Annotated in this window: 98 protein-coding genes (2 of these 98 cut by a window edge); 64 read left to right on the top strand and 34 right to left on the bottom strand. The window is 60.3% G+C overall.

The window, feature by feature from the left end; all coding sequences use genetic code 11:
* On the bottom strand, positions 1–864 hold the 5' portion of the coding sequence (gene malE / locus GUC32_RS22235; protein WP_193402387.1) for a maltose/maltodextrin ABC transporter substrate-binding protein MalE. It extends 330 nt beyond the left edge of the window; 864 of the gene's 1,194 nt are visible here — the first part of the coding sequence; its start codon is at positions 862–864; its stop codon lies off the left edge, out of view.
* Positions 865–1,222: 358 nt separating this feature from the next.
* Between malE and GUC32_RS22230 the strand changes: the two genes are divergently transcribed.
* From GUC32_RS22230 to malM, 4 genes are all read left to right on the top strand, one after another.
* Positions 1,223–2,194, top strand: coding sequence for an alpha-amylase family glycosyl hydrolase (locus GUC32_RS22230; RefSeq protein WP_025304463.1), 972 nt, complete (start codon positions 1,223–1,225; stop codon positions 2,192–2,194).
* A complete protein-coding gene (gene malK, locus GUC32_RS22225; protein ID WP_025304462.1) occupies positions 2,187–3,296 on the top strand; it encodes a maltose/maltodextrin ABC transporter ATP-binding protein MalK in 1,110 nt (369 codons plus the stop codon). The genes GUC32_RS22230 and malK overlap by 8 nt, the downstream gene beginning before the upstream one ends.
* A gap of 32 nt (positions 3,297–3,328) precedes the next feature.
* Positions 3,329–4,618, top strand: coding sequence for a maltoporin (locus GUC32_RS22220; RefSeq protein WP_025304461.1), 1,290 nt, complete (start codon positions 3,329–3,331; stop codon positions 4,616–4,618).
* Between the two features lie 100 nt (positions 4,619–4,718).
* Positions 4,719–5,624: a maltose operon protein MalM gene (gene malM / locus GUC32_RS22215; RefSeq protein WP_025304460.1), complete on the top strand. Its 906-nt coding sequence runs from the start codon at positions 4,719–4,721 to the stop codon at positions 5,622–5,624.
* Positions 5,625–5,679: 55 nt separating this feature from the next.
* Here the strand turns inward: malM and GUC32_RS22210 are convergent, their stop codons facing one another.
* The 3 genes from GUC32_RS22210 to GUC32_RS22200 are packed head-to-tail and all read right to left on the bottom strand — an operon-like array spanning position 5,680 to position 9,093.
* On the bottom strand, positions 5,680–6,663 hold the full coding sequence (locus tag GUC32_RS22210) for a nucleoside hydrolase (protein WP_025304459.1): 984 nt from the start codon (positions 6,661–6,663) through the stop codon (positions 5,680–5,682).
* 21 nt (positions 6,664–6,684) lie between these two features.
* Positions 6,685–7,686: a LacI family DNA-binding transcriptional regulator gene (locus GUC32_RS22205; RefSeq protein ID WP_025304458.1), complete on the bottom strand. Its 1,002-nt coding sequence runs from the start codon at positions 7,684–7,686 to the stop codon at positions 6,685–6,687.
* 24 nt (positions 7,687–7,710) lie between these two features.
* The gene (locus GUC32_RS22200; protein WP_025304457.1) at positions 7,711–9,093 is read right to left on the bottom strand and encodes an MFS transporter; all 1,383 of its coding nucleotides are present in this window, start codon (positions 9,091–9,093) and stop codon (positions 7,711–7,713) included.
* A gap of 392 nt (positions 9,094–9,485) precedes the next feature.
* Between GUC32_RS22200 and ubiC the strand changes: the two genes are divergently transcribed.
* Together ubiC and ubiA are read left to right on the top strand one after the other, a co-directional pair.
* Positions 9,486–10,001, top strand: a complete 516-nt coding sequence (gene ubiC, locus GUC32_RS22195) for a chorismate lyase (protein ID WP_025304456.1) — start codon at positions 9,486–9,488, stop codon at positions 9,999–10,001.
* A 17-nt stretch (positions 10,002–10,018) separates the two neighbouring features.
* Positions 10,019–10,891, top strand: a complete 873-nt coding sequence (ubiA, locus tag GUC32_RS22190; protein WP_369435437.1) for a 4-hydroxybenzoate octaprenyltransferase — start codon at positions 10,019–10,021, stop codon at positions 10,889–10,891.
* Between the two features lie 66 nt (positions 10,892–10,957).
* Here ubiA and plsB read toward each other — a convergent pair whose 3' ends face one another.
* Positions 10,958–13,423 (bottom strand): glycerol-3-phosphate 1-O-acyltransferase PlsB, encoded by a 2,466-nt coding sequence (plsB, locus tag GUC32_RS22185; protein ID WP_060434712.1) that lies wholly within the window; start codon positions 13,421–13,423, stop codon positions 10,958–10,960.
* Between the two features lie 148 nt (positions 13,424–13,571).
* Here plsB and GUC32_RS22180 point away from each other — a divergent pair, with 148 nt between their 5' ends.
* The 4 genes from GUC32_RS22180 to GUC32_RS22165 all read left to right on the top strand — a co-directional run bounded on the left by GUC32_RS22180 (position 13,572) and on the right by GUC32_RS22165 (position 16,617).
* A complete protein-coding gene (locus tag GUC32_RS22180; protein WP_369435436.1) occupies positions 13,572–13,940 on the top strand; it encodes a diacylglycerol kinase in 369 nt (122 codons plus the stop codon).
* Positions 13,941–14,042: 102 nt separating this feature from the next.
* On the top strand, positions 14,043–14,651 hold the full coding sequence (lexA, locus tag GUC32_RS22175; RefSeq protein WP_025160136.1) for a transcriptional repressor LexA: 609 nt from the start codon (positions 14,043–14,045) through the stop codon (positions 14,649–14,651).
* A 103-nt stretch (positions 14,652–14,754) separates the two neighbouring features.
* Complete coding sequence (gene dinF / locus GUC32_RS22170; protein ID WP_369435435.1) at positions 14,755–16,092, top strand: MATE family efflux transporter DinF; 1,338 nt, start codon at positions 14,755–14,757, stop codon at positions 16,090–16,092.
* A 315-nt stretch (positions 16,093–16,407) separates the two neighbouring features.
* Positions 16,408–16,617 carry a CsbD family protein gene (locus tag GUC32_RS22165; protein WP_004936743.1) on the top strand — a complete coding sequence of 70 codons (210 nt, stop codon included), beginning with the start codon at positions 16,408–16,410 and terminating at the stop codon, positions 16,615–16,617.
* Between the two features lie 102 nt (positions 16,618–16,719).
* Here GUC32_RS22165 and zur read toward each other — a convergent pair whose 3' ends face one another.
* The gene (gene zur / locus GUC32_RS22160) at positions 16,720–17,232 is read right to left on the bottom strand and encodes a zinc uptake transcriptional repressor Zur (RefSeq protein ID WP_015379223.1); all 513 of its coding nucleotides are present in this window, start codon (positions 17,230–17,232) and stop codon (positions 16,720–16,722) included.
* Positions 17,233–17,477: 245 nt separating this feature from the next.
* On the opposite strand from zur, the gene GUC32_RS22155 reads away from it, so the two are divergent.
* Positions 17,478–18,050: a sugar O-acetyltransferase gene (locus GUC32_RS22155; protein ID WP_049296288.1), complete on the top strand. Its 573-nt coding sequence runs from the start codon at positions 17,478–17,480 to the stop codon at positions 18,048–18,050.
* A gap of 4 nt (positions 18,051–18,054) precedes the next feature.
* On the opposite strand, the gene GUC32_RS22150 is transcribed toward GUC32_RS22155, so the two are convergent.
* Both GUC32_RS22150 and GUC32_RS22145 read right to left on the bottom strand, forming a co-directional pair.
* Entirely contained in the window at positions 18,055–18,600 is a 546-nt protein-coding gene (locus GUC32_RS22150; protein WP_038629948.1) for an RNA polymerase sigma factor, read from the bottom strand.
* A gap of 18 nt (positions 18,601–18,618) precedes the next feature.
* On the bottom strand, positions 18,619–19,152 hold the full coding sequence (locus GUC32_RS22145; protein WP_060434710.1) for a tetratricopeptide repeat protein: 534 nt from the start codon (positions 19,150–19,152) through the stop codon (positions 18,619–18,621).
* 202 nt (positions 19,153–19,354) lie between these two features.
* Here GUC32_RS22145 and dusA point away from each other — a divergent pair, with 202 nt between their 5' ends.
* Both dusA and pspG read left to right on the top strand, forming a co-directional pair.
* On the top strand, positions 19,355–20,365 hold the full coding sequence (gene dusA / locus GUC32_RS22140) for a tRNA dihydrouridine(20/20a) synthase DusA (protein WP_369435434.1): 1,011 nt from the start codon (positions 19,355–19,357) through the stop codon (positions 20,363–20,365).
* Positions 20,366–20,522: 157 nt separating this feature from the next.
* Entirely contained in the window at positions 20,523–20,741 is a 219-nt protein-coding gene (gene pspG / locus GUC32_RS22135) for an envelope stress response protein PspG (protein WP_025304448.1), read from the top strand.
* Positions 20,742–21,041: 300 nt separating this feature from the next.
* On the opposite strand, the gene GUC32_RS22130 is transcribed toward pspG, so the two are convergent.
* On the bottom strand, positions 21,042–22,025 hold the full coding sequence (locus tag GUC32_RS22130) for a quinone oxidoreductase (protein WP_025304447.1): 984 nt from the start codon (positions 22,023–22,025) through the stop codon (positions 21,042–21,044).
* Between the two features lie 173 nt (positions 22,026–22,198).
* Here GUC32_RS22130 and dnaB point away from each other — a divergent pair, with 173 nt between their 5' ends.
* Together dnaB and alr are read left to right on the top strand one after the other, a co-directional pair.
* The gene (dnaB, locus tag GUC32_RS22125; RefSeq protein ID WP_025160134.1) at positions 22,199–23,623 is read left to right on the top strand and encodes a replicative DNA helicase; all 1,425 of its coding nucleotides are present in this window, start codon (positions 22,199–22,201) and stop codon (positions 23,621–23,623) included.
* A gap of 17 nt (positions 23,624–23,640) precedes the next feature.
* Entirely contained in the window at positions 23,641–24,720 is a 1,080-nt protein-coding gene (gene alr, locus GUC32_RS22120) for an alanine racemase (protein ID WP_049204323.1), read from the top strand.
* Between the two features lie 44 nt (positions 24,721–24,764).
* On the opposite strand, the gene GUC32_RS22115 is transcribed toward alr, so the two are convergent.
* Positions 24,765–25,532: a transporter substrate-binding domain-containing protein gene (locus GUC32_RS22115; protein WP_197826663.1), complete on the bottom strand. Its 768-nt coding sequence runs from the start codon at positions 25,530–25,532 to the stop codon at positions 24,765–24,767.
* A 215-nt stretch (positions 25,533–25,747) separates the two neighbouring features.
* Between GUC32_RS22115 and GUC32_RS22110 the strand changes: the two genes are divergently transcribed.
* From GUC32_RS22110 to maa, 5 genes are all read left to right on the top strand, one after another.
* A complete protein-coding gene (locus GUC32_RS22110) occupies positions 25,748–26,221 on the top strand; it encodes an Lrp/AsnC family transcriptional regulator (protein ID WP_038874314.1) in 474 nt (157 codons plus the stop codon).
* Positions 26,222–26,301: 80 nt separating this feature from the next.
* Complete coding sequence (locus tag GUC32_RS22105; protein WP_049208295.1) at positions 26,302–27,495, top strand: amino acid aminotransferase; 1,194 nt, start codon at positions 26,302–26,304, stop codon at positions 27,493–27,495.
* A gap of 126 nt (positions 27,496–27,621) precedes the next feature.
* The gene (locus GUC32_RS22100) at positions 27,622–28,038 is read left to right on the top strand and encodes a secondary thiamine-phosphate synthase enzyme YjbQ (RefSeq protein WP_004936779.1); all 417 of its coding nucleotides are present in this window, start codon (positions 27,622–27,624) and stop codon (positions 28,036–28,038) included.
* Positions 28,039–28,042: 4 nt separating this feature from the next.
* Entirely contained in the window at positions 28,043–28,396 is a 354-nt protein-coding gene (locus tag GUC32_RS22095; protein ID WP_025304442.1) for an MmcQ/YjbR family DNA-binding protein, read from the top strand.
* 151 nt (positions 28,397–28,547) lie between these two features.
* Entirely contained in the window at positions 28,548–29,105 is a 558-nt protein-coding gene (gene maa, locus GUC32_RS22090; protein ID WP_025304441.1) for a maltose O-acetyltransferase, read from the top strand.
* A 31-nt stretch (positions 29,106–29,136) separates the two neighbouring features.
* On the opposite strand, the gene GUC32_RS22085 is transcribed toward maa, so the two are convergent.
* Complete coding sequence (locus GUC32_RS22085; protein WP_043139692.1) at positions 29,137–30,189, bottom strand: NAD(P)-dependent alcohol dehydrogenase; 1,053 nt, start codon at positions 30,187–30,189, stop codon at positions 29,137–29,139.
* 229 nt (positions 30,190–30,418) lie between these two features.
* Positions 30,419–33,247 (bottom strand): excinuclease ABC subunit UvrA, encoded by a 2,829-nt coding sequence (gene uvrA, locus GUC32_RS22080; protein WP_049208298.1) that lies wholly within the window; start codon positions 33,245–33,247, stop codon positions 30,419–30,421.
* A 277-nt stretch (positions 33,248–33,524) separates the two neighbouring features.
* Between uvrA and ssb1 the strand changes: the two genes are divergently transcribed.
* On the top strand, positions 33,525–34,058 hold the full coding sequence (ssb1, locus tag GUC32_RS22075; RefSeq protein ID WP_025304438.1) for a single-stranded DNA-binding protein SSB1: 534 nt from the start codon (positions 33,525–33,527) through the stop codon (positions 34,056–34,058).
* 85 nt (positions 34,059–34,143) lie between these two features.
* On the opposite strand, the gene GUC32_RS22070 is transcribed toward ssb1, so the two are convergent.
* The 4 genes from GUC32_RS22070 to GUC32_RS22055 all read right to left on the bottom strand — a co-directional run bounded on the left by GUC32_RS22070 (position 34,144) and on the right by GUC32_RS22055 (position 36,957).
* Positions 34,144–35,100 carry a cyclase family protein gene (locus tag GUC32_RS22070; RefSeq protein WP_025304437.1) on the bottom strand — a complete coding sequence of 319 codons (957 nt, stop codon included), beginning with the start codon at positions 35,098–35,100 and terminating at the stop codon, positions 34,144–34,146.
* A 221-nt stretch (positions 35,101–35,321) separates the two neighbouring features.
* The gene (locus GUC32_RS22065; protein WP_004936800.1) at positions 35,322–35,534 is read right to left on the bottom strand and encodes a DUF1471 domain-containing protein; all 213 of its coding nucleotides are present in this window, start codon (positions 35,532–35,534) and stop codon (positions 35,322–35,324) included.
* Between the two features lie 263 nt (positions 35,535–35,797).
* Complete coding sequence (locus tag GUC32_RS22060) at positions 35,798–36,547, bottom strand: 3-oxoacyl-ACP reductase family protein (protein WP_025304436.1); 750 nt, start codon at positions 36,545–36,547, stop codon at positions 35,798–35,800.
* A 149-nt stretch (positions 36,548–36,696) separates the two neighbouring features.
* Positions 36,697–36,957: a YdgH/BhsA/McbA-like domain containing protein gene (locus GUC32_RS22055; protein ID WP_025304435.1), complete on the bottom strand. Its 261-nt coding sequence runs from the start codon at positions 36,955–36,957 to the stop codon at positions 36,697–36,699.
* Between the two features lie 195 nt (positions 36,958–37,152).
* Here GUC32_RS22055 and GUC32_RS22050 point away from each other — a divergent pair, with 195 nt between their 5' ends.
* The 5 genes from GUC32_RS22050 to GUC32_RS22030 all read left to right on the top strand — a co-directional run bounded on the left by GUC32_RS22050 (position 37,153) and on the right by GUC32_RS22030 (position 42,242).
* A complete protein-coding gene (locus GUC32_RS22050; protein ID WP_025304434.1) occupies positions 37,153–37,596 on the top strand; it encodes a lipocalin-like domain-containing protein in 444 nt (147 codons plus the stop codon).
* Positions 37,593–38,261, top strand: a complete 669-nt coding sequence (locus GUC32_RS22045) for a glutathione S-transferase family protein (protein ID WP_369435433.1) — start codon at positions 37,593–37,595, stop codon at positions 38,259–38,261. Before GUC32_RS22050 ends, GUC32_RS22045 begins: the two co-directional genes overlap by 4 nt.
* A gap of 47 nt (positions 38,262–38,308) precedes the next feature.
* Entirely contained in the window at positions 38,309–38,716 is a 408-nt protein-coding gene (locus GUC32_RS22040; RefSeq protein WP_025304432.1) for a VOC family protein, read from the top strand.
* A 317-nt stretch (positions 38,717–39,033) separates the two neighbouring features.
* Positions 39,034–40,395, top strand: coding sequence for an NCS2 family permease (locus GUC32_RS22035; RefSeq protein ID WP_025304431.1), 1,362 nt, complete (start codon positions 39,034–39,036; stop codon positions 40,393–40,395).
* A 197-nt stretch (positions 40,396–40,592) separates the two neighbouring features.
* Complete coding sequence (locus GUC32_RS22030; protein ID WP_025304430.1) at positions 40,593–42,242, top strand: Na+/H+ antiporter; 1,650 nt, start codon at positions 40,593–40,595, stop codon at positions 42,240–42,242.
* Between the two features lie 76 nt (positions 42,243–42,318).
* Here the strand turns inward: GUC32_RS22030 and GUC32_RS22025 are convergent, their stop codons facing one another.
* Entirely contained in the window at positions 42,319–43,206 is an 888-nt protein-coding gene (locus GUC32_RS22025) for a LysR family transcriptional regulator (RefSeq protein WP_238968763.1), read from the bottom strand.
* 140 nt (positions 43,207–43,346) lie between these two features.
* Here GUC32_RS22025 and GUC32_RS22020 point away from each other — a divergent pair, with 140 nt between their 5' ends.
* The 3 genes from GUC32_RS22020 to GUC32_RS22010 all read left to right on the top strand — a co-directional run bounded on the left by GUC32_RS22020 (position 43,347) and on the right by GUC32_RS22010 (position 62,841).
* The gene (locus tag GUC32_RS22020) at positions 43,347–43,769 is read left to right on the top strand and encodes a CidA/LrgA family protein (RefSeq protein ID WP_004936830.1); all 423 of its coding nucleotides are present in this window, start codon (positions 43,347–43,349) and stop codon (positions 43,767–43,769) included.
* Positions 43,762–44,451 (top strand): LrgB family protein, encoded by a 690-nt coding sequence (locus GUC32_RS22015; RefSeq protein WP_004936833.1) that lies wholly within the window; start codon positions 43,762–43,764, stop codon positions 44,449–44,451. The genes GUC32_RS22020 and GUC32_RS22015 overlap by 8 nt, the downstream gene beginning before the upstream one ends.
* A gap of 609 nt (positions 44,452–45,060) precedes the next feature.
* Positions 45,061–62,841, top strand: a complete 17,781-nt coding sequence (locus GUC32_RS22010) for an amino acid adenylation domain-containing protein (RefSeq protein WP_369435432.1) — start codon at positions 45,061–45,063, stop codon at positions 62,839–62,841.
* Between the two features lie 42 nt (positions 62,842–62,883).
* On the opposite strand, the gene GUC32_RS22005 is transcribed toward GUC32_RS22010, so the two are convergent.
* From GUC32_RS22005 to lpxO, 3 genes are all read right to left on the bottom strand, one after another.
* A complete protein-coding gene (locus GUC32_RS22005; RefSeq protein ID WP_049204442.1) occupies positions 62,884–63,579 on the bottom strand; it encodes a CTP synthase in 696 nt (231 codons plus the stop codon).
* Between the two features lie 116 nt (positions 63,580–63,695).
* Positions 63,696–64,616 carry a kdo(2)-lipid IV(A) palmitoleoyltransferase gene (lpxP, locus tag GUC32_RS22000; RefSeq protein WP_016930250.1) on the bottom strand — a complete coding sequence of 307 codons (921 nt, stop codon included), beginning with the start codon at positions 64,614–64,616 and terminating at the stop codon, positions 63,696–63,698.
* Positions 64,617–64,919: 303 nt separating this feature from the next.
* Positions 64,920–65,825, bottom strand: a complete 906-nt coding sequence (gene lpxO, locus GUC32_RS21995) for a lipid A hydroxylase LpxO (protein ID WP_025304427.1) — start codon at positions 65,823–65,825, stop codon at positions 64,920–64,922.
* Positions 65,826–66,073: 248 nt separating this feature from the next.
* On the opposite strand from lpxO, the gene GUC32_RS21990 reads away from it, so the two are divergent.
* Positions 66,074–66,415, top strand: a complete 342-nt coding sequence (locus GUC32_RS21990) for a hypothetical protein (protein WP_016930249.1) — start codon at positions 66,074–66,076, stop codon at positions 66,413–66,415.
* A 451-nt stretch (positions 66,416–66,866) separates the two neighbouring features.
* Here GUC32_RS21990 and fis read toward each other — a convergent pair whose 3' ends face one another.
* The 11 genes from fis to GUC32_RS21935 form a co-directional block, all read right to left on the bottom strand.
* Positions 66,867–67,163 (bottom strand): DNA-binding transcriptional regulator Fis, encoded by a 297-nt coding sequence (fis, locus tag GUC32_RS21985; RefSeq protein ID WP_000462905.1) that lies wholly within the window; start codon positions 67,161–67,163, stop codon positions 66,867–66,869.
* Positions 67,145–68,149, bottom strand: coding sequence for a tRNA dihydrouridine synthase DusB (dusB, locus tag GUC32_RS21980; RefSeq protein ID WP_025304426.1), 1,005 nt, complete (start codon positions 68,147–68,149; stop codon positions 67,145–67,147). Before dusB ends, fis begins: the two co-directional genes overlap by 19 nt.
* Before the next feature lie 392 nt (positions 68,150–68,541).
* Positions 68,542–69,423: a 50S ribosomal protein L11 methyltransferase gene (gene prmA / locus GUC32_RS21975; RefSeq protein WP_016930246.1), complete on the bottom strand. Its 882-nt coding sequence runs from the start codon at positions 69,421–69,423 to the stop codon at positions 68,542–68,544.
* An 11-nt stretch (positions 69,424–69,434) separates the two neighbouring features.
* A complete protein-coding gene (panF, locus tag GUC32_RS21970) occupies positions 69,435–70,880 on the bottom strand; it encodes a sodium/pantothenate symporter (RefSeq protein WP_049208301.1) in 1,446 nt (481 codons plus the stop codon).
* A complete protein-coding gene (locus GUC32_RS21965) occupies positions 70,870–71,112 on the bottom strand; it encodes a YhdT family protein (protein ID WP_025304424.1) in 243 nt (80 codons plus the stop codon). The genes panF and GUC32_RS21965 overlap by 11 nt, the downstream gene beginning before the upstream one ends.
* A gap of 152 nt (positions 71,113–71,264) precedes the next feature.
* Positions 71,265–72,614, bottom strand: coding sequence for an acetyl-CoA carboxylase biotin carboxylase subunit (gene accC, locus GUC32_RS21960; RefSeq protein WP_019453177.1), 1,350 nt, complete (start codon positions 72,612–72,614; stop codon positions 71,265–71,267).
* A gap of 12 nt (positions 72,615–72,626) precedes the next feature.
* Positions 72,627–73,094, bottom strand: coding sequence for an acetyl-CoA carboxylase biotin carboxyl carrier protein (gene accB, locus GUC32_RS21955; RefSeq protein ID WP_004936889.1), 468 nt, complete (start codon positions 73,092–73,094; stop codon positions 72,627–72,629).
* A gap of 32 nt (positions 73,095–73,126) precedes the next feature.
* Positions 73,127–73,579, bottom strand: coding sequence for a type II 3-dehydroquinate dehydratase (gene aroQ / locus GUC32_RS21950; RefSeq protein WP_004936891.1), 453 nt, complete (start codon positions 73,577–73,579; stop codon positions 73,127–73,129).
* 287 nt (positions 73,580–73,866) lie between these two features.
* On the bottom strand, positions 73,867–74,466 hold the full coding sequence (msrQ, locus tag GUC32_RS21945; protein WP_016930241.1) for a protein-methionine-sulfoxide reductase heme-binding subunit MsrQ: 600 nt from the start codon (positions 74,464–74,466) through the stop codon (positions 73,867–73,869).
* On the bottom strand, positions 74,467–75,468 hold the full coding sequence (gene msrP / locus GUC32_RS21940) for a protein-methionine-sulfoxide reductase catalytic subunit MsrP (RefSeq protein ID WP_025304423.1): 1,002 nt from the start codon (positions 75,466–75,468) through the stop codon (positions 74,467–74,469).
* 156 nt (positions 75,469–75,624) lie between these two features.
* Positions 75,625–76,602 (bottom strand): MDR family oxidoreductase, encoded by a 978-nt coding sequence (locus GUC32_RS21935; RefSeq protein ID WP_004936902.1) that lies wholly within the window; start codon positions 76,600–76,602, stop codon positions 75,625–75,627.
* 204 nt (positions 76,603–76,806) lie between these two features.
* Here GUC32_RS21935 and csrD point away from each other — a divergent pair, with 204 nt between their 5' ends.
* From csrD to GUC32_RS21795, 28 genes are all read left to right on the top strand, one after another.
* Positions 76,807–78,741 carry an RNase E specificity factor CsrD gene (csrD, locus tag GUC32_RS21930; protein ID WP_025304421.1) on the top strand — a complete coding sequence of 645 codons (1,935 nt, stop codon included), beginning with the start codon at positions 76,807–76,809 and terminating at the stop codon, positions 78,739–78,741.
* A gap of 413 nt (positions 78,742–79,154) precedes the next feature.
* The gene (gene mreB, locus GUC32_RS21925) at positions 79,155–80,198 is read left to right on the top strand and encodes a rod shape-determining protein MreB (protein ID WP_003855260.1); all 1,044 of its coding nucleotides are present in this window, start codon (positions 79,155–79,157) and stop codon (positions 80,196–80,198) included.
* A 94-nt stretch (positions 80,199–80,292) separates the two neighbouring features.
* Entirely contained in the window at positions 80,293–81,309 is a 1,017-nt protein-coding gene (mreC, locus tag GUC32_RS21920) for a rod shape-determining protein MreC (RefSeq protein ID WP_025304420.1), read from the top strand.
* Positions 81,306–81,794, top strand: a complete 489-nt coding sequence (gene mreD, locus GUC32_RS21915; RefSeq protein ID WP_004936918.1) for a rod shape-determining protein MreD — start codon at positions 81,306–81,308, stop codon at positions 81,792–81,794. The genes mreC and mreD overlap by 4 nt, the downstream gene beginning before the upstream one ends.
* Before the next feature lie 10 nt (positions 81,795–81,804).
* Positions 81,805–82,389: a nucleoside triphosphate pyrophosphatase gene (locus tag GUC32_RS21910; protein ID WP_004936921.1), complete on the top strand. Its 585-nt coding sequence runs from the start codon at positions 81,805–81,807 to the stop codon at positions 82,387–82,389.
* A gap of 38 nt (positions 82,390–82,427) precedes the next feature.
* Entirely contained in the window at positions 82,428–83,897 is a 1,470-nt protein-coding gene (gene rng, locus GUC32_RS21905) for a ribonuclease G (RefSeq protein WP_025304418.1), read from the top strand.
* Positions 83,898–83,985: 88 nt separating this feature from the next.
* Complete coding sequence (gene yhdP / locus GUC32_RS21900) at positions 83,986–87,789, top strand: AsmA2 domain-containing protein YhdP (RefSeq protein WP_261456601.1); 3,804 nt, start codon at positions 83,986–83,988, stop codon at positions 87,787–87,789.
* Positions 87,786–88,628 carry a deaminated glutathione amidase gene (gene nit1 / locus GUC32_RS21895; protein ID WP_038629939.1) on the top strand — a complete coding sequence of 281 codons (843 nt, stop codon included), beginning with the start codon at positions 87,786–87,788 and terminating at the stop codon, positions 88,626–88,628. The genes yhdP and nit1 overlap by 4 nt, the downstream gene beginning before the upstream one ends.
* 25 nt (positions 88,629–88,653) lie before the next feature.
* Positions 88,654–90,099, top strand: coding sequence for a metalloprotease TldD (gene tldD, locus GUC32_RS21890; protein ID WP_169540443.1), 1,446 nt, complete (start codon positions 88,654–88,656; stop codon positions 90,097–90,099).
* 105 nt (positions 90,100–90,204) lie between these two features.
* Positions 90,205–90,969 carry a CDP-diacylglycerol diphosphatase gene (locus GUC32_RS21885; RefSeq protein ID WP_025304415.1) on the top strand — a complete coding sequence of 255 codons (765 nt, stop codon included), beginning with the start codon at positions 90,205–90,207 and terminating at the stop codon, positions 90,967–90,969.
* Positions 90,970–91,442: 473 nt separating this feature from the next.
* Complete coding sequence (locus GUC32_RS21880) at positions 91,443–91,832, top strand: hypothetical protein (RefSeq protein WP_025304414.1); 390 nt, start codon at positions 91,443–91,445, stop codon at positions 91,830–91,832.
* A 65-nt stretch (positions 91,833–91,897) separates the two neighbouring features.
* The gene (locus GUC32_RS21875) at positions 91,898–92,956 is read left to right on the top strand and encodes a methyltransferase (protein WP_025304413.1); all 1,059 of its coding nucleotides are present in this window, start codon (positions 91,898–91,900) and stop codon (positions 92,954–92,956) included.
* 66 nt (positions 92,957–93,022) lie between these two features.
* Positions 93,023–93,748, top strand: a complete 726-nt coding sequence (locus GUC32_RS21870) for a beta-ketoacyl synthase chain length factor (RefSeq protein WP_127146314.1) — start codon at positions 93,023–93,025, stop codon at positions 93,746–93,748.
* Complete coding sequence (locus GUC32_RS21865; protein WP_025304411.1) at positions 93,745–94,563, top strand: 1-acyl-sn-glycerol-3-phosphate acyltransferase; 819 nt, start codon at positions 93,745–93,747, stop codon at positions 94,561–94,563. The genes GUC32_RS21870 and GUC32_RS21865 overlap by 4 nt, the downstream gene beginning before the upstream one ends.
* On the top strand, positions 94,538–94,795 hold the full coding sequence (locus GUC32_RS21860; RefSeq protein ID WP_049204340.1) for a phosphopantetheine-binding protein: 258 nt from the start codon (positions 94,538–94,540) through the stop codon (positions 94,793–94,795). The genes GUC32_RS21865 and GUC32_RS21860 overlap by 26 nt, the downstream gene beginning before the upstream one ends.
* Positions 94,796–94,808: 13 nt before the next feature.
* Positions 94,809–95,060, top strand: a complete 252-nt coding sequence (locus GUC32_RS21855) for an acyl carrier protein (RefSeq protein WP_025304409.1) — start codon at positions 94,809–94,811, stop codon at positions 95,058–95,060.
* 6 nt (positions 95,061–95,066) lie between these two features.
* Positions 95,067–95,645 (top strand): hypothetical protein, encoded by a 579-nt coding sequence (locus GUC32_RS21850; RefSeq protein ID WP_127146315.1) that lies wholly within the window; start codon positions 95,067–95,069, stop codon positions 95,643–95,645.
* Positions 95,642–97,003 (top strand): AMP-binding protein, encoded by a 1,362-nt coding sequence (locus tag GUC32_RS21845; RefSeq protein ID WP_369435431.1) that lies wholly within the window; start codon positions 95,642–95,644, stop codon positions 97,001–97,003. Before GUC32_RS21850 ends, GUC32_RS21845 begins: the two co-directional genes overlap by 4 nt.
* Entirely contained in the window at positions 96,990–97,343 is a 354-nt protein-coding gene (locus tag GUC32_RS21840) for a hydroxymyristoyl-ACP dehydratase (protein ID WP_025304406.1), read from the top strand. The genes GUC32_RS21845 and GUC32_RS21840 overlap by 14 nt, the downstream gene beginning before the upstream one ends.
* The gene (locus GUC32_RS21835) at positions 97,334–99,025 is read left to right on the top strand and encodes a glycosyltransferase (RefSeq protein WP_025304405.1); all 1,692 of its coding nucleotides are present in this window, start codon (positions 97,334–97,336) and stop codon (positions 99,023–99,025) included. The genes GUC32_RS21840 and GUC32_RS21835 overlap by 10 nt, the downstream gene beginning before the upstream one ends.
* 3 nt (positions 99,026–99,028) lie before the next feature.
* Positions 99,029–99,451, top strand: coding sequence for a thioesterase family protein (locus GUC32_RS21830; protein WP_164063459.1), 423 nt, complete (start codon positions 99,029–99,031; stop codon positions 99,449–99,451).
* Entirely contained in the window at positions 99,448–100,053 is a 606-nt protein-coding gene (locus GUC32_RS21825) for an outer membrane lipoprotein carrier protein LolA (RefSeq protein ID WP_025304403.1), read from the top strand. The genes GUC32_RS21830 and GUC32_RS21825 overlap by 4 nt, the downstream gene beginning before the upstream one ends.
* Positions 100,022–102,343 (top strand): MMPL family transporter, encoded by a 2,322-nt coding sequence (locus GUC32_RS21820; RefSeq protein ID WP_049204349.1) that lies wholly within the window; start codon positions 100,022–100,024, stop codon positions 102,341–102,343. Before GUC32_RS21825 ends, GUC32_RS21820 begins: the two co-directional genes overlap by 32 nt.
* Positions 102,340–102,927 (top strand): DUF3261 domain-containing protein, encoded by a 588-nt coding sequence (locus GUC32_RS21815; RefSeq protein WP_004144509.1) that lies wholly within the window; start codon positions 102,340–102,342, stop codon positions 102,925–102,927. Before GUC32_RS21820 ends, GUC32_RS21815 begins: the two co-directional genes overlap by 4 nt.
* Position 102,928: 1 nt before the next feature.
* Positions 102,929–104,098 carry a beta-ketoacyl-[acyl-carrier-protein] synthase family protein gene (locus GUC32_RS21810; protein WP_025304400.1) on the top strand — a complete coding sequence of 390 codons (1,170 nt, stop codon included), beginning with the start codon at positions 102,929–102,931 and terminating at the stop codon, positions 104,096–104,098.
* Entirely contained in the window at positions 104,095–104,571 is a 477-nt protein-coding gene (locus GUC32_RS21805) for a hypothetical protein (protein WP_004144507.1), read from the top strand. The genes GUC32_RS21810 and GUC32_RS21805 overlap by 4 nt, the downstream gene beginning before the upstream one ends.
* On the top strand, positions 104,568–105,299 hold the full coding sequence (locus GUC32_RS21800) for a 3-ketoacyl-ACP reductase FabG2 (RefSeq protein WP_049204354.1): 732 nt from the start codon (positions 104,568–104,570) through the stop codon (positions 105,297–105,299). The genes GUC32_RS21805 and GUC32_RS21800 overlap by 4 nt, the downstream gene beginning before the upstream one ends.
* Entirely contained in the window at positions 105,296–106,525 is a 1,230-nt protein-coding gene (locus GUC32_RS21795; RefSeq protein ID WP_025304399.1) for a beta-ketoacyl-ACP synthase, read from the top strand. Before GUC32_RS21800 ends, GUC32_RS21795 begins: the two co-directional genes overlap by 4 nt.
* Before the next feature lie 55 nt (positions 106,526–106,580).
* Here GUC32_RS21795 and GUC32_RS21790 read toward each other — a convergent pair whose 3' ends face one another.
* Entirely contained in the window at positions 106,581–108,263 is a 1,683-nt protein-coding gene (locus tag GUC32_RS21790; protein WP_049208304.1) for a PglL family O-oligosaccharyltransferase, read from the bottom strand.
* A 694-nt stretch (positions 108,264–108,957) separates the two neighbouring features.
* Positions 108,958–109,899 (bottom strand): nucleoside hydrolase, encoded by a 942-nt coding sequence (locus GUC32_RS21785; RefSeq protein WP_025304397.1) that lies wholly within the window; start codon positions 109,897–109,899, stop codon positions 108,958–108,960.
* A gap of 207 nt (positions 109,900–110,106) precedes the next feature.
* Here GUC32_RS21785 and GUC32_RS21780 point away from each other — a divergent pair, with 207 nt between their 5' ends.
* Together GUC32_RS21780 and GUC32_RS21775 are read left to right on the top strand one after the other, a co-directional pair.
* On the top strand, positions 110,107–110,382 hold the full coding sequence (locus GUC32_RS21780) for a zinc ribbon domain-containing protein (protein WP_025304396.1): 276 nt from the start codon (positions 110,107–110,109) through the stop codon (positions 110,380–110,382).
* Positions 110,379–110,723, top strand: a complete 345-nt coding sequence (locus tag GUC32_RS21775) for a hypothetical protein (protein WP_043141909.1) — start codon at positions 110,379–110,381, stop codon at positions 110,721–110,723. Before GUC32_RS21780 ends, GUC32_RS21775 begins: the two co-directional genes overlap by 4 nt.
* On the opposite strand, the gene aaeR is transcribed toward GUC32_RS21775, so the two are convergent.
* Complete coding sequence (gene aaeR / locus GUC32_RS21770; protein WP_025304394.1) at positions 110,714–111,625, bottom strand: HTH-type transcriptional activator AaeR; 912 nt, start codon at positions 111,623–111,625, stop codon at positions 110,714–110,716. The two genes, GUC32_RS21775 and aaeR, sit on opposite strands and share 10 nt — an antisense overlap.
* Before the next feature lie 314 nt (positions 111,626–111,939).
* Between aaeR and aaeX the strand changes: the two genes are divergently transcribed.
* The 4 genes from aaeX to GUC32_RS21750 all read left to right on the top strand — a co-directional run.
* Positions 111,940–112,143 (top strand): p-hydroxybenzoic acid efflux pump operon protein AaeX, encoded by a 204-nt coding sequence (gene aaeX, locus GUC32_RS21765; RefSeq protein WP_004936952.1) that lies wholly within the window; start codon positions 111,940–111,942, stop codon positions 112,141–112,143.
* 7 nt (positions 112,144–112,150) lie between these two features.
* Complete coding sequence (gene aaeA / locus GUC32_RS21760; RefSeq protein ID WP_033644462.1) at positions 112,151–113,086, top strand: p-hydroxybenzoic acid efflux pump subunit AaeA; 936 nt, start codon at positions 112,151–112,153, stop codon at positions 113,084–113,086.
* Positions 113,086–115,053: a p-hydroxybenzoic acid efflux pump subunit AaeB gene (aaeB, locus tag GUC32_RS21755; protein WP_049296279.1), complete on the top strand. Its 1,968-nt coding sequence runs from the start codon at positions 113,086–113,088 to the stop codon at positions 115,051–115,053. Before aaeA ends, aaeB begins: the two co-directional genes overlap by 1 nt.
* Before the next feature lie 280 nt (positions 115,054–115,333).
* Positions 115,334–115,343: the beginning of a ribonuclease gene (locus GUC32_RS21750; RefSeq protein WP_025304391.1), read on the top strand. The gene runs 458 nt beyond the window's last position; the window shows 10 of its 468 coding nt (coding positions 1–10); it begins with the start codon at positions 115,334–115,336; its stop codon lies off the right edge, out of view.

Here is a 115,343-nt window from a genome sequence, read left to right as displayed (position 1 = left end):
CACGCCGACGAACGGCTTGGACGGCTTGCCTTTGAAGGTCGGCAACAGCGTCACGCCGTAGTTGATTTTGCTCTGCTCGATGTTGTTCCAGGCCCACGGCCCGTTGATGGTCATCGCGGTCTGGCCTTTGTTGAACGCGGCTTCGGCGATCGAGTAGTCGGTATCGGCGTTGATGTGTTTGTTTTTCACCAGATCGACGATGAACTGCAGACCGGCCTGCGAACCGGCGTTGGCGACGCCGACATCCTTGATGTTGTATTTGCCGTTTTCATACTTGAAGGCATAACCGCCGTCGGCGGCGATGATAGGCCAGGTGAAGTAGGGTTCCTGCAGGTTCCACATGATGGCGCTCTTGCCGTTGGCGCGCAGCTGTTTGTCCAGCGCCGGGATTTCTTCCCAGGTCTTCGGCGGCTGTTTGACCAGGTCTTTGTTATAAATCAGCGACAGCGCTTCGACGGCGATCGGGTAGCCGATCAGCTTGCCGTCATAGCGCACGGCGTCCCAGGTGAACGGGAACAGCTTGTCCTGGATGGCTTTGGACGGGTGGATTTCGGCCAACAGGCCGGACTGCGCATAGCCGCCGAAGCGGTCGTGGGCCCAGAAGATGATGTCAGGGCCGTCACCGGTGGCGGCCACCTGCGGGTATTTCTCTTCCAGCTTGTCCGGGTGCTCGACGGTGACTTTGATGCCGGTGTCTTTTTCGAATTTCTTGCCGACTTCGGCCAGGCCGTTATAGCCCTTGTCGCCGTTGATCCAGATAACCAGTTTGCCTTCCTCGATCTTGGCGAAGGCGGAAGAAGAGAGCACCAGGGTGGCCAGTGCCGAGAGCGCCAGCGTGCGGGCGAGGGTAATGCTGCGAGTCATAATCCAGTCCTTCTTTTTGTGGGCACATAAATCAAGGAGAGACGTTTCGCGGTAATAGTGGGTCACAACGCGACATATTCTCATCCTCCCCCCCTCTACGCCCCTGAGATGAGGAGTGTGATCCAGTTAACGTTGCGCTCTATTCTGTGGCGTCAGGCACAAAATAGGGGGGCGATTTTTGCCAGCCGGATCACAGAATTGCCTTAAGCGCGGAACTTCTCATCGCCGCGGTCGTTCTCTCATCCTCCCGCCTCCTCCCCCATGAAAAATCCTGTTACGGATGATTACCCTTTCCGGCGACTCCCGCACTATCGGCCCATTGATTTTCAACGCCACGCGCAGCAGGGATACCGGATTTATGTCGTCAATGCCTATCGCTACTCAGCCCACCCTGTACCGGATCCATCCGGCCAGTTTCCGTGACGGAAACGGGGACGGCGTGGGCGACGCGCACGGCATGCTGGCGGCGCTGCCGTATCTGAAAGCGCTGTCGATCGACGGCCTGTTGCTGCCGCAGACGCTGGCGCCGGGGGCCGAGGCGACGGTGACGGGCGAAGGGCTGACGCTGTGGTACGGCGATGAAGCCAACCGCGTTCGCAATGCCGTCGCGCCGCGGCGGTTCGCCCACGGTGCGCTGGCGCTGGACGTGATGCCGTTCAGCGCGGAGAAGCTGGTGGCGGTGCTGCACGCCCGTCGTACCACATTGGCGGACAGCCTGTGGAGCACCGGGGACGCCGATCAGCCCCGGGTGGTCAGCCGCTGGGGGCAGGGCGACCTGCGTTCCGCCGCCGCCTTTCTGACGCTGCTGGCGATGCTACCGGCGCCAATCTGCCTGTATCAGGGCGAGGAGCTGGGGCTGCCGCATGCCGCCGGCCTGCAAGATCCGCGCGGCGCGCAAACGCCGATGCCGTGGCACGAAGCCCCCGAACAGGTCACCGCCGGCGAAATCAGCTGGTATCAACAGGTGGCGATCGAACACCGCGCATTGGCCATCAGCCGCCAACAGCACGACAGCCACTCCACCTTACGTTACTGCCAGGCGCTGTTGGCCCTGCGTCGTTCGCCGCTCATCCAGCACGGCGAACTGAACGAAGTCAGCCAGCGCGATGGCGTGGTGCGCTTACTTATTACCCATCAGGATCAATGCCTTGAAGCGCTGATAAACCTGCAGCCTTATACTCAGGCGGCCGCGCCGTCTGAGGCGACCTTGCCGTTGGCATGGCAGCACGGCGCGCAGCAAGAGGGTCATCAATGGGTTTTGGCGGGCTTTGCCTCCGCCATTTTCACACGACATGTTAACTGCGAAAGCAGGGGAGTAACGCATGGCTAGCGTGACACTGCGCAGCGTTTATAAGGCCTTCGGTGAGGCCGTGATTTCCAAAGACGTCAATCTGACCATCGAAGACGGCGAGTTTGTGGTGTTTGTCGGGCCTTCGGGCTGCGGTAAATCGACGCTGCTGCGCATGATAGCCGGGCTGGAGGACATCACCTCCGGCGAACTGCTGATCGGCGAGAAACGTATGAATGAGGTGCCGCCTTCCGAGCGCGGCATCGGCATGGTGTTCCAATCTTATGCGCTGTATCCGCACCTGTCGGTGGCGGACAACATGTCGTTCGGCCTGAAGCTGGCCGGCGCCAAGAAAGCGGAAATCAATCAACGGGTGAACCAGGTCTCCGAGGTGCTGCAACTGGCGCACCTGCTCGACCGGCGGCCGAAGGCGCTGTCCGGCGGGCAGCGTCAGCGCGTGGCGATCGGCCGCACGCTGGTGGCCGAGCCGGACGTATTCCTGCTTGACGAACCGCTGTCCAACCTCGACGCCGCGCTGCGGGTGCAGATGCGCATCGAGATCTCCCGTCTGCACAAGCGCCTGCAGCGCACCATGATTTACGTCACCCACGATCAGGTCGAAGCGATGACGCTGGCCGACAAGATCGTGGTGCTCGATGCCGGTCGCGTGGCGCAGGTCGGCAAGCCGCTGGAACTGTATCACTACCCGGCCAACCGCTTCGTCGCCGGGTTTATCGGCTCGCCGAAGATGAACTTCCTGCCGGTCAAGGTGACCGCGGCGGAGCCGCAACAGGTGCAGGTCGAACTGCCCAACCGCCAGCTGGTCTGGCTGCCGGTGGAAGGCGCGGGCGTTCAACCCGGCGCCAACCTGTCACTGGGCATTCGCCCTGAACATCTGCTGCCCGGCGAAGCCTCAGAAGTGCGGCTTACCGGCGACGTACAGGTGGTGGAGCAGCTCGGCAACGAGACGCAAATCCACATCCAAATCCCGGCCATCCGTCAAAACCTGGTGTACCGCCAGAATGACGTGGTGCTGGTAGAAGAAGGTGCCACATTCGCCATCGGCCTGCCGCCTCACCGCTGCCACCTGTTCCGTGAAGACGGTACGGCATGTAAACGGCTGCACCAGGAGCCGGGCGTTTAAAGCATCAAAGTCGGTATAACAGGAGAATAATGATGACTACTCTGCGCAAACTTCCTCTGGCACTGGCTGTCGCCGCCGGTGTTCTCTCTACTCAGGCGCTGGCCGTGGATTTCCACGGTTATGCCCGTTCCGGCATCGGCTGGACCGGCAGCGGCGGTGAGCAACAGTGCTTCAAGGCCACCGGCGCCGCGAGTAAATACCGTCTCGGCAACGAATGCGAAACCTACGCCGAACTGAAACTGGGGCAGGAAGTGTGGAAAGAAGGCGACAAGAGCTTCTATTTCGACACTAACCTGGCCTATTCGGTCTCGCAGCGTTCCGACTGGGAAGATGTGACCCCGGGCTTCCGCGAAGTCAACGTGCAGGGTAAAAACCTGATCGAGTGGCTGCCGGGCTCCACGCTGTGGGCCGGTAAGCGCTTCTATCAGCGTCATGACGTTCATATGATCGACTTCTACTACTGGGATATCTCCGGCCCGGGCGCCGGTCTGGAAAACATCGATCTGGGCTTCGGCAAGCTGTCCGCTGCCGTGACCCGCAACTCGGAGTCCGGCGGCTCTTACGGCTACCTGGATAACGAATGGAAACAGCGTCCAACCGTCAACGACACCTTCGACGTGCGCTTGGCCGGGCTGGAGCTGAACCCGGGCGGCACCCTGGAGCTGGGCGTGGACTACGGCCGCGCCAATGCGCAGGATAACTACCGCCTGGCCGACGGCGCCAGCAAAGACGGCTGGATGTTCACCGCCGAACACACGCAGAGTATCCTGAACGGTTACAACAAGTTCGTGCTGCAGTACGCCACCGACTCGATGACCTCGCAGAACAACGGCCGCAACGAAGGCGCCACCATTGATAACAACGGCAAGATGATCCGCGTGTTGGATCACGGCGCCATCGACTTCAACGATCAGTGGGCACTGATGTACGTCGCCATGTTCCAGGACATCGACCGCGACAACAACAACGGCACCACCTGGTACACCGTGGGCGTGCGCCCGATGTACAAATGGACGCCGATCATGAGCACCTTGCTGGAGGCGGGCTATGACAACGTCAAATCCCAGCGCACCGGCGATCGCAACGGCCAGTATAAAGTGACCCTGGCGCAGCAATGGCAGGCGGGCAACAGCATCTGGTCGCGTCCGGCCATCCGCCTGTTCGCCACCTACGCCAAGTGGGACGAGAAGTGGGGCTACGCCACCGGCGATGACACCGGGTATAACGCCGGCACCGCTTACAACGACACCAGCATGCATACCTTCAGCCGCGGCAAGGATGACGAAGTCACCTTCGGCGCCCAGATGGAAATTTGGTGGTAACGACGACAGGACGGGGAGGGCCGCCGGCTCTCCCCCAACCGCATTCGCCGCGGCCGGATCTCTTGCCTGATCCGCCGCGGTGCTGAAAGAGGATATAACGATGAAAAAGAATCTGCTGTCACTCTGCCTGTCGCTGGCGCTGACCGTCGGCGCGCCTCTGGCGGCCAACGCCGAGACGCCGGCTAACGTTTCCGTCGCGCCGGCCATCAGCGCCGCCACGCTGCAAAGCCTGCCGTGGCAGCCGCTGCAGCCGCCGGTGTCGCAAGAAGTGAAGCTCGACGCCGTCAGCCCGCAGCTCAATCAGGGCGAGATCCAGGGGGCGATCGCCGCCTATACGCTGCCGGCCGATCGCGGCTCGCTGGAAGTGACGCTGAGCAGCCTCGCTAAAAACAATTCGCTGTACGCGCCGAGCGTGCTGGTGCTGGACGAGCATCTGCGCCCGGCGGCGTATTACCCGAGCAGCTATTTCCCTTACCAGCCGCCGGGAGCAATGTCCTCCGATCGCCTCGAAGGCACGTTGAAACTGACGCCGGCGCTTGGTCAAAAACAGATTTACCTGCTGGTGTACACCACTCGGCAGGACTTGGCGAAAACCACGCAGTTGACCAATCCGGCCAAGGCCTATGCGCAGGGCGTGGGCAACGCGGTGCCGGATATCCCGGATCCAATCGCCGGCCACGCGACGAGCGGCACGCTGAAGCTCAAGGTGACCGCGGAACAGGGCACCGGCAACGTGATGATCGGTATGCTGCAGCCTGCGCCGACCGTGGCGCCGGTGGTGGTAGGATCAACCGCACCGGCCGCTGTGGCGGCGCCGGCACCGACCCCAGAGAAACCGGCGGAGCCGATGCTCAACGATACCGAAAGCTACTTCAATAATGGCATCAAGCAGGCGGTGAAGGCGGGCGATATCGACAAGGCGCTGAAACTGATGAATGAGGCCGAGAAGTTGGGCTCGACCACTGCGCGTAAAACGTTTATCAGCAGCGTTAAAGGCAAGGGGTAACACCCAGCGCTGCCGATGCTGGCTCGATGATTGGTGCGCCTTGGCGCACCTTTTTTCATCCGCGCGCCAGCGTTGCGCCGATCAACGCCAGTAGACGGGCGTTGTCCACCTGCTGCATGATGCGCACCGGCTTGCCCTGCGGCGGCGGCATGCCGACCGTCAGGCGTAGGCTGTCCGGCCGCCAACGGCGTGAGCTGCCGCGCGTCAACGCCCCTTCCAGCGCCACATCCACATGGAACATTTCGGTCGTGACCAACTGCGGTTCCAGCAGCCAGGCGATCACCAGCGCATCATGGATCCAGCAGCCCGGCAGGCGCCGCGTATGGCGCGAATAGTCGATCCACGGCTGCGTGGTGGCGCGCAAATAGCGGCACAGCGGCGTGTCCGGCTGCGTCAACGCGGCCAGATCCGCCTGGGTCAGCATGGTCTGGGTGGTGACGTCCAGCGGCGCCAGCGTGATAGCGGCGCCGCTGTTCAGCACCAGCCGTGCGGCTTCCGGATCCAGGCCGAAATTGGTGTCCTTGATGTATCCCTCGACGTTGAATACGCCACCCATGATTACGATCTCTTTCACCGCCTGCGCCATCTGCGGGTAAAGCTGCATGGCGTGCGCAACGTTGGTCAGCGGGCCGATCGCCGCCAGCGTTACCTCGCCGGGATGGCGGCAGATCAGCTCGCCGATGGCGATGGCGGCGTCCGGTGCGGGCGCGTTGGCGAGTGAGGGCGCGGGCAAGTCGCGCCACAGCGCTGCCAGCTTGGGATCGGCGATCGGGCGGTCCAGATGCGCGCGCCACGGCTCCGGCGGCTCACTCAGGGCGCGCGCCGCGCCGAGGGCGACCGGCACCTGGTAGCCGCTTTGCGCCAGCAGATCGGTGGCGACGGCGAAGCCCACTTCGCGCGGGGTGTTGCCGGCCACGATGCTGATCAGCTCCAGCTGCAGCTGCGGTTTGGCCGCCAGCGCCAGGGCCAGCGCCAGCCCGTCGTCGACGTTGGCGCCGGGGACGCCATTGCCGGGATCGCAATCAATGATTAAACGCATATAAGGTGTCCTGAAAACCCGCTAACAGCCGCATGAATGGCGGATGCGCAGTTGAAAAGCGAATTCATGCAGCTCGGCGGGCGCGGCACCGGCGGCCAGCATGGCGATGGCCCGCTTGGCCATGGCGTCGATCGGCTGCTCGACCGCGCTGAGCGGCGGCACGCTGAATTCGGATTGCTGCGTGCCGTTAAAACAAATCAGCGCCAGATCGTCCGGTGCGCGCAACCCATGCTCTGCCAGCGCCGACAGGCAGCCGAGCGCCTGCTGTTCGTTAGAGGTGAAAACGGCGCGTGGGCGTGGGCCTTGCACCAGGCACTGGGTGGCCTGGTAGCCGCCCTGGCGGGTGTAGGGCACCTCGAAAATCCACTCGTCGCGCGGCGCAATGCCCGCCTCCAGCAGCGCATCGCGCCAGCCGTTCAGGCGATCCTGCGCGTTGAGCATGGTCAGCGGGCCGATAAAAATGCCGATGTCGCGATAGCCGTGCTGCAGCAGATGGCGGGTCGCCTGGCAGGCGGCGTCGCGCTCGTCGACGCGGATGGCGCAGACGCCGGCCTGGCTGTCGATGGTGTCTATCATCACGCAGGGCGTGCCGGAGGCGCGGATCAGCTCGAACCACGGATGGCGATCGACGCTGGTGTACAGCAGGCCGTCGACCTGGCGGCGCAGCAGGTTGTTGATCAGCTCATACTCACGCTGCCGGTCATCGCCGGCGTCACCCAGCAGCAGCACGCGGCCGCGGCTGAAGGCCTCTTGCTGCAGCGCCCGCGCCAGCGTGGCGAAGAAAGGGTTGGAAATATCCGGCACCACCAGCCCGTAGGTTTGCGTGCTGCCGGAGGCCAATGCCCGCGCGATGTCGTTAGGCCGGTAGCCGGTCTGCTCGATCGCCGCCAGCACGCGCAGCCGGGTGGCTTCCGCCACCGGGCGCGGGCCGTTGTTGATCACATAGCTGACCACGGCGACGGAGGTGCCCGCTACGCGGGCCACGTCGGCGCGGGTAACGCGTCGCGCGGAGTGATTATCCAAATTGGGTTCCTGTTCGCCTTCTCGCTACGCGGCATCCTGCGGCAGGTTGAGATCGCGGCCGCGGGTTTCGGGAGCAAAGAAGGTGGTGATTAAGCCGATGGCCGCCATTACAACAAAATAGCAGGCGACAGGCCACCAGTGACCGAAACCGGACAGCAGCGCGGTGGCGATCAGCGGCGCGGTGCCGCCGGAGAGGATCGAACCGAGCTCCTTGGCGAACGCCATCTTGGAGTAGCGATTCTTCACGCCGAACAGTTCGACGCCGTAGGCCGCCTGCACGCCGAAGATCCCCAGCGATGCGATGCACATGCCGACCACGATCACCGAGATGACGATCGCCGGTTCACGGCTGTCGAGCAACCAGAACGCCGGGAAGGCGTACAGCACCAGCAGCAGGCAGAACCAGCGGTAGGTGATGCGGCGGCCGAAGCGATCGGACAGCCAGCCGGCCAGCGGGATCACCAGAAAACCGCACAGCGAGGCGATCAACACCGCCAGCGCCGGCACCGATTTATCGACCATCAGCACCTTGGCGACATAGCCGACGATAAAGCCCTGGCACAGGTAGGAAGGGCCGTTTTCGCCGATGCGCAGGCCGAGCATCACCCAGAACGCCTTGGTGCGCTGCAGGTAGCTGCGCGTATCCGGCGCGGCCTGGGCGGCGTCCAGCATGCGCTGGTGGTTTTGCTGTAGCTCGCGTTCGAAGACCGGCGTTTCCCGCACGTGGCGACGCAGGTACAGCGCCGCACCGGCGATCAGAATGCTGGCGAGGAACGGAATGCGCCAGCCCCAGCTCATCAGATCTTCCTTGTCCAGCTGCAGCACCAGCAGCCATACCAGCGACGCCAGCAGGGTGCCGCTGTTCGAGCCGATGGCGATGATCGACGCCACCAGCCCGCGCCGTTTGGCCGGCGCGTATTCCGCCAGCATCACCGCGCCGCCGGACAGTTCCGCACCGGCACCGAACCCCTGCGCGAAGCGCAGGATCACCAGGCAGGTGGGCGCCCAGACGCCGATTTGCGCATAGGACGGGATCAGACCGATCAATGTGGTGGAGAGGCCCATCAGCGCCACGGTGGTGATCAGCACCACGCGGCGGCCTTTGCGGTCGCCGATCCAGCCGAACACCAGCGCGCCGATCGGCCGCGCGACGAAGCCGACGGAGTAGGTGGCGAAACTGGCCAGCAGCGCCACCAGCGGCGTGGCTTCCGGGAAGAACACGTCGCCGAACACCATGCCGGCCGCCAGGCCGTACAGCGCGAAGTCGACGTATTCCATGGCGGTGCCGAGCCAGCAGGAGAAGGTGGCGCGCCAAAATTGGCTGCGCCCCTCTTTGGTTGCCAGGCGTTCATCGGCCGCCAGCGCGGCGTCGGCGGTCTGTGAAGGGGCAAGCGTTGTTTCGCTCATGGCAGTGCTATCCTCTTTTGTTCTGCGCCTGGAGGGGCGCGGTTAAAGATGGTTTCCCTGGTGCCGGCAACAAAGGTGTGCCGACAAATCATGTCGGACGCATGGCGATTCAACGCTGCCGTATCAGGGTATCTACGCGCGTAGATAACACAACGCGAGGAGGCTGAAACTTTGCGGGCGATCACAGAATCGTCAGCGCGCCGGGAAATGAAGATAGAGAAGGCGGATGGCAAAAAGATGACAGAACCCCGGTTTTTCCGGCCGATAGGCCTGCCGTTTTCGCCACGAATCAGCCTGCCGCTTTCGCATTTCTGCGCTACAATGGGGGCCTGTTAACAGTTTGTATCGTCTGGCGCGCCACACCGGCCGCGGTTCAGGCGAGGAGTAAAACAATGTCTGGCATCAGGGATTCCATCCTGCCGCCGCTGGAGTGGTTGTCCGAACAGGATCCTCCGGCGCCCGCCGCCGTCAGCGACTGGCTGATGGAGTTAGGCTCCATGACCCGCCGATTTGAACGCCATTGCGCCCAGGTGCGCGTTGAACCGCAGCGCGAATGCTTCGTCACGCGCGAGGCGCTGGGCGACGAGGCGAACCACCTGCCCGACAGCCCGCGCTACTGGCTGCGCGAAGTGGTGCTGCTGGGCGACGACCAGCCCTGGCTGCTGGGGCGCACGGTGATCCCGGAACATACGCTGACCGGCCCCGACCAGGCGCTGGTGGATCTGGGGACGCTGCCGCTGGGGCGCTACCTGTTCAGCAGCGGCGAGCTGACGCGCGACTATATCCATATCGGCCGGCAGGATGCGCTGTGGGCGCGTCGTTCACGGCTGCGGTTGGCGGGCAAGCCGCTGCTGCTGACCGAACTGTTTTTACCGGCTTCACCGCTGTATTCAGCGGTCCCCGCATAAGAGAGGAGAGCAAGACGTTGGAGGGAAGTGTGACTCAAAGTAAATGGCGGGCTTACAGCCATTTGATGCGCATTGATAAACCGATCGGCACGCTGTTGCTGTTGTGGCCGACGCTGTGGGCGCTGTGGCTGGCCGGGAAAGGCGTGCCGCCGCTGTCGATTCTGGTGGTGTTCGTGCTCGGCGTGTTCCTGATGCGCGCCGCCGGCTGCGTAGTGAATGACTACGCCGATCGCGCGGTGGACGGCTACGTAAAGCGCACCGCCGGGCGGCCGATGCCGAGCGGCCGGGTGAGCGCGAAAGAGGCCAAGGTGCTGTTCGTGGTGCTGGTGCTGATTTCGTTCTGCCTGGTGTTGACGCTGAATGCGATGACCATCTGGCTGTCGCTGGCGGCGCTGGCGCTGGCCTGGGTGTATCCGTTTATGAAGCGGGTGACCAACCTGCCGCAGTTCGTGCTGGGCGCCGCGTTCGGCTGGGGCATTCCGATGGGCTATGCGGCGGTCAGCGAATCGCTGCCGCTCAGCTGCTGGCTGCTGCTGCTGGCGAACATCTGCTGGACGGTGGCCTATGACACGCTGTATGCGATGGTCGATCGCGACGATGATCTGAAAATAGGCATCAAGTCCACCGCTATCCTGTTCGGGCGTTATGACAAGCTGATCGTCGGGCTGTTGCAGTTCGTGACGCTGTTGCTGCTGGTGTGGGTCGGTTATCTGGCGCAGCTCGGCGGCGCGTTTTACTGGTCGCTGTTGCTGGCGGGCGCGCTGTTCATTCACCAGCAGAAGCAGATTGCCGGGCGCGAGCGCGAAGCCTGCTTCAAGGCCTTCCTGCAGAACAATTATGTCGGGCTGGTGGTATTTATCGGCATCGCGCTGAGCTATCTGCCGGCGTAACGGTTTCCTGCAGCAAGAAAAAAGGCACCTCTCGGGGTGCCTTTTGTGTTTCTGCGCCGGGCGAAATCACTCGTCTTGCTCTTCTCCCGCATCGGTTTGCGGCAGGATGGTGGTCTCTTCCGGCATGTTGACGCTTTCGATGGTCAGCTTGATTTCCGGCGTGATCAGATCGCTCAGCATGTTGTACACCTCGAGGGTGTGCTCGCGGATCGCATCGCCGCTGTCGTTGATATAGCCTTCTTCGCGCAGCGTCGCCACCAGGGTGGAGAATACCGCCTTGTCGAAGAACTCCGGCGCGTTGATGCCGTGCAGCACCGACAGACGCTGCGCCATGATGCGGCTCTCTTTCTCCAGCGCGCCGCGGTTGATGCTCGGGTTGGCGCTGAGGATCGACATGGTGATGGCGTAGCGTTGCAGGGTTTCGCGCACCCCGGCGGCCAGCAGCTGCAGCGGGCGAATGCGCGCCGGGTTCAGCACCAGCTCGTCGCCTTTGTCGCAGATAAGCTGTTGGCGGATCAGCTCGTCGATCATCGGCCGCAGCACGTCCGGCAGCTGCTCCTTGTCGTTATGCAGGAACAGCTCGGCTTTCAGCATCGGGTAAATCATGCCAATCTGGCGCAGCAGTTCGGCGCGCGATACCCGGCGATGATGCATGACGATGCTGGCGATCAGCGACGGCAACACCAGCAGGTGGTGGATGTTGTTGCGGTAATAGGTCATCAGCACCGCCTGCTCGCGCGGCAGGATGATGATGTCGCCGATGTTGTCCTTTTCCACCTCGAACTTGTTCATGTTCAGCGCGTGATCCAGCAGCTCGTCGGGCGTCTGCGATGGTACGGTGACGTCATGGGCGTAAGGCGCGTTGCGCATCAGCTGCAGGTAGCACTCGAGCTGCTCGAGCAATTGTTCGCGGGTCAGCGAACGCTGGCGCGAGGCCAGCAGCGCGGTGGAACACAGGTTCATGGCGTTGGCCGCGGCGGCGTTGTTGATGCGCACCATGATCTGGCCGGCGAGATCGTTGACCGTCGGCGTCAGCCAGCTTGGGCGCTGAGCTTCGATCGGATCGATCGACTCGCGCCACTGCGGCACGTGCTGGTTGAGGTAAGCTGTCAACGGCAGCGGTTCGCCGAAGTTGACGTAACCCTGGCCCAGGTTACGCAGCTTGCGCAGGCCGCGCAGCATCTGCAGCAGGCTCTCTTTTTCCTTGGTGGCGCCGCGCAGCTCTTTGGCGTAGGTACCCACTTCCATCACGTGCTCGTAGCCGATGTAGATCGGCACCAGCGTGATCGGACGGGTGCCGCCGCGCAGCATCGCCTGGATGGTCATCGACAGGGTGCCGGTCTTCGGCTCCAGCAAGCGCCCGGTGCGGGAGCGGCCGCCTTCCACGAAGTATTCCACCGAGTAACCGCGGGTGAACAGCTCGCCGAGGTATTCGCGGAACACCGTCGAGTAAAGCTTGTTGCCCTTGAAGGTGCGGCGGATGAAGAACGCGCCCAGGCGACGGAAGATCGGGCCGGCCGGCCAGAAGTTGAGGTTGATGCCCGCGGCGATGTGCGGCGGCACCAGGCCCTGGTGATACAGCACGTAGGACAGCAGCAGATAGTCCATGTGGCTGCGGTGGCAGGGCACGTAGACGATCTCGTGGCCGTCCTGCGCCAGCTGGCGCACGCGCTCGGCGTTGGTGACGTTGATGCCCTGATACAGCCGGTTCCAGGTCCAGCTCAGCACGCGGTCGGACAGACGCACGGTTTCGTAGGAGAAATCGGCGGCGATCTCTTCCATCAGCGCGATGGCGTTCTGCTGGGCCTTCTCGTGCGAGATCTTCTTGCTGCGCGCTTCGTCCTCGACCGCTTTTTCGATCGCTTTGGACGCCAACAGCTTGTTGAACAGGTCCTGACGGGCCGGCAGGCTCGGGCCTACCGCGGCCAGGCGCTGACGCGAGAAGTGCATGCGCGCCACGCGCGCCAGTTTCTGCGCGATGGTTTTATCCGTGCCGTGCTCGGTGGCCATGCGGCGCAGCGAAACGGTGTTGGAGAAACGCACGAAGCTGTCGCGGCCGAGCCACAGTACGGCGAAGAATTTCTGCACGCCGTTCAACAGACGCAGGTGTGGCGTGCCGTGACCTTCGCGGCCCGGCGAACGGCCGAACATGACCGAAACCGGCAGCATCTGAATGTCGAGATCCGGATTGCTGCGATGCAGATCCAGATAGTCGTGGAACAGCTTTACCGACTCTTCTTTCGGGGTGTAGTAGCGGAACACGCGCGGGCCGTCGTGAATGAACACGTAGCTCGGCAGCACGGTGCCGTCGATCTCCAGCGCGTTGAGCGGATCGGGCAGATCCTGCGCCAGGCACTGGGTGCGCAGCGTCAGCAAATCCGCCTTGGAATTGTAAGGTAAAACATACAAAATCGGCCGTGAGGGATCCAACCCTAGCTCGGTAACCGGATCTGAAGGGATGACCTTACTTCTTACCAACAATTTAAGTGGTAAATTCAATATTTTATAATAAATTTTACGCCAACCTGACATAACAACGTGAAGCCTCTTGTTAGCAATGCGCCGCAAGCATACCAGAAACCGGGTAGCAGATCTGTGGTGTTCGAAAACCGAGAGCCGTCAGCGCGGACTGTTCTAGACTCTTTTTATTATGACCGACCTCTGAGAAAGGCACGAAAACATGGCAAACCAAGCAACCGGATTGACCCGCATCATCAAGGCCGCCGGCTATTCTTATAAAGGGCTTTCCGCCGCCTGGCAACACGAGGCGGCGTTCCGCCAGGAACTGGTGGTGATCCTCCTGGCTATCATACTGGCTGTCTGGCTGGACGTGGGTGCGATAGCGCGCATTTTATTGATCGGATCGGTGGCGCTGGTGATGATCGTCGAGATCCTGAACAGCGCGATCGAGGCGGTGGTGGATCGCATCGGCAGCGAACACCATGAGCTGTCCGGGCGGGCCAAGGACATGGGATCGGCGGCGGTGTCGCTGGCGATCGTGCTGGCGCTGTTCGTTTGGGGTACGGTCTTGTGGCAGCATTTTGGCTGACGAAAGTCGCCTACTGACTGATTTTTATTTATTCTTCGGTTCCCAATCCGCGCTTACCTGTATATACTCACAGCAAGACTGTATAAACAAACAGGGGGCGGAATGAAAGCACTAACTACCAGACAGCAAGAGGTCTACGATCTGATTCGCGATCATATTTCGCAAACGGGCATGCCGCCAACGCGTGCCGAGATCGCGATGCGTCTGGGGTTCCGTTCGCCTAACGCCGCCGAAGAGCACCTGAAGGCGCTGGCACGCAAAGGCGTGATCGAAATCGTCTCCGGTGCGTCGCGCGGTATCCGCCTGTTGATGGAAGAAGAAGAAGGGTTGCCGCTGATCGGTCGCGTCGCCGCCGGCGAACCGCTGCTGGCGCAGCAGCACATCGAAGGGCACTACCAGGTGGATCCTTCCCTGTTTAAACCGAGCGCCGATTTCCTGTTGCGGGTGAACGGCATGTCGATGCGCGACATCGGCATTCTGGACGGCGATCTGCTGGCGGTGCACAAAACGCAAGACGTGCGCAACGGCCAGGTCGTGGTCGCGCGCATCGAAGACGAAGTGACGGTCAAGCGCTTGAAAAAGCACGGTAACGTGGTTGAGCTGCTGCCGGAGAACAATGAATTCCAACCGATCGTGGTCGATCTGCGCCAGCAGAATTTCACGATCGAAGGGCTGGCGGTCGGCGTGATCCGCAACGGCGACTGGATTTAATCGCCGCGCCATCACCGCCGCTCCCTGTATCAATCGCCCCTGTTTTGGGGCGTTTTTGTTTCTGACTTCGCCCTTCGTCACTCTGTCACAGGAACATCCCATCATGCGCCTGATTTCCGCCTTCACCAGCGACACCGATAAAGCCCTGTGGCGCCTCGCCCTGCCGATGATTTTCTCCAATATCACCGTGCCGCTGCTCGGGCTGGTGGACACCGCGGTGATCGGCCACCTCGACAGCCCGATCTATTTGGGAGGCGTGGCGATCGGCGCGGTGGCGACCAGCTTCCTGTTCATGCTGCTGCTGTTCCTGCGCATGAGCACCACCGGCCTCGCGGCGCAGGCGCTGGGAGCGAAAAACCCGCAGGCGCTGGCGCGCGCCTTTATGCAACCGCTGCTGCTGGCGCTGTTGGCCGGGGGGGCGATCGTCCTGTTGCGCTACCCGCTGATCGAACTGGCGCTGCGGATCGTCGGCGGCGATGGCGAGGTGCTGGAGCAGGCGCGGCGTTTTCTTGAGATCCGCTGGTTGAGCGCGCCGGCGGCGCTGGCCAACCTGGTGCTGCTGGGCTGGCTGCTCGGCGTGCAGTACGTGCGTGCGCCGGTGATCCTGCTGATCGTCGGCAACCTGCTGAACATCGTGCTGGATATCTGGCTGGTGATGGGCCTGGGCTGGAACGTACGAGGGGCGGCGGCGGCCACCGCCATCGCCGAATATGCCACGCTATTGCTCGGCCTGTGGCTGGCGTGGCGAGTGATGCGTCTGCGCGGTATTACCCTGGCGATGCTGCGTCAGGCCTGGCGTGGCGATCTGCGCCGCCTGCTGGCGCTCAATCGCGACATCATGTTGCGCTCATTGCTGCTGCAGCTGTGTTTTGCGTCGCTGACCATTTTCGGCGCTCGCCTGGGGAGCGATGTGGTGGCGGTTAACGCGGTGTTGATGAACCTGCTGACGTTTACCGCCTATGCGCTCGACGGCTTCGCTTATGCGGTGGAGGCCCATTCCGGCCACGCCTACGGCGCCCGGGACGGCAGCCAACTGCGTAAGGTGTGGCACGCGGCCTGCAGGCAGGCTGGGCTGGTCGCGTTGGCTTTCGGCCTGGCGTATGCCGTTACCGGCCAGCAGATCGTGGCGGCGTTGACCTCCTTGCCGGAGCTGCGCGCGTTGGCCGCCCACTATTTACCGTGGCAGGTTATTCTGCCGCTGGTCGGGGTGTGGTGCTATTTGCTGGACGGCATGTTTATCGGTGCCACGCGCGGCGCCGAGATGCGTAACAGTATGGCGGTGGCCGCGGCAGGATATGGTCTGACGCTGTTCAGCGTGCCGCTGCTAGGCAACCACGGGCTCTGGCTGGCGCTGGCGGTGTTTCTGACGTTGCGTGGCGTGGCGCTGGGTTGGATTTGGCACCGTCATCAGGTGCGCGGCAGCTGGTTTGCTACACGTTAGACCGGACGCTTTGTTGGGTTAATTATTAATTTATCTTATGTTTTTATTCATGTTTGCTTACATGTTTCCAGCCTGAATATTTCCGGTTTAGTTCGTTGTTTGTTAGCGTTTTTTGTGTTTATTTTTCTTTTTAATGGTTTTTTATTCTGATGTTTGGCTTTTTTATTTCCATGTTTAACTAGAATGAATCATGTGGCTGGTGAATGAAGGGGAGCGGTGCTTCTTAAGGTGAAGGGAGTATCAACCAGAAAAATTTCTGTTTAACCCCGGCCGGCGACAGGGATCACTGATTCACCACAGGTTAACGGAGAGACTATGAATAAAGATCAAGCCGACGGTAACTGGAAGCAGCTGAAAGGCAAAGTGAAGGAAAAATGGGGCAAGCTGACCGATGACGATCTGACGGTCATCGAAGGGAAACGCGAACAGCTAGTCGGTAAAATCCAGGAGCGCTACGGTTACCAGAAAGAGGCGGCCGAGAAAGAGGTGAAAGCCTGGGAAGATCACACCAAACACCGCTGGTAACACGCAGGGCCGCCACTGACGGCGGCCGGCAACAGCGCAGGCCGGCGTCGCTCCATCCTCTGGCGCCCCGGCTGCAGGTACAGGGAAGTACCTGACTTCGTCTTACTTCTTCTTGATGGCGATGCTGTGATCGTGTTCGGCGCAGTCATGCTTGCTGTCACAAGCCTCAACTTCAACGCAACCGGCGCACAGACCGTGCGCTTCCACCACGCTGTGCCGCAGCGCAAATCCGGCTTCCTGCGCCAGCTTCTGCAGCGTTTCCTCCACGCCTTCGGTGGTGCGTTCGGTCACCTGGCCGCAGCGGTCGCAGATAAACAGCGCGGACGTATGCATCGGCTGTTCGAAATGGTGGCACAGCACGTAGCTGTTGGCCGATTCCACTCTATGGATAAACCCTTGCTCCAGCAGAAAATCCAGCGCGCGGTAGACCGTCGGCGGCTTGGCCTGCGGTTCGGCGACGCGCAGCAGATCGAGCAGGTCATATGCGCTGATTGCACCGGGTTGCTGAGTCATCAGACGCAGCACTTCCAGCCGTTGCGGCGTCAATCGCACATTGCGTTGCTGGCAGAGGCGTTCAGCCTGCGCCAGCAGCTTTTCCTGGGTGGTTGAGTTCATCGCAAATATCCCGGTACGTAAAAAAGCCGATTTTACCATGATTACGGCGAATCGCCGAGAGTTGCCCCCTTTTCCCCTGAGGATAGCGCAAGGAAAAGCGCGCCGATCGCGCGAAAAGAGAGTTGCATCACAACTTTTCCCCGCCGTCGGGCGGCAAATCAACGTTGCCGGTTTTAGCGCTGGAGAGCGGGGGACGAGAGCGGTATAACGCCTTTCACCCGCGTGATGAGCAGGAGCCCTGTGTGATGACGGAAAGAGAGAAGCTGTTAGGCGGCCTGGAGTACAACAGCCGCGATGAAGAACTGATCGCCCTGTACCATCGAGCGAGGGCGTTGACCAAAAGCCTGGGGGCGCTGGACTCGCATCAGGCGGACGAGAAAAACCGCCTACTCGGTGAGCTGTTCGGTGCTTGGGGTGAGGCGAGCTGGATTGAAACGCCATTCTGGTGTGACTACGGGCAGCATGTCCGCATCGGTAAAAACTGTTTTATCAACGTCAACGCGGTGTTCCTCGACTGCAATACCATCACCATCGGCGACAACACGCTGATCGGCCCCAACGTGCAAATCTATACGCCGAGCCACCCGCTGAAGGCCGCAGAGCGCTTCACCGGCGATCCGGATTTCCCTTTCCGCACCTCGGCGCAGCCGGTGTCCATTGGCAACAACGTCTGGATCGGCGGCAACGTAGTGATCCTGCCGGGAGTGACCATCGGCGACGGCACGACCATCGGCGCGGGCAGCATCGTCACCGGCGACATCCCGGCCAACGTGCTGGCGCTGGGGCAGCCATGCCGGGTTATCCGCTCGTTGGAATAGGGCGTTATCGACGAGCAGGAGGCAAGGGGGCGGGATGGCTCTCTTTGCGGTGCGGGCCGTCGTTTGCCAACGGGCGGTCATCGGCCAACGCCAAGCGTGCGGCCGCCAGGCGGCTCATGACGGTGCCGATTGGCACCGCCAGCACTTTCGCGGCCTCCCGATAGGATAGCCCTTCGATATACACCAGAAACAGCGCGTTGCGCTGAGCCGCCGGCAGCCGGCTGACGCGTCGCATCACTTCATGGAGCCAGACCGGCTGTTCACCGTTGTCCGCATCGCCCAGCTCTTCCGCCGCCATGCAGCCTTGCCCCTGGCGAAGATGTTGGGCGCGAACTTCATTGAGCCAGATGGAGTGCAGGATGGAAAACAACCAGCGATCCAGGTGCGAACCGGGAGTGAATTGCGCAGCGCGCTCCAGCGCACGCAGGCAGGTCGCCTGCACCAGATCGTCGGCGATATCCCGCCGGTGCGAAAGCACCAGCGCATAGCGCCACAGGCGGGAGAGATAGTGGCCGAGTTCATCGCGTATCGCATCGCCGCTGATAGTCACCTCCGCAGGCGCGTCGGATCAAGATTCCGGGTGGCGGTCGATGGCCGCCGCCAAATCGCGGTACTCCTCGCATTTGGTGCCGCACAGCGACTGGATCACCTGCAGCTGCTGGCGCGCCAGATCGGGTCGGCCTTTCAGCATGTAGGCTTCCCCCAGGTACTCGCGCACTTTAGGGTATTTCGGATCGAGAGCTACTGATTTTAAATAATAGCCGATACCCTCATCGGTGCGGCCAAGTTTGCGCGTGGCGTAGCCGCGATAGTTCAGCGCAACGGCGGTGTTGGGATCTTTCAGCGTGTTGAGCATATCGAGCGCTTCCTGATAGCGGCCGCTTTTCGCCAGCGCATAGGCGTAGTTAGTGCGGTCGACGTCGTCGACCTTGCCGCTTTTATCCACCATGCAGGTCTGAGTTTTGCTGTCGTAGACCTGGCCTTTCGGGCAGGTCGGCGGGGTTTGGCTGCTGCCGTCGCCGCCCATCGCCAGCGCCGCGCCGGAAAACAGCAGGCAGCCGGCAATGGCCGATGCCAGCAGGCGTTTAATGAAGCTGTTCATGGTTGTGTCCTCAAGGCAGAGGCGCCGTGCGCGCCCGTAATGAGATAACACCTGAACGAGTGGGTTTATTCGCCTTGTCTCCGCTTATTTTTGCCGGTGGCAAGCGGGTTTTCCCAACGGCGCTGATTGTCGTTATAATAGCCGTTTGCGGCCGCGCGCCGTTCGTTGAACCCAGACAGACTCAGGTAGCCAGTAACTCAGCATGACGAAAGACAACCACGCCCCAACCTACGCCGCCAATCGTTTCTCCATCGCGCCGATGCTCGACTGGACCGATCGTCATTGCCGTTACTTCCACCGCCTCTTGACCAAGGAAACGCTCCTGTACACCGAAATGGTGACCACCGGCGCGATCATCCACGGCAAGGGCGACTATCTGGCCTACAGCGAAGAAGAGCATCCGGTGGCGCTGCAGCTGGGCGGCAGCGATCCGGCCGCGCTGGCGCATTGCGCCAAGCTGGCGGAGCAGCGCGGTTATGACGAGATTAACCTCAACGTCGGCTGCCCGTCCGATCGCGTGCAAAACGGCATGTTCGGCGCCTGCCTGATGGGCCAGGCGGCGCTGGTCGCCGACTGCATCAAGGCAATGCGCGACGTGGTGTCGATACCGGTGACGGTGAAGACCCGCATCGGCATCGACGATCAGGACAGCTACGCCTTCCTGTGCGACTTTATCCAGACCGTCGCCGGGCGCGGCGAGTGCGACATGTTCACTGTCCACGCTCGCAAAGCCTGGCTCTCCGGCCTCAGCCCGAAAGAGAACCGCGAAGTGCCGCCGCTGGACTACCCGCGCGTTTATCAGCTGAAGCGGGATTTCCCGGCGCTGACCATCGCCATTAACGGCGGGGTGAAAACGCTGGAAGAGGCGCGGCAGCATCTGCAGCATCTGGACGGTGTGATGATGGGGCGCGAGGCGTATCAGAATCCGGGTATCCTGGCGCGGGTCGACAGCGAACTGTTCGGCGCGCAGACCGCGGTGCCGGACAGCGTGGCGATCGTCGAAGCGCTGTATCCGTATATCGAGCGCGAGCTGTCCAACGGCACCTATCTCGGCCACATCACCCGTCACATCCTCGGTTTGTTCCAGGGCGTGCCGGGCGCGCGCCAGTGGCGTCGCCACCTGAGCGAGAACGCCCACAAGCCGGGCGCCGATGCGCGGGTGGTGGAGCAGGCGCTGGCGCTGGTGCGTCAGCCGCGCGTCGAAATGGCGTAACCCACCAAAAATTTGACCAACAGTTAGTCTTTTTCGCCAGGTATTCGGTACGTTACCGGATGCCTGTCCTATTTTTTCAATAGGTTAGCCCCTCCGCCATTCTGGCACGCTTCTTGTAATCCACTCTGCAGATACGTTGTATTGCAAAGGAGCAATCATGTTGGAAATCTTCTTTCTCATTGGCTTTGTGGTGATGCTGATGGTGACCGGCATCTCGCTGCTGGGGATCTTCGCCGCGTTGTTGGTGGCGGCGGCGTTCATGCTGTTGGGCGGGTTGTTCGCGGTGGTGATTAAGCTGCTGCCGTGGCTAATTTTGGCGGTGGTCGGGGTATGGATTTACCGTTCGATGCAGAAACCGCAGGCCAGGCGTTACTGATTTTTTGCTGAATAATCAGTCAGTCGCGATGAAACTTGCATAACTGCCCGCCACGCTAATGCGGCAGCGATCACAGCTTGGCAGTTTTACCCGGCGATGTGGCACATAAAGCGTGTTTTTTGCCGCACGGGGCTGTTAGGATGTGGGGCGATGCAGTGATGCGACCGATTTCATCACCGTGAGAGACAACCAAAATTCGTGTTGCTGAAGCAACCCCCTGTCTCTGGCGGACTCTGCTCTACCCCTACAAAACGCAGTAACAGAAAGGGCTCCGTAAGGAGCCCTTTTCTTTTGCCGCGATCAGGGGATCAGCAGGCTGGAGCCACTGGTGCTGCGGCTTTCCAGCACCTGGTGCGCCCGCTGGGCGTCGGCCAGCGCGAATTTCTGCTCGTCTTTCACTTCTACCCGAATGGCGCCGCTGCCGATCAGGGAGAACAGCTCGTTGCTGGCGTACTGCAGCTCGGCGCGGTTGGTGATATAGCCGTTGAGGGAAGGGCGGGTGACGTACAGCGAGCCCTTCTGATTCAGCAGCGCCAGATCGACGCCGGTCACCGGGCCTGAGGCGTTGCCGAAGCTGACCATCAGGCCGCGACGCTTCAGGCTGTCGAGCGAGGCCAGCCAGGTGCTTTTACCCACCGAATCGTACACCACGCCGACCTTCTCGCCCTGCGTCAGCTCGGCCACCCGCTGGGCGATATCCTCTTTGTGGTAGTTGATGGTGGCCCAGGCGCCGGCCTGTTTCGCCAGCGCGGCCTTCTCGTCGGAACCGACGCTGCCGATCAGGCGCGCACCCAGCGCTTTCGCCCACTGGCAGGCGATCAGCCCGACGCCGCCGGACGCGGCATGGAACAGGAACACTTCACCCGGTTGCACGTCATAGGTCTGGCGCAGCAGGTAGTATACCGTCAGCCCTTTGAGGAAAGAGGCTGCACCCTGTTCAAAGCTAAGGTTGCCCGGCAGCAGCGCCACGCGTTCTGCCGAGACGTTGTGGATCTCGCTGTAGGCGCCGAGCGCCGATTGTGCATACACCACCCGGTCACCCGGTTTGAGGACGCTGACCCCGGCGCCGACCTTGGTCACCACGCCGGCCGCTTCGGTGCCGAGGCCGCTCGGCAGGCTGGCCGGCGCGTACAGTCCGCTGCGCACATAGGTGTCGATGTAGTTGATGCCGATCGCCTTGTTCTCGATCTGCACTTCGCCGGCAGCCGGATCGAGCGGTGTAAAATCAACGTATTGCAAGACTTCCGGCCCGCCGGTGGCGGAGAATTGAATGCGCTTGGCCATGTTCTACCCTCATTTGGTTATCTGAATTCACCCTATGCCTTTTGGCTGCGGAGATCTAGCCTGCCCGTGCGCCGGCCTGTGGCAATTATGCGGCGGAATCGTGCGGAAAAATCACGTATACTCTTGCGTCAGCAGCTTCACCCTCATTCGCAACCGGATAAAGACTACGTTTCATGGCAGGAAAAAAACCAACCAACAAAACAAACGCGGACGAAACCAGAGAGCGTTCCAGAGATCGTCAGATGGAAGGGCTGAAGATGCCGCCGCACTCGCTGGAGGCCGAGCAGTCGGTGTTGGGCGGTTTGATGCTGGATAACGAGCGCTGGGACAACGTGGCGGAGCGCGTGGTCGCCAACGACTTCTTCAGCCGCCCACATCGCCTGATCTTTACCGAGATGCAGCGTCTGCTGGAGATGAGCAAGCCTATCGACCTCATCACCCTGTCCGAATCGCTCGAGCAGAAGGGTGAACTGGACTCGGTCGGCGGCTTCGCCTACCTGGCCGAGCTGTCGAAAAACACCCCGAGCGCCGCCAACATCGGCGCCTACGCCGACATCGTGCGCGAGCGCGCGGTGGTGCGCGAAATGATCTCGGTGGCTAACGAAATCGCCGACGCCGGCTACGATCCGCAGGGGCGCAGCAGCGAAGACCTGCTCGATCTGGCGGAATCCCGCGTATTCCAAATCGCCGAGAACCGCGCCAGCAAAGACGAAGGCCCGAAGGGCATCGAACGCATCCTGGAAGACACCGTGTCGCGCATCGAACAGCTGTATCAGCAGCCGCACGACGGCGTGACCGGGGTCGATACCGGCTATCAGGACCTCAACAAGAAAACCGCGGGCATGCAAAAGTCCGATCTGATCATCGTCGCCGCCCGTCCATCGATGGGGAAAACCACCTTCGCCATGAACCTGTGCGAAAACGCCGCGATGACCCAGGAAAAACCGGTGCTGATCTTCAGCCTGGAGATGCCCGGCGAGCAGATCATGATGCGTATGCTGGCGTCGCTGTCGCGCGTGGATCAGACGCGCATCCGTACCGGCCAGCTCGACGACGAGGACTGGGCGCGCATTTCCAGCACCATGGGTATCCTGCTGGAGAAGCGCAACATGTACATCGACGATTCCTCCGGCCTGACGCCGACCGAAGTGCGCTCGCGCGCGCGGCGCATTTTCCGCGAGCACGACGGGCTTAGCCTCATCATGATTGACTACCTGCAGCTGATGCGCGTGCCGGCCCTGTCCGACAACCGTACGCTGGAGATCGCCGAGATTTCGCGCTCGCTGAAGGCGCTGGCGAAAGAGCTGCAGGTGCCGGTGGTGGCGCTGTCGCAGCTGAACCGAAGCCTGGAGCAGCGCGCCGACAAACGCCCGGTTAACTCCGACCTGCGTGAATCCGGCTCTATCGAGCAGGACGCCGACCTGATTATGTTCATCTATCGTGATGAGGTGTATCACGAGAACAGCGATCTGAAAGGGATCGCGGAAATTATTATCGGTAAGCAGCGTAACGGCCCGATCGGTACCGTGCGCCTTACCTTTAACGGCCAGTGGTCGCGTTTCGACAACTACGCGGGGCCACAATACGATGACGAATAATCAGCTAAGGAACTGAAATGAAAGCGGCAACCGCTGTAATCGACCGCCGCGCTCTGCGACATAATCTGCAACAGGTGCGCCGCCAGGCGCCGCAAAGCCGCCTGATTGCCGTTGTGAAAGCAAACGCTTATGGACATGGCCTGCTGGAAACAGCACACACCCTGCAAGACGCCGACTGCTACGGCGTGGCGCGCATCGACGAGGCGCTGATGCTGCGTTCCGGCGGCATCGTCAAACCGATCCTGCTGCTGGAAGGCTTCTTCAGTGCCGAAGATCTGCCGGTGCTGGTGGCGAACAACATCGAAACCGCGGTGCACTGCATCGAACAGCTCGAAGCGCTGGAGCAGGCCGAGCTGGCGCGCCCGGTGCCGGTGTGGATGAAGCTCGATACCGGCATGCATCGGCTGGGGGTGCGCCCCGAACACGCGGAGGCGTTTTATCAGCGCCTGTGCGCCTGCCGCAACGTGGCGCAGCCGGTCAATATCATGAGCCACTTCAGCCGCGCCGATGAACCGGAGTCCGACACCACGTTGAAACAGATCGCCTGCTTTGAGCAGTTCGCGCGCGGTAAACCGGGCCAGCGCTCGGTCGCCGCCTCCGGTGGCACGCTGCTGTGGCCGGATGCCCACAATGAGTGGGTGCGCCCCGGCATCATTCTGTACGGCGTGTCGCCGCTGGATAACGGCAGCGGCGCCGAGCATGGTCTGCAGCCGGCGATGACCCTGAAATCCAGCCTGATCGCGGTGCGCGAGCACAAGGCCGGCGAAGCGGTCGGCTACGGCGGCACCTGGGTCAGCCCGCGCGATACCCGGCTGGGCGTGGTGGCGATGGGATACGGCGACGGTTACCCGCGCAGCGCGCCGACCGGTACGCCAATCCTGATCAACGGCCGCGAAGTGCCGATCGTCGGCCGGGTGTCGATGGACATGATTTCGGTCGATCTCGGGCCGGACGCCGCCGATAAGGTGGGGGATGAAGCGGTGCTGTGGGGCCAGGCGCTGCCGGTCGAACGCATCGCCGCCTGCACCGGCATCAGCGCTTACGAACTGATCACCAAGCTCACGCAGCGTGTGGCGATGGAATACATCGGCGACTGATGCGCCGCAGGGGCCGACGCGCGTCGGCCCCGTTTCTCAGCGGGTTACTTCTTTACCGCCAACCACTTGTCGATAACCTTCTGATACTCGCCGGTCGCCTTGGCCAGGTGCAGCCACTGATCCACATACAGTTTCCAGCTCAGATCGTCGCGCGGCAGCATGTAAGCCTTCTCGCCGTACTGCATCGGTTTGGTCGGATTCACCGCGCACAGCTTCGGATAGCGCTTCTGCTGGTACAGCGCCTCGGAGGCGTCGGTGATCATCACGTCCGCCTTGCGATCCACCAGCTGCTGGAAAATGCTCATGTTGTCGTGCGTCAGCGTGAGTTTGGCCTTCGGCAGATAGGCGTGCACGAAGGCTTCGTTGGTGCCGCCCGCCGGTTCCAACAGACGCACCGACGGCTTGTTGATCTGTTCGATAGTGCGGTATTTCTTCACGTCGGTGCAGCGCACCAGCGGGATTTTGCCGTCGGTATCCAGCTTGTCGGCGAAGAACACCTGCTTTTGCCGCTCCAGCGTGACGGAGATGCCGCCCATCGCGATGTCGCACTTGCCGGAGGCGAAGTCCGGCGTCAGGGTTTTCCAGCTGGTTTTCACCCACTTCACGTTGGCGCCCAGGCTCTTGGCCAGCGATTGCGCCATGTCGATGTCGATGCCTTCATAGCTGCCGTCTTCCTTGAGGAAGGTATAGGGCTTGTAGTCGCCGGTGGTGCAGACCTCCAGGGTCTTTTGCTGCAGCACTTTATCCAGGTGGGATTGCGCGCCTGCGCTGCCGGCGGCGAGCAGCAGCGCGAGGGGGAGTAGCTTTTTCATCTGGCGTCCTTTTTATACATTCGTGGTTTTATGCGTTACTTCGCCGTTAATTGTCGTTTGTCTGCATGAGTTAGCCGTTTTTTATGCCGCTTACCGGCGAAAACGCCGGGCGTTGCTGCTGTACGCGATTCAAGCGCCAGGGTGTGACGTCGGCAACGGTAAAAAAACTGGTAGGCTGTAACGTCAACATTTATTAACACAGTTTACAGGTGGCTATGTACAACATTGACGATTTTGATATGAAAATCCTGACGCTGTTACAGGCCAACGGCCGTCTGACCAATCAGGAGCTGAGCGAGCTGGTCGGGCTCTCCGCCTCCCAATGTTCGCGGCGGCGCATCAGCCTGGAGCAGGCGCAGCTGATCCGCGGCTACCACGCGCGGCTGGCGCCCGAGGCGGTCGGCCTGGGGCTGGTGGGGCTGATTGAAGTTAGCCTGATCACGCACGCGCAGGAGCAGATCGACAGCTTTCATCAGATGCTGGAGGACGTGGACGCGATCCTTGACGCATACAAGACCACCGGCGACGCCGATTACCTGTTGAAAGTGGCGGTGGCAGACCTGCCGGCGCTGAGCGAATTCATCAGCCAGACGCTGTCGCCGCACAAAAGCGTGGCGCATATCAAAACGGCGGTGGTGCTCAATCGCATCAAGGAAAACGGTTTATTGCCGGTGGCGCGAGAAAGCTAAAACCGAATGCGGTTTTCCGTCTATATTAGGAACGTAACGCTGTGCCCAAACCACAATAAATAAACCAGGAGAAAAACCCCGTGTTCCAGAACGTTGACGCCTATGCCGGCGATCCCATTCTGTCGCTGATGGAAAAATTCAAACAAGACCCGCGCGCGCACAAGGTAAACCTGAGTATCGGCCTGTACTACGATGCGCAGGGCATCATTCCGCAGATGCGGGCGGTCGCCGCGGCGGAAGCGCAGTTGAACAGCGTCGAGCACGGCGCCTCGGTATACCTGCCGATGGAAGGGCTGCAACCCTATCGCTCCGCCATCCAGCAACTGCTGTTCGGCGCGCAGCATCCGATGCTGCAGCAAGGGCGCATCGCCACCATTCAGACCGTCGGTGGTTCCGGCGCGTTGAAAGTGGGCGCCGACTTCCTGAAAAGCTACTTCCCGGATTCGCAGGTGTGGGTCAGCGATCCGACCTGGGAAAACCACGTCGCCATCTTCAGCGGCGCCGGTTTCAAAGTGAATACCTATCCGTATTTCGACAGCGAAAGCCTGGGCGTGAAGTTCGACGCCATGCTGGCTGCGCTGAAACAGCTGCCGAAGCACAGCATCGCGCTGCTGCATCCGTGCTGCCACAACCCGACCGGTTCCGACCTGACCCCTACCCAGTGGGATGAGGTGGTCAAGGTGATCGCCGATCGTGAAATCATTCCGTTCCTTGATATCGCCTATCAGGGCTTCGGCGGCGGCATGGAGCAAGACGCCTACGCCATTCGCGCCATCGCGGCGGCCGGCCTGCCGTGCCTGGTGAGCAACTCGTTCTCGAAGATCTTCTCGCTGTACGGCGAGCGCGTCGGCGGCCTGTCGGTGGTGTGCGAAAGCGAAGAGGCGGCCGGGCGCGTGCTGGGCCAACTGAAGGCCACCGTGCGCCGCAACTACTCGAGCCCGCCGAACTTCGGCGCGCAGCTGGTGGCCAAGGTGCTGAACGACGCCCAGCTGAAAACCCAGTGGCTGGACGAAGTGGAGAGCATGCGCACCCGCATCCTCGAGATGCGTCACGCGCTGGTGGACACTCTGAAGAGCGCGCTGCCGCAGCGCAACTTCGATTACCTGCTGGCTCAGCGCGGCATGTTCAGCTACACCGGCTTCAGCGCGGCGCAGGTCGATCGCCTGCGTGAAGAGTTTGGCGTCTATCTGATCCATAGCGGCCGCATGTGCGTGGCCGGCCTGAACCACAACAATGTGCGTCAGGTGGCCGAGGCGTTTGCCGCGGTGCAGTAACGCCTGTTAGTCTGAACGGACGTTCATCGGGGAGCGATAGCGATATCGCTCCTTTTTTATTGCCGGCGCGCCGCCGAAGTTGCCGCAAACCGGAGAGAGAATATACTGATTGAGGGGCGCTCACTCATGTGGCATCAGCAAACGCTAATCCTCAGCGCAAAAGCGCGTGGCTTTCATCTGGTTACCGACGAGATCGTCAACCAGTTAACCCACTTACACCGCCTGCAAACCGGCCTGCTGCATCTGTTGCTGCAGCATACCTCGGCCTCGCTGACGCTCAACGAGAACTGCGATCCCACGGTGCGAGCCGATATGGAGCAGCATTTCCTGCGCCAGGTGCCGGAAAACGCACCCTATCAACATGACTACGAAGGGCCGGACGACATGCCGGCGCACATCAAATCCTCGCTGCTGGGCGCTTCCTTGACGCTGCCCGTCAGGCACGGGCGGCTGATGTTGGGCACATGGCAGGGCATCTGGCTGGGGGAGCACCGCATCCACGGCGGAGCACGCCGTATTGTGGCCACATTACAGGGGGAATAACCCAATGAATAACAGCGCATTGCTGGAGTACTGCATGGCGAAGCCGGGCGCGGAGCAGAGCGACCAGAACCAGTGGCAGGCCAGCCAGATCAAGGTGGGCGACGTGATGTTCGCGATGGTGTGCGAGGTCGAAGGGCGGCCGGCGCTGGCAATCAAGTCCAGCCCGGAGCTGGCGGAAAGCCTGCGCGAGCACCACCCGGAGATCGTCGCCTGCGACGGCCTGAACAAGGCGCACTGGAATACGGTGTTTCTCGACGGCAACCTGCCGAACTCGCAGTTTTATACGCTGATCGACAGCTCCTATCAGCTGGTGGTGGAAGGCCTGCCCGAACACGTGCGCCAGGAACTGCGCGCCTGATTGCCGGGCGGTGGCACCGCCCGTTTTTCTCCTGCTTTTTCGTGTTAAATCGTGATCGCGGCTTTAAATTGGGAACGTTCCCTTTTTGTCGTCAGGAAAAAACGGCTACGCTTGGGCATTCAAGAAACGCGATAAGATTAAGGAGGCCGACATGGCCATCAGCGAAGAAAAGCGCAAGATGATCGCCGGGGAGCTGTACGACGCCGGTGATGACCTGCTGCGCAGCGAACGTCGGCGCGCGCGCCAGTTGACGCATCGCTATAACCACTCCTCGCCGGAAGAGGGCGAGCTGCGCAAACAATGGCTGGACGAGCTGCTGGGCGGCTATCAGGGCGGCACCATCGAGCCGACCTTCCGCTGCGACTACGGCTATAACATCTATCTCGGCAAGAACTTCTACGCCAATTTCGACTGCGTGATCCTCGACGTGTGCGAGGTGCATATCGGCGATAACTGCCTGCTGGCGCCGGGCGTGCATATCTACACCGCCACCCATCCGCTGGACGCCGAGACCCGCGTCGGCGGCGCGGAGTTCGGCAAGCCGGTCAAGATTGGCGACAACGTGTGGATCGGCGGGCGCGCGGTGATCAATCCGGGCGTGACCATCGGCGATAATGCGGTCGTGGCCTCCGGCGCGGTAGTGACCAAAGACGTGCCGGCCAACTGCGTGGTGGGCGGCAACCCGGCCAGGGTCATCAAGCAGCTATAAAAAAACGGGCGCCGCCGGGCGCCCGCTGTCATCAGGCTCGCAGCGAGTCGATATCCACCACGAAGCGGTACTTCACGTCGCTTTTCAGCATGCGCTCATAGGCCTCATTAATTTGCTGCATCGGGATCAGCTCGATATCGGACGTGATGCCGTGTTGGCCGCAGAAGTCCAGCATCTCTTGCGTTTCCGCGATGCCGCCGATCAGCGAACCGGCGATACGGCGGCGCTTCATGATCAGGTTGAACACCTGCGGCGACGGATGATCGTGCTCCGGCGCGCCGACCAGCGTGAGGGTGCCGTCGCGGCGCAGTAAGTTGAGGAACGGGTTCAGATCGTGCTGAGCCGCTACCGTGTTGAGGATGAAGTCGAAGCTATTAACGTGCTGCGCCATTTCATCCGGGTTGCGCGAAATCACCACTTCATGGGCGCCGAGGCGCTTGGCGTCTTCTATTTTCGACGGCGAGGTGGTGAACAGCACCACGTGCGCGCCCATCGCCCGCGCCAGTTTGACGCCCATGTGCCCCAGCCCGCCGAGGCCGACGATGCCGACCTTTTTGCCTGGCCCCGCGCCCCACTGGCGCAGCGGCGAATAGGTGGTGATGCCGGCGCACAGCAGCGGCGCGACCCCGGCCGGATCGAGGTTTTCCGGCACGCGCAGCACGAAGTCCTGATCTACCACCAGATTGGTGGAGTAGCCGCCATAGGTGACGGCGCCGGTCTGGCGATCCTGGCCGTTATAGGTGCCGGTAAAGCCGTTCTCGCAATACTGTTCCAACCCCTCATCGCAGCTCGGACAGCTGCGGCAGGAATCCACCATGCAACCGACGCCGACCAGATCGCCGACCCGGTAACGCGAGACATGGCCGCCGACGGCGCTGACGCGCCCGACAATTTCATGGCCCGGCACTACCGGGTAAATCGTATTGCTCCATTCGTTGCGAGCCTGATGCAGGTCCGAATGGCAGACACCGCAGAACAACACCTGAATTTGCACATCGTGGTCGCGCAGGGCGCGGGGTGGGTAATCGAAAGGCACCAGCGCAGACTTCGCATCATGCGCGGCATAGGCATGGGTAATGTTCATGGTCGCTCCAGTTATCAATGTAGGGGGGACAACGCTTGGCCGGCAGCGGAGTGCCGGTAAGATGCGGCCTGAATCAGACAGGGCGGCCGCCGAGGGAACATTGATGATAAAAGCGGTGAGTGCGGAGGGAAATGCCTGAAAATGTCGAAATCTTGCCCGTTTCTGTTTGATTGCAATGAAACGGGTCAGCGTGCGGGTCGCCTGAACGACGGCCCGCACGTTGGCGATATTACTTGTTCAACAGCGGTTTCAGGAAGCGCGCGGTGTGCGATTTTTCACACTCGGCCACGGTTTCCGGCGTGCCGGCGACCAGGATCTCGCCGCCGCCGCTGCCGCCTTCCGGCCCCAGATCGACGATCCAGTCGGCGGTCTTGATCACGTCCAGGTTATGCTCGATGACCACGATGGTATTGCCCTGATCGCGCAACTGATGCAGCACCGCCAACAGCTGTTGGATATCGGCGAAGTGCAGGCCGGTAGTCGGTTCGTCGAGAATATACAGCGTCTGGCCGGTGCCGCGTTTCGACAGCTCGCGCGCCAGCTTGACGCGCTGCGCCTCCCCGCCGGAGAGCGTGGTGGCCGACTGGCCGAGGCGGATGTAGGACAGGCCGACATCCATCAGGGTCTGCAGCTTGCGCGCCAGCGCCGGCACTGCGTCGAAGAAGTCACGCGCTTCTTCGATGGTCATCTCCAGCACTTCGTGGATGCTCTTGCCTTTGTACTTCACTTCGAGCGTTTCGCGGTTATAGCGTTTGCCCTTGCACTGGTCGCACGGCACGTAGATGTCCGGCAGGAAGTGCATTTCGACCTTGATCACCCCGTCGCCCTGGCAGGCTTCACAGCGCCCACCCTTGACGTTGAAGCTGAAGCGGCCCGGCGTATAACCGCGGCTGCGCGATTCCGGCACGCCGGCGAACAGCTCGCGCACCGGGGTGAAGATACCGGTGTAGGTGGCCGGGTTGGAGCGTGGCGTACGGCCGATCGGGCTCTGATCGATGTCGATCACCTTGTCGAAATGTTCCAGGCCGGTCACTTCGCGGAACGGCGCCGGCTCGGCGATGGTGGCGCCGTTAAGCTGGCGCTGGGCGATCGGGAACAGCGTATCGTTGATCAGCGTCGATTTGCCGGAGCCGGACACGCCGGTGATGCAGGTAAACAGACCGACCGGCAGCGTCAGCGTCACGTCCTTCAGGTTGTTGCCGCGCGCGCCGCTCAGCTTCAACACTTTGGTCGGATCGGCCGGCACACGCTGCGCGGGAATGGCGATCTCGCGCTTGCCGCTGAGGAACTGGCCGGTCAGCGATTCCGGCTGCGCCATGATGTCGTCGACGGTGCCTTCTGCCACCACCTGGCCGCCGTGCACGCCGGCGCCGGGGCCGATGTCGATCACGTGGTCGGCGGCGCGGATGGCGTCTTCGTCATGCTCCACCACGATCACCGTGTTGCCGAGGTTACGCAGGTGGATCAGCGTTTCCAGCAGGCGCTCGTTATCGCGCTGGTGCAGGCCGATCGACGGCTCATCCAGCACGTACATCACGCCCACCAGGCCGGCGCCGATCTGGCTGGCCAAACGAATACGCTGCGCTTCACCGCCGGAGAGCGTTTCCGCCGACCGGGACAACGACAGGTAGTTCAGGCCGACGTTCACCAGGAATTTCAGGCGATCGCCGATCTCTTTCAGCACTTTCTCGGCGATCTTGGCGCGCTGGCCGCTGAGCTTCATGTTCTGGAAGAAGGTCATCGCATGGCCGATGCTCAGATCGGAGATTTCCGGCAGCGTGGTGTCTTCGACGAACACGTTGCGCGCTTCTTCGCGCAGACGGGTGCCGTGACACGAGGCGCAAGGGCGGTTGCTGATGAACTTCGCCAGCTCTTCGCGCACCGCGCTGGATTCGGTCTCTTTATAGCGGCGCTCCATGTTGTGCAGCACGCCTTCGAACGGATGGCGGCGCACGGTGGTGTCACCGCGATCGTTGATGTATTTGAATTCGATCGACTCTTTGCCGGAGCCGCTCAGCACCGCCTTCTGTACGTCGGCGCTCAGGGTGTTGAACGGCGCTTCGACGTCGAACTTATAGTGCTCCGCCAGTGAACGCAGCATCTGGAAATAGTAGAAGTTGCGGCGATCCCAGCCGCGGATCGCGCCGCCGGCCAGCGATAGCTCGGGGTTTTGCACCACGCGATCCGGATCGAAGAACTGTTGCACGCCCAGGCCGTCGCAGGTCGGGCAGGCGCCGGCCGGGTTGTTGAAGGAAAACAGGCGCGGTTCCAGTTCGCGCATGCTGTAGCCGCAGATCGGGCAGGCGAAGTTGGCGGAGAACAGCAGCTCGTCCGCTTTTTCGTCGTCCATGTCCGCCACCACCGCGGTGCCGCCCGAGAGCTCCAGCGCGGTTTCGAACGATTCGGCCAGGCGCTGCGCCATGTCGTCGCGCACCTTGAAACGGTCGACCACCACTTCGATGGTGTGTTTTTTCTGCAGCTCCAGCTTCGGCGGATCGGACAGATCGCACACTTCACCGTCGATGCGCGCGCGGATATAGCCCTGAGCGGCCAGGTTTTCCAGCGTTTTGGTGTGTTCGCCCTTGCGATCTTTCACCACCGGCGCCAGCAGCATCAGGCGCTTGCCTTCCGGCTGGCTCAGCACGTTGTCGACCATCTGGCTGACGGTTTGCGCCGCCAGCGGCACATGGTGATCCGGGCAGCGCGGCTCGCCGACGCGGGCGAACAGCAGGCGCAGGTAGTCGTGGATCTCGGTGATGGTGCCGACCGTGGATCGCGGGTTGTGCGAGGTGGATTTCTGCTCGATGGAGATCGCCGGCGACAGACCTTCAATATGGTCGACGTCCGGCTTTTCCATCAGCGACAGGAACTGGCGCGCATAGGCGGAGAGTGATTCGACATAGCGCCGCTGCCCTTCGGCGTACAGCGTATCGAAAGCCAGCGAAGACTTGCCGGAACCGGACAGGCCGGTGACGACGATCAGTTTGTCACGCGGGATGATCAGGTTGATGTTTTTCAGATTATGGGTTCGAGCACCACGAACTTCGATATTGTCCATTTACACTTCCCGTCTTGATGATACACCGCGCCTGTCGCGATTTTTGCGGGGGATTTTGTGATGGATCTCGCAAAAAACCGGCACAGCCTGGTCGAAACGCATAATTATGACACAAAAAAACCTGAATGAATATCCAGTATGAGAATGCAACAAGGTCGATCGAAAAGACAATTCTGGAATGCAATTCGCACTTATCAACACGGGTGTGGTTTCGTACTCAGCGTGGTAAACTGACGCGTTTATACTGTGTAGAAATCAATCATCGGGAGAAGTGCTCATGGCCAGCAGAGGCGTAAACAAAGTAATTCTGGTCGGGAATCTGGGTCAGGATCCAGAAGTCCGTTACATGCCGAACGGCGGCGCAGTGGCCAACATTACCCTGGCGACCTCCGAAAGCTGGCGTGACAAGGCGACCGGCGAACAGAAAGAGAAGACCGAGTGGCACCGCGTCGTGCTGTTCGGCAAACTGGCCGAAGTGGCGGGCGAATACCTGCGTAAAGGCTCTCAGGTCTACATCGAAGGCTCCCTGCAGACGCGTAAATGGACCGATCAGTCCGGCGTGGAAAAATACACCACCGAAGTGGTGGTTAACGTTGGCGGTACCATGCAGATGCTGGGCGGCCGTCAGGGCGGCGGCGCACCGGCCGGTCAATCTGCCGGCGGCCAGGGCGGTTGGGGCCAGCCTCAGCAGCCACAGGGCGGCAACCAGTTCAGCGGCGGCCAGCAGCAGTCTCGCCCGGCGCAGAGCAGCGCTCCGGCGGCCAGCAGCAACGAACCGCCAATGGATTTTGACGACGATATCCCGTTCTAAGCCTGGCGACAGTGCTAAAAAAACCCCGCTCAGGCGGGGTTTTTTGTGGGCGCTCGCTGCCGATTTTCTGCGGCGGTGTCGCCAATCAGTAAATTGCTACCGGGTTGATGTTGACCTGCGTTGAACCGACATACAGCGGTTGCCCCAGCACGAACAGGAATTCCCAGGTTTTCGTGCGCACCAGTGGGCGGCTGTCGATCAGTTCCAGGTTATAGACGCCGCGCTTGGCCAGCAGGTATTGGTTGACCGGGAACTCTTCGTCATTTTTCGGGTTAGGGTACACTTCGGAGGCCCAGGTATCACCGCCAAAGGCCACGATGCCTTGGTCAGCCAGCCACTTCGCCGCTTCCATGCCGATACCCGGTTCGACCTCCAGGAATTTTTTATTGTCCTTACCAATCAGCTCCAGCCAACCGGTATTAAATAAAACAACGTCGCCTTTTCTTAAGCTAATGCCCTGCTTCTTAAGCACCGCTTGAATATCCGCAACGGAAAATTCGGTGCCGCCCGGAACGATGTCTTTATGATAATAAGCCGTCATATCGAGCACCACGCCGCGGGTGACCATGGGCGGCACTTTTTCCACGCCCAATTTTTTCACGCCATCAACGGTGACGAAGTCCGCCGCCTTATTGCCGTTATAATAAACGTTGTCGATGCCGATATGGCCTATACCGTTCAACTGGGTGCCGACGCCGGTCCAGGCATTCACCAATTCATCATTAAAGGTGAATTTATTTGGGCCAAGCGTTTTGCCGTCCTGCTGACCAGGCTGAATATTATATAAACGGAAGCTACGGTGGCGGAACGCCGGGAAATCTTTATCGACGGGAACCGCCAATGACAATGTCTTGCCCTGTTTTACCAGTTGCACGGACTGTAGTACCCCTTCCGGCGTGAGCAGGTTGGCGGCGCCGATTTCGTCTTTTGCACCGTAAACAGAAGGGTACCAGTCTGACGGCTGAGCGGCGGACTCTGCGGCCTGTGCAGGCACTGTGGCAAGCAAAGGCAGCAAGAGGGAGAGGCGATACAATGATTTCATCAGTGACTCATCCTTATAACGACGTAGTGCAGGGTGAATGAAAATGAACCGTCCGGACATAGGCGACGTCAGGCCGCCGAATAATAACCGGTGGAGAAAGAGGCTCATTTTTAGTACGCGGGTGTTTTAGCGTAATGCTTTATAAAGCGTGGCGAATAACCACCCGACGATGACTTCCTTATGCGGAAATAGATAACGCCGTGCGAGCGGCGTCATTGATATTATTTTTTCAGCTCTGCACTCATGGTGACGAAATTGCCCATGTAGGCGCTGGTGATTTTGTAGCCGCTTGCACCGGCCTCTTGCGCTTTTTTAGCGATAAGAGCTTCGGTGGAGTCCAGCGTTCTACCGGTTGCGGTAACGCTTTCTGCTGCGGCGTTAAACGACAACATGGAAAACAGAGCGAGTGAAATAACGGTGGTCATGGTTTTCATATCTTTATCCTGTGTTCGACAATTCGAAAAATAAGGGTGTCCGGTACGACACGATGGAGCGAAGGATAAAGGGGACGGTGAGGTGAATAAATAACAGAATCGTCAATAAACTATTCCGTTTTTGTACATAAACTGATTCGATTGTTGTCTTTCAAGCGGTATTGGTGGGGTATAGCGGGGGTGGTGAACGGGTATGTATCGACCTTCAGGCTTACACTCCGCGGCAAGCGAATAAATAAAAAGCCCCTTACGGGGCTTGGACGTTACGCCGAGAAACCGCCGTCGATGCTCAGGCTGGCGCCGGTGATGTAACCCGCCTGCGGGCCGGCGAGGTAGGCGACGAAGCTGGCGATCTCTTCATCTTTGCCGTAGCGGCCGATCGCCATCAGCTGCTTGAGTTGATCGGCGAATTCGCCGGCGTCCGGGTTCATCTCGGTGTCTACCGGGCCGGGCTGCACGTTATTGACGGTGATGCCGCGCGGGCCGAGATCGCGCGCCATGCCTTTGGTCAGGCCGATCAGTGCCGATTTGCTCATCGCATACACCGCCGCACCGCCGAACGGCACGCGCTCGGCGTTGGTGCTGCCGATGTGGATGATGCGCCCGCCGTCATTCATGTGGCGCGCCGCTTCCTGGCTGGCGACGAACACGCTGCGCACGTTGACCGCTAGCATGCGATCCAGATCGTCCAGCGCCAGCGCTTCGGTGCTGCCCAGTGTAAACACCCCGGCGTTGTTCACCAAAATATCCAGGTTGCCGAAGTGGCTGACGGCCTGACGCACCGCCTGCTGCAGCGCCGCCGCATCGGCGCTGTCGGCCCTGATGGCGAGGGCTTTGCCGCCGGCGGCGGTAACGGCGCTTGCCACCGCTTCGGCGCGATCGGCCGAGGCGGCGTAGGTAAAGGTGACCGCGGCCCCTTCACTCGCCAACCGTTTCACGATGGCGGCGCCGATGCCGCGTGAGCCGCCCTGGACGAATGCGACTTTGCCTTGCAGAGGATGTGCTGTGGTCATGTTATTTCTCCAAAGTGGGTGAGGGTAAGGCGTTATTCCCAGTATCGGTGAAATGTCCGGCGGCCACTGTTCACAAAGAGCTTTGCCTGCCCACAACGAGAAAAGCCCCTTGCGGGGCTTCTTTCTTCCGTCGGTTGGCTGTTCGACGATCAGTTGAAGATTTCTGCGGTGCCGTACAGTTTGTTCTGGCCACCGGCGGCGACGATGCGGTAGGAACTGGCGCCCGACGCGGCGGCTTTGCTGGCCAGTTCGCTTTCCAGCGCGCTCAGGTTGGTGGCGCCGCTAACGGAGACTACGCCGATTTTTTGGGCGTCTGCAGCGGGTTGGCTGGAAGGCAGGTCAGCGGCGAAGGTAGCGAAAGAAGCGGTAGCCAGCAGCGCAGCGGTAGCAAAAATTTTGACGTTTTTCATGATGTGTTCCTCAGAGTATTTGTTAGGTGAGAGCCCGTTGCCTCTCGATGTGTTAAATAATAGTGCACCGGGTGTGAATAAAAAATCGGAGAGTTTTGAGTATCTCTGTCAAATAAACTGATTGTTTTTCACCCGCTGGCGCGCGGTAAAAATCGCCACTACCCTTTACAGAGGATCTTTAACCGGAGAAGCGTAATGACGGTAAACGCGTTTATCGGCAGCTGGGCGCTGGTGTCGTCGGTGTTCAAAAACCAGAACGGCGAGCTGAATTACCCGCTGGGCGAGCAGGTGTTGGGGCGCATCCACTATGAGGCCAACGGCACGATGGCGGCGCAGCTGTATAGCGCCGTGCGGCCGCGTTTCGCCGCCGACGATTTGGCGCAGGGGTCTGAGCGGGAGATCCGCGCCGCCTTCATCAATATGATTTGCTACTTCGGCCACTATCAGGTGGAGGAAAGCGAACAGCGGGTGGTGCATCAGGTCGAAGGCTGTTCGTTCCCCAATTGGGTAGGCAGCCGTCAGGTGCGTTTTTACGCTTTCAGCGGCGATCGGCTGACGTTGCGCACGGTGCCCTTGCAGCTCGGCAACGGCGTGCAGGTTGGCGAACTGGTGTGGCAGCGGACAGAGGCTTCGTCATGATCATTGTTCATCATCTCAACCACTCGCGATCGCAGCGCATTCTGTGGTTTTTGGAAGAGCTGGGTGTGCCCTATCAGGTGCAACGCTACGAGCGCGATCCGCAGACCCTGCTGGCGCCGGCGGCGCTGAAAAAGATCCATCCGCTGGGCAAATCGCCGGTGATCGTCGACGGCGATCTGACGCTGGCGGAATCCGGTGCCATCATCGAATACTTGCAGGAAGCCTATGACGCGCAGGGCATGTTCATGCCGACCGGCTTCCACGCGCGCCAGCAGTATCGCTATTGGCTGCACTACGCCGAAGGATCGCTGATGCCGCTGTTGGTGATGAAGCTGGTGTTCAGCCGCCTTGGCCAGCCGCCGATCCCCTGGCTGCTGCGGCCGGTGGCCGGCGCGATCGGCAAGGGCGTGCAGCGCGAATACCTCGACAAACAGATCGCGCCGCACTGCGAATACCTCGAACAGCACCTGAACAAGGGCAGCTGGTTTGTCGGCAACGATTTCAGCGCGGCGGATATTCAGATGAGCTTTCCGCTGGAGGCGATGGCGGCGCGCGGCGCGTTGGACAATTGCCCGAAACTGCGCGGCTTCCTGCAGCGCATTCATGCCCGGCCCGCCTACCAGCGGGCATTGGAGCAGGGCGGCCCTTACAACCTGCTGAGTTAAGCGGATGGGCTATACTCGATGGGGTCATTCTTCATCGGAGGTAGCCCATGGCTACGCAAATCTTCGTTAACCTACCCGTACGCGATCTGCCCGCGTCGATGGCGTTTTTCACCCACCTGGGGTTCGCTTTCAACCCGCAATTTACCGACGATACCGCCGCGTGCATGGTGGTCAGCGACACGATTTACGTGATGCTGCTGACCCATGACAAATTCAGGATGTTTACCCCGAACCCGATCGGCGACGCCAAACAGGCCACCGAGGTGCTGGTGTGCCTGTCGCAACCCAGCCGGGCGGCGGTGGACGAACTGGTGCGCAAGGCGATCGCCGGCGGCGGCAACACTTATCATCAGCCACGCGACTACGGCATGATGTATGGCCATGGCTTTCAGGACCTGGACGGCCATATCTGGGAATTGATGTATATGGATCCCGCTGCGGTACAGGCGCAATAATCTCGCCGGGGCGTCCGTCGCCCCGGTTTTATCGTGCAGACGCCATTCCCGCCACTTTCTGCATAAATTGCCGCGATCTTTAGTTGATTAGACGCCATGGAAGGCAGGATAATCGTTTGCCTTGAATAAACCACCATAAATTACCCGTACCGCGCGCTGCGAGTTAAACGTTTGCCTTGGTGCGCATTGCCGTTGGCGATGCGACGGAAGGGCAAGGAAGCGGAACGTGACGTAAACGATTACGTGGCGATCGGGCGCGGGCGAGATGACAGGCCTGCTGTGACGGGCCGATTAATGAAACACAGGGGAAGTAACCTATGTCGAACTCTCAAGCGAACCACGCCGCAAAACCAACCGGCGGGCTTGATGGCTATTTTAAAATTTCCGCGCGCGGCAGCAGCGTGCGACAGGAAGTGGTGGCGGGGCTGACCACCTTCCTGGCGATGGTGTACTCGGTGATCGTGGTGCCGAGCATGCTGGGCAAAGCGGGCTTCCCGCCGGCGGCGGTGTTTGTCTCTACCTGCCTGGTGGCCGGGCTGGGCTCGCTGCTGATGGGGCTGTGGGCTAACCTGCCGATGGCCATCGGCTGTGCGATCTCATTGACCGCTTTCACCGCCTTCAGCCTGGTGCTGGGCCAGCACATCAGCATTCCGGTGGCGCTGGGCGCGGTGTTCGTGATGGGCGTGCTGTTTACCGTCATCTCGGTCACCGGCATCCGCGCCTGGATCCTGCGTAATCTGCCGATGGGCGTGGCGCACGGCACTGGCATCGGCATCGGTCTGTTCCTGCTGCTGATCGCCGCCAACGGCGTTGGCCTGGTGGTGAAAAACCCGCTGGATGGCCTGCCGGTGGCGCTCGGCGCCTTCACCTCTTTTCCGGTGGTGATGACGCTGGTCGGCCTGGCGGTGATCTTCGGCCTGGAGAAACTGCGCGTGCCCGGCGGCATTCTGCTGGTGATCATCGCCATTTCCATCATCGGCCTGATCGTTGACCCGGCGGTGAAATACCAGGGGCTGTTCGCCATGCCGAGCCTGGCGGACGCTGACGGCAAATCGTTGATCTTCAGCCTGGATATCATGGGCGCGTTGCAGCCGGTGGTGTTGCCGAGCGTGCTGGCGCTGGTGATGACTGCGGTGTTCGACGCCACCGGCACCATCCGCGCGGTGGCCGGGCAGGCCAACCTGCTGGATAAAGACGGGCAGATCATCAACGGCGGCAAGGCGCTGACCTCGGATTCCCTGAGCAGCATCTTCTCCGGCCTGGTGGGCGCCGCGCCCGCCGCGGTCTACATCGAGTCCGCTGCCGGCACCGCCGCGGGCGGCAAAACCGGCCTGACCGCCACCGTGGTCGGCATCCTGTTCCTGCTGATCCTGTTCCTGTCGCCGCTGGCCTATCTGGTGCCGGTCTACGCCACCGCGCCGGCGCTGATGTACGTCGGCCTGCTGATGCTGAGCAACGTCACCAAGCTGGACTTCAACGACTTCGTTGACGCGATGGCCGGCCTGCTGTGCGCGGTGTTCATCGTGCTGACCTGCAACATCGTGACCGGCATCATGCTGGGCTTCAGCTCGCTGGTCATCGGCCGCATCTTCTCCGGCGAATGGCGCAAGTTGAACATCGGCACCGTGCTGATCGCCGTGGCGCTGGTGGCGTTCTACGCCGGGGGCTGGGCGATTTAAGCCCCTTGGGTCTCCCTCGCCCGCCGGGCGGGGGAGCCTGTGACGGCAATTCCCTTCTTAAGATAAGTCTTCTTCTGCTCTGCACCGCGTTTTGAAAGGCACAACAAGCTTTAACGGCTGTAAAAAAAGTGATCTACTATCGGGACCAACGCAGGCCCTGAGCCGATGTCGTCTGAATCGTAGAGTCTAAGGAAAGCATGGAAATCTTTTTTACAATCCTCATTTTGATCCTGGTGGTCTCCCTGTCCGGGGTGGTGACGCGCATGTTGCCGTTCCAGGTGCCGCTGCCGCTGATGCAAATCGCCATCGGGGCCCTGTTGGCCTGGCCGCATTTCGGGCTGCACGTCGACTTTGATCCCGAACTGTTCCTGGTGCTGTTCATCCCGCCGCTGCTGTTCGCCGACGGCTGGAAAACGCCGACGCGCGAGTTCCTGCATCACGGGCGTGAAATTCTCGGCCTGGCGCTGGTGCTGGTGCTGATCACCGTGGTCGGCGTCGGTTATCTGATCTACGCCATGGTGCCGGGCATTCCGCTGGTGGCGGCCTTCGCGCTGGCGGCGGTGCTGTCGCCGACCGATGCCGTGGCGCTGTCCGGCATCGTCGGCAAAGGGCGGATTCCCAAGCCGATCATGGGCGTGCTCGAGGGCGAGGCGCTGATGAACGACGCGTCCGGCCTGGTATCGCTCAAGTTCGCCATCGCGGTGGCGATGGGCACCATGGTGTTCACCGTGGGCGGCGCGACCCTTGAATTCCTCAAAGTGGCGATCGGCGGCCTGTTGGCCGGCGTGGCGGTCACCTGGACCTACAGTAAATCGCTGCGGGTGATGAGCCGCTGGAGCGGCGACGATCCGGCGACCCAGATCGTGTTCCTGCTGCTGCTGCCGTTCGCTTCTTACCTGATTGCCGAACACATCGGCGTCTCCGGCATCCTGGCGGCGGTGGCGGCGGGGATGACCATCAGCCAATCCGGCGTGATCCGCAACGCGCCGCTGGCGATGCGTCTGCGCGCCAACAGCGTATGGGCGATGCTGGAGTTCGTGTTCAACGGCATGGTGTTCATCATGCTGGGCCTGCAGCTGCCGGGCATTCTTGAAACCTCCATCCTGCAGGCGGAGCTGGATCCGACCATCCAGACCTGGTATCTGTTCGCCGACGTGGCTACCATCTACGCCGCACTGCTGGTGCTGCGTTTCACCTGGCTGTGGGTGATGAAGAAGGCCAGTAACCGCTTTATGAAAAAGCGTCCGCTGCAGTTCGGCGATTACAGCACGCGTGAGCTGTGGGTGGCGTCGTTCGCCGGGGTGCGCGGGGCGATTACCCTGGCCGGCGTGCTGTCGATACCGCTGTTGCTGAGTGACGGCACCGCCTTCCCGGCGCGCTATCAGCTGGTGTTTATCGCCGCCGGGGTGATCCTGCTGTCGCTGATTGTCGGCGTGCTGGCGTTGCCGCTGCTGCTGCGCGGCGTGCAGGTGGCCGACAAGAGCGCCAGCAAGCACGAAGAGCGCATGGCGATCGCCATGGCGGCCGAGGTGGCGATCGAGAGCGTGAATAAAATGGAAGAGCGCCTGGTTGCCGATACCGAAGAGAACCTCGATCCGCAGGTGTTGAAAGAGGTCAGCTCGCGGGTAACGGGCATGCTGCGGCGGCGCATCGCGTCGAAAGACGATATCGAGAATGCGCTGGCGATGGAAAACCTCGAGCGGCGTTTCCGCCTGACGGCGCTGCGCGCCGAGCGCGGCGAGCTGTACCACCTGCGCGCCACGCAGAAAATCAGCAACGAGACGCTGCAAAAACTGCTGCACGATCTCGACCTGCTCGAAGCGCTGTTGATCGAACGCGAAGGGTAAACCCCAGAAGAGGAATAAACGTTTTTCCTCTTTATTTCTGTCCTGAAGGGCCGCCTGTGCGGCCCTTGTTTTTTGGCTACTTGAGCGGCGGCCAATAGTCGCGGCAGCAGGCGATCCAGGCCTGCGCGCTGTGCGACAGGTAGCTGCCCTGACGCCAGATCAGGCCGATTTTCCACTCCATGCGCGGCTCCAGCGGCAGCCAGACCAGGTTTTCCTTGTCCAGCCAGCGGCAAACCGGCTCCGGCAGCATGGCGATGCCCACGCCGGCCTGCACCATCGAGGCGAGGAAGTCCCATTGGCCGCTGCGCACCGCGATTTGCGGTTCAAAACCGGCCTGGCGAAACGCCTTCATCAGCATCTTGTAAAGCGCAAAGTCTTCGTTATAAATCAGGATCGGGCTGTCGGCCAATTCGGCGATATTGATGCGGGTGCGGTTGAGCCACTGCGGCGTGCGCGGCGCCACTACGCACATCGGATGGCCCAGCAGCGGCAGAAAGGTCAGCTGCTGTTCCGAATCGAAGGGCAACACCGTCATCGCCAGATCCAGTTCGCCGGACATCACTGCCTGTTCGACCGACAGCCCGCCCAGCTCGGAAATCTTCAATTCGATACCGGGGTAGGTTTGGCGAAAGCGGCGGATCAGATCGGCGATCTGCCTGCCCACCATTGGCGGAATGCCCAGCCGCAGCACGCCCTTTTTCACCGAGCTGATGTCTTCCAGCTCCGCCTCCAGTTGCCGGAATTCGTCGAGGATCGTCAGGCCACGCTGATACACCGCCTGGCCGCTGTCGGTCAGGCGCAGCTTGCGGCCTTCGCGGATCAGCAGCGTGCATTCCAGCTCCTCCTCCAGATGCCGCAGCATTTTGCTGATGGTGGGCTGGGTGACGAACAGTTTTTCCGCGGCGCGGGTGAAGCTTTGCTGGCGCACCACTTCAACGAAGTAGCGCAGGGTGCGGACATCCACGTTAGGGTTCTCCTTGGGGACGCTACCGGCGGGAAACTATTCCCGGACGGCATGATGTCGATAATTTTAATTCATTTCAGGCGTGGTTTCCCGGCTGCGTATACTGTAGGCCGTTAATTTATTGTTTGAGGTCATCTTTCATGTCTCTGGCGTTACGCCGCGTTGCCCCCTCCCTGCTGACCCGCTTGCAGGTGCCGATTCAGGTGGCGTTGTATGCGGCGCTGTTCCTGATCGCCGATCGTCTGGTGCAACAATTCCACCTGCCGCTCCCCGCCAATATCGTCGGCATGTTGATGCTGCTGGCGCTAATACTGCTGCGCATTCTGCCGCTGAGCTGGGTTAAGGCCGGCTCCCGCTGGCTGCTGGCGGAAATGCTGCTGTTTTTCGTGCCGGCGGTGGTGGCGGTGGTCAACTATGCCCAGCTGTTGATGGTCGAGGGCTGGAAGATCTTTTTGGTGATCGCGGTCAGCACCATGCTGACGTTGGGCGCCACCGGGCTGGTGGTGGACAGGGTGTATCGGCTGGAGATTTGGCTGCAGCGTCGGAAGCAGCGTCATGAATGATTTTATCCTTAGCTTGGCCTGTTTTCTGGCGACGCTGGCGCTGTACTTCGCCAACAAGAAGCTGTATCGCCGCCGGCGCACGCTGTTGCTGATGCCGCTGGTGCTGACGCCAATGATCCTGGTGCTGCTGCTGGTGGTCACCCACATCTCCTATCAGGACTATATTGGTGAAACTCACTGGCTGCTGTGGCTGCTGGGGCCGGCAACCATCGCTTTCGCGGTGCCGGTGTATGAGAACCTGCATATCATCCGCCGCCACTGGCTATCGCTGACCGCCGGCGTAACGACCGCGGTGCTGGTGGCGGTGTACAGCTCGGTGTGGCTGGCGCGCCTGCTGACGTTGCCGGAAGAGGTGCAGCGCAGCCTGGCGGTGCGGTCGATCACCACGCCGTTCGCGCTGGAGGCCGCCAAACAGATGGGCGGGCAGCCGGATCTGGTGGCGCTGTTCGTGGTGATCACCGGGGTGTTCGGCATGGCGGTGGGGGATATTTTGTTTTTGCGGCTGGCGGTGCGCAGCCGTCTGGCGAAGGGTGCCGGATTTGGCGCCTCGTCGCACGGTGCCGGCACCGCTCGCGCTTATGAGCTGGGGCCGCAGGAGGGCGTAGTGTCGAGTTTGGTGATGATGCTGGCCGGCATCATTACGGTCGTGGCCGCGCCATTGATCGGCCGGCTGATGTGGTAAGACCTCTCGGGGCGGGCTCTGCCGCCCCTTTTACGTTATCTGTCGTTGGGAACGGTGCCGTTGGTGGACGCCAGAAAAAACGAAGAAATTTTTCAGCATAATTTTTCTCATCGTTATAACAAAAAACGATAGATGCGCCGCAGGCAAAATCGCCGTCCATTTTAATTGGAAGTAAATTAATTAAAAAATAAATTATTATCATTAAAACAATAAAGTATAACTTATTGATATCGAGGGGCTCTTACCGTAAGTATTGTTGCACATTAACTGTGGTGAATAATACAAAATAATATTAATCTCTCCATAATTATATCGAGTTAATAAAAGCGGAATACGCTCGTCATCCCTGAGTAATATCGGGGAAATAAAATGATCATTTATCCCCTTTCGCACATTTCGCCAAAAAAAATATCCTCTCCTATACTTCACACCTCAGCAAATTGAGGCACAGGGGGAACCTCTGGATTAACCATTTCATTCTTTCTTAGTTGGGGGAGACCCAGCTTTTCTACGGTTTTTTATTCTGACTTGAACTGTCGGACGGCCAGGCTTTGCCTAAATCCGGACGGACCCTTTCATTAACGTAATGAAAACGTGCTAGAGAATATTATGAACAAACAAACTGATGTGAAGAGTGGGGAATTCCGTACGGGTGCTCATATTTCGTTGGAAAAAGTCGAACTGCATGAAATTACCACCGCTCAGCGCGAGCTTTGGCTGAGCGCCAGCATGTCTGAAGGCTTGCCATTCAATATGTGGGGATACGGCACGATACAAGGGCCGTTGCAGATAGCCCTGCTGCGCCAGGCGATAGACGCGATCATTGAAGAAACGCCGGCGATGCAGGCCCATTTCACCGAACAAGACGGCGAGCTTTATCAATACCGTGCGGCGCGCAGTCATGACCCGCTTTCCGTGCATGACTTCAGCAGCCAGGAATACCCTGAGCTGGCGGCGCAGCGCTGGATGCGGCAAGATGCCGATCGCGTGATCTCCGCGCTGGATCAGGACCTGTTCGGTTTTGCCTTACTGACGTTGGCGCCGGGCAACTATATCCTCTACCGACGTTTTCACCACATGCTGGTAGATGGCCGCAGCGCCGAAGAGTTTATGCGTCGTATCGCGCTGTATTACAACGCATTAGCTGAGAAAAAAAACATTCCTGAATTCAGCAATTGCAGTTTTACCCGGCTCTATGAACACGACCTGCAGTACCGCGATTCTTCCCGCTTCGCCACCGATAAACAGTTCTGGCAAGGCTATACGCTCGCCGCGCCTTATAGCCTGACGCGTCAGGAGAAACTCGTCCCTTATTCGTCCATGCAAATCAGCAATCACACATTAAAAATAAATGAGATAGCGGCGATTGATCGGGGGGCGGAAAAAGCCGGCGTACATCGCGCTCATATATTGGCGGCGGCTGTCGCATTATGTTTCCATAGTATTACTGGTCAGACCTTATTGAATTTCAGCCTGCCGGTGACCGGTACGCGAGAGCGAAACAGTATTGGTATGACTGCGAATGTGGTGCCACTGATTTTAGCCATTAACCCTGAAAGTCGTCTGGCTGATTTTGCACAACAGGTCGCTGCGGAAATAGCCAAAGTGGTTCGTCGGCAATTATATCGCGGTGAGGATATTCGTCGCGATCGCAGCACCATGAGTTCATCCTGGTTTGGTCCCGCCATCAATATCGTTTCCTTCGATCATGGCGATCCGTTTTGGGGATGTAAGACACGTTGGTACTACGGTGGCAACATCGCCGTCAGCGATATGCAAATTCTGTTTTACGAAGATCAGCAGGCGCAAGAGTTGGACGTCATGTTTGCCGATGCGCCGCATGCCCATTCATTAAGCCAGCTTGAGAGTTTACAACGGCGTTTCCAATTTATTCTGCGGCTCCTCTCTGAACAACCTGAAGGCAGCATTGCCCAGGTGATGCAACAGATCTCTGCGCAGCCTGAAGCGGACGTCAGCGGCAGTTTCTATGATCTCCGTCGACTGCCGCCGGCCGCCGGCTTCATCCGCTGGGATCGCCCTGCTGCTGAGCTGGTGCGCCTCGCGACGTCACTTGGCCATCCTGCGGGGAATTGCCCGCTGAAAATCCTGTTGGCCGACCGTGCGCTGGGCGTTGGGCACCTGGAAATGCTGCCTGACGCCGACAATGCGCCACCCGGTACGCTGCTCTGCGTCGACGATGCGGGTTGGAATATCGCCACGGCGGAAGGGGCGGTGCGGATCGGGGGCTGGTTCACCGCCGAAGGCGAGCTGACGGCGGGGGAAGCGCTGGCGCAGCTGCACGGTTTGACGGTGGGCGAGCCGTTACCGTTGCTTGATCCTTCGCAGGCGAAACGATTGGAGGAGCGACAGGCGGCCGGTGGGCATCATGCGGCCTTCTGGCAACCGCGATTGGCGCAGTTTGCCCCGGCGGCGTTCCCGGTGGCCTGGCAGCGCGAAGCCCGGCCGGCATGGCAGGCTACGGCCTGGCAACACGCGGGCAAGATCGAGGTTGAAGCGGTGTTGACCGGGCTGGCGCTGTATCTGGGATTGATGGGCGGCGAAAGTGATTTCCAACTTGGCTGGCTGAACGCGACGGACGACGTCATCGGCGAACCGGGCCAGGTTTGGACACTGCCGCTGCAGATCTCGCTGAATCCGACGCTGGGTTTCGCCGAGGCGCAGGTGCAGATGCGACGCGAATGGCAGCAGGCGCGCGCGCGTCGCGCCTACCATCCGGCATTGCTCGGCCTGGACACGCGTTCGCGCGCCTGGTCAACCGTCGTGACGCTATTGCGCCGCGACACCTCGCCGGGATTCGACGACAGTCAGGAGGGCGCAGCGGCGGTGAAACGCTCCGGCGCTCGGGCAGTGCTGCAAATCTGTGAAAGCAACGCCGCTTTCCGTTGGGTGTACGACAGCGCCGCGGTGGGGGACGAGCAGATGCTGCGTGCCGCGCAGCATCTGCTATTGCTGCTCCGGCAGGCCGCTGCGGCGCCGAATGCGCCGGTGCGAGGCGATCGTTTACTGAGCCAGGCGGAGCGAGAGCTATTGCTCAACGTGCGCAACCGCACGCACCGGGCTTTCCCGCAGGCGTCGAGCGTGTCGGCCCTGTTTGAAGCGCAGGCGCGGCGTACGCCGACGGTGCCGGCGCTGTCTCAGGGGGCGATGTCGCTGAGCTATGCGGAATTGAACGCGCGCGCCAACCGGCTGGCGCATTACCTGACGGCACGCGGCGTAGGGCCGGAAAGCCGCGTAGCGGTCTGCGCCGCGCGCAGCCCGGAGATGATCGTCGCACTGCTGGCGATCCTGAAAGCCGGCGGCGCCTATGTGCCGCTGGATCCGGCTTATCCCGCTGAGCGTCTGCACTATATCGTGCAGGACTGCGCGCCGGCGCTGCTGTTGGCGGATAGTACCGGCCGCGCCGCGCTGGGGGCGGTAGCAGCGCCGTTGTTGGCGCTGGAAGACGCGCTGCCAGAGCAGGATCACGACCTGCCGCCGCGCGCGCAGCCAGGCAGCCTGGCGTATGTGGTTTACACCTCGGGCTCGACCGGCAAACCGAAAGGGGTAATGGTGGAGCAGGCGCACCTGATCAACCTGATCATGTGGCACTGCGAAGCGACCGGTTTGCAGGCTGGCGAGCGAACGACCAGCATGGCCGGGTTGGGTTTTGACGCCAGCGTTTGGGAAATCTGGCCGACGTTGACGCAGGGGGCGACGCTGCTGCTGCCGCCGGCAGAGGCGGCGGGCAATGGCGAAGCGCTGCTGCAATGGTGGCGCGGCAGCGGTGTGCAGGTCGGGTTTATGGTGACGCCGCTGGCTGAGATCGCACTGATGGGCGAGATGCCTGCCGATCTGCGGATGCTGCTGATCGGCGGCGACAGCATTCGCCGCTGGCCGCTGCCGGCGCCGCCTGGCGTAACCATTGTGAATAACTATGGGCCGACGGAGACGACCGTGGTAGCGACTTCGGGCGAGCCGGCGGTCGGTACGGCGATGCCGTCTATCGGCCGGCCTATCGCCAACGGCCGGGCGTACTTGCTGGATGACGATGGCCAGCCGGTGCCGCTGGGCGCCGTGGGTGAACTGTATATCGGCGGCGCGCAGGTGGCGCGCGGTTACCTGAACCAGCCGGCGCTGACGGCGGAGCGTTTCCTGGCCGATCCTTTCGCGCCGGGCGGCCGCATGTACCGCACCGGCGATCTGGCGCGCTATATGCCGGATGGCAGCCTGGAGTATCTGGGCCGCAACGATCTGCAGGTAAAAATTCGCGGCTTCCGCATTGAATGCGGTGAAATCGAGTCGCAGCTGGCTATGCATGCCGCCGTGCGCGACGCGGTGGTGGATGCGCTCACGGATGGCGAAGGCGACAAACGTCTGGTGGCCTGGATCGTGCCGCAGCCGGAGGCGGAGCGTGAGGCGCTGGCGCAGACGTTGCGCCGGGCACTCGCTACAACGTTGCCGGATTATATGGTGCCGACGGCCTTTGTGTGGCTGGAGGCGCTGCCGCTGTCGCCGAACGGCAAACTGGATCGGCGCGCGTTGCCGGTACCGGCGCCGGACGCCGCCATGCGCGAAGCCTATGTCGAGCCACAGGGGGAAACCGAAACGCTGCTGGCTCAGATTTGGCAGGGGTTGCTGAGCGTTGAACGCGTGGGGCGTCACGACAACTTCTTCGAGTTGGGCGGCCATTCGCTGCTGGCGGTGAAGCTGATGGCGCAGCTGCGCCAGGCCGGGCTGTCGGCGAGCGTTCAGGCGCTGTTCTCCACGCCAACGCTGTCGGCTCTGGCGCAAACGCTGGTGTCGCAGCAGCGGATTCAGGTGCCGGAAAACGTGATTGCGCCGGGCTGCCGTGCAATCACGCCGCAGATGCTGCCGCTGGCCGATCTGACTCAGGCGGAGATCGATCAGATCGTCGACGGTGTGGAGGGAGGCATCGACAACGTACAGGATATCTACGCCCTTTCCCCGTTGCAGGAAGGGATCTTGTTCCACCACATGCTGGCGGAAGAGGGCGACCCCTACCTGCTGTCGGCACTGCTGCGTTTCGACAGCCGGGCGCGTTTCGATCGCTGGCTGGCGGCGATGCAGCAGGTGGTGGAGCGTCATGACATTTTGCGCACGGCCTTTGTCGGTGCGGGGCTGTCCGAACCGGTACAGGTCGTCTGGCGTCGGGCGCGTTTAGCGGTGATCGAGCTGGCGCTGGATCCGGCCGAGGGGCCGGTCGGCCGTCAGCTGGAAGCGCGCTTCGATCCCCGACGGATCCGGCAGGATCTGACGCGGGCACCGCTGCTGTATTACGTTATCGCCGAAGAGAGCGACGGCAGCTGGTACGTCTTGCAGCAGTGGCACCACCTGATTGGCGACCACTCGACGCTGGCGATGATGGGAGAAGAAGTCAACGCCATTCTGGCCGGGCGCGGCGATACGCTGGGCTGCGCGCAGCCGTTCCGCAATGCGGTGGCGCAAGCGCGTTTGGGGCTCAGCGAACAGGAACATGAGCGTTTCTTCCGCGGCATGCTGGCGGATATCGACGAACCGGTGCTGCCGTTCGGGCTCGGCAACGTACACGGCGACGGACAGTGCGCCAATACCGGCCGTCTGGCGCTGGCGCCTGCGCTGAATGCCGGCCTGCGTCGACAGGCGAAGCGATTGGGCGTCAGCCTGGCCAGCCTGTGTCATCTGGCCTGGGCGCAGGTGCTGGCGCGCACCAGCGGGCGTGATGCCGTGGTGTTCGGCACGGTGCTGCTGGGCCGCATGGAATCGGGCGAAGGCGCCGACCGGGCGCTGGGGCTATTCATCAATACGCTGCCGCTGCGGCTGGATATGGACGGGCGCAGCGTTGAGGCGTCGGTGCGGCAGGCGCATGCGCGCCTGAGCGGCTTGCTGGCGCATGAGCACGCCTCGCTGGCGTTGGCGCAGCGCTGCAGCGGCGTGAAAAGCGGTGCGCCGCTGTTCAGTGCGCTGCTGAACTACCGCCACAACGACGGGGAAGCCTTGGCACTGCCGGAAGGGGTCAGCCTGATCGGCGCGGACGAACGCACCAACTACCCGTTCGTGCTGTCGGTGGACGACGGCATGGATTCGCTGGCGTTGACGGCGCAGGTCATCGACCCCATTGAAGCCTCGCGGGTGTGCCGCTATATGCAACAGGCGTTGACCGCTCTGGTGAATGCGCTGGAACACACGCCGGAAATGCCGGTGCGTGAACTGTCGATTCTGCCGGACGACGAGTACGCCTTGCTGATCAATGGTTGGAACGCAACGGCACAGCCTTATCCGCAGGACGTTTGCCTGCATGGGCTATTTGAAGCGCAGGTGCGCCGCACGCCGGACGCCGTGGCGCTGGTTTGCGGCGACGCCGAACTGAGCTACGCCCAACTGAACGCGCAGGCCAATCGCCTGGCGCACGCGCTGATGCAGCGCGGCGTCGGGCCGGATTGCCGGGTGGCGGTGTGCGCCGAGCGCAGCCTGGCGATGGTGACGGCATTGTTCGGCATCCTCAAGGCCGGCGGCGCCTATGTGCCTCTGGATCCGGCTTATCCGGGCGAACGTCTGCAATATATCCTGCAGGACGCCGATCCGGTGCTGCTGCTGGCGGACGCCGCCGGCCGCGCGGCGCTGGGCGAACACGCGGTGCCGCTGCTGGCGCTGGATGAACCGTTGCCGGACGATCTGAACGCCGATAACCCGGCGCCGCGCGCGCAGCCCAATCATTTGGCCTACGTGATTTATACCTCCGGCTCGACCGGAAAACCGAAAGGCGCGATGAATGAGCATCGCGGCATCGTTAACCGCCTGATCTGGATGCAGCAGGCTTATGGGTTGACGCCGGCGGATACGGTGCTGCAGAAAACGCCGTTCGGCTTCGACGTCTCGGTGTGGGAATTCTTCTGGCCGTTGATGTATGGCGCGCGCCTGGTGATGGCGCGCCCGGAAGGCCACAAGGATCCGGAGTACCTGAGCCGCGCCATTGAACAGTATGGCGTGACAACGCTGCACTTTGTGCCGTCGATGCTGCAAAGCTTCCTGCTGTATGAAGGCGCGAGCCGCCGTTGTGGGCAGGTGGTGCGCGTCATGTGCAGCGGCGAGGCGCTGCCCGCCTCGCTGGTGGCGGAGTTCTACCGCCAGATGCCGCATGTCGAGTTGCATAACCTCTATGGTCCGACCGAAGCGGCGGTGGACGTGACCGCTTGGCACTGCACCCGCCAACCCGGGCTGGTGTCGGTGCCCATTGGGCGGCCGGTGGCCAATACGCGGATCTATCTGCTTGATGAACAAGGGCAGCCGGTGCCGCTGGGGGCGGTTGGCGAGCTGTATATCGGCGGCATCCAGGTAGCGCGCGGCTATTTCAACCGGCCTGAACTGACGGCGGAGCGCTTCCTGGCCGATCCGTTCGATGCCGGCCACGGCGGCCGCATGTACCGCACCGGCGACGTGGCCCGCTACCTGCCGGACGGCAATATCGAGTATCTGGGCCGCAACGATCAGCAGGTGAAGATCCGCGGTTTCCGTATCGAATGCGGCGAGATAGAGGCGGCGCTGGCCGCGCATCCGCAGGTGCGCGAAGCCGTGGTGGATGCGCGCGGCGGCGACGGCGGTGAGAAACGCCTGATCGCCTGGGTGGTGCCGCAGCCAGGTGCCGATGAGGCGTCGCTGGCGGAGGTGCTGCGCCGGCATTTGGCCGACAAACTGCCGGATTACATGGTGCCGGCCGCTTGCGTGCTGCTGGAGGCGCTGCCGCTGTCACCAAACGGCAAGCTCGATCGCCGCGCATTGCCCGACCCGTCGGGCGAGGCCTATCGTCGTGAAGCCTACGAGGCGCCGCTGGGGGACGTCGAGCAGCGTCTGGCTGCGCTGTGGGAAGAACTGCTGGGCGTGGATCAGGTTGGCCGCAACGACAGCTTCTTCGCCCTGGGCGGCCATTCGTTGTTGGCGGTGCGTTTGGCCAACCGCCTGCAGCAAAGCGGGTTGCCGCTGTCGCTGCAGGCGCTGTTCGCCAACCCGGTCCTGCAGGCGCTGGCGCGCCAGATCACGCAGGCGGAAAGCCTGCCGCCGATTCTGCCTGCGCCGCGCGATGCGGCCTTACCGCTGTCGTTCGCTCAGCAGCGCCTGTGGTTCCTGACCCAACTGGACGGCATGAGCGAAATTTACCACATGCCGCTGGCGCTGCGGTTGCGTGGGCCGCTGAATCTGGCCGCCTGGCAGAGCAGCCTCGACGCGCTTTATGCGCGCCACGACGCGTTGCGCACCGTCTTTATCAGCCGCGACGGCCAGCCGCAGGCGCTCATTTTGCCGATCGCCGGTTTGCCGCTGACAATCCACGATCTGCGCGGCGTCGCGGATGCGCAGGCGCGCGCCGCCATGCTGATACGGGAAGAGGCTGCGGCGCCCTTTGATCTGGCCGGGGGCCCGCTGTTGCGCGCCAGCCTTATCCGGCTGAGCGACGAGGAACAGCTGTTCGCGTTGACCTGCCACCACATCATTTCCGATGGTTGGTCGAACGGCATATTGCTGCGGGAGCTGGGTGCGTTGTATGGCGCGTTGTGTCGCGGCGAACCATCGCCGCTGCCGCCGCTGGCGTTGCAATACGCGGATTACGCCCACTGGCAGCGGCAATGGCTGCAGCCGGCGCGCTTGTCGAAGCAGGCCGATTATTGGCGCCAGACGTTGGGCGATGCGCCAGCGCTGTTGACGCTGCCGACCGACCGTCCGCGCCCGGCGGTGCAGTCATTCGCCGGGGATCGGGTGGCCGTCTCGCTCGATGCCGAACTGACTGCAGCGCTGAGGCAATTCAGCCTGCGTCAGGGATGCACGCTGTTCATCACGCTGTTGACGGCGTGGAGCGTCGTGCTGTCCCGTTTGTCGGGGCAGCGCGATCTGGTGATCGGCACGCCGGAGGCCAACCGTCGCCGGCTGGAAACGGAACCGATGATTGGCTTCTTCGTCAGCACCTTGGCGCTGCGCATCGATCTGTCCGACGATCCGGATTTGTCGACGTTGGCGCTGCGCGTGCGCGATACGCTGCTGGCGGCGCGCGATCATGGCGATCTGCCTTTCGAGCAGGTGGTTGAACAGGTGAACCCGCCGCGTCATCGTGGCCATACTCCGTTGTTCCAGGTGATGCTGAGCTGGCAGGACGGTTCGGTGCACGACATCGGCCTGCCGGGGCTGCAGGCGGAAGCGATCGATGCCGGCTATGCCGCGGCGAAATATGACATGACGCTGGATCTGACCGAGATCGGCGAAGAGATCGCCGGTTCGCTGTATTACGCCACGGCGCTGTTCGATCGTGAAACCGCCGAGCGCTACGGGATCTATCTGCGCCAGGTGTTGCAGAGCATCGCGTTGGCGGCGCCGCAGCCGGTTTCGCAGCTTGCGCTGTTGCCGCAGAACGAACGGCAGCGGTTGTTGCATGGCTGGAACCGGACGCCGGACGAACCGCAGGCGGATCTCTGCCCGCACCATCACCTGGAGCGGCTGGCGCTGCGCACGCCAGAGGCGATCGCCGCGGTGTGCGGAGAAGAACGCCTCAGCTATCGGGCGCTCAATGAACGAGCCAACGCGTTGGCGCAGGTGTTGATCGCGCGCGGCGTCGGGCCCGATCGTCTGGTGGCGCTGTGTGCGGAGCGCAGCACGCCGATGCTGGTCGGGTTGCTGGCGATCCTGAAAGCGGGCGGCGCCTATGTGCCGCTCGATCCGGCTTATACCGGCGAACGTCTGGAGTACATTTTACACGATGCCCGGCCGGTGTTGCTGCTGGCCGACGCCGCAGGGCGTTCGGCGCTGAGCGGGGCTGATGTGCCGACGATGGCGCTGGAGGAAGACTGGGGCACCGAGGCCGCCAATCCGCAGGTTGCGGGGCTGACGGCGGCCAATCTGGCCTATGTGATCTATACCTCCGGATCGACCGGTAAGCCGAAAGGCGTGATGGTGGAACACCGTCAGGTTGAGCGCCTGTTTACCGCGACCGACGCCGGTTTCGGCTTTGACGCCGGGGATGTCTGGTGTCTGTTCCACTCGTTCGCCTTCGATTTCTCGGTATGGGAAATCTGGGGCGCGTGGCGCCACGGCGGCCGGTTGGTGATCGTGCCGCAGGAAACGGCGCGCTCCGCCCCCGCGTTCTATCAGCTAGTTTGTCACCAGGGCGTGACGGTGCTGAATCAGACGCCAAGCGCCTTTAAAGCGTTCATTCAGGCTCAGGACGACACGCCGCATCGGCTGCGCTACATCGTCTTCGGCGGCGAAATGCTGAATCCGGCCGATCTGGCGCCGTGGTATGCCCGTAATCGGCCGGACGCGCCGCGGTTAATCAATATGTACGGCATAACGGAAACGACGGTGCACGTCACCTACCGGGAAATGTCTCCGGCGGACATCACCGGCAGCGGCAGCCCGATCGGCCGGCGCATCCCGGATCTGCGCCTGTATCTGCTTGACGAACACGGTCAGCCGGTGGCGCAGGGCGCAGTGGGTGAGCTGTATGTCGGCGGGCTGGGCGTGGCGCGCGGCTACCTGAATCGGCCGGAGCTGAATGCGCAACGTTTCCTCGACGATCCTTTCGTGGCGGGAGAACGGATGTATCGCGCCGGCGATCTGGCGCGCTATCTGCCGAACGGTGAGCTGGAGTACCTGGGGCGCAACGATCAGCAGGTGAAAATTCGTGGTTTCCGCATTGAGTGCGGTGAGGTGGAGGCGGCGCTGCTGGACCATCCTGAGGTCCGCAGCGTGGCGGTTGACGCCTGGCAGGACAACGGCGGCGACAAACGTTTGGTGGCCTGGGCGGTGCCGGGCGAAGGGGGAGATCGGGAAACGCTGGCGCTGCGGCTGCGCCAGCATCTGGCCGGCCGTCTGCCGGACTATATGGTGCCGACGGCCTTTGTGTGGCTGGACGCGTTGCCGCTGACCACCAACGGCAAACTGGACAAACGCGCGCTGCCGGCGCCTGAGCTGGGGGCCGCCGCGCGCGCCGTTTATGAAGCGCCGGCCAATGAACGAGAACGCCTGCTGGCGTCCATCTGGCGTCAGTTGCTGAATGTTGAACGCGTCGGTCGTCATGATGATTTCTTTGCTCTGGGCGGACATTCGCTGCTGGCGGTACAGTTGGCCAATCGGGTACAGCAGGCCGGCTGGCGGCTGCCGCTGTCGGCGCTGTTCGCTGCGCCGGTGTTGCAGGCGCTGGCGCAGTGGCTGGAACGGGAGGGGGCGGCGCAGCCGACGGCCATCGTGCCGACCCCACGTCACGACGCATTGCCGTTGTCGTTTGCCCAGCAGCGGCTGTGGTTCCTGAGCCAAATGGGCGGGATCGGCGAGACTTACCATATCCCGCTGGCGTTGCGCCTTGACGGTGACCTGGATGCGCCGGCGTTCCAACGCAGCCTCGACGCGCTGTATGCCCGCCACGAAGCCTTGCGCAGCGTGTTTGTTTGCCAGGATGGGCAACCTCAGGTGCGGATCTTGCCGGAGGCGGCCATGCCGCTGGCGCATCACGACTTGCGCGGCGAGCGTCATGCGGAGCAACGTTTGCACGCGCTAGCCGAAACGGCGATGAAAGCGCCGTTCGATCTGGAAAGGGGGCCGCTGGTGCGGGCTTGTTTGCTGCAAGTGAGCGAGCGGCGGCATCTGTTCCTGCTGACCTGCCACCATATCGTTTCCGACGGCTGGTCTACCGGGATCCTGATGCGGGAGTTGAGCGCATTGTATGGCGCCTTCCAACGCGGTGAACCGTCTCCGCTGCCGCCGCTGGCGGTGCACTATGTCGATTATGCCGTTTGGCAGCGCCAGTGGCTGACGCAGGAACGGTTGGCCGAGCAGGCGGCGTTCTGGCGCCAGACGCTGGGCGATGCGCCGGCGCTGCTGACGCTGCCGACCGATCGGCCGCGTCCGGCGATGCAGTCGTTCGCCGGCGGCGAGGTGCCTCTGGTTATCGACGCGGCGCTCACCGACGCGCTGCGGCGGTTGAGCCGCCAATACGGCGGCACGCTGTTCATGACGGTGCTGGCCGCCTGGAGTTTGGTGTTGTCCCGCATGGCCGGCCAACCGCAGGTGGTGATTGGCACCCCGGAGGCCAACCGCAGCAGGCTGGAAATCGAACCGCTGGCCGGCTTCTTCGTTAGCACGCTGGCGATGCATGTCGATCTGCGCGGTGAGCCGACGCTGAAAATCTTGCTCGAACGCGTGCGCGAGACGGTATTGGCGGCGCGGGAAAACGGCGATCTGCCGTTTGAACAGGTGGTGGAGGTGGTCAATCCGCCGCGCCAGCTGGACGCGACGCCGCTGTTCCAGGTGATGCTGGCCTGGCAGGACGGCTCGGTGCGCGATATCGCATTGCCGGGCCTGCAAACGACGGATGCCGGGCTGAGCTATGACGTCGCGAAATTCGACATGACGCTCGAGTTGGCGGAAAGCGGCAGCGGCATTGTCGGCTCGTTGAACTACGCCAGCGCCTTGTTCGATCGCGACACGGCGGTGCGCTACGGCGCGTATCTGCAGCAGGCGCTGCGAGCGATGGCGGCGGATCTTGACCAGCCGGCGGCGCGCGTCGATCTGCTGCCTGCGGCCGAACGCCAGCTGCTGCTGCACGAGTGGAACCGCACCGAGCGGGCGTATCCGGCGCAGGCGTGCGTGCATCAACTGTTCGACGAGCAGGCGCGGCGCACGCCGCAGGCGACGGCGTTGGTCGATGGCGAGCAGCTTATCTGCTACGCGCAGTTGGCGGAGCACGCCAATCGGCTGGCCTGGCGCCTGATTAAGGCGGGCGTGGAGCCCGGCCAGCGCGTGGCGATCCGGTTTGAGCGCAGCGCTGCCCTGGTGATCGCCCAATTGGCGACCCTTAAGGCCGGTGCTGCCTATGTGCCGGTTGATCCGCAGCTGCCGGCCGGCCGCCAGAACTGGATCATCGCCGACAGCGGTGCAGTACTGTTGCTGAACGGCGGCGAGGACGACGCGCAGATCGGCGTCGGCGTCGCTCGTCTGCCTCAAAGCGATGACGCGGACCTGCCGTCCGATGCGCCGATATTGGCGAGCAACAGTCTGGATCTGGCCTACATCATGTACACCTCCGGCTCAACCGGTAAGCCGAAAGGCGTGATGGTGCCGCATCAGGGGATCAACCGACTGGTGATCAATAACGGTTATGCGGAGTTCAGCGACTCGGATCGTATCGCTTTCGCCATCAACCCGGCGTTCGATCCGGCGACGCTGGAAGTTTGGGGAGCCTTGCTGAACGGCGCCGCGCTGGTGGTAGTACCGCCGGCGGTCTTGCTGGACGCCTCGGCGTTCGCCGATTTGCTGACGCGCCAGGCGATTACGGTGCTGGTGCTGCCAACCTCGCTGTTCAATCAGCATGCGCATAGCATTCCCGCGACGTTAGCGGGGCTGAAATACCTGATCAGCGGCGGCGAAGCGGCGGATCCTCATGCCTATACCCGGGTGCTGAAGGAGGGGGGCCGGGTGCAGCTGATCAACGGATACGGCCCGACGGAAGCCACCACTGCCGCTACCTCGGCGCACATCACCGTGGCGGCGGGGCGGCACCGTTTGCCGATTGGCCGGCCGATCGGTAATACGCGGGTGTATCTGCTGGACGAACATCGCCAGCCGGTGCCGCTGGGCGCGATCGGCGAGCTGTATATCGGCGGCGTGGGCGTGGCGCTGGGTTACCTGAATCGCGAAGACCTCACGGCCGAGCGTTTCCTGGCGGATCCGTTTAACGAGGGAGGCCGCATGTATCGCACCGGCGATTTAGCGCGCTATCTGCCGGACGGCAACCTCGATTACTGCGGACGCAACGATCAGCAGGTGAAGATCCGCGGCTTCCGCATCGAGTGCAGCGAGATTGAAGTCCTGCTGGAAACGCACCCGGCGGTGCGCGAAGCGGTGGTTGACGTGCGCGGTGCGCATCCTGCGTTGATCGCCTGGATCGTGCCGCAAGCCGAGGCCGAGGGCCGCGATCTGACCGACGAGCTGCGGCGGCATTTGGCGGCGCAGCTGCCGGACTACATGGTGCCGGCGGCCTGTCTGATGCTTGCCGACTTGCCGTTGACCCCGAATGGTAAAGTGGATCGCCGCGCGTTGCCGACGCCACAGGCCGGCGATTTTGCGCGCGTGGGCCATGAAGCGCCTCAGGGCGACACGGAAACCCTGTTGGCGGCGATCTGGGGCGAATTGCTCGGTCTGCCGAATGTCGCCCGACATGACAATTTCTTCGAGTTGGGCGGGCATTCGCTGCTGGCGGTGAAACTGATCGCGGAGCTGCGTCGCTGCGGCCTGACGGCGAACGTGCAAACGCTGTTTACCGCCCCGACGCTGGCCTCGCTGGCGGAGGCGCTGGAGGCGCGCTGCGAAATCGAGATCCCCGAGAACCTGCTGCGGCCGGATAGCGCGCGCATCACGCCTGAGTTGCTGCCGCTGGCCTCGCTGAACCAGGTTGAGATCGACAGCATCGTGGCGCGCGTGCCGGGCGGGGTGGCCAACGTGCAGGATATCTATGCGTTGTCGCCGTTGCAGGAGGGGATTCTGTTCCACCACCTGTTGGCGGAACGGGGCGATCCGTACCTGCTGTCTACGCTGTTGCGCTTTGAGAACCGCGAGCGTCTGGATCGTTGGCGGGCCGCGATGCAACAGGTGATCGATCGCCACGATATTCTGCGCACGGCGTTCATCAGTGAGGCGATCCGCGAGCCGGTACAGGTCGTTTGGCGCGCCGCCGCGCTGCCGTGGACTGAGCTGACGCTCGATCCGGCGCAGGAGGCGATTGGCGATCAACTGCTGGCGCGCTTCGATCCGCAGCATGCGCGTCTGGATCTCAGCCGTGCGCCGCTGCTGAACGTCGTGGTGGCGCAAGATAGCGATGGCAGTTGGTGGATGCTGCAGCAATGGCATCATTTGGTGGGGGATCATTCCACGGCGGCATTGATCGAAGAAGAGATCGCCGCGATCCTCGCCGGCAAAGGCGCCGAGCTGGGCGCCGCGCCGCCGTTCCGCAATGCGGTGGCGCAGGCGCGTTTGAGCGTCAGCGCGCAAGAACATGAAACCTTCTTCCGCGCCATGCTGGCGGACATCGAAGAGCCGGTGCTGCCGTTCGGGCTCGGCAACGTGCGCGGCGATGGCAAGGGCGTCACCACGGCGCACCAGCCTATCGACAAGGCGCTGAACGAACGTCTGCGGCATCAGGCCAAACGGTTGGGCGTGAGCCTGGCCAGCCTGTGCCATTTGGCCTGGGCGCAGGTCTTGGCCCGCACCAGCGGCCACGACCGCGTGGTGTTCGGTACCGTGCTGCTGGGACGCATGCAGGCGGGGGAAGGCGCCGAGCGAGCGATGGGGCTGTTTATCAATACCTTGCCGCTGCGCCTCGACATCGGCGATGACGATGTGGCGACGGCGGCGCGCCAGGCCCACGCGCGGCTGAGCGGGTTGCTGCAGCATGAGCACGCGCCGCTGGCGCTGGCGCAGCGCTGCAGCGGCGTGGCGGCGGGGATGCCGCTGTTCAGCGCGTTGCTCAACTATCGCCACAACAACGGCAGCGAGCTGGTGTTGCCGGAAGGCATGACGCTGTTGAGCGCGCAGGAGCGCACCAACTATCCGTTCGTCCTGTCGGTGGAAGACGGCGGCGACTCTCTGGGGCTGACGGCGCAGGTCAGCGAACCGGTGCCGGCGGCGAGGATCTGCGGCTATATGCAACAGGCGCTGGCCTCATTGGCGCAGGCGTTGGAAAGCCAGCCGACCCTGCCGGCGAGCGAGCTGGAGATCCTGCCGCCGTCTGAGCGCCGGCTGCTGCTGGAGGAATGGAATCAGACGACGGCGCCTTATCCGGCAGAGCTTTGCGTGCATCAGCTGTTTGAACGCCAGGCGCAGCGTACGCCGCAGGCTGTCGCGATCGTGCAAGGCGACCGTCGGATCGGCTATGCGGCGTTGAATGCCCAGGCTAACCGGCTGGCGCATGCTCTGATCGCCCACGGCATTCAACCGGGCGAGCGCGTGGCGACGCGTCTGACGCGCAGCATCGATCTGGTGGCAACGCAGCTGGCGATCTTCAAGGCCGGCGCGGTGTATGTACCTATCGACCCGCAGCTGCCGGCGGCGCGTCAGCAGTGGATCCTGGAGGACAGCGGCGCGCGCCTTATCGTCGGTGAAGCGACGGACGGGGATACCTTGCCGCTGCTGCGGCCGGCAATCTCCGGCGGTGACGAGAACGACCCGGCGCTGTCGCTGTCGAGCGCTGAGGTGGCATACATCATGTACACGTCCGGCTCCACAGGGCTGCCTAAAGGTGTGATGACGCCGCACCAGGGCATCACTCGGTTGGTGATCAACAACCGTTATGCGGCGTTCGATGCGACCGAACGGGTGGCTTATGCCGCTAACCCGGCCTTCGACGCCGCGACGATGGAGGTGTGGGCGGCGCTGTTGAACGGCGGCGAACTGGTGGTGATCCCGGCGGAAACCGTGATGGATGCGGCGCGCTTGAGCGCCGCATTGACGCAGCATCGCGTGACGACGCTGTTCCTGACGACCGCGTTGTTCAATCAGTATGTGTACAGCATGGGCGCGACGCTCGCCCAGCTGCGCTATCTGATCTGCGGTGGGGAAAAGGAGGAGCCGAGCGCCTTCGAACGCCTGCTGCAGGAAGCGGGGCCGGTACAGCTGATCCATGCCTATGGGCCGACGGAAGCGACGACCTTCGCCACGACGGCGGCGATTGCCGAGGTGCAAGGCGCCATGCGTTTGCCGATCGGTAAACCGATCGGCAACACCCGCGCCTATGTGCTGGATGCGCGCGGCCGACCGGCGCCGCTGGGCGTGATTGGCGAGCTGTATATCGGCGGCGTCGGCGTGGCGCTGGGGTACCTCAACCGGCCGGAACTGACCGCGGAACGTTTCCTGAACGATCCGTTTAACCCGGGCGGGCGCATGTATCGTACCGGCGATCTGGTGCGTTACCGGGCGGACGGCAACCTCGAGTATCAGCGACGCAACGATCGTCAGATGAAAATTCGCGGCTTCCGTATCGAGATGGGAGAGATAGAGGCGCGCCTGGCGGCGCACCCGGCGGTGAACGAAGCGGTGGTCGATGCCTGCTGCGTCGGTGCGGATACGCGGTTGATCGCCTGGATCAGCGTGCGTGAGAATGTGGCGAGCGACGGGTTGGCCGGTGAGCTGCGTCAGCACCTGGCGGCGCAGCTGCCGGACTATATGCTACCTGCGGCCTTTGTCTGGCTGGCGGCGATGCCGCTGACGCCAAACGGCAAGATTGATCGGCGGGCTCTGCCGGCGCCGGAGATGGCCGCCGCCGCAGGCGAAGCCTACGAAGCGCCGCGCGGCGATACCGAGACGCTGTTGGCGCAGGCGTGGGCGGAGTTGCTGGGGCTGCCGCAGATCGGCAGACACGACAACTTCTTCGAACTGGGCGGCCATTCGCTGCTGGCGGTCCGTCAGGCCAGCCTGGCGCAGCAGTGGGGGATCGCACTGCAGGTGCAGGCGATCTTTGACCACCCGGTGCTGGCGGATCTGGCGGCGCATGTCGAGCAGCGCACGGGCGGACAGCCGCTCAGGGCATTGCCGGCGCGCCGCAGCGGCCAGCGCCCGCCGGTCTTCTTCATGCCGACCGGTTATGGCGATCACTCCTATGTTTATGAGATAGCCAAAGAGATCGATGCGGACTTCCCGATTTATGCCGTGCCGTGGCCAGAGATGACCGACGCGCCGCCGGCAACGATGGAGGCGATGGCGGAGATCGTTGCCGGCGTTATCCGGCAGGCGCAAGCCAGCGGGCCGTATCACCTGTTCGGTTACTCTTCGGGCGGGATCTTGACCTACATGGTGGCGGAACGGCTGCAGGCGGAGGGGGAAGAGGTGGCGCTGGTGGGCCTGCTCGACACCATGCGGCCGCAGCAGGCGATGCGCGATGCGACACAGCTATTCCTCAGTTGGCTGGAGGTGGAACATCCGACGCTGGAGGCGCCGCTGTTCTCCCGCCTGCAGCCGCTGTCGGTGGAGGAGGCGTTGGCCGTGCTGCACGGCCAGGGCATCAGCACTTTCCTCGACGATCCGCTGAAGGAAGCCGCGTTATGGCGCAAGCGTTATCACTATGCGACCCTGGTCGGCGCCAGCGTCATCCGGCCGCTCGGCCTTAATCTGCACCTGTTTAAAGCGGTGGAGGAGATGCCCGGCTTGCTGAACGACGATCTGGAAGCCTACTGGCAGCGCATCAAGCCGGCGGGTTACAACCGCCGCGACGGCTCGGCACTCGGCTGGGAGGGGCATTTGCCGGCGTCGGCGGTGACGGTCAACCTGGTTGATGGCGATCATGTCACCATGATGTCGGAAGCCGTGAACCGGCGCGGCTTAGGGGAGCGCATCAGCGCCGTGCTGAATTCGCTCGTCCGACGCTGACCGCGTTGCTTGTCAATGAAGCCCTCGCAGGAGGGCTTTTTTTTACCCGTTGGCGGCTGTTTTGACGAGTTCCACCACCAGCGGTGAAAGCTCGCCGCGCAGCGCGGCGCGTTCCGACTGGAACAGCGTGGCGACGTAAAAACGCCGGCCCGGCAGTTCGATGGCGCGCACGTCGCCTTCGCTGTCGTGGCCGCTGATGATCAGCGGGAAGCGCTCAAGATCGGCGACGAATTCCGGATTCACGCCAAAGTTGCAGTGATAGCCTTCATGGGTGTTCAGGCTGCCGTAGGCCTGTGCGACGCGGGTGTCGGGCTGAAAAACGATGTCGCCGGTTTTTTCCACCAGCGAGCAACTCAGCGGGGCGATCACCAGCCGGCCACCGCTGTCGGTTTCCGCATGGCCGGCGTCGTGCCAGCCCATCACGTTGCGGGCGTATTCGACGATGGCGTATTGAAAACCACCGCAGGAGCCGAGGAACGGCACGTCGTTTTCCCGCGCATGACGGATCGCCATAAAGGCGCCGTCGTCGTAACGATACGGGCTGCCTGGCACCACCCAGATGGCGTCGAAATTTTGCAGCGTTTCGGGGGAGATCAAGGTTTCGGTCGGTAGCCACTGGGGCTGCACGTCAATATCGAGATGGGCGGCGGTGAGCTGGAGCGCCACGGGGATGGCCTGATGGGCCACGGCTTGCGGGTTGTAATCACCGACCAGAGCAATGCGAACTTGAGCTTTCATCATTTCCGTTCCTGTGCGGGTAAAGAAGGAGATTACAGGAAAGTAGAGTGTCGAGCCGCCGTTTTTTAAAGGTGGCGCACAAAAAAGCCCGGCATTGGCCGGGCTGAAAAAAAAGGTCAGTACAGCGAGGGCGCACCAGCCGGTCGGGTTTTGAAACGGCGGTGCAGCCACATGTATTGCTCCGGCGCTCGCATGATCTCTTTCTCGATCACTTTGTTCATGTAAGCCGCCGCCGCCTGTTCGTCGCTGAGTGGATAGTCTTCCAGGGCCGGCTGGATCAGCAGGTCGTAGCCGCGGCCGCCTTCGCGGCGGATCAGCACTACCGGCACCAGCGCCGGGTTGGCCATGCGCGCCAGCATAAAGGTGCCGCTGGTGGTAGCGGCCTGATCGACGGCGAACAGCGGGGCGAATACGCTGCCGCGCGGGCCGTAGTCCTGATCCGGCGCGAACCATACCGCCTCGCCGCGCTTGAGCGCGTGCACCATGCCACGCAGATCTTTGCGGTCGATCATCGCCTTGTTGGAACGCATGCGGCCTTTGGTCTGCGCCCACTCCATCGCTTTATTGTTGTGCGGACGGTACATCGCCATCATCGGCTGGCACAGGCCCATTGCCCGGCCGCCCAGTTCCAGCGACATGAAGTGCACGCCGATCACCAGCACGCCGCGATCGTCGCGCTGCGCCATTTTGAGGTGGTTGATGCCGGAGACGTTGAACCAGCGTTTGACGCGTTTATCCGACCAGAACCAGGCCATGCCGGTTTCCAACAGGCCCATGCCGAGCGATTCGAAGTTGCCCACCACCTTGCGCTCGCGCTGCGCTTCGTCCATCTCGGGGAAACACAGCTCGAGGTTGCGACGAGTGATGGTGACGCGGCGTTTGAGAAATCGCATCGAGGTACGCCCCATCCACACTCCCAGCCGATTGAGCAACGGGTAGGGGAGCTGGACCAGCAGGAACAGCAGGGCGAGGCCGAACCAGGTTAACCAGTAGCGCGGGTGCAGCAAGGCCAGTTGAAATGCTTTGGCTGATTTCATAGAAACTCTTTTTATACGTTAAAAGGGGCAGCAAGCTGTAACGCATATAAAGGTTCCACTCGATAGCGATACGACTACTCAGACACCCAGGTACGGCCAGGGTTTAGTCGGAATTCCATAATTGACTAAACATTTACATTCGAAGGGCGGTTTGCGCTGCTATCAGGCTTCGGAGGGATAGCTGTTGGCCAGCGGAGGCGGCTCTAGGAACGTGTATGTTAACACAGGGTACGGGGTGTGGCGGAAGAGGGGCATGCGAATATTCTCATTCGCGTTGCCCCTGTGTTGACGATTGGCGACGGTTTACAGGCTGGGGAGGATGATGGCGGCGAAAATAGCGACGATCACCAGCCACTTCAGCAGGTAGTAACCACGGCGGTTGCGCGCTTTCAGGCGTTGGCCGGCATCGCGCACTGCGTTGACGTACTTGAAGATGCGGTTGATGCCGCCGGTGCGGTCCTGATCGTCGTTCGGCGAGCTGGCTGCCGACATCAGCGTGGCGCCGACCCAGTGGTTGACCGCCTGCGCCCAGCGCCATTTCATCGGCCGTTCGACGTCGCAAAACAGAATGATGCGCGTCTGATCGGTGGCGTTCTGCGCCCAGTGCACGTAGGTTTCATCAAAGATCACCGCCTCGCCGTCGCGCCAACTGTGCTGCTCGCCATCGACCTCGATGAAGCAGCGATCGTCGTTGGGCGTCATCAACCCCAGATGGTAGCGCACTGAGCCGGCGTAAGGATCGCGGTGTTTACCTAAATGGCTGCCGGGCGGCAGCTCGGCGAACATCGCGGCCTTGACCGACGGGATGCGGTTGAGCAGCTCGACGGTTTTCGGGCACAGCGTTTGCGCCGAAGGGTGGCTGTCGCTGTACCACTTCAGATAAAAACGTTTCCAGCCGCGTTTGAAGAAGGTGTTGAATCCGGCGTCGTTGTGCGACTGCGCCTTTTTGATGTGATCCTGCAAGCGCACGGCTTCCTCGCGGATCACCTGCCAGTTGTCGGTCAGCGTCTGTAGCTCCGGGAAGCCTTTTTCGTCGAAATAGGGCTGTTTGGCGGGCAAACGGGAGAAGCCGGTCATAAACATGTTGATCGGCCCCATAAAGGTGGAGTGATCGAACAGTTGGCGGGTAAGCTTTTGTTTCTCTTTGCCGCGGGAGTGTGCGTAGAGGAAGCTGATGATAAAAATGCCGATAATGATCGCGGCAACCATAGAATCCATCCCTGTTGGTGCTTGTTAAAAATTCGTACAAATTATAGTTTTGTGACAGGAAAAATTTAACTTTTTCGTGCGCTTTCCCCGCTCATACTGCTTGGTGGCATAAAAAATCAATAAAACCGTTGGTAATAAAATTTTGTATCGATTTTTTTGGTTTTAGTCCTATTCTTAAATCGTTCAAGGGGCATTTCATGCCATCTTGTTTCATGACGAATGGCACGTATCTGAGAAAAGAGGGACTTATGAAGAAATCAATCATTGCCTTGTCTGCACTGCTGCTCGCTTCCCCGGTGTTCGCTGCTGAAACTGCGACCGACACCGCCGCTCACGCCAGCAACGAGGTCGTCGCTGAGGCGCATAAAGGGGCGGATACCGCCAAAGAAAAGCTGCACCAGTCTCAGGACAAGGGTGAAGAGCTGAAGCTGAAAGCCAAGCACGCCGCCGAAGGCAAGAGCGACAGCGTCGGCAGCAAAGTGAGCGAAGGCTCGCAAAAGGCCTGGCACTCCACCAAACAGGGTACGGAGAAGGCTTGGGACAAGACCAAGCAAGGGGCGGAAAGCCTCAAGAACAAAGCGACCGAATAAGGTCTCCGCTTTACCCCAAGGGCCGCGCTGCGGCCTTTTTTATTGCCCGCAAACCAGAGCCTATGCCCCCGCTTTGTCGCCCCGAGTAAAACGTGAGAGTATTCTTCATCGATTGGCGACTCAATCGTAAGCAAGGAGGAAGCTCTATGAGATCCCACTGGGTAAGGCGTTTATTGACACCCTCACCAACCTGGACAGGCAGAGCATCGGTTATCTTGGGTCTGCTGGTGTTTGGGGTGTTGAGCGGGCTGGATAGCCTGGGTGTGGAGTTGGACGGGTGGAAGCGCTCCGTGATGGTCGCGGCCGTGGCGGGTATTTGCTATTTCATTGCCGGATATATTGATAAGCGCATTCCGCGCAAAGCCCCGCCAATGTAGGCATAAATCAGACAAAGAAAAAGGCGCTTATCAAATGAGATAAAGCGCCTTTTCAACACGTTAACTGACTAGTATCAGTTCATGCCGTATTTTTTCAGCTTCTTGCGCAGCGTGCCGCGGTTGATGCCCATCATCAGGGCTGCGCGGGTCTGGTTGCCACGGGTGTATTGCATCACCATGTCCAACAGTGGCTGTTCAACTTCAGCCAGTACCAGCTCATACAGGTCATTTACGTCTTGACCGTTCAGTTGAGCAAAATAGTTCTTCAGTGCTTGTTTAACCGAGTCACGCAGAGGCTTTTGAGTCACCTGATCTTGTGAGTTAACGGTAGAAACGGTCAGTACGTCAGAATTTACGCGTTGTTCGAACATAGTTCTGTCAGCTCTTTTTTTACGCTAAGATTTTCGAAATATGCCTCCAACGCCTCCAGCTGTTCGCTGGCATCCTCTATGGCGTTGAATGTGCGCCGAAACTGGTCATTCGGAGCGTGTTCCTGGAGATACCAGGACACGTGCTTACGAGCAATCCGGAATCCCTTGCCTTGGCCATAAAAGCCGTGCAATTCCCGAATGTGCCCAATCAACAAGCGCTTCACCTCGCCAAGCGGCAGCGGCGGCAGCAACTCCCCAGTGTCCAGATAATGCTGGATTTCCCGGAAGATCCAGGGTCTCCCCTGAGCAGCGCGGCCTATCATCAGGGCATCGGCCCCGGTGTAGTCGAGCACTGCTCTGGCTTTATGCGGGTCAGTAATATCCCCATTCGCGATAATCGGAATGGAAACACTCTGCTTAACTGCCCGAATGCTGTCGTATTCCGCGTTGCCGTTAAACAGACAGGCGCGGGTTCGGCCGTGAATCGTCAGGGCCTGAATACCACAGTCTTCGGCCAGTTGGGCAATCTCTACACAGTTACGATGCTCTGGCGCCCAGCCGGTGCGAATCTTCAGCGTTACCGGCACATCCACTGCGTCAACCACCGCGTGGAGGATCCGTTTAACCAGATCCGGGTACTGCAACAAAGCGGACCCGGCAAGCTTCCGGTTCACTTTTTTGGCCGGGCATCCCATATTGATATCGATGATCTGCGCGCCGCTGGCCACGTTGATACGCGCGGCGGCGGCCATATCATCAGGATCGCATCCGGCAATCTGCACGGAGCGGATCCCTGGTTCATCGCTATGCACCATACGCAGACGCGACTTATCCGTCCGCCACACCTCCGGGTTGGAGGAGAGCATTTCGGATACAGCCATCCCAGCACCCATTGCATGACAGAGGGTTCTGAACGGGCGATCTGTAATACCGGCCATCGGGGCCGCAATCAGGCAATTAGTAAGCTGGTGGTGTCCAATGCGCATAGACAAAGAGTGACCATACTGTGTCCGCAAGGGCGCGTATATTACGCATTTTTGCGTCGAGATGAAAGGCCAAACTTTAACCAATTGGCCCGATATTAGGGCGAAAAATGCGCTACGCGGCGATTCATAAAAATATTATATATATTTTACAATAAGTTGACGAAAAGTGCTTATTTTGTGTGCGGCAAAATATTCGCCTTTGTGCAGAATATTATCTGCATTCGTCCGCTATTTTTGCTGGTATAGCCTGTCTGGAAGGCGCATTGTCAGGGCGATCCGTCGTTGAACGGCAAAAAATTGCATAAAATTTTGTCTCGTCCGTCTGGCGATCGCCGGACAAAAAAATCCACCGGCGCAGGGCCGGTGAATGAGGGGGCAATAGACCGTGACGCTTACTTGCGGCGGCCGGTGATACGGCACCACTCTTCGCGCTCGGCGACCGGATCGAGCGTGAACTTCTCTTCGTAGGCTTCCGCTACGCTGCTCGCCTGGCTGGCCAGCACGCCGGACAGCCCCAGATGACCGCCGGCCTTCGGCAGGCAACCAATCAGCGGCGCCAGCTCGCGCAGCGGGCCGGCGAGGATGTTGGCGACCACCACGTCCGCCAGCAGGTCCGCCGGCTGGTCTTTCGGCAGATACAGCTCCAGACGCTCTGAAACGCCGTTACGCTGTGCGTTGTCGCGGCTGGCCTGAATGGCCTGGGGATCGATGTCGATGCCGATAGCGCGCGCCGCACCCAGCTTCAGTGCGGCGATTGCCAGGATGCCGGAACCGCAGCCGAAGTCGATGACGGTTTTGCCCGCCAAATCGAGGCCGTCCAGCCACTGCAGACACAGCGCGGTGGTCGGGTGGGTGCCGGTGCCGAACGCCAGGCCCGGATCGAGCATCACGTTAACCGCGTCGGGATCGGGAACGTCGCGCCAGCTCGGGCAGATCCACAAGCGCTCACCGAAGCGCATCGGGTGGAAGTTGTCCATCCACTCGCGCTCCCAGTCCTTGTCTTCCAGCTGTTCTATCTTGTGGCGGAAACCGGCGCCCAGCAGCGGGTGCTGTTCCAGCATCGCCACCACCTCGGCCATATCGGTTTCGGCGTCGTACAGGCCGATCACGTCGGTATCGCCCCACAGCAGGGTTTCACCCGGCAGCGGTTCGAACACCGGGTTGTCGTGGGTGTCCTGGAAGGTCACCGACACGGCGCCGCTTTCCACCAGCGCGTCGCTCAGGTCTTCCGCCTGGCTGCCGGTGGTGTTCAGTTTGAGTTGGATCCAAGGCATAGCAATTCTCTTTAAGAGGGTAATGATGACGCCGCCCGGCGCTTTTCGCCGACGACGTTACCGAGATAAAACGCCAACAGGCTGAGCAACAGCGAAGGCACGATAGGATGCAGCCCCGCCGGTTGCAGGTTGAAGCTGGCCAATAGCGTATAGCATACCGCACCCGACACCATTGAGCTAAGCGCTCCCTGAGCATTGGCGCGTTCCCAATACAGGCCCAGCACCAGCGGCCACAGGAAGACCGCCTCCAACCCGCCGAAAGCCAGCAGGTTGAGCCAGATGATCATCTCTGGCGGCCGCCAGGCCGCCAGCAGCACCAGCAGACCGAGGATCAGCGTGGTCAGGCTGGAGAAGCGCTTGATCAACCGCTCGTTGTGGATCTGCTGTGGGCGTACGCCCAGATAGAGATCCTTGATGATGGTGGCGGAGGATTGCAGCAGCTGGGCGTTGATGGTCGACATGATCGCCGCCATCGGCGCCGCCAAAAAGATCCCGGCGGCGTACGGCGGCAGCACGGTGATCATCAGCGTCGGGATCACCTGATCGGGGATCTTGAGGTCCGGCAAGACCGCGCGGCCGAGCGCGCCGGCCAGGTGCATGCCGAACATCAGCACCGCCACCACCACGGTGCCGAGCAGAATGCCGCGATGCACCGCCTTGCTGTCTTTGTAAGAGATGCAGCGCACGGCGGTGTGCGGCAGGCCGATCACCCCGAAGCACACCAGGATCCAGAACGACGCCATAAACGGCAGGCTGAGGATTTGATCGCCGCCCTGCGGCGATACCAGCGCCGGATCGATCTGCTGCAGCTTGTCCACCGCGCTGTGCAACCCACCGGCGGCGTGGATCACCGCCACCAGCAGCAGTACGGTGCCGAGCAGCATCACCAGCCCCTGCATGGCGTCGTTCAGCACGCTGGCGCGGAAGCCGCCGAAGGCGGTGTACAGCGCGATGCTGATGCCGAAGATCAGCAGGCCGGTGTCGTAGGGAATGCCGGCGGCGGTCTCCAGCAGGCGGGCGCCACCGATAAACTGCACCGTCATGGCGCCGAGGAACGCCACCAGCAGACTGAGGCTGGCCAGCCACACCAGCAGGCGGCTCTGGTAGCGGCCATACAGCATGTCATTGAGGGTGATGGCGTTGTAGCGCCGCGCCAGGATGGCGAATTTCTTGCCCAGCACGCCGAGCGACAGCCACACCGCCGGTAGCTGGATCATCGCCAGCAGCACCCAGCCCAGGCCGTATTTATAGGCGGCGCCGGGGCCGCCTATAAACGAACTGGCGCTGATGTAGGTGGCGGTCAAGGTCATCGCCAGCACAAAGCCGCCCATCGAGCGGTTGCCGAGAAAGTATTCGCTGAGGAAATTCCCGCTCTGGCGGCGGCTGTAGGCATACACCGACAGGCCGAATACCAGCAACAGGTAGGCGACCAGCGGCAGGATCACTTCAGTTTGCATCGCTGTCCTCCAGCGAAATGTCGCGGAACACCGTGCGCACCATCAGCCAGCACAGGCCGGTGAACAGCAGCGGGACCAGCAGGCAGGCCATTTCGAACCAGTGCGGCAGGCCGGTGACGCCGATGGCGCTGTCCGGCAGGTAGGCCGCCAGCCCCCAGGCCAGCAGGTAGAGCAGCGTCAGCCCCAGCGCCCAGCGCGCTTCGCGGTGCGCCTGAATAAAGCGTTTGTCCATCCGTGTCTCCCATAGGTTTACGGTGATGGATTCATCAAAGGTAGGGAATTTTACGGCATGACGGCGTTTTGCCAAGCCGTTACTGGCGGCAGCGCCAAAGAAAAAGGCCGGTGATTAACCGGCCTTTCGTCAGACGATGCTGCGTGGCTGCCTTAGGTTTCCTGCAGACCCAGCTTCTTCTCCAGATAGTGGATGTTGGTGCCACCGTGCTGGAAGTTTTCGTCGTTCATGATCTTCTGCTGCAGCTCAACGTTGGTTTTGATGCCATCGATGATCAGTTCAGCCAGGGCGTTCTTCATGCGGGCAATCGCCACGTCACGGTTTTCGCCGAAGGTGATCAGCTTGCCGATCATGGAGTCATAGTACGGCGGTACGGTATAACCGGCGTAGATATGAGATTCCCAACGCACGCCGAAACCGCCTGGCGCGTGGAAGCGGGTGATCTTGCCCGGGCTCGGCAGGAAGGTGTTCGGATCTTCGGCGTTGATGCGGCATTCTACCGCGTGGCCGTGGATCTTCACTTCTTCCTGTTTGATCGACAGCGGCTGACCGGCAGCGATGCGCAGCTGCTCTTTGATCAGATCCACGCCGGTGATCATTTCGGTAACCGGGTGTTCTACCTGAATACGGGTGTTCATTTCGATGAAATAGAACTCGCCGTTTTCATACAGGAACTCGAAGGTGCCCGCACCGCGGTAGCCGATTTCCACACAGGCTTTCGAGCAGCGCTCGCCGATGTAGCGACGCATTTCGCTGGTGATGCCCGGCGCCGGCGCCTCTTCGACCACTTTCTGGTGGCGGCGCTGCATGGAGCAGTCGCGCTCGGCCAGATAGATGGCGTTGCCCTGGCCGTCGGCCAATACCTGAATCTCGATGTGGCGCGGATTCTCCAGGTATTTTTCCATGTACACCATGTCGTTGTTGAAAGCCGCTTTGGCTTCCGCTTTCGTCATGTTGATGGACTGCTCAAGGTCTTTGTCGCTGCGCACGACGCGCATGCCGCGACCGCCGCCGCCGCCGGAGGCCTTGATGATCACCGGATAACCGATGCGCTTGGCGAAGGCACGGTTTTTATCCATGTCGTCGGTCAGCGGGCCGTCGGAGCCCGGTACGCAGGGCACGCCGGCTTTTTTCATGGCGTTGATCGCGGAAACCTTGTCGCCCATCAGGCGGATGGTTTCGGCTCTCGGGCCGATGAAGATGAAGCCGGAGCGTTCAACCTGCTCGGCGAAGTCGGCGTTCTCCGACAGGAAGCCGTAGCCCGGGTGGATCGCCACGGCGCCGGTGATTTCCGCCGCCGAGATGATGGCCGGGATGTTCAGGTAGCTTTTTACCGATGGCGCAGGACCGATGCAGACGGTCTCGTCGGCCAGCAGAACGTGTTTCAGATCGCGGTCGGCCGCGGAGTGAACCGCAACGGTCTTGATGCCCAATTCTTTACAGGCACGCAGGATGCGAAGCGCGATCTCGCCGCGGTTGGCGATAACAATTTTATCAAGCATGGGGGCGCCTCGTTATTCGATGACGACCAGCGGCTCGTCATATTCGACCGGCTGGCCGTTTTCCACCAGGATGGCTTTCACGACGCCGGACTTGTCCGCTTCGATCTGGTTCATCATTTTCATGGCTTCAACGATGCACAGGGTATCGCCGGCGTTCACTTTCTGGCCCACTTCCACGAAGGCTTTCGCGTCCGGGCTTGGGGTGCGGTAGAAGGTGCCTACCATTGGGGAACGAACGACATGGCCACTCACGGCCGCCGGTGCTGCAGGGGTTTCTGCCGCAGGCGCGGTGGCAACGGCGGTAGCCAGGGCTGGCTGCTGCTGTGCCGGCATCGCGTAAGCCTGCTGCATGACGGGATAAGCCTGCGCCGGTGCGGCACGGCTGATGCGAACCGATTCTTCGCCTTCAGAGATTTCCAGTTCAGAAATACCTGATTCTTCAACCAGTTCGATCAGTTTCTTGATTTTACGAATATCCATGAGTGTGATTCCGTACTCTTTTTGTGGAGCAATTAGTGGGTTTTCGACAGACGGTTAACCGCTGCCTGTAAAGCGAAAGCGTAGCCATCCGCGCCGAGGCCGCAAATCACGCCTACCGCTACGTCTGAGAGATAAGAGTGATGGCGGAAAGGTTCGCGGGCGTGCACGTTGGACAGGTGGATCTCGATGAACGGGATCTGCACCGCCAGCAACGCATCGCGCAGCGCCACGCTGGTATGCGTGAACGCCGCCGGGTTTATCAGAATGAAATCGGTGTTGCCGCGCGCCTGATGAATGCGATCGATCAGCTGATGCTCGGCGTTGGATTGCAGATGGCTCAGGGTAATATCCAATGCGGATGCCTGGTTTTCCAATCCGTTAACAATCTCTGTCAGCGTCGTGCTGCCGTACTTCTCCGGCTCACGCGTCCCCAGCAGATTGAGATTGGGGCCGTTCAGAAGCAAAATGTGAAACTTATCCGCCATTGTGCTGGTATCTCCGGCAATAAAACCATCATCGTAGAAAATAACCCGATGTTACCGATTTGTCACCTGTTAAGGGGCAAATTCACCCTGAGAACAGAAACAAGGTCGGGCATTATAACGATATCGTAGCAATTCGCAGCTAAATACTGGTCTTATCAGCGAAGATATTCAACCCCAAATCGAGGAACTGGGGGATCCGTGACAGGAATATGAGCGCTGGAACACAGAAAAAGTTCCCGCCGGCGGCGCGCGTTTTTCCGCGCCAATAACGCGCACCGCCGCGCGATTCAGCGCCACCAGGCGCGGAATTTCTTGTAACGCAGGCCCAACAGCGCCACCGCCAACAGCGCGTAAATGAACGGCTGGGGGGAGAATGTTTTGACCGACCACAGGTAGTGGATGGGGGCGAGGATCGCCGCCAGATAGACGAAGTTGTGCAACGTTTGCCATTTGGCCCCCAGCTTGCGCATTGCCCACAGCGTTGACGTGGCCGCCAGCGCCAGCAGGATCAGCCAGGTGAGGATGCCGAGCGTCAGATAAGGGCGGTTCACCAGCTCGCTGCCCAGCAGGCCGAGATTGCTCAGCCCCAGCTCCAGCGTGGAGTAGCTTATCAGGTGCAGCGTGCCCCAGGCAAAGCACCACAGCCCCACCAGACGGCGACAGCGGATCAGCAGCGGCTGACGGGCATAGCGCGCCAGCGGGGCGATAGCCAGCGTGGCCAGCAGCAGTTTCAGCGTCATCCTGCCGGTAAAATGCTGGATGTCCTTGGACGGATCGGCGCTGAACCAGCCTTGATCCACCGCCAACACCAGCCAGAGAAAGGGCAAAAACGCCGCCAGATGCAGGGCGGCTTTCAGCCATTTGATATGAACAGGCGTCAGGCGCACTTAGAAATTCTCCCGCAGATCCATACCGCGATACAGCGACGCTACCTGGTCGGCATAGCCGTTGAACAGCAACGTCGGTTGGCGTTTAACGTCGAGAATGCCGCCGGAGCCGATAAAACGCTCGGTGGCCTGCGACCAGCGCGGATGATCGACGTGCGGATTCACGTTGGCGTAAAAACCGTACTCGTTCGGCGCAGATTGGTTCCAGGTGGTCGGCGGTTGATCGCGCACCAAACGGATATGCACGATCGATTTGATGCCTTTGAAGCCGTATTTCCACGGCGTGATCAGCCGCAGCGGCGCGCCGTTTTGCGGCGGCAGGGTTTTGCCGTACACGCCGACGGTCAGCAGCGCCAGCGGATGCATCGCCTCGTCCAACCGCAGCCCTTCGACATAGGGATATTTCAGGCCGCCGCCGATAAAGCGATCTTTCTGGCCGGGCATCTGTTCCGGATCGTACAGCGTCTGGAAGGCCACGTAGCGCGCGTTGCTGTTCGGTTCGGCCAGCTTGAGCAGCTTGCCCAGTTCGAAACCGATCCACGGCACCACCATCGACCAGGCCTCGACACAGCGCATGCGGTAAATGCGCTGTTCCAGCGGGAAACGCTTCATCAGATCGTCGATGTCCAGCGTGATCGGCTTCGCCACCTCGCCGTCGATGCGCACTTTCCAACCTTCGGTCTTGAGCCCGCCGGCGTTGGCGGCCGGATCGGCTTTGTCGAGGCCGAATTCATAGAAGTTGTTGTAGCCGGTGACCTTGTCTTCCGGCGTCATTGCCAGCTGCGCCTGCCAGGCGGCCGGTTTGCTGAATTCCAGCGCTTTGCCCGGCGGCGCCTTGGGGCGATCGTTGCCCTTGAACCACGACAGCAGGTCCGCCTGCGCGCCGGTAGGCAGCGCCAGCGTGGCGGCGGTGATGCCGAGCGCCTGCAGCACCTTGCGCCGCTGGTGGAACACGCTCTCCGGCGTGACGTCGGCCTCGGTTAATTTCGGGTGTTTGTTCATGCTTATGCTCTCCGCGACTGATGCCCGCCGTCCGCGGGCGGCTGACGGGTCTTCATGAAATAAGCATGGCGCTAAAGCCGGCCGGAAGCGAGGGGGCGCGGGAAAATATGAAATTTCGCAGATGCGGGCGAACCCCCCGTTGCCGGGGGGAGAAGGTCAGCGGATTTTCACCAGGGTGCGGCCGGTGATTTGGTTGTTCAGCAGCGCGGCGGCGGTGGCCGGCGCCTGCTCGAGGGCGATTTCATGCGTGGCCTGCTGATAGAAGCTGTCCGGCAGAATGCCGGCCAGCCGTTCCCAGGCGGTTTGGCGGCGGTGCAGCGGCGTATGCACCGAATCCACGCCCTGCAGGCGCACGTTGCGCAGAATGAACGGCATCACGGTGGTCGGCAGTTGATAACCGCCCGCCAGGCCGCAGGCGGCGACGGTGCCGTTATAGTTCATCTGCGCCAGCACCCGCGCCAGCAGTTTGTCGCCGACGGTGTCCACCGCGCCGGCCCACAGCTGTTTCTCCAGCGGACGCGGCGTGTCGATATAGCCATCGCGCGACATGACCTCTTTGGCGCCGAGCGCTTTCAGGTACTCGGTATTGCTGTCGCGGCCGCTGATGGCGGTCACCCGGTAACCCAGCGCCGCCAGCAGGGCGATGGCGGTGCTGCCCACGCCGCCGCTGGCGCCGGTGACCAGGATATCGCCGTCGTCCGGGTGCACGCCGCCTTCTTCCAGCGCCATCACGCACAGCATGGCGGTAAAGCCGGCGGTGCCGATGATCATCGCCTTGCGCTCATCCAGGCCGTTCGGCAGCGGCACCAGCCACTCACCGGAGACGCGCGCCTGCTCGGCCAGGCCGCCCCAATGGTGTTCGCCCACGCCCCAACCGGTGAGCACCACGCTTTGCCCCTCTTTGAAGCGATCGTCGCGGCTGTGGCGCACGGTGCCGGCGAAGTCGATGCCCGGCACCATCGGGAAGTTGCGCACGATCTTGCCTTTGCCGGTGATCGCCAGCGCATCTTTATAGTTCAGGCTTGACCAGTTGATGTCGACGGTGACATCGCCTTCCGGCAACCGATCGCTGCCGATATCTTTGATATGAGCCAGAGTTTGGTCGTCTTGTTGTTCCAATAACAGTGCACGCATGTCACTCTTCCTCTCGTTTACACTTTTCTATCAATGGCTGAATCACATTTATTTGACTATATGCATAATAAGCGGCCCAAGTCCTGATAAAGGACAAAAACGGCGCTTGCAGGTTTAATTCCTCGGCAAGGCTTGTTAGGGTTGGACGGCCCCTTTTAGCTAAAGGGTGAACACTCACTTAACCATAGCGGACAAGGCACAGGGATGCGATTTACCACCAAACTCTCTGCATTGATCACTCTGTTGGTCGCGCTGGCGATGTTTTTGATGCTGATGGGATGCTCATACAGCTTCTTTTACGTTACCCAGGATCGCCAGGAGCGCCGCTTTGATTCGCTGGTCACCTCTCTCGATCAAGCCATGTTGCAGGAATCGCCGCGCGATCAGGAGAAATGGTTGCCGATTGTCATGCGTCCGCTCGGCATTGTGTCGATCCGCGTAGAGGCCGGTACCAGCAAGCTCCTCGACTATAAATTGCCGACGCTGAAAAAAGAGCCCTGGGATGCGCTGAACGGCTATCGTCAGGTCTCGCGAACTCTGTTGCAGCACCCGGGCAGTACGCTGCACATCACCTACCTCGATCCCTTCGCCAGCGACGTGCGCACGCTGCAATCCACCGCCGCCGTCACGCTGTCGATCGTCGTCATGGTGGTGGTTTTGCTGTTCAGCCTGCGCTGGCTGCGTGAGCAGGCCGACGGCGAAGATCGTCTGGAACGCCGTGCGCGGCGCATTCTGAACGGCGAGCGTGAAAACGTCATGCAGGGCGACGTGCGTGAGTGGCCAGCCAACGTCAGCGGCGCGCTCGACCGCCTGCTGGCCGATCTGGCGGAAGCGCGGGAAGAGCGCAGCCGGGTCGATACGCTGATCCGCGCCTTCGCCGCGCAGGATGCCAAAACCGGGCTGAATAATCGCCTGTTTTTCGATAATCAATTGACCACTCAGTTGGAAGATGAAGGCTCGCACGGCATCGTGATGATGGTGCGGCTGCCCGACTTCGAGACCCTGCGCGAGACGCACGGCAGCATGGCGGTGCAAGAGCTGATGTATTCGCTGGTCAACCTGCTGTCTACCTTCGTGATGCGCTACCCGTCGGCGCTGCTGGCGCGCTACTTCCACAGCGATTTTACCGTGCTGTTGCCGCATCGAACCCTGAAGGAAGCCGACGGCATCGCTTCACAGCTGGTCAACGCCATCGATGCCTTGCCTTCCACGGCGCTGATCGATCGCGAGGCCTTCCTGCACATCGGCATCGTGGCGTACCGCAGCGGTCAAACCACCGAGCAGGTAATCGACTATGCGGAGCAGGCGACGCGCCACGCTACGCTGCAGGGCGAAAACGGGTGGTATGTGTACGACAGCCAGGTGCCGGAAAAGGGGCGCGGCAGCGTCAAGTGGCGCACGCTGCTGGAACAGGTGCTGGCGCGCGGCGGCCCGCGGCTGTATCAGAAACCGGCGGTGACCGTGGAAGGCGAGGTGCACCATCGTGAGATCATGAGCCGGATCTATGACGGCACCCAGGAATTGCTGCCGGCGGAATATATGCCGCTGGTGCAGCAGTTGGGGTTGGCGGAGAGTTACGATCGCCAACAGGTGAGCCGCATCATTCCCTTGTTGGCGCAGTGGCCCGAGGAAACGCTGGCGTTTCCGTTGTGCGTGGACTCGATTTTGCAGCGCTCTTTCCAGCGCTGGCTGCGCGATACGCTGTTGCAATGCGAAAAAAGCCAACGTCGGCGAATTCTGATTGAACTTGCGGAGGCAGATGTGTGTCAACATATCGACCGTTTGCGTCCGGTGCTGAGGCTGTTGTCAGGGCTGGGCTGCCGTCTCGCGGTGTCCAAAGCGGGTTTAACCGTGGTCAGTACGTCCTATATCAAGTCGCTGCAGGTGGAGATCGTCAAGCTCCACCCGGGGCTGGTGCGGAGCATCGATAAGCGGGACGAAAACCAGCTGTTCGTGCAGAGCCTGACCGGCGCCTGCGCGGGCACGCGTGCTCAGGTGTTCGCGGCCAGCGTACGTACGCGCAACGAATGGCAGACGCTGAAAGAGCGGGGGATCCACGGCGGGCAGGGCGACTTTTTCGCATCGCCGGAACCTATCGACGCGGGGCGTAAAAAATATTCACGTCGTTATCGTGTTTAAGCTGATTGCCGGACAAAAATTGACGTAGAATGAGCGCCGGATCCATCTGGGCCATGTCACCCGTCATTTTGGAGTTTTCTCCAATCTGCCTGCGACAACGACGCCTATTTGAGATAGGCTCTTGTCAGCTTTTATCTGGTTGGCGTTGGTAGGTGCTTACCATCGGCGGCAATCAGGGAATATGTTAGATTTTATGAGCTGTGTTACGCCGTTTCGTGCGTTGACAGGGTGGTAAACTGAGCCTTTGTTCAGGGAATTCAGGCCTCATCCAATTTCCGTGCATTCGAGCAGAAACAATACAGACTATTTTTCACCGAAGTAGAACGTTTTTGCGCCTTGTCGCTGCTTCGTGTGGTTGGTAAAGTAGGCGGATTTTATTTTCCGCCCCCAGCTTGCAGGATTATCCTTTCGTTATGTTTAAGAAATTTCGTGGCATGTTTTCCAACGACTTGTCCATCGACTTGGGTACCGCCAATACCCTGATTTATGTTAAAGGGCAAGGCATCGTACTGAATGAACCTTCGGTGGTTGCCATTCGTCAGGATCGTGCCGGCTCCCCAAAGAGCGTCGCGGCCGTCGGTCATGACGCCAAACAGATGCTGGGCCGCACCCCCGGCAACATCGCGGCTATTCGCCCGATGAAAGACGGCGTGATCGCCGATTTCTTCGTGACTGAAAAAATGCTGCAGCACTTTATCAAACAGGTTCACAGCAACAGCTTTATGCGCCCAAGCCCGCGCGTGCTGGTCTGTGTGCCGGTCGGCGCGACCCAGGTTGAACGCCGCGCTATCCGCGAGTCTGCCCAAGGGGCCGGCGCGCGTGAAGTGTTCCTGATTGAAGAGCCGATGGCGGCGGCGATCGGTGCAGGCTTGCCGGTTTCCGAAGCGACCGGCTCCATGGTGGTGGATATCGGTGGTGGTACCACTGAAGTGGCGGTGATCTCGCTGAACGGCGTGGTGTACTCCTCTTCCGTGCGCATCGGCGGTGACCGTTTCGACGAAGCCATCATCAATTATGTGCGCCGCAACTATGGCTCGCTGATCGGCGAAGCCACCGCAGAGCGCATCAAGCACGAAATCGGTTCTGCCTATCCGGGCGACGAAGTGCGCGAAATCGAAGTGCGCGGCCGTAACCTGGCTGAAGGCGTACCGCGCGGCTTTACCCTGAACTCCAATGAAATCCTCGAAGCCCTGCAAGAGCCGCTGACCGGCATCGTCAGCGCGGTGATGGTTGCGCTGGAGCAGTGTCCGCCAGAATTGGCCTCCGACATTTCCGAACGCGGCATGGTCTTGACCGGCGGCGGCGCGTTGCTGCGCAACCTCGATCGCCTGCTGATGGAAGAAACCGGCATCCCGGTCGTGGTGGCGGAAGATCCGCTGACCTGCGTGGCGCGCGGCGGCGGCAAGGCGTTGGAAATGATCGACATGCACGGCGGCGATTTGTTCAGCGAAGAATAGTCAGCCCCTGGAAGGAGGAATCGTATCGGATGAATGCGCACAGCGAAAATCGGGTACGGTTCCTCTTTCTGTTGTCGAGGAACTCGCATAATTTATGAAGCCGATTTTTAGCAGAGGGCCTTCCCTGCAACTGCGACTTTTTTTGGCGGTGATTGCGGCCATTGGCCTGATCGTTGCCGACAGCCGGCTCGGCACGTTCGTGAAGATACGCAACTACATGGACACCGCAGTCAGCCCTTTCTATTTTCTGGCCAACGGGCCGCGTAAAGTTTTGGACAGCGTGTCAGAGACGCTGGCCACCCGCCAACAGCTGGAGCTGGAAAACCGCGCTCTGCGGCAGGAACTGCTGCTGAAAAACAGCGATATTCTTCTTCTTGGCCAATTCAAGCAGGAAAACGCCCGCTTGCGCGAGCTGCTGGGTTCTCCGCTGCGCCAGGACGAACACAAGATGGTCACCCAGGTGATCTCCACCGGCTCCGATCCTTACAGCGATCAGGTCGTTATCGACAAAGGGTCGGACAACGGCGTCTATGAAGGCCAGCCGGTGATCAGCGACAAGGGCGTGGTTGGCCAGGTGGTGGCGGTGGCGAAAGTCACCAGCCGCGTGCTGCTGATCTGCGACGCCTCGCACGCGCTGCCGATTCAGGTGCTGCGTAACGATATTCGAGTGATCGCCGCGGGCAGCGGCTGCGCCGACGATCTGCAACTGGAGCATCTGCCGAACAACACCGATATCCGCGTTGGCGACGTGCTGGTGACCTCCGGCCTCGGCGGCCGCTTCCCGGAAGGCTATCCGGTGGCGGTCGTTTCCTCGGTCAAGGTCGACAATCAGCGCGCTTACACCGTGATTCAGGCGCGGCCGACCGCCGGTCTGCAGCGCTTGCGCTACCTGCTGCTGCTGTGGGGCGCCGATCGCAACGGCGACATGCCGCTGCCGCCGGACGAAGTGCACCGCGTCGCCAATGAGCGCCTGATGCAGATGATGCCGCAGGTGTTGCCGCCTGCCGGTTCTGTTGGGCCGCAGCTGCCCGCACCGGCCACCGGCGTGGCGCCGCAACCCGCCGGCGCTACGCCATCGGCTCAGCCTGCCGCGGCGGGAGTGGTGCAATGAACAGTTACCGCAGCCACGGGCGCTGGATCATCTGGCTGTCGTTCCTGGTGGCGTTGGTGCTGCAAATCATGCCGTGGCCGGAGCAGATCTACATGTTCCGGCCTTCCTGGCTGGTGCTGATCCTGATCTACTGGGTAATGGCCTTGCCGCATCGTGTCAACGTCGGTACCGGCTTCGTGCTGGGGTTGATTATGGATCTGATCCTCGGCTCTACGCTGGGCGTACGCGCGCTGGCGCTGGGCATCATCGCCTATCTGGTGGCGTTCAAATTCCAACTGTTCCGCAATATGGCGCTGTGGCAACAGGCGCTGATCGTCGTGCTGCTGTCGCTGTCGATGGATGTGGTGGTGTTCTGGGCTGAGTTTTTAGTGATCAACGTCTCTTTCCGCCCAGAGGTATTCTGGAGTAGTGTGGTAAACGGCATTTTGTGGCCGTGGTTATTCCTGTTGATGCGCAAAATCCGCCGTCAGTTCGCCGTACAGTAAGGGTATATCAATGACTTCGCTTTATCTGGCCTCCGGCTCCCCACGTCGACGTGAACTGTTGACCCTGTTGGGTGTGTCGTTTGACATTCTGCTGACGCATACCGAAGAGCAGCGCCGGGAAGGCGAAGCCGCAGAGGCCTATGTGCGCCGTCTGGCGCAGGACAAGGCCAAGGCGGGCGTGGCGCTGGCGCAGGAAGATCGGCCGGTGCTGGGCGCAGACACCATCGTGGTGCTCAACGGCCGGGTGCTGGAGAAGCCGCGCGACGAAGCCCATGCGGCGGACATGCTGGCGGCTCTGTCGGGCAAACAGCATCAGGTGATGACGGCGGTGGCGATCGCCGATCGCCACGACGTGCGCTGCCAGCTGGTGGTGACCGACGTGACGTTCCGCAGCCTGTCACAACAGGATATCCGCGACTATATTGCTACGGGCGAACCGATGGATAAAGCGGGCGCCTATGGAATTCAAGGAAAGGGTGGTTGTTTCGTCAGAACGATAACCGGGAGTTATCACGCGGTGGTCGGTCTGCCGCTGGTCGAAACACATGAGCTGCTCAGTAATTTTGTCGCATTACGTGATGTAAGAACCGGTTGATGGGCGCTGCCATTATCGACCGGCTCTGAGGAGAAGGCATGACAGCTGAGCTACTGGTTAATATCACACCGTCTGAAACGCGGGTCGCCTATATCGATGGCGGCATTCTGCAAGAGATTCATATCGAACGCGAATCCAAACGCGGCATCGTCGGCAATATCTATAAAGGGCGCGTCAGCCGCGTCCTGCCGGGGATGCAGGCGGCGTTCGTCGACATCGGCCTGGACAAGGCCGCCTTCCTGCACGCCTCCGACATCATGCCGCATACCGAATGCGTCGCCGGCGACGAGCGGAAAAACTTCCACGTGCGCGACATCGCCGAGCTGGTGCGCCAGGGGCAAGACCTGATGGTGCAGGTGGTGAAAGATCCGCTCGGGACCAAGGGCGCGCGTCTGACCACGGATATCACGCTGCCTTCGCGCTATCTGGTCTTTATGCCGGGCGCGGCGCACGTCGGCGTTTCGCAGCGCATCGACAGCGAAGCCGAGCGCGAGCGCCTGAAGTCCATCGTTGCGCCGCACTGCGACGAGCTGGGCGGCTTTATTATCCGCACCGCGGCGGAAGGCATCGGCGAGGAAGAGCTGGCGCAGGATGCCGCGTTCCTCAAACGCCTGTGGACCAAGGTGATGGAGCGCAAGAAGCGCAACCAGACCAAATACAAGCTGTACGGCGAGCTGGCGCTGGCGCAGCGCATCTTGCGCGATTTCGCCGGCGCGGCGCTGGATCGCATTCGCGTCGATTCGCGGCTGACGCACGATCTGTTGGTGGAGTTTACCGGCGAGTACATCCCGGACATTACCAACAAGCTCGAACTCTACACCGGCAGCCAGCCAATTTTCGATCTGTACGACGTGGAAAACGAAATCCAGCGCGCGCTGGAGCGCAAGGTTGAGCTAAAGTCCGGTGGCTATCTGATCATCGATCAGACCGAGGCGATGACCACCGTCGATATCAATACCGGCGCCTTCGTCGGCCACCGCAACCTCGACGAAACCATCTTCAATACCAACATCGAGGCGACGCAGGCCATCGCGCGCCAGCTGCGGCTGCGCAACCTGGGCGGCATTATCATCATCGACTTTATCGATATGAACAACGAAGAGCATCGCCGCCGGGTGCTGCACTCGCTGGAGCAGGCATTGAGTAAAGATCGGGTAAAAACCACGATCAACGGCTTCTCTCAGCTAGGCTTAGTTGAAATGACGCGTAAACGCACGCGTGAAAGCATTGAACATGTGCTCTGTCACGATTGTCCTACTTGCAATGGGCGCGGCACCGTGAAAACGGTGGAAACCGTGTGCTACGAGATCCTGCGCGAGATTGTACGCGTGCACCATGCTTACGATTCCGATCGCTTCCTGGTGTACGCCTCCGCGGCGGTTGGCGAAGCGCTGAAGAGCGAAGAGTCGCATGCGCTGGCCGAAGTGGAGATCTTCGTCGGCAAACAGGTGAAGGTGCAGATCGAACCGTTGTACAGCCAGGAGCAGTTCGACGTCGTCATGATGTAGCCCGCCCGACATCGGTAGGGGCCCGGCACGCCGGGCCCGTCAGTGCATAGATATTCCCGTTGCCAGGCAGCGGAGCAAGGAGAACTGCGTGAGGCGACTGCCTGGGATTCTGTTAGCAACAGGCGCCACCCTAATCGTGATTGTGGCGCTGCTGATCAGCGGGCTGCGCCTGATGCTGCCGAAGCTGAACGACTATCGTCCCCAACTGCTGGCGCAGGTGGAGAAGCTATCCGGTGTGCCTGTGCAGATGGATTTCCTGCAGGGCAGTTGGGAAACGTTCGGCCCACAGCTTGAAGTGCGCAACCTGAGCGTTACGCTGCCCAAAAGCGATGTGCATATCGAACGCGTGACGCTGGCGCTGGACGTGTGGCAATCGCTGCTGCACTGGCGCTGGCAGTTCCGCGATCTGACCTTCTATCAATTCCGCCTCGATCTGAACGCCACGCTGGGCGGCGATCGTGAGGGCGACGGCCTTGAGCCCGGTAAAATCAGCGATCTGATGCTGCGCCAGCTCGACCACTTCGATCTGCGCGACAGCCGTATCTCGTTCCTGACGCCCGCCGGCGCGCGCGCCGAATTCGACATTCCCCAACTGACCTGGCTCAACGGCCGCGATCGCCACCGCGCCGAGGGGCAGATCAGCCTGTCGACGCTGAACGGCCAGCACGGTGTGGTGCAGCTGCGCATGGACCTGCGCGATAATCAGGGCCTGCTGGACACCGGCACGGTCTATCTGCAGGCCGATAACATCGACATGAAACCCTGGTTTACCCGCTGGCTGCGCGCCAACACCGGGCTGGAAAGCGCAGACTTCAGCCTGGCAGCCTGGCTGCAGGTGCAAAACGGCGAGATCGCCGGCGGCCATGCGTTGCTCAAGCAGGGGGCGGCCAACTGGAATACCGGCGCCGCGCAGCACCGGCTGGACGTAGACAATCTGGCGCTGTCGCTGCGCCGCCAGGGCACCGGTTGGCAGCTCGACGTGCCGCAGCTGCGGTTGAGCACCGACGGCCAGGCCTGGCCGCAGGGCGCGCTTTCTGCGCTGTGGCTGCCGGAAAACACCGAATTTATGGGGCCGGCGCAGAATGAAGAGCTGCGGGTGCGCGCGACCCATCTTCAGTTGGAGCGTCTATCGGCGTTGCTGCCGACCTTCTCGTTCCTCAGCCCGGACGTGCTCGATCGCTGGAACGATCTGCAGCCGCAGGGGAAGATGGAAGCGCTGGCGCTGGACATCCCGCTCAAGCAGCCGGAAAAGAGCCGTTTTCAGGCGCTGTGGCGCGATGTCAGCTGGCAGCGTTGGGAACTGCTGCCGGGCGTCAACCACTTCTCCGGCGCGTTGAGTGGCGGGGTGGAGAACGGCCGCCTGACGCTGGGGCTCACCGACAGCACCCTGCCTTACGGCGACATGTTCCGCGCCCCGCTTGAAATCAGCAGCGCGCGTGGCGCGCTGACCTGGCGTTACAACGATCAAGGCTGGGAGCTGGCGAGTCAGGGGCTGGACGTCAAGGCGAAGTCGCTGTGGGTCAACGGCGATTTCCGTTATCAGCAGCCGGCCAAGGGCGATCCGTGGCTGAATATCCTGGCGGGCATCCGCCTGTATGACGGCGCCGACGCCTGGCGCTATTTCCCGGAACCGCTGATGGGCAAGCATCTGGTGGACTACCTGGGCGGCGCCATTCAGGGCGGCCAGGTGGATAACGCCACGCTGATTTATTCCGGCGATCCGCAGCATTTCCCGTACCGCAAAAACGAAGGGCAGTTCGAAGTCTTCGTACCGCTGCGTCACGCCACCTTCCAGTTCCAACCGGGCTGGCCGGCGCTGACCGATTTGGCGATCGATCTCGATTTCGCCAACGAGGGGCTGTGGATGCATGCGCCGCAAACCCGCTTGGGCAAGGTGGCGGGCAAAAATATCAGCGCGGTGATCCCGGATTACCTGAAAGAGCGGTTGCTGATCGACGCCGAAGTCGCGGGTGCGGGCAGCGACGTACATGACTACTTCATGCAGACACCGTTGCACGATTCGCTGGGGGCGGCGCTGGATCAGCTGCAGATTGGCGGTGATGTCAGTGGGCGCTTACATCTCGATATCCCCCTGGACGGCGAGCAGGTCAGAGCCACCGGTGAAGTGGCGCTGAACAACAATTCGTTGCTGATAAAACCGCTGGAAAGCGAGCTGCAGAAGCTCAGCGGCAAGTTCCGCTTCGACAATGGCAATCTGGAGAGCGACACCCTGTCGGCCAACTGGTTCGGGCAACCGGTGGCGGTCAACTTCACTACGCAGGAAGGCGAGCGTGACTACAAGGTCAACGTCGGTCTGAAAGGAGACTGGCAGCCGGGCAAGTTCCCCGGCCTGCCAAAAGAGGCCGCCGATGCGCTCAGCGGCAGTGCGCCCTGGCAGAGCCAGGTGGCCATCACGCTGCCGCATCAGGGCTCGGCCAGCTACGATATCGGCCTTGACGCAGACCTGAAGAAAGTGAGCAGTCACTTACCTTCGCCACTGGACAAGGCGTCGGGAGAGGCGCTGCCGGTGAACGTCAAGGTCAAAGGCGGTTTGAACGGCTTTATGTTGACCGGCAGCGCGGGCAAACAGAACCGCTTCAACAGCGAATGGAACTTCGATAAAAAACAGGTGAACCTGGCGCGCGCCGCCTGGCAAACCAACGGGGGCGGCACCCCGCCTCTGCCGGCCGGCAAGTCGATGACGTTGAACCTGCCGGCGCTGGACGGCGAGCAGTGGCTGGCGCTGCTGGCACCGGCGCTGAAACAGGGCGGCGGCAGCGGTCAGGTGGGCGGTTTCAGCTTCCCCACCACCGTGGCGCTGACCACGCCGCAGCTGCTGTTGGGCGGCCAGGCCTGGCATAAGCTGACGCTGTCGGCCGAGAAACAGCTTGGCGCCACCCTGGTGAGCGCCAAGAGCGACGAAGTGGATGGTAGCCTGCGGGTGGCCGATCGCGGGCCGTGGCGCGCCGATATCAACTACCTGTATTACAACCCGCAGTTCGCAGAGACGAAAAACGCGGGGGGCACGCCGCCGCCGTCGACCGAGAACGTTTCCTTCCGCGACTGGCCTTCGTTGATGTTGCGCTGCAAATCGTGCTGGGTGCTGGGGCAGAACCTCGGTAAGGTCGAGGCGGATCTGACCAATCGGGGCGATACCCTGACGCTGGATCACGGCCTGGTCGATACCGGCAAAGGGCGCATGACCGCCACCGGCCTGTGGAAACAAAATGCGCAGGAAGAGCGCAGCTCGCTGAAAGGCAAGCTGCTTGGCGGCAAGATCGATGAAACCGCCGCCTTCTTCGGCATCACCATTCCGCTTAAGGGCGCGCCTTATGACGTGGATTTCGATCTGTACTGGCATGGCACGCCGTGGCAGCCACGGGTCGATACGCTGAGCGGTGCGCTGCAGGTCAAGATGGGCAAGGGTGAAATCGACAGTATGGGTGGTGGCCGTGCCGGTCAGCTGCTGCGGCTGGTCAGTTTCGATGCCCTGCTGCGCAAGCTGCAGTTCGATTTCAGCGATACCTTCGGCAAAGGCTTCTACTTTGATTCCATCCGCAGTACCGCCTGGCTGAAAGATGGCATAATGCATACAGATAATCTATTGATCGACGGCCTGGCGGCGGATATCGCCATGAGCGGCCAGATCGATCTGGCGCGCCGTCGCATCGATATGGAGGCGGTGGTGGCGCCGGCGATTTCGGCGACGGTCGGCGTGGCCACGGCGTTTGTCGTCAACCCGATCGTCGGCGCGGCGGTATTTGCCGCCTCGCAGGTGCTGGGGCCGCTGTGGAGCAAGATTTCGCTGATTCGCTACCATATCAGCGGCGATCTCGACCAGCCGAAGATCAATGAGGTACTTCGTAAGGCAAAGGAGGATAAGGCGTCATGAGGAATGCTAACGTTGCGTTGTTGCAGTTGTGCAGTGGCGATCAGGTGCGCGATAACCTGGCCCAGATTGAACAGCAGATCAAGCAGCTCAATGCCGGGGTAAAACTGGTCATGACGCCGGAGAACGCGTTGTTGTTCGCCAACTCCGCGGCCTATCGCCAACAGGCGGAAAAACAGGGCGATGGTCCGCTGCAGAATGCGGTGCGCGAACTGGCGCGCCGTTATGGCGTGTGGTTGCTGGTGGGCTCGATGCCGCTCGTCAGCCGTGAGAACCCGGAGCTTATCACCACCAGCAGCCTGTTGTTCGACGAGCAGGGCGAGATCCGCGCCCGCTACGACAAGCTGCACATGTTCGATGTGGACATCAACGACGCGCACGGCCATTACCGCGAGTCGGATACCTACCAGCACGGGCAGCACCTGACGGTGGTGGATACGCCGGTCGGGCGTTTGGGCATGACCATATGTTACGATCTGCGCTTCCCTGCGCTGTTCCAGGCGCTGCGGGCGCAGGGCGCCGAACTGATTTCGGTGCCGGCTGCCTTTACCCGGGTGACCGGCGAGGCGCATTGGGAAATCCTGCTGCGCGCCCGGGCGATCGAAAACCAGTGCATGATTCTGGCGCCGGCGCAGGTGGGGCGCCACGGGCCGACCCGCCGCACCTGGGGCCACTCGATGGCTGTCGACGGCTGGGGCAAGGTGTTGGCCGAGAACGCGGACGCCGTGGCGGCACTGAAGGTGCGTGTGGACGCCGCAAGCCTGAAAAATATTCGTGCGCAGATGCCGGTGCTGCAGCACAACCGATTCCAGACGTCGCTGACGGCGCCGTCTGACAAGTAATCCTCCAATCAAGAGTGAAACCATTATGAGCCTGACGTTTGTCAGTGAGCAGTTACTCGCTACCAACAAGCTGAGTCATCAAGACCTGTACAGGGTACTGGGTCAACTGGCAGAACGCCGTATCGACTACGCCGATCTCTATTTCCAGTCCAGCTATCACGAAGCCTGGGTGATTGAGGACGGCATCATCAAGGATGGCTCTTACAATATCGACCAGGGCGTCGGCGTGCGCGCCGTCAGCGGCGAGAAGACCGGCTTTGCCTATGCCGATCAGATCACCCTGAATGCGCTGCAGCAAAGCGCCCAGGCGGCGCGCAGCATCGTGCGCGAGCAGGGCGACGGGCAGGCGCATACTCTGGGCGAAATCGGTTATCAGGCGCTGTACCCGCTGCTCGATCCGTTGCAAAGCCTGCCGCGCGAAGAGAAAATCGCCCTGCTGCACCGCGTCGACAAGGTGGCGCGCGCCGCCGATGCGCGGGTGCAGGAAGTGAACGCCAGCATCACCGGCGTTTACGAGCAGGTGCTGGTGGCCGCCACCGACGGCACGCTGGCGGCGGACGTTCGCCCGCTGGTGCGCCTTTCCGTCAGCGTGCTGGTGGAGCAGGACGGCAAGCGTGAGCGCGGCTCCAGCGGCGGCGGCGGCCGTTTCGGCTATGACTACTTCCTGGAAGCCGTCGACGGCGAGGTGCGCGCCGATATCTATGCCCAAGAGGCGGTGCGCATGGCGCTGGTCAATCTTGGCGCAGTGGCGGCGCCGGCCGGCAATATGCCGGTGGTGCTGGGGGCCGGTTGGCCAGGCGTACTGCTGCACGAGGCGGTGGGCCACGGCCTGGAAGGCGACTTCAACCGGCGCGGCACCTCGGTGTTCAGCGGCCATATGGGCGAGCTGGTGGCGTCCGAGCTGTGCACCGTGGTGGATGACGGCACCCTGCAAGGGCGCCGCGGCTCGCTGGCGATCGACGACGAAGGCGTGCCGGGCCAGTACAACGTACTGATCGAAAACGGCGTGCTGAAAGGCTACATGCAGGACAAGCTCAACGCGCGGCTGATGGGCGTTGCGCCGACCGGCAACGGCCGCCGCGAGTCCTATGCGCATCTGCCGATGCCGCGCATGACCAACACCTACATGCTGGCGGGTAAATCGACGCCGGAAGAGATCATCGCCAGCGTCGAGTACGGTCTGTACGCGCCGAACTTTGGCGGCGGCCAGGTGGACATCACCTCCGGCAAGTTCGTGTTCTCCACCACCGAAGCCTATCTGATCGAGAAAGGGCGTATCACCAAGCCGGTGAAGGGGGCGACGCTGATCGGCTCCGGCATCGAGGCGATGCAGCAGATTTCGATGGTCGGCAACGATCTGGCGCTTGATAAAGGCGTGGGTGTGTGCGGCAAGGAAGGCCAGAGTGTGCCGGTGGGCGTCGGCCAACCGACGCTGAAACTGGACACGCTGACCGTCGGCGGCACGGCGTAATTTTTCCTCAAGGGGCCGCATTGGCCCCTTGTTCATTCCCCATTTTGAGTTTTCTCTCGCCCGCGCAAAGAGTGCTGTGCGGCGATGATGCCGAGAAAGATGACGATGGCGTGCTTTGGTGTGTCTACCCGGCGTTGGCTGCTGGTGCTGGGGGTTCTCTCCTTGACGGGGTGCGCCCGTTCCGATGCGCTGTGGGGCGTGGTCGATAAGCTCTGCATGGCCAACTATCAGCAAAAGCGCGATCCGGCCCCGTGTGAGCAGATTTATATGCCGCAGGGGAAAGCGCAGGGCTTCAGCGTGCTGCAAAACCCGCGTTATCCCTATCACTTCATCCTGGTGCCGACGGCGCCGCTCTCCGGTATTGAAAGCCCGCAGCTGCTGGCCGGGGAACGGACGGACTATTTTGGCTATGCATGGCTGATGCGTTACCGGTTGGCCGCCGAGTATGGCGGGCCGGTGCCGGATGATATGTTGGGCATGGCGATCAACTCCGCTTACGGCCGTAGCCAGAACCAATTGCATATTCACCTGACCTGTCTGCGCGAAGATGTTCGGCGTCAATTGCAGGCGGAACGCCCCTACATACAGGAACAATGGCGGCCTTTGCCGGATAAGCTGTTGCGCCACACTTACTATGCCCGACGCGTGATGCAGCCAACCGCGATGGGCATTTACCCGATTAAGGATCTGGCGGATTATTTCCATCTGTCGCCGCAGCAGCTGGCGGAATATGGCGTGGCGTTAGTGCCCACCACGTTTGCCGGCCAACGGGGTTTTATCTTGCTGGCCTCGAAGCGCGGCTGGGACGTTGGCAACCGCGCTTCGGTAGAGTCGCTGCTGGATAAAGAGTGCGCGATATTGCCGCGTTGAGCTCAAGAATGTCTCGCTACACGATGCTGATTAACCGGCCTGTGCAGGTGTATCAGCCATTATCCCTGCAGTTCCCATTTAGCCAGCCATACTTGGCTTTGAGAGCCAGAGGGATGGTATAATTTGGTTACATTTTTTCTTGAGTAAGGGTATTGATTGGAGTACTTTAATGGCCGGAGCTGATGGACATGAATAAGCGCTTTGATGATGTTAATTTAATCGATGTAATCACCGATAGCTTAAATGAATATTTAATGGTTACAAGTTAAACCTGTCCAATAGTTCATTGAATTGCGAGTCTTTCAGTTTTTTTATATTGATTTTTCAGCCTGCCGATGGCTGATGAATTTATTTTGAAATACAGTAAGGTTTCCGGTTAATAAATAAATCGCGGTTTCATCTGGCGGTGAGTGTGCCGGTATTCATTTATCCATTGATGAAAGTTATCAGAATTACTTTAATATGGAGGTTGTATGAAAAGGGTTTCCAAGTTGTTAATCGCATTTTCCGTGGCGGTGGCCTTAGTGGGATGCGCGCGTACAGCACCCGTTGATAATGTTCATTCGACGGTTAGTGCCGGGCATAGTGAGGCTCAAGTCAGAAACGCAATCCTTAAGGCTGGCGCCCAACGCCAATGGATCATGAATGATGTGGGGCCAGGTGTCATCAAGGCGCGTCAGCAAAACCGCAATCACAGTGCGGAGGTGCGTATTACCTACTCGGCAACAGCTTATTCTATCGATTATGACAGCAGCCAGAATCTGCTCGCTTCTCAAGGTAAGATTCATAAGAATTATAATCGTTGGGTACGCAATCTGGATAAAGATATTCAGGTCAGTCTCGCCACGAATGCACTGCAGTAATATCTTTTTAGTCGGGCCAAGTATGGCCCGATAAATATTTTTAGCACAGGACGCTTATCATCGTTATGTACGAACAAGACACCTTTAATGCGCTTGATGCCATAACCGAAGCGCAACGCATAGCTTTCGCTCCCATGCTGTTTCAAACGGCGCTTTGTTTGCGCAATGGGGGGGTGTTGGCCTATCTGGATAAGCAAGGTGAACAAGGCGCGTTTCTGGATGAAATCGTTGCTAATAGCAGTCTGAATGATTATGCCACCAGCGTGCTGTTGGATATGGGATTGAGTGGCCGCATCATTATCTGTCGCGACGAGCGCTACCGCCTGTCCAAAGTGGGGCACTTCCTGCTGCATGACGCGATGACCCGTGTGAATATGGATTTCACACAGGATGTCTGTTACCAGGGGTTGTTCTTTCTGGCGCAAGCGCTGAAGGAGTCCAAGCCTGCGGGGCTCCAGGTGTTCAGTGACACGGAAACTATCTATCCTGTGCTGTCCCAGTTACCATCCCCAGCTCGCGAAAGTTGGTTTGCATTCGATCATTACTACTCTGATGCGGCCTTTAGTGCGGCATTGCCGCATATTTTCGCCGGCAAACCCTTAAGCCTGTACGATGTTGGGGGAAATACGGGAAAATGGGCGCTGCGTTGCTGCCAATACGATGACGACGTCACGATTACGATACTGGATTTGCCGCAACAAATTGCACTTGCCCGCCAAAATGTCGAAAATGCCGGTTTTTCTCACCGCATTGGCTTTCATGCGGTTGATATGCTCGAAGAGGCCACCTTGCCTGGCGAAGCGGATATCTGGTGGATGAGCCAGTTCCTCGACTGTTTCGCTCCGCAGCAGATAATTGGCATGTTGGAGCGTATCGCTAAGGTGATGAAACCCGGCGCTCGGTTGTGCGTTATGGAGCTGTTCTGGGATGCGCAAAAATTTGAGGCGGCGTCATTCAGCCTGAACGCCACGTCGCTTTATTTCACGTGCATGGCTAACGGTAATAGCCGTTTTTACAGCGTAGAGAAATTTTATCGCTACCTGGAAGCGGCAGGATTTGAGGTGGAACAACGCGTCGATCATCTCGGAGTTGGTCATACCTTACTCATATGCAAGAAAATTTGACTTGAAAAGAGGCGTCAGTTTGGCGCGTTGTGCCAGGGATAACGGATACACCACGGATTTGCATTAATGAAATTTGCCTTGAACATTGTCGACTGGCAGGCACGAGCACCCGGCCTGAGCGCCGCGTCCCAGTGGCTTGCATGGGCGCACCAGCCTGACGCCATTGATCCGAGCGCGCCTCAGGCGTTGCCTGATGAATTGCCGATGATGGCCGCGCGTCGCTTGAGCTCCGGCAGTAAGCTGGCGGTTGATTGCGGGCTTTCTTTGCTGCGTCGTCATGCCGTTGATGCAGTGCTCTATACCAGCCGTCACGGGGAGCTGGAGCGCAACTACCGTATCCTCCATGCATTGGCGACCGGCCAGTCTGTTTCACCGACGGATTTTACCATGTCGGTTCATAATTCCGCGGTTGGAAATCTGACGATCGTTGCTAGGCAACCGATAGTATCTTCTTCGCTTTCTGCTGGCATGGATACGTTTCAGCAAGGGCTTTGTGAAGTGGTTTGCTTGCTGCAGGCCGGCCATCAGCGTGTATTGATGGTGGATTTTGATGGTGTGATCCCAGCGTTTTACCATCCGGGGCTGCCTGCGCAAATGCCCACCTGGGCGTATGCCGTGGCGCTGCTGTTTGAGGCGGGGGATACGTTGCAATGCTCCACGGAGAGTGATTATGCAGGCAATGAAATGTCTTTGCCGCAAAGCTTGCGGTTTTTAAGGCACTATCTCGCGCAGACGCCCCACTTTACGATTGACGGAGAACGAGTGCAGTGGCGTTGGAGTCTCATGAAATGAATGCTGTAACCGGATTAAATCGCATCTGGCGCCTGGTAATGACCGGGTTTTGCTTCGCGTTATTCGGGCTCGGCGGGCTGCTGCTTTCCCTGACCTGGTTTAATTTGCTGTTGCTTGTTGTACGTGATGACAATAAGCGCTGCCGCATAGCGCGGCGCAGTATTTCAGCCAGTTTTCGATTGTTCTTGACGGTGGCGAGGAGCATTGGCGTATTAGATTACCGTATCCATGGCGCCGATTGCCTGCGTAATGAACGCGGCTGTCTGGTAGTGGCGAACCATCCTACGTTGATTGATTATGTGCTGCTGGCTTCCGTGATGCCGGAAACGGATTGCCTGGTGAAAAGTGCATTACTGAAAAATCCGTTTGTCAGCGGGGTGATTCGTGCAGCGGATTATCTGGTTAACAGCCAGGCTGAGACTTTGTTGCCACAGTGTCAGGAAAGATTGGGGCGTGGTGACACCCTTTTAATTTTTCCTGAGGGCACGCGTACCGAACCGGGAAAAAAGATGTCTCTGCAGCGCGGGGCGGCCAATATTGCCGTCCGTTGCCGCCGCGATCTGCGTATTGTGGCGATTTGCTGCAGTGAACATTTATTGGATAAACAGAGCAAATGGTACGATGTCCCCCTTACAAAGCCGCTCTTTGAGATCAAAGTACGCGGTCGAGTGCCGATCGAGCATTTTTATGATGGCAAAACACCAGAGCCGGCATTGGCGGCAAGGCAGCTGAACCGGTACCTTTCGCAACAATTACAATTCGTTGAAATACCTTTTTCGGAACTTAATGATGCAAGCGCTTTATCTAGAAATTAAAAATCTCATTATTGATACATTGAATTTGGAGGAGCTGACGGCGGATGATATTGAAACGCAGGCGGCTCTGTTCGGGGAAGGATTAGGACTGGACTCCATCGATGCGCTTGAACTCGGGCTGGCGGTAAAAAATAAGTACGGCATCGTGCTTTCCGCCGAAAGTGAAGAAATGCGCCAGCACTTTTACTCTGTAGCAACGCTGGCTTCTTTTATTCATTCGCAACGAGCCTGAGAAAGAATCCGCCATGACAGAACAACACGCTATTTATGAAGAAGTCTCCGCGCTTCTGATCAAACTCTTTGAAATTGATCCCGCGTCGATTACACCGGAAGCCCGCTTGTATGAAGATCTTGAGCTCGACAGCATCGATGCGGTCGACATGATTGTGCAATTGCAAAAGAAAACCGGCAGGAAGATCAAACCGGAAGAGTTTAAAGCTGTGCGAACCGTTCAAGATGTCGTCGAAGCGGTAGAACGTTTACTGCGGGAAGCCTGATCCATCGTGCAGGGGAAAAGGTTGTCGGTGCTACAGGTTATGATGGCGCTAATATTGTTAGCTTGGCCGTTTTTGGTTTGGTTTGGCCTGCTGCATGACGGCCTGCATTGGCTGCTGCCATCGATGGCACTGATGCTGTTTCTACGCTTACGTCAGCTGCGGCGAAAAGCCGGGCCGATGCATCGCATTATGCAGTACGTGGCATTTGCTGGGGTTGCGTTATGCGTTGCCAGCGCGCTGTTACGCGCCCATCAACTGCTGCTGTGGTGGCCCGTAATTGTCAATTTGGTAATGCTGTGCGGCTTTGGGGGTTCGCTGTGGAGTGATATGCCGTTGGTTGAGCGTTTGGCTCGGCTGCGCGAGCCGCGGCTGCCGCCCGAAGGCGTTCGTTATACGCGTCGAGTTACCCAGGTCTGGTGCATCTTTTTCGTGTTCAACGGCTCCATGGCCTGTTTAACCGCCTTGCATGGAGATATGGCGCTTTGGACAATGTGGAACGGCATGATTGCTTATCTGCTGATAGGCGCGCTGATGGCCGGCGAATGGTTGGTGCGTCGTCGAGTAATGCAGCGAGATGTGCGATGACTCCCCCTCTTTCACTGTCGCAATGGTTAAGTGCATCGCGCTCCGATGAAACGACCATTGCTTGGCTTGGCGAACAGACCTGGACACTCGGCCAATTGCGCTATGACGTATCGATATTGCTCGATCGTTTGCGTCAGCAAGAAGCCGATCGCTGGGCGCTGTGCTTTGAAAACAGCTATTTGTTCATTGTGGCGTTGTTGGCTGTCTTGTACGCCGGCAAAACACCGGTGATCCCAGGCCATCGCCGGCTCTCACTGCTTGAGGAGCAACGGTCGCTGTTCAGCGGCGTGTTAAGTGATGCCGAACTGTGCTGGAGCGAGGGGCTGCTCGTTGTGGCGTCAGCCCAAAAGTCGGCGCCGACGAAGATATGTCTACCGGCGATCGCCGATGACGCCAGCATCGAACTGTTTACTTCCGGATCCACCGGGCAACCCAAAAGAGTCGTTAAGCGGGTCGCGGTTCTGGATTATGAAGCCAGGCTGTTGGCAACCCGCTTTTCTGGGCAGTTGGACGGTTGCCGTGTGGTGGCATCGGTTGCTCCCCTGCATCTCTATGGCCTCACGTTTCGCATTTTCTTGCCTATGTCGCAGGGATTACCTCTGCATGCGGCAATGGTTCATTACGCCGAACAGCTGGCCGCTTTTGATCGTTCTTATCGCTATCTATTCGTCAGCAGCCCTGCTTTCCTCAAACGGCTCGATCCCCGGTTGGCTGCGCCATCGGTCAGCATGATTTTCTCCGCAGGCGGCATGTTGCCATGGAAAGACGTTATGGCGACGCAGGCATGGCTTGGCGTCTGGCCGGATGAAATTTACGGCTGTACTGAAACCGGCATTCTTGCTTGGCGCTACCGTGAACAAGATGACATTCCGTGGCAACTGTTTCCGGGGGTGAGGCTCACGGCGGAGGGCGATGCCTTCCGCGCCGTATCACCGTTGATTGCGCAACCTGACGGGCAATTATTGGATGATGAGCTGCAGTTTATCGGGCATGGCCGTTTCCGTTTGCAAGGGCGCCGTGGACGAGTGGTGAAAATAGAAGAAAAACGCATCTCACTGAGTGAAGTTGAACGCCGGCTGATGGCGCTGGACGGCATTCAGGACGCGGCGGCGTTGCCGGTTGTTCGTCGAGGACGCCAAGGTATCGGCGCACTGCTGGTGTTAGATCGTGAACGGCAGGATGCCTGGCGAGAAAAGCACGGTAACGCGTTGGAGTTGTCGTGGCGTCGTGCACTGTCCCCGTGGCTTGAGCCGATGGCTATTCCTCGTTATTGGCGGGTGGTTAATGAAATCCCGGTAAACAGCATGAATAAGCGCGTTGATACGCAATTACAGGAGTTTTTCAATGACGCCCCATAAAATCGAATGCCACCAGCCGCAGCCTGGTCAAGCCGAGATCACCTTTTCTCTTGAGCCGGAACTGTTCTGGTTCAAAGGGCATTTCGCCGTGCAGCCGCTGTTACCGGGCGTAGCGCAACTCGACTGGGTAATGCATTTTTCCGCGATGTTGCTCACGCCGGGTTTTTACTTCCACAGTATTCAGAACGTCAAATTTCAAGCGCCGTTGTTGCCGGAAAATCGAGTGACGCTGAGGCTCAATTGGCATGAGGAGCGAGGCAGCCTTACTTTCGCTTACTTGCGGCATGATGGCGCAACCCTTCATACCGCCAGCAGCGGGAAAATCCGGTTATGTCGTTGAGTTATTTTCCCTGTGTCGTGATCCCCTGCTACAACCACGGCGCGATGATGGCGCGCGTACTGTCACGTCTTGAGCCGTTGGCCTTGCCTTGCATCATCGTCGATGACGGCAGCGATGCCACCACGCGGCGGGAGCTTGATGCTCTGGCTGAGCAATATGAACGAGTGACTCTGGTTCGTCTGGATGTCAACGCTGGTAAAGGCGTGGCCGTTATTCGCGGTTTGGAGGCGGCGGCATGCGCTGGTTTTACCCATGCGGTGCAGGTCGATGCCGATGGGCAACATGCGATTGAAGACATCCCTGCACTGTTAGCGCTCAGCGAACGGTATCCGGAAGCGCTGATTTCCGGGTTGCCGATATACGATGATTCCGTGCCGCGAGCGCGCCTCTACGGACGTTGGGTGACGCATGTTTGGGTATGGATTGAAACGCTTTCTCTGCAGTTGAAAGATAGTATGTGCGGCTTTCGCGTTTACCCGTTAGCCCCGACTTTACGGCTTGCCGGGCGCGTTTCACTGGGGAGGCGGATGGATTTCGATACGGAGGTGATGGTGCGCCTTTATTGGCAGGGTAACACCAGCTATTTCGTCCCGACGCGAGTGACCTATCCCCAGGATGGTGTATCGCATTTCGATACATTGAAGGACAACGTTCGTATTTCGATGATGCACACCCGCTTATTTTTCGGCATGTTGCCGCGCATTCCTTCACTGTTATGTCGCAGCACAAATGCGCATTGGGCGAAACAAGCGGAAGTCAAAGGAATGTGGGGCATGCGCTTCATGTTAGCGGTGTGGCGGTTGCTCGGTCGCCGCGCATTTTCGCTTTTGCTGTGGCCGGTGGTTGGCGTCTATTGGTTGAGCGCGGCGGCGCCGAGACGGGCATCCCGGCAGTGGCTTGCACGCGTACGTCAACAGCTTGTTTTGCGCCGGCAGGCAATTCCCCCGTATCTGAATAGCTACCGCCACTTTCTGCGATTTGGGCACGCCATGTTGGATAAGGTCGCCGGTTGGCGGGGTGAGCTGAAATTGGGGCGAGATATCGTTTTTGCTCCGGGGGCGGAAGAGGCACTAAACAGCGCCAGTACGCAGGGGAAGCTGTTATTGGCTTCACACCTGGGGGATGTGGAAGCGTGTCGGGCGCTGGCGCAGCGGCAAGGTGGGAAAGTGGTGAACGCCCTGGTCTTCAGCGAAAACGCCCAACGCTTTAAACAGGTGATGGAAGAAATGGCGCCGCAGGCGGGAATAAACCTGCTCCCGGTGAATGACATTGGCCCTGAAACGGCAATGTTGCTGAAGGATAAATTGGATCGCGGTGAGTGGGTGGCTATCGTTGGCGATCGCATTGCGGTAAATCCGCAGCGTGGTGGCGATTGGCGCGTCAGCTGGAGTTCGTTTATGGGGCAGCCCGCGCCTTTCCCGCAAGGGCCGTTTATTCTAGCCGCACTGCTGCGTTGCCCGGTATTGTTGATCTTTGCTTTGCAACGGGAGGGAAAACTGCACATACATTGTGAGGCTTTCGCCGATCCGCTGCCATTACCGCGAGCTGAACGTCAACAGGCCCTTCAGCTGGCTATCGATCGCTATGCTGCCCGTCTTGAACATTTCGCACTGATGTCCCCGTTGGACTGGTTTAACTTTTTCGATTTTTGGCGGCTGCCTGACACCGCCGATAAGGAGTAATGGGTGCTTAACGACCCTCGCTTTACGGCTGACGTTGAACTCACCATCCCGTTTCATGATGTCGACATGATGGGAGTGGTGTGGCACGGCAACTATTTTCGTTATTTTGAGAGCGCTCGTGAGGCGCTGCTGAACCAGTTTGATTACGGTTACCGGCAAATGCAGGCGTCCGGGTATGTTTGGCCGGTTGTCGATACTCGGGTGAAATACCGCGACGTGCTGACATTTGAGCAGCGCATCCGCGTTCGCGCACAGTTGGAAGAGTATGAAAACCGCTTGCGCATCGCTTACCAGATATTCGATGTCTTGACTGCGAAACGGACCACAACGGGTTACACCATTCAGGTTGCGGTAGAAGAGAAAAGCCGTGAAATGTGCTTCGTGAGTCCAGATATTTTGTTTGAACGAATGGGAGTAGCGCCATGAGACTTTTGCCTTTATGCCTGCTTTTGCTGGCGCCGTGGGTGCATGCCGTCACGCTGGATGAGCTTCAGCAACGTTTTACCGGGCAGCCGGTGATCCGGGCTCATTTCGCACAGACGCGTACGATTAAGGACATGCCGCAACCGCTTCGCTCACAGGGGGAAATGCTGCTTGCCCGCGATCAAGGGTTGTTGTGGGATCAAAAGAGTCCTTTCCCCATGCTGCTGATGCTGAACGATTTTCGTATGGTTCAACAGGTGAATGGCCAGCCTCAACAAACGGTTACCGCCGAAAATAATCCGCAGATGTTCCAGTTTAACCATCTGTTGCGCGGACTATTTCAGGCCGATCGCAAGGCGCTGGAACAGAATTTCCGCGTAGGTTTTCAGGATAAGGGAGAGGGGCGTTGGGTACTTCGCCTGACGCCGACGACCACGCCATTGGATAAAATTTTCTCCTCAATCGATTTGTCTGGTGAAACTTATCTGGAGTCTATTCAGCTCTATGATAAACAAGGCGATCGTACGGAAATTATACTTTCTCAACATCGACTGACCCCTGCGACCCTGACTGATGACGAACGCCAACGCTTTGCCGCCGACTAATTCCCGCCGCCTCGCCCTGTTATGGGGATTGGTATGTTTGATGCTGCTCGGCGTGTTGTTGGCGTTGCTGCCGGGCGCACGTTTGAACAGCAGCGTGTTGGCGATGCTGCCCAAGCAGGCGCTGGGTTCCGTTCCGCTCGCGATAAGTGACGGCTTTATGCAGCGCCTGGATAAACAGGTGGTGTGGTTGGTCAGCCCCGGTAAACAGCCGGATCCGCGAGTAGCAGAAACGTGGTTGGCGCAACTTCAACAGTCACCCGCGTTGTCTGAAGTTAAAGGAAAGATGAACGCCGAAAGCCAGAAAGCCTGGGGAGCCTTTTTCTGGCAGCACCGCAACGGGCTTATCGATAGCGCCACTCGCATGCGCTTGCAAAATGGCGGTGAAGCGCAAGCGCAATGGGTTCTGTCACAGCTCTATTCCGCTTTTTCTGGCGTTAGTGGCAAAGAGTTGCGGAACGATCCATTGATGCTGATGCGTGGCTCCCAGTTGGCGCTTGCGCAAAACGGTCAGCGACTGCGGCTGATGGATGGCTGGCTTGTCACTCAGGACGAGCAGCAAAACTACTGGTATTTGTTACACGGGGAGCTGGTGGGTGACTCCTTCGATATGCAACAAACCCATCGCTTGGTGGCGGAGCTCGCGGTACAGGAAGCGTCACTGAAGGCGCTCTATCCGCAGGCGCAGCTGCTTTCTCGGGGGACGGTGTTCTACAGCGACTACGCCAGCCAGCAAGCGAAGCGGGATATCGCCACCCTCGGCGCTGCCACGATCCTGGGCGTGGTTCTGTTAATTATCGTGGTCTTTCGTTCATTGCGACCGTTGCTGTTGTGTCTACTTTCTCTCAGCGTCGGAGCATTGGCGGGGACGGTGGCCACGTTGGTGCTGTATGGCGAACTGCACCTGATGACGTTGGTGATGAGCATGAGCATCATCGGGATTTCTGCCGATTATACGCTCTACTATCTGACCGAACGCATGGTGCATGGCGCGGTCATGTCGCCCTGGCAAAGCCTGACGAAGGTTGGCAAAGCGCTTTTGTTGGCATTGTTGACGACGGTGGCGGCCTATCTAATCATGATGTTGGCTCCTTTCCCCGGCATTCGCCAGATGGCCGTGTTTGCCGCCATCGGACTTAGCGCATCGTGCCTGACCGTATTTTTTTGGCATCCCTGGTTGTGCCGCGGCTTACCGGTGCGGCCGGTTCCGGCGATGGGGGTGATGCTGCGTTGGTTGGCGGCCTGGCGGCGCAATAAAGCAGTGCGCGTAGGGGTGCCGACGGCCTTGGCTCTGCTGTCAATGGCTGGGATTGCCACGTTGCGTGTGAATGATGATATTTCCCAACTGCAGGCGTTGCCGTCTTCACTGCTGGCGCAGGAGAACAAGATTAGCCGATTGATCGGGCAAAACGTCGATCAAAAATGGTTCGTGGTCTATGGCGCTACTCCAGAACAGACGCTGCGGCGGTTGGAAACTTTCCTGCCGCACCTGGAGCGAGCGCAACATGAGGGAATGATTAGCCATTTCCGCGCGATCCCCCTTAATTCGCTGGCGCGCCAAGAGCAGGATTTACGTCTGCTGCGTGACGCGGCACCAACCGTGCTTCTTGCGCTAAAAAATGCGGGGCTTGATATGGCTAACCCCGATCTGAACGCAATGCCGGTTTCCGTACCCACATGGCTGGAAAGCAGCATCAGCGAAGGTTGGCGTTTGTTGTGGCTGACTCTGCCCAACGGCCAGAGTGGGGCGCTGGTTCCCGTCGATGGTGTAACGTCAGGCAATCAATTGGGAGAGCTGGCGGACAAGCAGGCCGGTGTGGCATGGGTGGACCGCAAACAGTCTTTTGATTCGCTCTTCGCGCTCTACCGTTCCGTATTGACGGGGTTGTTGGGTATCGCGTTGGTTGTGATCGCCTGTGGCGCGATGGTTCGCCAAGGGTGGCGTAAAGGGCTTGTCAGCCTGATACCGTCCCTGTTGTCGCTGGGATGTGGGTTGGCTGTGCTCTCGTTTTGCGGGTATAGCGTAAACCTATTCTCGCTGTTGGCATTAGTGCTGGTATTGGGCATTGGCATCAATTACACACTGTTTTTCAGTAACCCGCAGGGGACGCCGCTGACTTCGCTGCTAGCCATTACGTTGGCGATGATGACGACTTTGCTAACGCTTGGCATGTTGTTGTTCAGTGACACGCAGGCAATCAGCTGTTTCGGAATTGTTTTGGTCAGCGGAATTTTCGTCGCCTGGCTACTTTCACCACTGGCGATGCCAAATAAAAAAAGAGAAAAAAGATGATGGTACGTAATTGCTGGCGATTCGCTGCGCTGCTCGTTGTGATGGGGATAGCCGGCTGCAGCCATTCGATTGCTCCGGGGAATGACACGTTCCCACAGGCCTGGCTAGAACCGGGCACCCGCGTGGTGTTGCCTGCGCCTGGTTTGTCACCTGCGATCGATAAGCAGCAACTGCTGACCGGTACTTTCAACGGCAAAAGCCAGTCGCTGTTGGTCATGTTGCATGCTGATGAGCAGAAAATCACCCTCGCCGGGCTTTCCTCCGTGGGAATTCGGCTGTTTAAGCTTACCTATGATGAGAATGGGTTACACGCCGAGCAATCTATCATCGTTCCTCAATTACCACCGGCAAGCCAGGTGTTGGCCGATGTCATGCTTAGCCTTTGGCCGCTTGAAACTTGGCGGGCGCGGCTGCCGAATGGCTGGACGATCGTCGATAAGGGTAATCAGCGCGAGCTGCGCAACGCCAGCGGCAAGCTGGTGACCGAGATCGCCTATCTTCAGCGTAATGGCCTGCGAGAGCCGATTAGCATTCAACAACATGCTTTTAAATACCAAATCACCATTCAATACCTGGGTGAATAACATGATTTACATCTCTGCCGTCGGTATGATTAATGCGCTTGGGAATTCTCTGGATGAGATAGCCGCAAACCTCGCTCGCGGCTCTGCGCCGGGTATGCGTCCGAGAGCGGGGTGGCTACAGGGGAACCCGGAAGCCGTGCTGGGCGGCGTTGAGGGAGAGTTACCCGTTATCCCTGCGTCGTTTTCCGCTCATCGTTCCCGTAATAATCAACTGTTGCTGGCCGCGCTGGAGCAGATCCAGCCGCAGGTTGATGAAGCCATCGCCAGGTTTGGCCGCGATCGGATTGCCGTCGTGATGGGCACCAGCACCTCCGGGTTAAACGAAGGCGATGAGCATGTACAGCTGACGCTCAACGGCGAAGTTAGCCCGCGTTGGCGGTATCCTCAGCAGGAGCTCGGCGATCCGTCGCGATTTCTCAGCCGCTGGCTACAGGTCGATGGGCCAGCATTTACGCTTTCGACAGCTTGCTCTTCCAGCGCCCGAGCCATTATCAGCGGGCGGCGGCTGATCGAAGCGGGGCTTGCCGATGTCGCCATTGTTGGCGGCGCCGATACGTTGAGCAGAATGCCGATCAACGGTTTTCACAGCCTTGAGTCGCTATCGTCTGAGCTTTGCCAGCCGTTCGCCCAAAACCGTTGCGGCATCACTATCGGTGAAGGCGCTGCACTCATGGTGCTGACCCGCGAGCCTCAGCCTCTTGTTCTATTAGGGGTGGGGGAATCCAGCGATGCTTGGCATATATCAGCACCGCATCCTCAGGGAGAGGGTGCCATTCGTGCCATTGAACAAGCCTTGGCCGAAGCGGATATCGAGGCGAAACAGGTTGGTTACATTAATCTGCACGGCACCGCGACACTGCTTAACGACCAAATCGAGTCCCGCGTAGTGCATTCGCTGTTTGGTGAACAGGTACCATGCAGTTCGACCAAGCATTTAACCGGCCATACTCTGGGGGCTGCGGGGATCACGGAGGCGGCTATCAGCGCGCTGATTTTACTGCGCAATTTACCTTTACCCGCCCAAGATTTCAGCGCTTCGCCAGCAGACCCCGCGCTCCCCGCTTGCGGTGTCATGCATACCAGCCAACCGTTGGCTCGACCGATAATCCTCTCTAACTCTTTCGCCTTTGGCGGAAATAACGCCAGTATTCTATTAGGGAAAGATGTATGAACGAATATTTGCCGCCGTCCGAGTACTTGCCTCATGCTGAGCCGATGATGCTACTGGATGAGGTCGTCAACGTGACTGAAAACGATGTTCACTGTCAGGTTAGCGTGCATCTTGGCGGAGTGTTGGGACCCTTTCTCGATGCTCAGGGCAATCTGCCGGGATGGTTTGCGCTGGAGTTGATGGCGCAAACGGTGGGGGTTTGGTCCGGCTGGCATCGCCGCCAAGCGGGGTTGCATGAAATTTCATTGGGCATGGTGCTTGGCGCCCGCGAGTTAACCTGTGCGGCCGGGCATCTACCAGGCAATGCGACGTTGAATGTTCAAGCTAGGTTGCTGATGCAAGACGAACGTTTCGGCAGCTTTGACTGCACCATTACCGTAGGGGAAGAGTGCCTGGCATCTGGCCGTGTGAATACTTTCCAGCCAACGTCAGAAGAATTGACATCGCTTTTTAATCAGGGAGAGACCGCATGAGTCGTTCAGTTCTGGTCACCGGGGCTAGTAAGGGAATTGGGAGCGCGATTGCTCGTCAGCTTGCCGCTGATGGTTTTATCGTCGGCGTCCATTATCACCGAGATCAGGCCGGCGCCCAGGAAACCCTCGCAGCCATTGAACAGTCTGGGGGGCAAGGTCGCCTGCTGAACTTTGACGTAAGTGAACGTGATCAGTGCCGTGAAGTGCTGGAAAAGGATATGGCTGCCCATGGCGCCTGGTACGGTGTGGTCTGCAATGCAGGCATCGCCCGGGATGGGGCGTTCCCTGCGCTTAGCGAGAACGATTGGGACAACGTGATCCACACCAATCTCGACGGTTTTTATAACGTCATTCATCCTTGCATCATGCCGATGATCGGCGCACGTAGAGGTGGTCGAATCATTACGTTGTCGTCGGTATCGGGAATGATGGGCAATCGCGGTCAGGTCAATTATAGCGCCGCTAAAGCGGGGATCATCGGCGCCACCAAAGCATTGGCCATTGAGCTTGCGAAGCGCAAAATCACCGTTAACTGCATTGCTCCAGGCCTGATCGACACGGGGATGATCGAAATGGAAGAGGCCGCATTGAAAGAAGCGATGGCGATCATTCCAATGAAGCGCATGGGCCAGACGGATGAAGTTGCCGGCCTGGCGAGCTATTTAATGTCCGATATTGCGGGCTACATCACCCGCCAGGTCATTTCCATCAACGGAGGAATGTTATGACTTGTCGTGTTGTCATCACCGGCATGGGCGGCGTAACCGCCTTTGGGGAACGGTGGCAGGATGTTTCCCGGCGTCTGTTGGCATATGAAAATGCGGTGCGGACAATGCCCGAGTGGCAGATTTATGATGGATTGCATACCTTACTGGGCGCACCAATCGATGATTTCGTCCTGCCTGAGCATTACACCCGAAAGCGCATTCGCGCAATGGGGCGAGTCTCACTCCTTTCCACTCGCGCTACTGAACTGGCATTGGAACAAGCGGGGCTGATTGACGATCCGGTACTGACTAACGGCCAAACCGGCATCGCCTACGGTTCTTCGACGGGAAGTACCGGCCCCGTGAGCGAATTTGCCACTATGCTTACTGAAAAACATACCAACAACATCACTGGCACCACTTATGTGCAGATGATGCCACATACCACAGCGGTTAACACCGGTCTGTTTTTCGGCCTGCGCGGCCGAGTGATCCCGACCTCCAGCGCATGCACCTCAGGGAGCCAGGCGATTGGCTATGCCTGGGAGGCTATTCGTCACGGTTATCAGAAGGTTATGGTTGCTGGTGGCGCAGAAGAGCTTTGCCCCTCGGAGGCCGCGGTGTTCGATACGCTATTCGCAACGAGCCAGCGTAACGATAGCCCTAAAAGCACACCGTCCCCTTTCGATCGGCAGCGTGATGGCCTGGTGATTGGCGAAGGTGCCGGGACGTTGGTCCTGGAAGAGTTGGAACATGCGAAAGCGCGCGGCGCCGTTATCTACGGTGAAATTGTCGGTTTTGCCACCAATTGCGATGCGGCGCATATCACTCAACCGCAGCGTGAAACGATGCAAATATGCATGGAGCAGGCGTTGAAGATAGCTGGCTTGAATGTGCGGGACATCGGCTATATTTCCGCTCATGGCACTGCCACCGATCGAGGGGATATCGCTGAAAGCCAGGCTACGGCAGCTATTTTTGGCGGCCAAACGCCGATTTCATCGCTGAAAAGCTATTTTGGCCATACGCTGGGAGCCTGCGGCGCGCTGGAGGCCTGGATGAGTTTGCAAATGATGCGAGAAGGCTGGTTTGCGCCAACGCTTAACCTTCATCAGCCGGATGAGCAGTGTGGTGAGCTGGATTATATTATGGGGGAAAGCCGGCGCATCGATTGTGAATACTTACAGAGCAATAATTTCGCGTTTGGCGGCATCAATACCTCCATCATCATTAAACGTTGGGTTTAAGTTGAAACGGCGGGAGCAATAAAATTGATTTCCGCCATTCCAACCTCTATAGAGTTTACCTAAACCGCGCATCCCGAGAAAACAGAAAAGCGGCTTCCCGCAGGCGAGCCTCGGCTTGTGCCTGATCCCCCTGATAGCGCAAGATCATGATCAGCGTGGCGTAGACGTTGGCGTCGATACGGCGCTGCAGATAGGCATTGGCCCACTGCCGATAGCCGGTCAACAGGGCATCATCGCGCGTTTGGTTATAGACCAGCAGCGCGTGAGATTGCTCGTCGAACGTTTTGCGCTCCCGATAGATCCAGGCGGCCGGCGGCGGCATCTGCTCGATGCTGTCGATGGTGGCCAGCATCGTGCGCTCCGATTGGGTGAGCGCCATGCGCCCTTGCCAGGCGAAGACCGCCATCACTAACACGCCGAGCGCCGCCATTGCTACAGGCAGACTCAGGGCTTTGGCTAACGGCAGCGGGCGTGGGGCGCCGGTTTGGCCGTCCAACAGTGCCAGCAGCAGCAGAAACGCCAGCCAATGCGGCGCAGACAGATAGAAAGGGTATTCCAGTTGGGTGTGTATCAACATTGGCAGCAGCACCAGAAACAGCCCGACGCGCGCACCGGCCGGCGCTTCGCGATCCCGTTGCCAGGCGCGTTTCAGCAGCAGCGCGCCGGCGACGATGACGATAGCGATACCTGCCAGCGCCGGCAGGCCGCCCTCAACCCACCACAGCAGGATTTCATTGTGCGGATGCCCGGCGACTTCCAGCACTTCTCGCCAGGGCATTGTCTGCAGGCGGAAGTGCGCGAAGCTGTATTCAAAGCCGCCATAGCCCCAGCCCAGCAGCGGTTTGGCGAAAATCATGGCGACGGTGTCTTGCAGCATGGTCAGACGTGAATAATTAGAGCCTTCGCGTGCGATGAGACCTGCGCGGCCATCCAGGCCAAAGCCGGTGAACAGCACCGTCAGACCGATCGCGGCGCCCAGCAGCAGCGCGCCGCCGGCCCAGCGGCTTGCGGCCGGGCGTTGGCGGGCAAAGCGCCACAGCAGCAGCGCCGCCGCCAATGCGGCCCCCAACCAGGCGGCGCGCGACTGGATCAGCACCAGCAGGGCGGAGAAAGCGGCCAGCAGCGCGAGCAGCGGGATTTGCCGCCGCCGCGTTGGCGCAGAGAGGGGAGCCAGCAGCTGCCAGAGCGCCAAAGCCAACCCGGTGGCGATAAAGCTGCCCAGCACGTTCGGTTGCTGAAAGACGCCGTAGACCCGGCTGCCGTTAGGGGATACCCAAGCCAGCGCGGGGGCGAACAGTTGCAGAGCCGCCAGCAGTGTCTGAACGCCGACGGCGAACAGCAGACCGTACAGCAACAGGTTGCGCTGCCTGGGGGTTAGGCGCAGTTGCAGGCAGGCGACATAGAAAAGCCAACCACCGAGCAGACCGGCGCAGCGCCACAGGGCGTCTTCGCGCCACTCGGAGCGAGTATACAGCAGCGGCAGCGCCAGCACGGCGATGCCGAGCAGCAACAGGCGTGCGGTGGGGGTCAGCGAAAGACGGGTGCGGCCAAGGCAAACGGTGAACGTCACTATCAGCGTGGTGAGCGCCATGACGGCCCAGGCCAGAATGTTTTGCGGCAGCGCCAGACCGTCGCCGCCCATATTGGGGTAATAAATCGGCAGGATCACCGTCATCCAGATCAGCAGCAGGGGCAGCACGGCGATGGTCGCTGTGTTAGCGGGAGATTTATCGGCCATGGTTAACCTGCCATGGCCTGATAGCGTTTATTGAATGCATGTTTTTATTATTCCCTTTCCTTTGTCCTGATATTGAAATGCGTGTAATGTTCAATTCGCAAATGTCTCACGGGAAATTTAAACCGTCTTTATGGTGAAGCGATAAATAATGTTTGCCCTGAGAATGCGCGAGGCTGTGTACCCAAAGAAAGTTTAAGCCGTATTTTTCACCCGCAAAAGGTATGTTTGTTGTTTGCAAAAACAGACGCGCCATTTTCTCAAATCTATTGTGATTCAGTCAATTCATTATCTAATTCTTGTTTTTATCAATTGAAATCAAATGGTTGGTTGTGATTTCTACGTGCGCGAATATCGTGGAGTATCCCGGCAATGGCCTATATTGGCAGGCCCTGTGAAGAATAGAAGAGGTATCTGCTTTTTTAATTGATGTCGTCAGTGTCGGCGCGACGGCGGAAATTTATCTCATCGTTTCTCATTGCTGATTTTTAAATTCAATGTGATTTTCATTTTATTATTTTTATTAGGATTCTTCTTGTCTTTATCTGTTTTTTTAAATTTTCATGAAATGATTTATTATTAGGATTGTTCTGCTGCATTGGAAATAAAAGCAGTTATGACTTGAGCCTCCCCGTTGCCGCGGCAGAATACAGACTAACGCGCTTGCCCAAGCGCGTTAGTCTCGTCTCTTGTGCGCTTACTCCACGTCGCCGATCCGTTCCAGCGCATCCACCACCAGATCCCAGAATTTATCCTGATCCAGTTTGACCGCGACCTGGGTGTGGCAGTCCGGCGGCGGCGGCGCGCGGAAGTCCGCGACCGTCATGCCCAACGTCAGGGTGCCGGTCAACTCGATATCCACCGGCGCTTTGCGCACCGACATGACGCTCGGATCGATCACATAGGCCACCGCGCAAGGATCGTGCACCGGCGGGGCACTGAAGCCCTGCGCCTGCCGGTACATACGGCCAAAGAATGCCAGCAGTTCGCCGACGAAGGCGGCCGGCCGGGTGCCGAGGGCGGCGATGCGTTCGCAGACTGCCGGCGTGGCCAAAGCCTGGTGAGTGAGATCCAGCCCGACCATGGTCAGCGGCCATTTTTCGTTAAATACAATGTGCGCCGCTTCGGGATCGATTTTGATATTGAACTCCGCCACCGCGCTCCAGTTGCCCACATGGTAGCCGCCGCCCATCAGCACCACTTCCTTGACCCGCTCGGCAATGCGCGGCTCTTTACGCACCGCCATGGCGATATTGGTCAGGCCGCCGGTAGGCACCAGCGTCACGCTGCCGGGCGGGTGGGCCATCACGGTCTCGATGATCAGATCCACCGCGTGGCGCGAGTCCAGCTGCAGGTGGGGTTCCGGCAGCACCGGGCCATCGAGGCCGGAATCGCCGTGAATGTCGGGCGCCACTTCGATATTGCGCACCAGCGGGCGCGGGCAGCCGGCGGCGAAGGGTACGCCGGTGATATTGGCGATGCGGGCCACCGCCAGCGCGTTGCGCGTCACTTTGTCCAGCGTTTGGTTACCCACCACGGTCGTGACCGCCAGTAGGTCGATCTGCGGATTGCCCCAGGCCAGCAACAGGGCGATGGCGTCGTCATGCCCCGGGTCACAGTCCAGTATGATTTTTTTCATGGTTATTCCTGATGCAGGGAGAGGTTTCCGCAGCATAACGCAGCGCGGTGGCGTGGGATAATGCCGATGGTGCTTTTGTTAACGGCATCAAAGCCTTGCCACTTTTACGATGTAATGAAACGTAAATCCTGCTCGTCGGGCTTTACCCTGGAGTTTACTCCAGGGTTTACAGTGAGGTTCAGCGTCAATGCACAGAGGAGAGGCGGGATGAGCTTACTGAAACGGTTGTTGGGGCAAGGCGGTATTAACGGCGGTCATCTGCGTGCGAGCCACGGCGGTGGGCATCATGGCAACCGCTATAACCAGCATGGCGAGCCGGGGCCGCAGTGTCCGGAATGCCGGGCCGTGAATAAATCGGGCGCCCGTTATTGCCACCGCTGCGGTCAGCCGTTTGCCGCGGCGAGCGCCACCTGCGGACAGTGCGCCGCGCCGCTGCCGCCGGGGAGCCGCTTTTGTCCGCAGTGCGGCGGCGGTGTGCCGTGAACCGGGGCGGTTGGACACTCGCGCTGCTGCTGGGCGCCATGGTGCTGTGGACGCTGCTGGCCTGGGGCGTCGCCGGGGTGCTGGCCTGGCTCCCGTCGTTGGCGGAGGCGGCCGGGAACGCATCGTTGCCGGTGAACGGTGCGCTGAGCCTGGTGCCGCAGACGGTGCTGGATGCCTGGCTGCCGTGGCTGAAACAGCTGGGCAGCGGGCTGGCGAGCTATTTTCCTCTGCTGCTGACCTGGGCGGGCTACGCCGTCTGGCTGCTATGGGGCCTCGGCATGCTGGCGCTGGTGCTGCTGGGCGCGCTGGCGCACCGTTATTTGAGCACGGCTCAGCGATAGCCCTGATAGACTGCCGCGACGCGTTCGAAATAGTCGGTTAAATAATTGATGCACACCTGCACCTTCAGCGGCAATTTGTCCTTCTCGGTATAGAGCGCGTAGATCGGCCGCGGATCCGAATGGTAGCTTTTGAACAGGATCTCAATTTCGCCGCGTTTGATCTCTTCGATCACCCACATCAGCGGAGCGTAGGCGATGCCGGCGCCGTTTTTCAGCCAACGGATCATGGTGGAAGAGTCGTTGGTGACGAAGCGCCCCTGCGGGGAAATGCGCGTGGTGATGCCTTCCGGCGACATCAGTTCGAATTCGCTGTCGGGCCGCACGCTGTACTCCAGCCAGGAGAAGTTGACCATGTCGCTCGGCTTCTGCGGCGTGCCATGCTGGCTCAGGTAGCTTTTGGCGGCGCACACCACCATCGGCATCTGCCCCAGGCGGCGGGAGAACAGGCTGGAGTCCTGCAGCGCGCCGGTGCGGATCACCAGATCCAGCCCGTCGGTGATCAGGTCCGGTGCCGGAATGCCGGTCACCAGGTTGACCGTCAGACCCGGATACTCTTTCATCATCTCGGCGGTCATGTTCGCCAGCACGTTTTGCGCCATGGTGGATGAGCTGCCGATACGCAGCGTACCGGCGGGCGTATTGTTAAACGCATACAGTTGCTCATGCACTTCGCTGACTTCCTGCAGCATGCGTCGGCAGCCCTGATAGTAGATTTTGCCGGCCTCGGTCAGGCCGATGCTGCGCGTGCTGCGGTTCAACAGCTTGACCTGCAGCTCATTTTCCAGTTTCGAGACGGTTTGGCTGATCGATGAAACGCTCATGCCGAGTTGGCGCGCGGCCGCGGTAAACGACCCGAACTCAACCACTTTGGCGAATACCGACATCCGTTTTAATCTTTCCATTATTCACTCTGGCTTAAAAGTGATTTAGATCACAGATTGTTGATGCCTTGATAGTAAGCAGGCTAATATAACGTGGTCGGGTGAATAGACCTTACCAACGTGCGAGAGCGATCGGCGACGTAATCCTGCCGCTCCTCCGGCACCCTCGCAATCCCTGTCGTGGACGTCTGCCCCAAAGTTTAACCTTTTTTCGGGTTCGTGACCTGGACAAGCTGTCTGGTCAAGATTTGTGGCGCGCGCACGCTAAAATGTAAAGAGAATGTGAATGGCGAGATGTGTCTTTCCCCGGCGCAGTGAACAATAAGGAAAAAGTGATGAGTTTGCTTCCGGTTATGGTCATCTTCGGACTGTCGTTTCCGCCGGTGTTTTTCGAGCTGCTGGTGTCGCTGGCGCTGTTTTTTCTCTTGCGCCGCCTGCTGCAGCCGACGGGGATTTACGATTTTGTCTGGCATCCGGCGCTGTTTAACACCGCGCTGTATTGCTGCTTGTTTTATCTGATTTCGTGTCTTTTTGTTTGAGGTCGCTGTGAAAAATTTTTCGATAAAAATAACCCGAATCGCGATCACTTTGATTCTTGTGCTGCTGGGCATTGCCGCGGTATTCAAGGCCTGGGTGTTCTACACCGAGTCGCCGTGGACGCGTGATGCCAAGTTCACCGCCGACGTGGTGGCGATCGCGCCGGACGTCAGCGGCCTGCTGACCGACGTGCCGGTGGTGGACAACCAGCTGGTGAAGAAAGGTCAGGTGCTGTTCGTGGTCGATCGGCCGCGTTATGAGCAGGCCTTGGCGGAAGCCGGCGCCGACGTCGCCTACTATCAGACGTTGGCGGCGGAGAAACGGCGTGAGGCCGGCCGCCGCGTGAAGTTGGGCGTGCAGGCGATGTCGCAGGAAGAGATTGACCAGTCGAACAACTCGCTGCAGACCGTGCAGCACCAGCTGGCGAAGGCCATTGCGGCGCGCGAGCTGGCGCAGCTGGATCTGGAGCGCACCACGGTGCGCGCCCCGGCCGATGGCTGGATCACCAACCTCAACGTACACGCCGGTGAATACATCACCCGTGGGTCGGTGGCGGTGGCGCTGGTGAAGAAAGATTCCTTCTACATCCTGGCGTACCTGGAAGAGACCAAGCTGAACGGCCTGAATAAGGGCGATCGCGCGGAGATCACTCCGCTCGGCAGTAACCGCATCATGCACGGCACCGTCGACAGCGTGGCGGCGGCGGTGAACAACAGCAGCAGCACGGTGAACAACAAAGGGTTGGCCTCGATCGACAGCAACCTGGAGTGGGTACGCCTGGCGCAGCGCGTGCCGGTGAAAATCCTGCTGGACGCCAAGGATCAACAGCATCCGTACCCGGCCGGCACCACTGCCACCGTGGTGATCGTTGGCAAAAACGATCGCAATGCCGACAGCGGCTCACCTTTTGTGCGCCTGATGCACCGGCTGCGTGAGTTCGGCTAATGAGCAGCCCAACCTTTATCCGGCTGAGATTCGCCTTCAAACTCAGCTTCGCGATTGTGTTTGCGCTGTTTGTCGGCTTCCATCTCAATCTGGAAACCCCGCGCTGGTCGGCGATGACCGCCGCCATCGTCGCCGCCGGCCCGGCCTTTGCCGCCGGCGGTGAACCCTTCTCCGGCGCCATCCGCCACCGCGGCTGGCTGCGTATCATCGGCACCTTTATCGGCTGCTTCGTCGGCCTGATCATTATCATCACCACCGCCCGCGCGCCGGTGGTGATGCTGCTGCTGTGCTGCATCTGGGCCGGTTTCTGCACCTGGCTTTCTTCACTCATCAAGGTGGAGAACTCCTATGCCTGGGGGCTGGCCGGATATACCGCGCTGATCATCATCGTGACGGTCGCTACCAGCGAGTCTCATCTGCTGGAAGCGCCGCAGTTCGCCATCGAGCGTTGCAGCGAGATCGTGCTGGGGATCGTCAGCGCCGTGTTGGCGGATCTGCTGTTCTCGCCGCGTTCGATCAAACAGGACATCGATCGGGCGGTGGATCAACTGCTGGTGGCTCAATATCGCCTGATGCAGATGTGCATCAGCAACGCCGACAAAGAAGACATCGATCGCGCCTGGAGCAATCTGGTCAAGAGCACCACGGCCCTGGACGGCATGCGCAACAACCTGATGATGGAGTCCTCGCGCTGGCAGAAGGTCAATCGACGGGTGAAGGCGCTGCATACGCTGTCGCTGACGCTGATCACCCAGGCCTGCGAAACCTATCTGATCTTGTTGAATCACCCGGATGCGCTGAAAGACAGCCTGCGGGAGCAACTGATGGTCCCGGCGGAAACCCCGCAGGAGATCCACAAGCGCATGAAGCTGTTGCGCCAGGTGCTGACCACGCATCGTTCCGAGGAAACGCTGCCGACCATCACCGGTTGGGTCGGCGCGGCGACGCGCTACCTGCTGCTGTCGAAAGGCGTGCACGCCAACTGCAGCATCAGCGCGGTGGAAGAGGGGGTGTTGAGCAACGAAACCGTGGTCAAACCGACCTCGGCGGAAGGACATCACGCGATGATCAACGGCTTGCGCACCTTTGTGGCGACGGCCTTCGGCAGCCTGCTGTGGCTGTGGACCGGCTGGACGTCCGGCAGCGGTTTTATGGTGATCATCGCGGTGATCACCTCGCTGGCGATGCGCACCCCGGCGCCGCGCATGGTGGCGATGGATTTCGTGCTGGGCATGCTGGCGGCGATCCCGGTCGGTTCCCTGTTCTTCATGGTGATCCTGCCGGCGACCCAGCAGAGCATTTTGCTGCTGTGTCTCAGCCTCGGCCTGCTGGCGTTTTTCATCGGCATCGAGGTTCAGAAGCGGCGGCTCGGTTCGCTGGGGCTGCTGGCGGGGACCATCAACATTCTGGTGCTGAGCAACCCGATGGAGTTCAACGTGACCCAGTTTCTCGATGGGGCGCTGGGCCAGTTCCTCGGCAGCTGCGTTGGGCTGATGGTGCTGCTGCTGATCCGCGATAATTCGCGCGAACGCACCGGCCGCACGTTGCTCAACCAGTTCGTCAGCAGCGCGGTGTCGGCGCTGACCACCAAGGCGGCGCGCCGTCGGCAAAACCACCTGCCTGCGCTGTATCAGCAGCTTAATCAGCTGCTGATGATGTTCCCGAACGACATCGCCAAGTATCGTCTGGCGCTGAACCTGATCATCGCCCATCAGCGCATGCAGCGAGCGGAAATTCCGGCCAGCGAAGAGCTGTCGGCCTTCCACCGCCAGATCCGCAGCACCGCCGATCGGGTGGTCTCCGCCAAGAACGACGTCAAGCGCGCCTATTACTACGATCGCTTGCTGGGTGAGATGAATGAGTACCAGCAGAAGCTGGTGGACAATCAGGCGCCGCTCAGCGTCACCGGGCCCGTGAAACGCCTGGCCGATATGCTGCATCGCTATCGTCACGCCTTGATCGATTGATGCGTTCCCTCCTGTTGCGCCGCGTTGTGCGGCGTCTTCCCTGACTATACTGAAAGCAGTGCCCGATCTGGCGGGCCGTCTCATAAGAGGCGGCCCGTTTTCAGAGAGACTCCGAGTGCCAGAACGGCTGGAAAGTGGCATCATTGTCATGAATGGATGAAACGCTTACCGCCGCGAAAACGTGACGTGCCGGTCATCTTAGTTTCATCCAGGTCGACTATATACCTAACTAGCCTGGGGGAGCTGCGGCGCCTTCGGCGGCATAATTTCAGGGAATGTCATGAACAAGC

Source organism: Serratia sp. NGAS9, assembly GCF_009905295.1.
In the GTDB taxonomy this organism is placed as follows: domain Bacteria; phylum Pseudomonadota; class Gammaproteobacteria; order Enterobacterales; family Enterobacteriaceae; genus Serratia; species Serratia bockelmannii.
The sequence above is the reverse complement of the archived record's forward strand: the minus strand, read 5'-3'. Positions and strand labels throughout refer to the sequence as shown.

Bases quoted from the DNA above. Each gene is read 5' to 3' on its own strand.
- GUC32_RS22230 (WP_025304463.1), top strand. From the start codon at position 1,223: ATGTCGTCAATGCCTATCGCTACTCAGCCCACCCTGTACCGGATCCAT.
- malK (WP_025304462.1), top strand. From the start codon at position 2,187: ATGGCTAGCGTGACACTGCGCAGCGTTTATAAGGCCTTCGGTGAGGCC.
- GUC32_RS22220 (WP_025304461.1), top strand. From the start codon at position 3,329: ATGACTACTCTGCGCAAACTTCCTCTGGCACTGGCTGTCGCCGCCGGT.
- malM (WP_025304460.1), top strand. From the start codon at position 4,719: ATGAAAAAGAATCTGCTGTCACTCTGCCTGTCGCTGGCGCTGACCGTC.
- GUC32_RS22210 (WP_025304459.1), bottom strand. From the start codon at position 6,663: ATGCGTTTAATCATTGATTGCGATCCCGGCAATGGCGTCCCCGGCGCC.
- GUC32_RS22200 (WP_025304457.1), bottom strand. From the start codon at position 9,093: ATGAGCGAAACAACGCTTGCCCCTTCACAGACCGCCGACGCCGCGCTG.
- ubiC (WP_025304456.1), top strand. From the start codon at position 9,486: ATGTCTGGCATCAGGGATTCCATCCTGCCGCCGCTGGAGTGGTTGTCC.
- plsB (WP_060434712.1), bottom strand. From the start codon at position 13,423: ATGTCAGGTTGGCGTAAAATTTATTATAAAATATTGAATTTACCACTT.
- GUC32_RS22180 (WP_369435436.1), top strand. From the start codon at position 13,572: ATGGCAAACCAAGCAACCGGATTGACCCGCATCATCAAGGCCGCCGGC.
- lexA (WP_025160136.1), top strand. From the start codon at position 14,043: ATGAAAGCACTAACTACCAGACAGCAAGAGGTCTACGATCTGATTCGC.
- dinF (WP_369435435.1), top strand. From the start codon at position 14,755: ATGCGCCTGATTTCCGCCTTCACCAGCGACACCGATAAAGCCCTGTGG.
- GUC32_RS22165 (WP_004936743.1), top strand. From the start codon at position 16,408: ATGAATAAAGATCAAGCCGACGGTAACTGGAAGCAGCTGAAAGGCAAA.
- zur (WP_015379223.1), bottom strand. From the start codon at position 17,232: ATGAACTCAACCACCCAGGAAAAGCTGCTGGCGCAGGCTGAACGCCTC.
- GUC32_RS22155 (WP_049296288.1), top strand. From the start codon at position 17,478: ATGACGGAAAGAGAGAAGCTGTTAGGCGGCCTGGAGTACAACAGCCGC.
- GUC32_RS22145 (WP_060434710.1), bottom strand. From the start codon at position 19,152: ATGAACAGCTTCATTAAACGCCTGCTGGCATCGGCCATTGCCGGCTGC.
- dusA (WP_369435434.1), top strand. From the start codon at position 19,355: ATGACGAAAGACAACCACGCCCCAACCTACGCCGCCAATCGTTTCTCC.
- pspG (WP_025304448.1), top strand. From the start codon at position 20,523: ATGTTGGAAATCTTCTTTCTCATTGGCTTTGTGGTGATGCTGATGGTG.
- GUC32_RS22130 (WP_025304447.1), bottom strand. From the start codon at position 22,025: ATGGCCAAGCGCATTCAATTCTCCGCCACCGGCGGGCCGGAAGTCTTG.
- dnaB (WP_025160134.1), top strand. From the start codon at position 22,199: ATGGCAGGAAAAAAACCAACCAACAAAACAAACGCGGACGAAACCAGA.
- alr (WP_049204323.1), top strand. From the start codon at position 23,641: ATGAAAGCGGCAACCGCTGTAATCGACCGCCGCGCTCTGCGACATAAT.
- GUC32_RS22115 (WP_197826663.1), bottom strand. From the start codon at position 25,532: ATGAAAAAGCTACTCCCCCTCGCGCTGCTGCTCGCCGCCGGCAGCGCA.
- GUC32_RS22110 (WP_038874314.1), top strand. From the start codon at position 25,748: ATGTACAACATTGACGATTTTGATATGAAAATCCTGACGCTGTTACAG.
- GUC32_RS22100 (WP_004936779.1), top strand. From the start codon at position 27,622: ATGTGGCATCAGCAAACGCTAATCCTCAGCGCAAAAGCGCGTGGCTTT.
- GUC32_RS22095 (WP_025304442.1), top strand. From the start codon at position 28,043: ATGAATAACAGCGCATTGCTGGAGTACTGCATGGCGAAGCCGGGCGCG.
- maa (WP_025304441.1), top strand. From the start codon at position 28,548: ATGGCCATCAGCGAAGAAAAGCGCAAGATGATCGCCGGGGAGCTGTAC.
- GUC32_RS22085 (WP_043139692.1), bottom strand. From the start codon at position 30,189: ATGAACATTACCCATGCCTATGCCGCGCATGATGCGAAGTCTGCGCTG.
- uvrA (WP_049208298.1), bottom strand. From the start codon at position 33,247: ATGGACAATATCGAAGTTCGTGGTGCTCGAACCCATAATCTGAAAAAC.
- ssb1 (WP_025304438.1), top strand. From the start codon at position 33,525: ATGGCCAGCAGAGGCGTAAACAAAGTAATTCTGGTCGGGAATCTGGGT.
- GUC32_RS22070 (WP_025304437.1), bottom strand. From the start codon at position 35,100: ATGAAATCATTGTATCGCCTCTCCCTCTTGCTGCCTTTGCTTGCCACA.
- GUC32_RS22065 (WP_004936800.1), bottom strand. From the start codon at position 35,534: ATGAAAACCATGACCACCGTTATTTCACTCGCTCTGTTTTCCATGTTG.
- GUC32_RS22060 (WP_025304436.1), bottom strand. From the start codon at position 36,547: ATGACCACAGCACATCCTCTGCAAGGCAAAGTCGCATTCGTCCAGGGC.
- GUC32_RS22055 (WP_025304435.1), bottom strand. From the start codon at position 36,957: ATGAAAAACGTCAAAATTTTTGCTACCGCTGCGCTGCTGGCTACCGCT.
- GUC32_RS22050 (WP_025304434.1), top strand. From the start codon at position 37,153: ATGACGGTAAACGCGTTTATCGGCAGCTGGGCGCTGGTGTCGTCGGTG.
- GUC32_RS22045 (WP_369435433.1), top strand. From the start codon at position 37,593: ATGATCATTGTTCATCATCTCAACCACTCGCGATCGCAGCGCATTCTG.
- GUC32_RS22040 (WP_025304432.1), top strand. From the start codon at position 38,309: ATGGCTACGCAAATCTTCGTTAACCTACCCGTACGCGATCTGCCCGCG.
- GUC32_RS22035 (WP_025304431.1), top strand. From the start codon at position 39,034: ATGTCGAACTCTCAAGCGAACCACGCCGCAAAACCAACCGGCGGGCTT.
- GUC32_RS22030 (WP_025304430.1), top strand. From the start codon at position 40,593: ATGGAAATCTTTTTTACAATCCTCATTTTGATCCTGGTGGTCTCCCTG.
- GUC32_RS22020 (WP_004936830.1), top strand. From the start codon at position 43,347: ATGTCTCTGGCGTTACGCCGCGTTGCCCCCTCCCTGCTGACCCGCTTG.
- GUC32_RS22015 (WP_004936833.1), top strand. From the start codon at position 43,762: ATGAATGATTTTATCCTTAGCTTGGCCTGTTTTCTGGCGACGCTGGCG.
- GUC32_RS22010 (WP_369435432.1), top strand. From the start codon at position 45,061: ATGAACAAACAAACTGATGTGAAGAGTGGGGAATTCCGTACGGGTGCT.
- GUC32_RS22005 (WP_049204442.1), bottom strand. From the start codon at position 63,579: ATGAAAGCTCAAGTTCGCATTGCTCTGGTCGGTGATTACAACCCGCAA.
- lpxP (WP_016930250.1), bottom strand. From the start codon at position 64,616: ATGAAATCAGCCAAAGCATTTCAACTGGCCTTGCTGCACCCGCGCTAC.
- lpxO (WP_025304427.1), bottom strand. From the start codon at position 65,825: ATGGTTGCCGCGATCATTATCGGCATTTTTATCATCAGCTTCCTCTAC.
- GUC32_RS21990 (WP_016930249.1), top strand. From the start codon at position 66,074: ATGAAGAAATCAATCATTGCCTTGTCTGCACTGCTGCTCGCTTCCCCG.
- fis (WP_000462905.1), bottom strand. From the start codon at position 67,163: ATGTTCGAACAACGCGTAAATTCTGACGTACTGACCGTTTCTACCGTT.
- dusB (WP_025304426.1), bottom strand. From the start codon at position 68,149: ATGCGCATTGGACACCACCAGCTTACTAATTGCCTGATTGCGGCCCCG.
- prmA (WP_016930246.1), bottom strand. From the start codon at position 69,423: ATGCCTTGGATCCAACTCAAACTGAACACCACCGGCAGCCAGGCGGAA.
- panF (WP_049208301.1), bottom strand. From the start codon at position 70,880: ATGCAAACTGAAGTGATCCTGCCGCTGGTCGCCTACCTGTTGCTGGTA.
- GUC32_RS21965 (WP_025304424.1), bottom strand. From the start codon at position 71,112: ATGGACAAACGCTTTATTCAGGCGCACCGCGAAGCGCGCTGGGCGCTG.
- accC (WP_019453177.1), bottom strand. From the start codon at position 72,614: ATGCTTGATAAAATTGTTATCGCCAACCGCGGCGAGATCGCGCTTCGC.
- accB (WP_004936889.1), bottom strand. From the start codon at position 73,094: ATGGATATTCGTAAAATCAAGAAACTGATCGAACTGGTTGAAGAATCA.
- aroQ (WP_004936891.1), bottom strand. From the start codon at position 73,579: ATGGCGGATAAGTTTCACATTTTGCTTCTGAACGGCCCCAATCTCAAT.
- msrP (WP_025304423.1), bottom strand. From the start codon at position 75,468: ATGAACAAACACCCGAAATTAACCGAGGCCGACGTCACGCCGGAGAGC.
- GUC32_RS21935 (WP_004936902.1), bottom strand. From the start codon at position 76,602: ATGCGTGCACTGTTATTGGAACAACAAGACGACCAAACTCTGGCTCAT.
- csrD (WP_025304421.1), top strand. From the start codon at position 76,807: ATGCGATTTACCACCAAACTCTCTGCATTGATCACTCTGTTGGTCGCG.
- mreB (WP_003855260.1), top strand. From the start codon at position 79,155: ATGTTTAAGAAATTTCGTGGCATGTTTTCCAACGACTTGTCCATCGAC.
- mreC (WP_025304420.1), top strand. From the start codon at position 80,293: ATGAAGCCGATTTTTAGCAGAGGGCCTTCCCTGCAACTGCGACTTTTT.
- mreD (WP_004936918.1), top strand. From the start codon at position 81,306: ATGAACAGTTACCGCAGCCACGGGCGCTGGATCATCTGGCTGTCGTTC.
- GUC32_RS21910 (WP_004936921.1), top strand. From the start codon at position 81,805: ATGACTTCGCTTTATCTGGCCTCCGGCTCCCCACGTCGACGTGAACTG.
- rng (WP_025304418.1), top strand. From the start codon at position 82,428: ATGACAGCTGAGCTACTGGTTAATATCACACCGTCTGAAACGCGGGTC.
- nit1 (WP_038629939.1), top strand. From the start codon at position 87,786: ATGAGGAATGCTAACGTTGCGTTGTTGCAGTTGTGCAGTGGCGATCAG.
- tldD (WP_169540443.1), top strand. From the start codon at position 88,654: ATGAGCCTGACGTTTGTCAGTGAGCAGTTACTCGCTACCAACAAGCTG.
- GUC32_RS21885 (WP_025304415.1), top strand. From the start codon at position 90,205: ATGGCGTGCTTTGGTGTGTCTACCCGGCGTTGGCTGCTGGTGCTGGGG.
- GUC32_RS21880 (WP_025304414.1), top strand. From the start codon at position 91,443: ATGAAAAGGGTTTCCAAGTTGTTAATCGCATTTTCCGTGGCGGTGGCC.
- GUC32_RS21875 (WP_025304413.1), top strand. From the start codon at position 91,898: ATGTACGAACAAGACACCTTTAATGCGCTTGATGCCATAACCGAAGCG.
- GUC32_RS21870 (WP_127146314.1), top strand. From the start codon at position 93,023: ATGAAATTTGCCTTGAACATTGTCGACTGGCAGGCACGAGCACCCGGC.
- GUC32_RS21865 (WP_025304411.1), top strand. From the start codon at position 93,745: ATGAATGCTGTAACCGGATTAAATCGCATCTGGCGCCTGGTAATGACC.
- GUC32_RS21860 (WP_049204340.1), top strand. From the start codon at position 94,538: ATGCAAGCGCTTTATCTAGAAATTAAAAATCTCATTATTGATACATTG.
- GUC32_RS21855 (WP_025304409.1), top strand. From the start codon at position 94,809: ATGACAGAACAACACGCTATTTATGAAGAAGTCTCCGCGCTTCTGATC.
- GUC32_RS21845 (WP_369435431.1), top strand. From the start codon at position 95,642: ATGACTCCCCCTCTTTCACTGTCGCAATGGTTAAGTGCATCGCGCTCC.
- GUC32_RS21840 (WP_025304406.1), top strand. From the start codon at position 96,990: ATGACGCCCCATAAAATCGAATGCCACCAGCCGCAGCCTGGTCAAGCC.
- GUC32_RS21835 (WP_025304405.1), top strand. From the start codon at position 97,334: ATGTCGTTGAGTTATTTTCCCTGTGTCGTGATCCCCTGCTACAACCAC.
- GUC32_RS21825 (WP_025304403.1), top strand. From the start codon at position 99,448: ATGAGACTTTTGCCTTTATGCCTGCTTTTGCTGGCGCCGTGGGTGCAT.
- GUC32_RS21820 (WP_049204349.1), top strand. From the start codon at position 100,022: ATGACGAACGCCAACGCTTTGCCGCCGACTAATTCCCGCCGCCTCGCC.
- GUC32_RS21815 (WP_004144509.1), top strand. From the start codon at position 102,340: ATGATGGTACGTAATTGCTGGCGATTCGCTGCGCTGCTCGTTGTGATG.
- GUC32_RS21810 (WP_025304400.1), top strand. From the start codon at position 102,929: ATGATTTACATCTCTGCCGTCGGTATGATTAATGCGCTTGGGAATTCT.
- GUC32_RS21805 (WP_004144507.1), top strand. From the start codon at position 104,095: ATGAACGAATATTTGCCGCCGTCCGAGTACTTGCCTCATGCTGAGCCG.
- GUC32_RS21800 (WP_049204354.1), top strand. From the start codon at position 104,568: ATGAGTCGTTCAGTTCTGGTCACCGGGGCTAGTAAGGGAATTGGGAGC.
- GUC32_RS21795 (WP_025304399.1), top strand. From the start codon at position 105,296: ATGACTTGTCGTGTTGTCATCACCGGCATGGGCGGCGTAACCGCCTTT.
- GUC32_RS21790 (WP_049208304.1), bottom strand. From the start codon at position 108,263: ATGGCCGATAAATCTCCCGCTAACACAGCGACCATCGCCGTGCTGCCC.
- GUC32_RS21785 (WP_025304397.1), bottom strand. From the start codon at position 109,899: ATGAAAAAAATCATACTGGACTGTGACCCGGGGCATGACGACGCCATC.
- GUC32_RS21780 (WP_025304396.1), top strand. From the start codon at position 110,107: ATGAGCTTACTGAAACGGTTGTTGGGGCAAGGCGGTATTAACGGCGGT.
- aaeR (WP_025304394.1), bottom strand. From the start codon at position 111,625: ATGGAAAGATTAAAACGGATGTCGGTATTCGCCAAAGTGGTTGAGTTC.
- aaeX (WP_004936952.1), top strand. From the start codon at position 111,940: ATGAGTTTGCTTCCGGTTATGGTCATCTTCGGACTGTCGTTTCCGCCG.
- aaeB (WP_049296279.1), top strand. From the start codon at position 113,086: ATGAGCAGCCCAACCTTTATCCGGCTGAGATTCGCCTTCAAACTCAGC.